The sequence below is a fragment of the Mailhella massiliensis genome (assembly GCF_900155525.1).
Lineage (GTDB): Bacteria > Desulfobacterota > Desulfovibrionia > Desulfovibrionales > Desulfovibrionaceae > Mailhella > Mailhella massiliensis.
In genome coordinates, this window is the sequence record NZ_LT706951.1 from 111348 (window position 1) to 226229 (window position 114882).

The 114882-nt window shown below is 57.3% G+C and carries 96 protein-coding genes, 1 tRNA gene, 2 pseudogenes and 1 riboswitch (2 of these 100 running past the window's edge); of the genes and pseudogenes, 66 read left to right on the forward strand and 33 right to left on the reverse strand.

Translation table 11 applies throughout. The features are described 5' to 3' along the window. Together CZ345_RS17565 and nrdD are read left to right on the forward strand one after the other, a co-directional pair. A protein-coding gene (locus CZ345_RS17565) for a thrombospondin type-1 domain-containing protein (protein WP_077072275.1) crosses the window boundary here: on the forward strand, nt 1-982 show its 3' portion. 539 nt of this gene lie to the left of the window's left edge; 982 of the gene's 1521 nt are visible here — the last part of the coding sequence; its start codon lies off the left edge, out of view; its stop codon occupies nt 980-982. 35 nt (nt 983-1017) lie between these two features. Next, nucleotides 1018-1179: an anaerobic ribonucleoside-triphosphate reductase gene (gene nrdD / locus CZ345_RS05965; protein ID WP_077072276.1), complete on the forward strand. Its 162-nt coding sequence runs from the start codon at nt 1018-1020 to the stop codon at nt 1177-1179. A gap of 1418 nt (nt 1180-2597) precedes the next feature. Here the strand turns inward: nrdD and CZ345_RS05975 are convergent. After that, nucleotides 2598-3245, reverse strand: a complete 648-nt coding sequence (locus CZ345_RS05975) for a VTT domain-containing protein (RefSeq protein WP_077072278.1) — start codon at nt 3243-3245, stop codon at nt 2598-2600. A gap of 91 nt (nt 3246-3336) precedes the next feature. Further along, nucleotides 3337-3723: a hypothetical protein gene (locus tag CZ345_RS05980; RefSeq protein WP_077072279.1), complete on the reverse strand. Its 387-nt coding sequence runs from the start codon at nt 3721-3723 to the stop codon at nt 3337-3339. Between the two features lie 143 nt (nt 3724-3866). On the opposite strand from CZ345_RS05980, the gene CZ345_RS16545 reads away from it, so the two are divergent. The 3 genes from CZ345_RS16545 to CZ345_RS05990 are packed head-to-tail and all read left to right on the forward strand — an operon-like array spanning nt 3867 to nt 4803. Continuing rightward, on the forward strand, nt 3867-4115 hold the full coding sequence (locus CZ345_RS16545) for a hypothetical protein (RefSeq protein ID WP_144277262.1): 249 nt from the start codon (nt 3867-3869) through the stop codon (nt 4113-4115). Between the two features lie 32 nt (nt 4116-4147). Continuing rightward, nucleotides 4148-4591, forward strand: coding sequence for a phage regulatory CII family protein (locus CZ345_RS05985; protein ID WP_077072280.1), 444 nt, complete (start codon nt 4148-4150; stop codon nt 4589-4591). Between the two features lie 14 nt (nt 4592-4605). Next, nucleotides 4606-4803 (forward strand): hypothetical protein, encoded by a 198-nt coding sequence (locus CZ345_RS05990; RefSeq protein WP_077072281.1) that lies wholly within the window; start codon nt 4606-4608, stop codon nt 4801-4803. Here the strand turns inward: CZ345_RS05990 and CZ345_RS16550 are convergent. The 9 genes from CZ345_RS16550 to CZ345_RS06035 form a co-directional block, all read right to left on the reverse strand. Next, nucleotides 4800-5021 (reverse strand): hypothetical protein, encoded by a 222-nt coding sequence (locus CZ345_RS16550; RefSeq protein WP_077072282.1) that lies wholly within the window; start codon nt 5019-5021, stop codon nt 4800-4802. The two genes, CZ345_RS05990 and CZ345_RS16550, sit on opposite strands and share 4 nt — an antisense overlap. A gap of 519 nt (nt 5022-5540) precedes the next feature. Further along, nucleotides 5541-5702 (reverse strand): hypothetical protein, encoded by a 162-nt coding sequence (locus CZ345_RS16865; protein ID WP_154674803.1) that lies wholly within the window; start codon nt 5700-5702, stop codon nt 5541-5543. A gap of 107 nt (nt 5703-5809) precedes the next feature. Continuing rightward, complete coding sequence (locus CZ345_RS06005; RefSeq protein ID WP_162274942.1) at nt 5810-6922, reverse strand: tyrosine-type recombinase/integrase; 1113 nt, start codon at nt 6920-6922, stop codon at nt 5810-5812. A gap of 197 nt (nt 6923-7119) precedes the next feature. Next, nucleotides 7120-8223, reverse strand: a complete 1104-nt coding sequence (gene ychF, locus CZ345_RS06010) for a redox-regulated ATPase YchF (protein WP_077072284.1) — start codon at nt 8221-8223, stop codon at nt 7120-7122. A 30-nt stretch (nt 8224-8253) separates the two neighbouring features. Further along, entirely contained in the window at nt 8254-8976 is a 723-nt protein-coding gene (locus CZ345_RS06015; protein WP_077072285.1) for a ubiquinone/menaquinone biosynthesis methyltransferase, read from the reverse strand. Continuing rightward, nucleotides 8973-9152, reverse strand: coding sequence for a hypothetical protein (locus CZ345_RS06020; RefSeq protein WP_077072286.1), 180 nt, complete (start codon nt 9150-9152; stop codon nt 8973-8975). The genes CZ345_RS06015 and CZ345_RS06020 overlap by 4 nt, the downstream gene beginning before the upstream one ends. Before the next feature lie 143 nt (nt 9153-9295). Beyond that, nucleotides 9296-11956 carry a penicillin-binding protein 1A gene (locus CZ345_RS06025; RefSeq protein WP_239446626.1) on the reverse strand — a complete coding sequence of 887 codons (2661 nt, stop codon included), beginning with the start codon at nt 11954-11956 and terminating at the stop codon, nt 9296-9298. Between the two features lie 60 nt (nt 11957-12016). Next, nucleotides 12017-13450 (reverse strand): Asp-tRNA(Asn)/Glu-tRNA(Gln) amidotransferase subunit GatB, encoded by a 1434-nt coding sequence (gatB, locus tag CZ345_RS06030; RefSeq protein WP_077072287.1) that lies wholly within the window; start codon nt 13448-13450, stop codon nt 12017-12019. A gap of 172 nt (nt 13451-13622) precedes the next feature. Then, a complete protein-coding gene (locus CZ345_RS06035; RefSeq protein WP_077072288.1) occupies nt 13623-14498 on the reverse strand; it encodes an NAD(+)/NADH kinase in 876 nt (291 codons plus the stop codon). Here CZ345_RS06035 and CZ345_RS17040 point away from each other — a divergent pair. The 5 genes from CZ345_RS17040 to CZ345_RS06065 all read left to right on the forward strand — a co-directional run bounded on the left by CZ345_RS17040 (nt 14488) and on the right by CZ345_RS06065 (nt 19484). Further along, the gene (locus CZ345_RS17040; RefSeq protein ID WP_077072289.1) at nt 14488-14913 is read left to right on the forward strand and encodes a hypothetical protein; all 426 of its coding nucleotides are present in this window, start codon (nt 14488-14490) and stop codon (nt 14911-14913) included. The genes CZ345_RS06035 and CZ345_RS17040 overlap by 11 nt on opposite strands. Next, a complete protein-coding gene (locus tag CZ345_RS06045; protein ID WP_077072290.1) occupies nt 14910-15524 on the forward strand; it encodes a D-sedoheptulose-7-phosphate isomerase in 615 nt (204 codons plus the stop codon). Before CZ345_RS17040 ends, CZ345_RS06045 begins: the two co-directional genes overlap by 4 nt. A 4-nt stretch (nt 15525-15528) precedes the next feature. Continuing rightward, nucleotides 15529-15768, forward strand: coding sequence for an FmdB family zinc ribbon protein (locus tag CZ345_RS06050; protein WP_077072291.1), 240 nt, complete (start codon nt 15529-15531; stop codon nt 15766-15768). Nucleotides 15769-16093: 325 nt separating this feature from the next. Further along, nucleotides 16094-17032 (forward strand): hydroxymethylbilane synthase, encoded by a 939-nt coding sequence (gene hemC / locus CZ345_RS06060; RefSeq protein ID WP_077072293.1) that lies wholly within the window; start codon nt 16094-16096, stop codon nt 17030-17032. 1 nt (nt 17033) lies between these two features. Next, the gene (locus tag CZ345_RS06065; RefSeq protein WP_077072294.1) at nt 17034-19484 is read left to right on the forward strand and encodes a Lon protease family protein; all 2451 of its coding nucleotides are present in this window, start codon (nt 17034-17036) and stop codon (nt 19482-19484) included. A 76-nt stretch (nt 19485-19560) separates the two neighbouring features. Here CZ345_RS06065 and CZ345_RS06070 read toward each other — a convergent pair whose 3' ends face one another. Both CZ345_RS06070 and CZ345_RS06075 read right to left on the reverse strand, forming a co-directional pair. After that, nucleotides 19561-20775, reverse strand: a complete 1215-nt coding sequence (locus tag CZ345_RS06070; RefSeq protein WP_239446627.1) for an MFS transporter — start codon at nt 20773-20775, stop codon at nt 19561-19563. A gap of 120 nt (nt 20776-20895) precedes the next feature. Then, entirely contained in the window at nt 20896-21681 is a 786-nt protein-coding gene (locus tag CZ345_RS06075) for an AsmA family protein (protein ID WP_144277264.1), read from the reverse strand. Nucleotides 21682-22015: 334 nt separating this feature from the next. Here CZ345_RS06075 and CZ345_RS06080 point away from each other — a divergent pair, with 334 nt between their 5' ends. Beyond that, complete coding sequence (locus CZ345_RS06080) at nt 22016-22948, forward strand: DNA-methyltransferase (RefSeq protein WP_077072296.1); 933 nt, start codon at nt 22016-22018, stop codon at nt 22946-22948. A gap of 63 nt (nt 22949-23011) precedes the next feature. Here CZ345_RS06080 and CZ345_RS06085 read toward each other — a convergent pair whose 3' ends face one another. Beyond that, the gene (locus tag CZ345_RS06085) at nt 23012-23515 is read right to left on the reverse strand and encodes an AEC family transporter (RefSeq protein ID WP_077072297.1); all 504 of its coding nucleotides are present in this window, start codon (nt 23513-23515) and stop codon (nt 23012-23014) included. 78 nt (nt 23516-23593) lie between these two features. Here CZ345_RS06085 and CZ345_RS16190 point away from each other — a divergent pair. After that, nucleotides 23594-24348, forward strand: a protein-coding gene (locus CZ345_RS16190) for an IS5 family transposase (RefSeq protein WP_239446597.1) whose coding sequence is annotated in 2 segments (ribosomal slippage) — nt 23594-23927 and nt 23927-24348 — 756 coding nt in all. Because the reading frame shifts where the segments join, the coding sequence is not laid out codon by codon here. Here the strand turns inward: CZ345_RS16190 and CZ345_RS06100 are convergent. Next, nucleotides 24332-24787, reverse strand: coding sequence for an AEC family transporter (locus CZ345_RS06100; RefSeq protein WP_077072298.1), 456 nt, complete (start codon nt 24785-24787; stop codon nt 24332-24334). The genes CZ345_RS16190 and CZ345_RS06100 overlap by 17 nt on opposite strands. Before the next feature lie 205 nt (nt 24788-24992). Here CZ345_RS06100 and CZ345_RS06105 point away from each other — a divergent pair, with 205 nt between their 5' ends. The 6 genes from CZ345_RS06105 to CZ345_RS06130 all read left to right on the forward strand — a co-directional run bounded on the left by CZ345_RS06105 (nt 24993) and on the right by CZ345_RS06130 (nt 30935). Further along, nucleotides 24993-25940: a LysR substrate-binding domain-containing protein gene (locus tag CZ345_RS06105; protein ID WP_077072299.1), complete on the forward strand. Its 948-nt coding sequence runs from the start codon at nt 24993-24995 to the stop codon at nt 25938-25940. Between the two features lie 103 nt (nt 25941-26043). After that, complete coding sequence (locus tag CZ345_RS06110; RefSeq protein ID WP_077072300.1) at nt 26044-27318, forward strand: adenylosuccinate synthase; 1275 nt, start codon at nt 26044-26046, stop codon at nt 27316-27318. A gap of 1 nt (nt 27319) precedes the next feature. Beyond that, nucleotides 27320-28258, forward strand: coding sequence for a hypothetical protein (locus CZ345_RS06115; RefSeq protein ID WP_077072301.1), 939 nt, complete (start codon nt 27320-27322; stop codon nt 28256-28258). A gap of 54 nt (nt 28259-28312) precedes the next feature. After that, nucleotides 28313-28888 (forward strand): nucleotide exchange factor GrpE, encoded by a 576-nt coding sequence (gene grpE, locus CZ345_RS06120; RefSeq protein WP_077072302.1) that lies wholly within the window; start codon nt 28313-28315, stop codon nt 28886-28888. A 184-nt stretch (nt 28889-29072) separates the two neighbouring features. After that, on the forward strand, nt 29073-29693 hold the full coding sequence (locus CZ345_RS06125; protein WP_077072303.1) for a flavodoxin family protein: 621 nt from the start codon (nt 29073-29075) through the stop codon (nt 29691-29693). Nucleotides 29694-30050: 357 nt separating this feature from the next. After that, entirely contained in the window at nt 30051-30935 is an 885-nt protein-coding gene (locus CZ345_RS06130) for a DMT family transporter (RefSeq protein ID WP_077072983.1), read from the forward strand. Nucleotides 30936-31028: 93 nt separating this feature from the next. On the opposite strand, the gene CZ345_RS06135 is transcribed toward CZ345_RS06130, so the two are convergent. After that, nucleotides 31029-31790 carry a class I SAM-dependent methyltransferase gene (locus tag CZ345_RS06135; protein ID WP_077072304.1) on the reverse strand — a complete coding sequence of 254 codons (762 nt, stop codon included), beginning with the start codon at nt 31788-31790 and terminating at the stop codon, nt 31029-31031. 123 nt (nt 31791-31913) lie between these two features. Beyond that, nucleotides 31914-33146: a GTP cyclohydrolase II gene (gene ribA / locus CZ345_RS06140; protein WP_077072305.1), complete on the reverse strand. Its 1233-nt coding sequence runs from the start codon at nt 33144-33146 to the stop codon at nt 31914-31916. A 76-nt stretch (nt 33147-33222) separates the two neighbouring features. Then, nucleotides 33223-33363: riboswitch (FMN riboswitch) on the reverse strand. Between the two features lie 446 nt (nt 33364-33809). On the opposite strand from ribA, the gene CZ345_RS06150 reads away from it, so the two are divergent. Beyond that, the gene (locus tag CZ345_RS06150) at nt 33810-34106 is read left to right on the forward strand and encodes a hypothetical protein (RefSeq protein ID WP_077072307.1); all 297 of its coding nucleotides are present in this window, start codon (nt 33810-33812) and stop codon (nt 34104-34106) included. Between the two features lie 210 nt (nt 34107-34316). Here CZ345_RS06150 and CZ345_RS06155 read toward each other — a convergent pair whose 3' ends face one another. Then, nucleotides 34317-35345 carry a GNAT family N-acetyltransferase gene (locus CZ345_RS06155; protein ID WP_077072308.1) on the reverse strand — a complete coding sequence of 343 codons (1029 nt, stop codon included), beginning with the start codon at nt 35343-35345 and terminating at the stop codon, nt 34317-34319. 670 nt (nt 35346-36015) lie between these two features. On the opposite strand from CZ345_RS06155, the gene CZ345_RS06160 reads away from it, so the two are divergent. The 18 genes and pseudogenes from CZ345_RS06160 to CZ345_RS06230 all read left to right on the forward strand — a co-directional run bounded on the left by CZ345_RS06160 (nt 36016) and on the right by CZ345_RS06230 (nt 59925). Further along, nucleotides 36016-42531: a VCBS domain-containing protein gene (locus CZ345_RS06160; protein ID WP_077072309.1), complete on the forward strand. Its 6516-nt coding sequence runs from the start codon at nt 36016-36018 to the stop codon at nt 42529-42531. Between the two features lie 356 nt (nt 42532-42887). Further along, nucleotides 42888-44255 carry a TolC family outer membrane protein gene (locus tag CZ345_RS06165; protein WP_077072310.1) on the forward strand — a complete coding sequence of 456 codons (1368 nt, stop codon included), beginning with the start codon at nt 42888-42890 and terminating at the stop codon, nt 44253-44255. Between the two features lie 424 nt (nt 44256-44679). After that, nucleotides 44680-45084 (forward strand): annotated as a pseudogene (locus tag CZ345_RS17695) (hypothetical protein); the annotation flags it as partial. A gap of 48 nt (nt 45085-45132) precedes the next feature. Further along, nucleotides 45133-45777, forward strand: coding sequence for a glycosyltransferase family protein (locus tag CZ345_RS17385; protein WP_239446629.1), 645 nt, complete (start codon nt 45133-45135; stop codon nt 45775-45777). A 376-nt stretch (nt 45778-46153) separates the two neighbouring features. Beyond that, nucleotides 46154-47341 (forward strand): tyrosine-type recombinase/integrase, encoded by a 1188-nt coding sequence (locus tag CZ345_RS06175; RefSeq protein ID WP_083717178.1) that lies wholly within the window; start codon nt 46154-46156, stop codon nt 47339-47341. Between the two features lie 123 nt (nt 47342-47464). Beyond that, complete coding sequence (locus CZ345_RS06180; protein WP_077072313.1) at nt 47465-47743, forward strand: type II toxin-antitoxin system RelE/ParE family toxin; 279 nt, start codon at nt 47465-47467, stop codon at nt 47741-47743. A gap of 11 nt (nt 47744-47754) precedes the next feature. Continuing rightward, nucleotides 47755-48054, forward strand: coding sequence for a HigA family addiction module antitoxin (locus tag CZ345_RS06185; RefSeq protein WP_077072984.1), 300 nt, complete (start codon nt 47755-47757; stop codon nt 48052-48054). A gap of 105 nt (nt 48055-48159) precedes the next feature. After that, complete coding sequence (locus tag CZ345_RS06190; RefSeq protein ID WP_144277266.1) at nt 48160-48768, forward strand: hypothetical protein; 609 nt, start codon at nt 48160-48162, stop codon at nt 48766-48768. Nucleotides 48769-48863: 95 nt separating this feature from the next. Beyond that, nucleotides 48864-49064: a helix-turn-helix transcriptional regulator gene (locus CZ345_RS06195; protein ID WP_077072315.1), complete on the forward strand. Its 201-nt coding sequence runs from the start codon at nt 48864-48866 to the stop codon at nt 49062-49064. A 438-nt stretch (nt 49065-49502) separates the two neighbouring features. Further along, entirely contained in the window at nt 49503-49802 is a 300-nt protein-coding gene (locus CZ345_RS16555; protein ID WP_144277267.1) for a hypothetical protein, read from the forward strand. After that, nucleotides 49795-49962, forward strand: a complete 168-nt coding sequence (locus tag CZ345_RS16870) for a hypothetical protein (RefSeq protein WP_154674804.1) — start codon at nt 49795-49797, stop codon at nt 49960-49962. Before CZ345_RS16555 ends, CZ345_RS16870 begins: the two co-directional genes overlap by 8 nt. Further along, nucleotides 49962-52313 (forward strand): DUF3987 domain-containing protein, encoded by a 2352-nt coding sequence (locus CZ345_RS06200; RefSeq protein ID WP_077072316.1) that lies wholly within the window; start codon nt 49962-49964, stop codon nt 52311-52313. Before CZ345_RS16870 ends, CZ345_RS06200 begins: the two co-directional genes overlap by 1 nt. 306 nt (nt 52314-52619) lie before the next feature. Beyond that, nucleotides 52620-52853, forward strand: a complete 234-nt coding sequence (locus CZ345_RS06205) for a hypothetical protein (RefSeq protein WP_077072317.1) — start codon at nt 52620-52622, stop codon at nt 52851-52853. A gap of 166 nt (nt 52854-53019) precedes the next feature. Beyond that, nucleotides 53020-53475, forward strand: coding sequence for a hypothetical protein (locus CZ345_RS06210; RefSeq protein ID WP_144277268.1), 456 nt, complete (start codon nt 53020-53022; stop codon nt 53473-53475). Then, nucleotides 53465-53680, forward strand: coding sequence for a hypothetical protein (locus CZ345_RS06215; RefSeq protein WP_077072319.1), 216 nt, complete (start codon nt 53465-53467; stop codon nt 53678-53680). The genes CZ345_RS06210 and CZ345_RS06215 overlap by 11 nt, the downstream gene beginning before the upstream one ends. Before the next feature lie 203 nt (nt 53681-53883). Then, nucleotides 53884-54864, forward strand: coding sequence for a hypothetical protein (locus CZ345_RS06220; RefSeq protein ID WP_077072320.1), 981 nt, complete (start codon nt 53884-53886; stop codon nt 54862-54864). 79 nt (nt 54865-54943) lie between these two features. Next, on the forward strand, nt 54944-56527 hold the full coding sequence (locus CZ345_RS06225) for a hypothetical protein (RefSeq protein WP_144277269.1): 1584 nt from the start codon (nt 54944-54946) through the stop codon (nt 56525-56527). Then, nucleotides 56527-59925, forward strand: coding sequence for a hypothetical protein (locus tag CZ345_RS06230; protein ID WP_077072322.1), 3399 nt, complete (start codon nt 56527-56529; stop codon nt 59923-59925). Before CZ345_RS06225 ends, CZ345_RS06230 begins: the two co-directional genes overlap by 1 nt. An 836-nt stretch (nt 59926-60761) precedes the next feature. Here the strand turns inward: CZ345_RS06230 and CZ345_RS06240 are convergent. The 5 genes from CZ345_RS06240 to CZ345_RS06265 form a co-directional block, all read right to left on the reverse strand. Further along, nucleotides 60762-60838, reverse strand: a tRNA-Arg gene (locus CZ345_RS06240). A gap of 373 nt (nt 60839-61211) precedes the next feature. Then, nucleotides 61212-61571: a YgiW/YdeI family stress tolerance OB fold protein gene (locus tag CZ345_RS06245; protein ID WP_077072324.1), complete on the reverse strand. Its 360-nt coding sequence runs from the start codon at nt 61569-61571 to the stop codon at nt 61212-61214. 518 nt (nt 61572-62089) lie between these two features. Continuing rightward, nucleotides 62090-62458 carry a VOC family protein gene (locus CZ345_RS06255; RefSeq protein WP_077072326.1) on the reverse strand — a complete coding sequence of 123 codons (369 nt, stop codon included), beginning with the start codon at nt 62456-62458 and terminating at the stop codon, nt 62090-62092. Nucleotides 62459-62656: 198 nt separating this feature from the next. Then, nucleotides 62657-64000 (reverse strand): homoserine dehydrogenase, encoded by a 1344-nt coding sequence (locus tag CZ345_RS06260; RefSeq protein WP_077072327.1) that lies wholly within the window; start codon nt 63998-64000, stop codon nt 62657-62659. 118 nt (nt 64001-64118) lie between these two features. Next, a complete protein-coding gene (locus CZ345_RS06265) occupies nt 64119-65294 on the reverse strand; it encodes an aminotransferase class I/II-fold pyridoxal phosphate-dependent enzyme (RefSeq protein ID WP_077072328.1) in 1176 nt (391 codons plus the stop codon). A 316-nt stretch (nt 65295-65610) separates the two neighbouring features. Here CZ345_RS06265 and recD2 point away from each other — a divergent pair, with 316 nt between their 5' ends. From recD2 to recJ, 6 genes are all read left to right on the forward strand, one after another. Then, nucleotides 65611-67866 carry an SF1B family DNA helicase RecD2 gene (recD2, locus tag CZ345_RS06270; RefSeq protein ID WP_077072329.1) on the forward strand — a complete coding sequence of 752 codons (2256 nt, stop codon included), beginning with the start codon at nt 65611-65613 and terminating at the stop codon, nt 67864-67866. Between the two features lie 2 nt (nt 67867-67868). Beyond that, nucleotides 67869-69260: a C40 family peptidase gene (locus CZ345_RS06275; RefSeq protein ID WP_162274944.1), complete on the forward strand. Its 1392-nt coding sequence runs from the start codon at nt 67869-67871 to the stop codon at nt 69258-69260. 12 nt (nt 69261-69272) lie between these two features. Beyond that, nucleotides 69273-70604 carry a MiaB/RimO family radical SAM methylthiotransferase gene (locus tag CZ345_RS06280; protein WP_144277270.1) on the forward strand — a complete coding sequence of 444 codons (1332 nt, stop codon included), beginning with the start codon at nt 69273-69275 and terminating at the stop codon, nt 70602-70604. A gap of 10 nt (nt 70605-70614) precedes the next feature. Continuing rightward, nucleotides 70615-71493, forward strand: coding sequence for a YicC/YloC family endoribonuclease (locus tag CZ345_RS06285; protein WP_077072331.1), 879 nt, complete (start codon nt 70615-70617; stop codon nt 71491-71493). Nucleotides 71494-71657: 164 nt separating this feature from the next. Beyond that, on the forward strand, nt 71658-72278 hold the full coding sequence (gene gmk / locus CZ345_RS06290; protein WP_077072332.1) for a guanylate kinase: 621 nt from the start codon (nt 71658-71660) through the stop codon (nt 72276-72278). 210 nt (nt 72279-72488) lie between these two features. Further along, nucleotides 72489-74210 (forward strand): single-stranded-DNA-specific exonuclease RecJ, encoded by a 1722-nt coding sequence (gene recJ, locus CZ345_RS06295; protein WP_077072333.1) that lies wholly within the window; start codon nt 72489-72491, stop codon nt 74208-74210. A 478-nt stretch (nt 74211-74688) separates the two neighbouring features. On the opposite strand, the gene greA is transcribed toward recJ, so the two are convergent. Next, complete coding sequence (gene greA / locus CZ345_RS06300) at nt 74689-75168, reverse strand: transcription elongation factor GreA (protein ID WP_077072334.1); 480 nt, start codon at nt 75166-75168, stop codon at nt 74689-74691. A 401-nt stretch (nt 75169-75569) separates the two neighbouring features. On the opposite strand from greA, the gene ettA reads away from it, so the two are divergent. The 16 genes and pseudogenes from ettA to msrA all read left to right on the forward strand — a co-directional run bounded on the left by ettA (nt 75570) and on the right by msrA (nt 96965). Next, nucleotides 75570-77255 (forward strand): energy-dependent translational throttle protein EttA, encoded by a 1686-nt coding sequence (ettA, locus tag CZ345_RS06305; protein WP_077072335.1) that lies wholly within the window; start codon nt 75570-75572, stop codon nt 77253-77255. Between the two features lie 667 nt (nt 77256-77922). Next, entirely contained in the window at nt 77923-78759 is an 837-nt protein-coding gene (locus CZ345_RS06310; protein WP_077072336.1) for a tyrosine-type recombinase/integrase, read from the forward strand. After that, nucleotides 78756-79145 (forward strand): DVU3141 family protein, encoded by a 390-nt coding sequence (locus tag CZ345_RS06315; RefSeq protein ID WP_077072337.1) that lies wholly within the window; start codon nt 78756-78758, stop codon nt 79143-79145. Before CZ345_RS06310 ends, CZ345_RS06315 begins: the two co-directional genes overlap by 4 nt. Before the next feature lie 3 nt (nt 79146-79148). Beyond that, entirely contained in the window at nt 79149-79916 is a 768-nt protein-coding gene (locus CZ345_RS06320; protein ID WP_077072338.1) for an ABC transporter permease, read from the forward strand. Next, the gene (locus CZ345_RS06325) at nt 79913-80578 is read left to right on the forward strand and encodes an ABC transporter ATP-binding protein (RefSeq protein WP_077072339.1); all 666 of its coding nucleotides are present in this window, start codon (nt 79913-79915) and stop codon (nt 80576-80578) included. Before CZ345_RS06320 ends, CZ345_RS06325 begins: the two co-directional genes overlap by 4 nt. Before the next feature lie 481 nt (nt 80579-81059). Then, nucleotides 81060-82160, forward strand: a complete 1101-nt coding sequence (locus CZ345_RS06330; RefSeq protein ID WP_239446631.1) for a KpsE/RkpR family capsule polysaccharide export protein — start codon at nt 81060-81062, stop codon at nt 82158-82160. A 1-nt stretch (nt 82161) separates the two neighbouring features. Next, nucleotides 82162-83964 carry a polysaccharide biosynthesis/export family protein gene (locus tag CZ345_RS06335; RefSeq protein WP_077072340.1) on the forward strand — a complete coding sequence of 601 codons (1803 nt, stop codon included), beginning with the start codon at nt 82162-82164 and terminating at the stop codon, nt 83962-83964. Between the two features lie 2 nt (nt 83965-83966). After that, on the forward strand, nt 83967-84899 hold the full coding sequence (locus CZ345_RS06340) for a glycosyltransferase family 2 protein (RefSeq protein ID WP_077072341.1): 933 nt from the start codon (nt 83967-83969) through the stop codon (nt 84897-84899). Between the two features lie 6 nt (nt 84900-84905). After that, nucleotides 84906-87059, forward strand: coding sequence for a glycosyltransferase family 2 protein (locus CZ345_RS06345; protein WP_144277272.1), 2154 nt, complete (start codon nt 84906-84908; stop codon nt 87057-87059). A gap of 47 nt (nt 87060-87106) precedes the next feature. Then, nucleotides 87107-89842 carry a polysaccharide pyruvyl transferase family protein gene (locus CZ345_RS06350; protein ID WP_077072342.1) on the forward strand — a complete coding sequence of 912 codons (2736 nt, stop codon included), beginning with the start codon at nt 87107-87109 and terminating at the stop codon, nt 89840-89842. Nucleotides 89843-89859: 17 nt separating this feature from the next. Beyond that, complete coding sequence (locus tag CZ345_RS06355; RefSeq protein WP_077072343.1) at nt 89860-90606, forward strand: glycosyltransferase; 747 nt, start codon at nt 89860-89862, stop codon at nt 90604-90606. Between the two features lie 457 nt (nt 90607-91063). Then, the gene (gene glf / locus CZ345_RS06360) at nt 91064-92194 is read left to right on the forward strand and encodes a UDP-galactopyranose mutase (RefSeq protein ID WP_077072344.1); all 1131 of its coding nucleotides are present in this window, start codon (nt 91064-91066) and stop codon (nt 92192-92194) included. Between the two features lie 380 nt (nt 92195-92574). Next, the gene (gene galE, locus CZ345_RS06365) at nt 92575-93591 is read left to right on the forward strand and encodes a UDP-glucose 4-epimerase GalE (RefSeq protein ID WP_077072345.1); all 1017 of its coding nucleotides are present in this window, start codon (nt 92575-92577) and stop codon (nt 93589-93591) included. A 291-nt stretch (nt 93592-93882) separates the two neighbouring features. Then, nucleotides 93883-94266: pseudogene (locus CZ345_RS06370) on the forward strand (Fur family transcriptional regulator); the annotation flags it as partial. A 468-nt stretch (nt 94267-94734) separates the two neighbouring features. Then, on the forward strand, nt 94735-95835 hold the full coding sequence (locus CZ345_RS06380) for a cytochrome c biogenesis protein/redoxin (RefSeq protein WP_077072348.1): 1101 nt from the start codon (nt 94735-94737) through the stop codon (nt 95833-95835). Beyond that, on the forward strand, nt 95832-96965 hold the full coding sequence (gene msrA / locus CZ345_RS06385; protein ID WP_077072349.1) for a peptide-methionine (S)-S-oxide reductase MsrA: 1134 nt from the start codon (nt 95832-95834) through the stop codon (nt 96963-96965). Before CZ345_RS06380 ends, msrA begins: the two co-directional genes overlap by 4 nt. Nucleotides 96966-97469: 504 nt before the next feature. Here msrA and CZ345_RS06390 read toward each other — a convergent pair. The 4 genes from CZ345_RS06390 to CZ345_RS06405 all read right to left on the reverse strand — a co-directional run bounded on the left by CZ345_RS06390 (nt 97470) and on the right by CZ345_RS06405 (nt 100388). Further along, on the reverse strand, nt 97470-98681 hold the full coding sequence (locus CZ345_RS06390; protein ID WP_077072350.1) for a metallophosphoesterase: 1212 nt from the start codon (nt 98679-98681) through the stop codon (nt 97470-97472). Between the two features lie 103 nt (nt 98682-98784). Then, nucleotides 98785-99207, reverse strand: coding sequence for a hypothetical protein (locus tag CZ345_RS06395; protein WP_077072351.1), 423 nt, complete (start codon nt 99205-99207; stop codon nt 98785-98787). A gap of 14 nt (nt 99208-99221) precedes the next feature. After that, entirely contained in the window at nt 99222-99743 is a 522-nt protein-coding gene (locus CZ345_RS06400) for an NUDIX domain-containing protein (protein ID WP_077072352.1), read from the reverse strand. A gap of 18 nt (nt 99744-99761) precedes the next feature. Beyond that, a complete protein-coding gene (locus tag CZ345_RS06405) occupies nt 99762-100388 on the reverse strand; it encodes an L-threonylcarbamoyladenylate synthase (RefSeq protein ID WP_239446633.1) in 627 nt (208 codons plus the stop codon). Nucleotides 100389-100425: 37 nt separating this feature from the next. On the opposite strand from CZ345_RS06405, the gene CZ345_RS06410 reads away from it, so the two are divergent. Further along, nucleotides 100426-100902: a 23S rRNA (pseudouridine(1915)-N(3))-methyltransferase RlmH gene (locus CZ345_RS06410; RefSeq protein ID WP_077072353.1), complete on the forward strand. Its 477-nt coding sequence runs from the start codon at nt 100426-100428 to the stop codon at nt 100900-100902. 303 nt (nt 100903-101205) lie between these two features. On the opposite strand, the gene CZ345_RS06420 is transcribed toward CZ345_RS06410, so the two are convergent. From CZ345_RS06420 to purM, 5 genes are all read right to left on the reverse strand, one after another. Beyond that, nucleotides 101206-101835, reverse strand: coding sequence for a chloramphenicol acetyltransferase (locus tag CZ345_RS06420; RefSeq protein ID WP_077072355.1), 630 nt, complete (start codon nt 101833-101835; stop codon nt 101206-101208). 227 nt (nt 101836-102062) lie between these two features. Next, nucleotides 102063-103670, reverse strand: coding sequence for a DNA repair protein RecN (locus CZ345_RS06425; protein ID WP_077072356.1), 1608 nt, complete (start codon nt 103668-103670; stop codon nt 102063-102065). A 599-nt stretch (nt 103671-104269) separates the two neighbouring features. Then, entirely contained in the window at nt 104270-106411 is a 2142-nt protein-coding gene (locus CZ345_RS17605) for a pyridoxal phosphate-dependent aminotransferase (protein WP_083717188.1), read from the reverse strand. Next, nucleotides 106408-106860 carry a 2-thiouracil desulfurase family protein gene (locus CZ345_RS06440; RefSeq protein ID WP_420538680.1) on the reverse strand — a complete coding sequence of 151 codons (453 nt, stop codon included), beginning with the start codon at nt 106858-106860 and terminating at the stop codon, nt 106408-106410. The genes CZ345_RS17605 and CZ345_RS06440 overlap by 4 nt, the downstream gene beginning before the upstream one ends. Continuing rightward, nucleotides 106853-107905 carry a phosphoribosylformylglycinamidine cyclo-ligase gene (gene purM / locus CZ345_RS06445; protein WP_077072357.1) on the reverse strand — a complete coding sequence of 351 codons (1053 nt, stop codon included), beginning with the start codon at nt 107903-107905 and terminating at the stop codon, nt 106853-106855. Before purM ends, CZ345_RS06440 begins: the two co-directional genes overlap by 8 nt. 375 nt (nt 107906-108280) lie before the next feature. Between purM and CZ345_RS16560 the strand changes: the two genes are divergently transcribed. From CZ345_RS16560 to CZ345_RS06475, 6 genes are all read left to right on the forward strand, one after another. Beyond that, a complete protein-coding gene (locus CZ345_RS16560; protein WP_077072358.1) occupies nt 108281-109327 on the forward strand; it encodes a Smr/MutS family protein in 1047 nt (348 codons plus the stop codon). A gap of 382 nt (nt 109328-109709) precedes the next feature. After that, nucleotides 109710-110693, forward strand: coding sequence for a class II fructose-bisphosphatase (gene glpX / locus CZ345_RS06455; protein WP_077072359.1), 984 nt, complete (start codon nt 109710-109712; stop codon nt 110691-110693). 167 nt (nt 110694-110860) lie between these two features. Next, a complete protein-coding gene (locus CZ345_RS06460; protein WP_077072360.1) occupies nt 110861-111820 on the forward strand; it encodes an ACP S-malonyltransferase in 960 nt (319 codons plus the stop codon). 2 nt (nt 111821-111822) lie between these two features. Further along, entirely contained in the window at nt 111823-113490 is a 1668-nt protein-coding gene (argS, locus tag CZ345_RS06465; protein ID WP_077072361.1) for an arginine--tRNA ligase, read from the forward strand. Nucleotides 113491-113492: 2 nt separating this feature from the next. Beyond that, nucleotides 113493-114293: an SPOR domain-containing protein gene (locus tag CZ345_RS06470; RefSeq protein WP_077072362.1), complete on the forward strand. Its 801-nt coding sequence runs from the start codon at nt 113493-113495 to the stop codon at nt 114291-114293. Between the two features lie 143 nt (nt 114294-114436). Beyond that, a protein-coding gene (locus tag CZ345_RS06475; protein WP_077072363.1) for a YceD family protein crosses the window boundary here: on the forward strand, nt 114437-114882 show its 5' portion. It continues 112 nt past the right edge of the window; the window shows 446 of its 558 coding nt (coding positions 1-446); the start codon lies at nt 114437-114439; its stop codon lies off the right edge, out of view.

Below are 114882 nucleotides of genomic sequence, written 5' to 3' on the forward strand. Positions count from 1 at the left end.
AACGGTATCGCTTTCCATAGGCAGCCCCGGCGCAGCCAATGGCGGTAACGGCGGCACAACCACCATAGGGGGCAGCGTGTCCGCCTCCGCAGCCGGAGGCCTCGGCGGAAGTGCGGGCGGCGCAGGCTCAGGTTCTGGAGAGAGCAGTTTCGGCGGATCGGGCGGCAGCGGCGGCGGGGGTTCCGTAAACGGCGGAACCGGAGGCGGAGGCCAGGCCCACCAGAGCAGCGTAAATGTGGACTATTCTTCCGGCGGCGCAGGGGGTGGCGGTGGCCAGGGCGGCCGTTTCTTCCGGCGGCGCAGGGGGTGGCGGTGGCCAGGGCGGCCGTTGGGGTGGGCCCGGCGGCAACGGCGGCGGTGCGGGCAATACCATTCCTTCCGTGGGCTCCGGGGGGAACGGCACCGCCGGTTCTTCCGGCATGGTGCGGGTGGAGTATGTGGGGTAACGCCCCGCAGGGACATGTGGGCGAAAAATCTTAAGAAGGATCTTTTCATGCAGAGAATCCAATCTGTAGGAACGGTCGATGCTCTGCCGGAACCGGAATTTTCAGGCAGGCCCGGTTACTTTTTCGGCGGCGACCCGACAACCGGCAAGCAGGCAACCGTGGTTACCGCGGACTGGCTCAATATGGTTCAGGAAGAACTGCTTGCCGTAGTCACGGGGGCAGGCCTGGAACCGGATGCCCTTACGCAGGATCAGGTACTCCAGGCCATACGCGCCCTTGTGGTTTCCGGCGCGGCAACAGTCATGAAAGGGGCTACGGAGTCGGCAAAGGGCGCTTCCGGCCTTGTGCCGGAACCTCCGGCGGGAAGCGTACGCAAGCCCCTGGGCGGCGGAGGGACGTTTCTTGATGTTGCGGATATCGACATCACCGGGAAAGCGGACAATGCAGAAAAATGGAGCGGTGCGGAAAAAAGAGTATCCGCCGCTTCGCCTTCCGGCGGAAATGACGGCGATGTATGGTTTCAGTATCTTGCCTAGGCATTGCCTGCCGTACCTTTCCCGGAGGTGAAGTCATGGAAAAGACCGTAGGGCAGGGCGTCCGCTTCGAGCGCATCCGCCGGATCACCGGCTACCTCGTGGGCGGGCTGGACCGCTTCAACGACGCGAAAAGGGCGGAAGAGAAGGACCGTGTGAAGCACATGAATATGGAGCCGTGGAAACATCGTGTGGCTTGACGAAATCAGGAAAAATGCTCATTAAGAAGGGGAGGAAAGTGCTGGTAACACCTTCCTCCCCAGAAATGGGCCAGCTTCCGCATTTAGTAGTTCTAAACGCTTTTTGCCAGCCCCCGGAAGTAGCAGCTTCCGAGGGCTAACTCGTTAAAGGTCTATTCGACGGATAACGATTGCCGCAATGACCGCTGCCAGAATCTGGACAAGCAGGTCAATGAGAAGCTGCTCCATTTGAGCCTTCACCTCCTTTGCGGAAGCAGGCCCACGTCGGCACCATACGGAAGCGCCTGAGAAAAAGCAAGGCCCGACTTATGCCGGACCTTTTTGGTAAGTGTGGCGTCGAAGAAGGCAAGCTCAGCTTGACGAAACGGGAGAAAGTGCGCATTAAGAAGGGGCAGGGAGTGCGAATCCCTGCCCCATGGGCCAGTCCCGCCGATTCGGTTTAGTGAATCATTGTTTCCGGCCTCTGAAGGAAGTGTCAGTTCCTTCAGAGGCCAAAGTTATTTAAGAAGCTGGGAAAGTACCCAGCCGCCGATAACCGTAGCCAAAGCGCCGGAAATGACTTCCAGCAGGAACTGACGCATGGGCGTATCCTCCTTTGCGGGAGGCTGGCCCACGTCGGCACCATACGAAAGTGAAGTGTAAAAAGCAAGGACGGCATGCCGCTTGACGAAACGGGAGAAAGTGCGCATTAAGAAGGGGAGGAAAGTGCTCCAACACTTTCCTCCCCGGAGTGGGACACACCTCCGAGTTACTCAGCTTCGCTGGGAAGCTCAAACGTATGCCCCGACAGAAGGTGCGAACTTCTGCCGGGGCGAACCTTTTTAATCAAACCAACGCTTGATCAAATCGGCCAGCAGGCGGCCAACCACGGTGACCACGACTGCCCGGAGCAGTTGCACCATAGGCACCACCTCCTTCTCTGCCGCCACCGGATAACTCCGGCCGTACAGGTGCACGAAGGCGTGCCCACGTCGGCACCATACGAAAGTGAAGTGTAAAAAGCAAGGACGGCATGCCGCTTGACGAAACGGGAGAAAGTGCGCATTAAGAAGGGGAGGAAAGCGCGTCAACACCTTCCTCCCCAGTGATGGGCCAGCTTCCGCGTTTAGTGGGTACTAAACACATTTGCCAGCCCCCGGAAGTAGCAGCTTCCGGGGGCCAACTCGTTAAAGGTCTATTCGACGGATAACAAGGGCCGCGATGACCGCCGCCAGAATCTGGACAAGCAGGTCAATGAGAAGCTGCTCCATTTGAGCCTTCGCCTCCTTTGCGGAAGCAGGCCCATGCCCGGCACCATACGAAAGCACCTCATAAAAAGCAAGGCCCGGTTTATGCCGGGCCTTTTGCAGTTTTTAAAGTGAGAATTTCTCTTGTTTTTCGTACAAGAATCATTCTGACCAATTTTCCCAGACGGGAGACTATCCTTTTTTTTTCAATATTGAACGAATAAAGCCGAATACCACGGGAGAAATGGAAATAATAATTATACTATAAATAACGATACTGAAATTTTCTTGCACTATCGGAATATTCCCAAGGAAAAATCCCATAAAAACAAGGCCTGTTACCCACGCTGTAGCGCCAATAATGTTAAAGAAAAAAAATTGAGCAGGATTCATTAAGGCTATTCCTGCAACAAAAGGAGCAAAGGTGCGTATAACAGGAATAAACCTTGCAAGAATGATAGCTTTTCCTCCATGACGCTCATAAAATAGATGAGCTTTAATAAGATGCTTTTTATTGAGAAACCTTGTTTCTTTTTTGAAAATAGCAGGACCTGCATGACGTCCTATTTCATAATTTACGGCATCTCCAATGACTGCTGCACATAAAAGAACTGCTATACATAGAAAAACATTAATAAAGCCTGCTCCCGCAACGGTGCCGACCGCAAAGAGGAGAGAATCTCCCGGAAGAAATGGAGTAATTACCAGGCCTGTTTCACAGAAAACGATAATAAAAAGTATAACCAATAACCAATATCCATATGATTCAACAAGTGAAAAGAGATATGTATCTATATGTATGGCAAAAGAAAAAAAGCTTTCTATAATTGAAAGAATCATACAAGACTCCATTATGTGCCGACGGCTCATGCGCAGTCCGGCCCGTCGTCCTCTGGGGAAGGGGACTCCCACAACCGGAATCCGTGTCTTTTCAGACGCTGTTCTTCTTGGATTTCCCGGCAGAGTCTTCTGTGCTGTCTCCCAGAAGGAGCTTGGCCGTGAGGGTTCGGTTCAAGCGGCGCTCTTCATCCAGCTCGGAGCGCAGACGCTCGATTTCCGACCTCAAGAATTTTATTTCTTCTGGGGTAATTCGTTCGGGACTAATGTCTCCCTCTTCCACACCAAAAAAAAGAAAATTCTTGGGTACATCGGGCCAAAGTTCGGAGATGCGCCAGAGAAGTGAAGCTAGTTTCCCTTGGTGTTCAAAACTGAAGTAGCGATTGAAAGTTGGTTGAGCGATGCCGAGAGCTTGGGCCAATTCTTTACGGCTACTTTTTTTCTTTTGAAGAACAAGGTCAACACGTTCAAATAATTCCATAAAATAAAACCTTGCCGTAAAAATTCAAAAATGAATTGACTTAATATTCATTTTTGAATACAAGCGTAATAGCCAAGTGAAACAAGAAAGACAAACAACAAAGCAAAATTTTTAACTATAGGAAAAGCAAGCAGAGGTCAAAGATGGAACGCTATGACCTGCTCAGAGAGTGGATGAACGACAATTCTGTCACATTGGCGTGGGCAGGAAAAAAAATGGGGATGACAGGGCAAGGTGTTGGGCGTCTTCTGCGTGCAGCGCGGATACCGGTAAAGCGACACGAGGCGCTGGTCTTACTCGGATTCCCCATTGAACTGCTGCCAAGAGCTGAAAACTATGTCCGGAAGGCCATTGTTCCCGTTTGGGAACAGGATAGCAAGGCGACGGCCTGAATCACACGCAAAACAGGAAACGGGATTCAACTATGGAAAGTCTCACAAGAATATGCCACGCCGCCGTGAAGTGCGCGCCCTCCGGCCTGTCAGCCGAGGATGTGGCCGATGTGCTGGGCGTGAACTACAAAACCATGATGGCCGAGCTGTCCGGGTCGGAACGGCACAAGTTTGGTCTGGACCTTCTTGTCCCGCTGGTTCAGGCCACGGGCAGCGACGCGCCTTTGAAGGCCATAGGCCGCGCCTGCGGATGCGTATTCATCCGCCTGCCGGAAGTCGGGAAGGTGGAGCAGCCCATGCTGGACAGTATGGCCGCGTCTGTTCGGGAATTCGGGGATCTTCTGGCCGCTCTCGGCGACGCCCTGCGGGACGGTGTGATCTCCCGCGTGGAGGCGGACAGGATAACGAAGGAAGGCCATGAGGCGCTGGAAGCGGTGATGAAGGTCATCTCTCTGGCCGGAAAGGAAGCCGAATAAAAAAGGAGGCTGTTATGAATTGGCAGGATAATTATGATACAGAAGAAAAAAAACAAAAACTTTGCGTTGAAACGACAATAGGAAAAGAACTGGTAGATATTGTGACCATACTTCAGAGTTTGGGAGCGGAAAAAAATGTAATCATAGCCGCAGTTCTTGGTAGGTCTGGTATTTGTTCTTCTGCGTGGCCGCAAAGAGAAGTTCAGCACTAAAAAGAGCGCTTCCACTCCGAGAGGGTTTCAGGGGAATCAATGGTGTCCATATCGTCCCAGTCTGGATGCCCCGTGGTGTGAGTAAAAACATCTCCAGCGGCCAGCTCCGGCGTTTGATATATTCCCATTACATCTTCTGCGATAACAAGTTGCCATCCTCCAAGAGGCGATGGAGAAATCTCAATGACTCCTACAGGTGAAAAAAAGAGATACTTCATTTTTCTCATTCATAGCTATGTAGGTTAAAAGAAATGTTAACGAAACAAGTAACCTTAAAGAGTTTGACACGTCAAGAGTGTCTATTGATTTGGCTATATAGAAAGAAGTTAACAGCGGCGGAGATTGCGCGAGTTTGTGGGGTGACGAGGAAAAGTGCCAGGTTATGGTTACGGGCGGAACATTTGCCGTCCTATCGTATCAAGCAGCTTCTTGAAATGGGAATTCCCATTGAGCTGTTACCGAAGCCGTTAGATATGAGAGCTGGCCAAACAAATAAGAATTTTCAAGAGTCAGAATAAAAAAAGCGGCCCGCAGGGGAGGGGAAGTTCCCGGCGGGCCAGAACGCAAACATACCATAGGAGTGCGTATGAAAAAAGACGTACAGCGGAAGACTGTGCCCGTCAATCTTTTTTCCTTCCGTTTTCGCGGACGGGAAGAGTTGCGGGACTATCTGGATGGACTGCACCGCCTGTGCAAGGGTGGAAGAATTGTTGATATCCCCGTCCACGGATGGGTGGTCAAAGGGGGATGCGCATGAGCCAGGAAATGATCCAGAGACAGGCGCTGGTGCAGTTGATGGAGTCCATATCCGTCGCGGTGACGAGAACTGCGCGGATGGAGTTTTTGAGTATGAAGCAGTTGCTGACCTCTTCGGAGGTGGAAGAACTGTATGGTATCAATGCCCGGACCTTGGCCTTCAAGCGGAGCCGAGGGGGAGGTCCGGACTACATTCAGGAGGACGAGCACGGTACAGTTTTTTACAGGCATTCCGACATCGAGGCATATATCAATCGGAATCGCCGTCGGGGCTCTTGAAGTGTGTAGCCAGAAGGGCAACGGCAGCTTGCCGGCTGTCCGGGCACAGGTGAGCGTAGCGCTGGGTCATGGTAATGGAAGCATGCCCCATCAGCTGAGAGATCACCAGTAGAGGAACCCCGTCAATGGCAAGCCAGCTGGCAAAAGTGTGGCGCAGCGTGTGGAAAACGACACGCTGCGCCCTGGGCGTTTCGGGAGTATTGAGGCCGAGCTTGAACGTGAGCTCATTGAAAACATTGTGAGTAACACAGGCATGACCGTTTACCTTTCCAGGAAAAATATGATCGGTGGGGAGTTTCCCTTTGATGAGCCGTGCCATGATATCTACGGCCGGAGACGACAGGTGAAGCATACGGCGTCCAGTTTTTCCGTTCACTTCCGCAACGCCAGCCGTGAGGTCTATGCAGGACACGGTGAGACTGAGAATCTCCCCCAGACGTCCCCCAGTGTAGAGGCTGAGGGCTGCAATATCATGCCAGACAGGGGATCGTTTCGCCAAAGCATCCAAAAGCATACGGGCCTCTGCATGCGTAAGGTACCGGGTACGCTGATTGTCCACTTTAGGCGGGGTAACGTCTTTTACAGGATTTTTACATTTACCCAGTCCTGCTTTTTCTGTCTGGGTGTAGAGGGAGCTTAATACATGAAGCATGTGCTTGACACTAGCCGGCGCCATCCCACTGGCCAGCCGAGCATTTTTCAAACGGGTGACCATTGCCGGAGTCACGTCGTCCATGAACATGTGGCCGAACTCCGGAAGGATATGCTTCTGCATATAACTGATTGTGGCTTTGGAGTTCCTGAGGGTCAGGAGATGATGCGTCTTGTAGTATTCCCAGGCATCAGATATGCGCGGCACCTGCGTGGGCAGGCCGCGGCGTTTTGCCAGCGCCTCGTTTCGCATCTGATAGGCAGCCTGTGCGGTCATGCCTTCGCTGCGCCAGCCGCATTTTGTCCACACTCTCTTGCCGTCAATTTTGAGGCAGTAGTAAAAGACGACGTCCGGCTTGCCGTTGTAGCGGCGTTCGGTGCTTTCTCTCGTGTACACTCCTGTGAACCTGGTGCGGCTGGTTTTCATGCTCATGGCAGACTCCTGCGGGGAACCTGTGGAGTAATCAGAGAGGGAGGAAGATATCTCCCCTGGCATCTCCCCAATTATGAAAATATCTCCCCTCAGGCAGCCCGAGAGGAGATATTTGGATATAGCAGGTTGCAAGAGGTGCTGCAAGCTTTGTCAATATTTTTCGCTAATTACACACAGCTCAAAACAGATTCTATCAGCTACACGTTGAACAGGAAGTTCATCATGTCGCCGTCCTTGACCACATAGTCCTTGCCTTCCACGCGCAGTACGCCTGCGGCGCGGCAGGCGGCTTCGGACTTGTGCTTCATGTAGTCTTCGTAGCTGATGACTTCGGCGCGGATGAAACCTTTTTCAAAGTCGGTATGGATGACGCCCGCCGCCTGAGGCGCCTTCCAGCCCTGCTTGAAGGTCCAGGCGCGTACTTCCTTGGGACCGGCGGTAAGGAAGCTGGCAAGGCCGAGGGTGTGGTAGCCCATGCGGATGATGTTTTCAAGTCCGCTTTCCGTAATGCCGTAGGATTCCAGCATTTCCGCCTGCTCCGCTTCGGAGAGGCCCTGAAGTTCCTCTTCCAGACGGGCGCAGATTTTCACCATGGCGCAGCCGCGGCCTTCCGCAAGAGCGCGCAGGGCCTTCACATGGGCGTTGTCTTCTTCAAGACCGGCCTCGTCCACGTTGGCGCAGTAAATGAATTTCTTGGCGGTGAGCAGGGAAAGCTCGCGCCATACCTGATGGAAGGGCTCGTTGAGTTCGGGCACCTCGAAGGCGGAAGCGGGCCTGCCTTCGCCAAGGTGCGCCACCAGGGCTTCCAGCACGGGCTGAGCCTTCTGCATTTCCTTGTCGAACTTGGACTTCTTCTTCAGCGTGTCGAGGCGTTTTTCCGCGCTTTCGAGGTCGGCGAGCAGAAGTTCCGTTTCAATGGTTTCCACGTCGCGCAGGGGATCGACGCTGCCGTCCACATGGGCGATGTTCTCGTCATCGAAGCAGCGCACCACTTCCACGATGGCGGCGCATTCACGGATGTTGGCAAGAAACTGGTTGCCCAGCCCCTCGCCCTTGCTCGCGCCTCTGACAAGGCCTGCGATATCCACGAAATCCACGGTGGCGTAAATGGTCTTGGCGGGCTTCACAAGCTCGGTGAGCGCGTCCACACGCTTGTCGGGCACGGCCACGGTGGCCTTGTTCGGTTCGATGGTGCAGAAGGGATAGTTTGCGGCTTCGGCGTTCTGCGCCTTGGTGAGCGCGTTGAACAGAGTGGATTTGCCCACGTTGGGCAGACCGACGATTCCTAGACTCAGTGCCATGATGATACTCCGAAAGAAACGGGACGTGCCTCAGCCGCGCACGGCGATGTGAAGGTTGGCCACGCCCAGCGTGAAGGGGATGTGCTGAACAAAGGCGAAGCCCGCCTCGCACAGTTCATTGCTGAAATCGTCGGGCTTCGGAAAATTTTCTATGGTTTCGGCAAAATAATCGTAGGCCGAGGTGGAATGGCTCACCAGCCCGGCAAGCTTGGGCATGATGCGGCGCAGATACCAGTGGTAGAAGCTGCCGAACAGCGGGGTGGACACGGGCGCGAATTCCAGAATGCAGGCGCGGCCTCCCGGGACGAGCAGGCGGTGCATTTCGCGCAGGGCGTCCATGCGCGGGCGCACGTTGCGTATGCCGAAGGCTATGGTCACGGCGTCGGCGCAGCCGTCGGGAAGAGGCATGTTGCGGGCGTCGGCCACCATGGTGGTCACGCGGGAGCGTTCGTTTGCGCGCATCTTGCGTTCCTCGCCGTAACGGAGCATGGGCTCGCAGATATCCGTGGCGTACACCCTGAGCGAAGGATAGCGCCGCACCAGCGCGAGCGTGACGTCGAGCGTGCCCGCCGCCATGTCGATGACCGTGTTAGTGGGGCCGGGCACCACGGAACGCACGAGATTGTGCCGCCACCAGCAGTCGAGAAAAAGGCTGAATACCCGGTTCTGCAGGTCGTACCACGGGGTCATGCGCCCGAACATTTCGGATACGTTGCGGGTATGTTCGTCGCCGGGCCTGGGGGTGTCGCTCATGCCGCGTCTCCTTCGCCTTCCAGCTTTTCCCGGCCCTTGAGGGCCGTTTCCATGACCACCCTGTAGATGGTGGGGAAAATCTCTTCGAAATTGCTGGGAGAAAGGCGCTGCGATTCAATGAACTTCACCGCGATTTCCTTGCTCACCTGCATGATTTCACGTTCCAGTTTTTCCATATATCCGCTCCTTGCGCCGGGGCGCAGGCTGAATGCGAAAAAACCCGCCTGTGGGGAATGGCCCCGGCCACCGCGGCTGGGAACCGGGCGGGTCAAAAAGACGGGAAGGGGAACCCCCCAGCCTTTTTATGTTGATGTTTCTGCTACTCGAACAGCCCCTTGAGCAGGTCTTCGCCCTGCTGCGCCTGCTCGGCGGCTTCCTGTGCCGCTTCGGGATCGATGTCTCCGTCGAGGGCGTCCATGCCGTAGCCGGTGCCGGGTTCCGTACCTTCGATGAAGGGCATGGTCATGCCGCCTGCGTCGGCGAACACGATGCCTTCGGGCTTCGGGAAGTCGTCCGGCGGATAGGCCTTGAGCGCTTCTTTGGCATAGTAAAGGTAGGCGGGCAGAGCCGCGCCTGAGCCGGTTTCGCCGCGGCCCATGGGCTGGAGCTGGTCGTAGCCTATATAGGTGGCGGTGACGAGATAGGGCGTCACGCCGATGAACCAGGCGTCGTTTTCATCGTTGGTGGTGCCCGTTTTGCCGCCCAGGGGGCGGCCCAGCACCTTGGCCTTGCCGCCGGTACCGAAGTTCACCACGCCCTTGAGCAGGCTGGCCATGACATAGGCGTTCTGCGGGGTGATGGCCTGCACCGATTCCGGCTGACTTTCATAAATGGTGTTGCCCCACGGGCCTTGTATGCTGGTGATGAACCGGGGCGAGCAGACCTTGCCCTCGTTGGCGAAGGCGGTGTAGGCCTGCGCCAGGTTGAGCGGGGAAACCGCCACCGCGCCCAGGCTGATGGCCAGCGTGGCCGGAAATTCCGACGCGAGGCGCAGGGCCTTGGCGCGGGCGATGACGTGTTCCACCCCCATCTGCTGGGCCACGCGGACCGTGCAGAGGTTGCGCGAGCGGGCCAGCGCACGGTAGAGGGGCATGGGGCCGTCGAACTTGCCGTCGTCGTTTCTGGGCCGCCAGGCCTTCTTCGTCCACTTGTCGATAATGATGATGGGAGCGTCGAGCAGCATGGAGGCGGGCGTGAAGCCGTTGTCCAGCGCTGCGGAATAGACGATGGGCTTGAACGAGGAGCCGGGCTGACGCTGCGCCTGCGTGGCGCGGTTGAACTGGGAACCGGAGCTGCCGAAGGAGTAGCCGCCCACCATGGCCACCACGTCGCCGTTCTGCGGTTCTATGGAAACCATGGCTCCCTGCACGTCGGGATACTGCTGGAGGCGCAGGGCGATGACGGGCTCATGGGCGCGGATGACGGTATCCTGCACGCCTTCCGGCGCTTCCACCACGTTTTTGCCGCTGCTCTTTTTCTGCGTCTTTTTGGCGGGAGCCGCCTTGTCGCGGGAAACCCATATCACGTCGCCGGTCTTGAGCACCTTCGTGGCGTCGCGCACGACCACCGCAGTGACGGACCCCGCCACGCGCTTGTTGGGCTTGCGCGCCCAGTTCATGGTGCGCACGCTCACATGGCCGCGCTGACTTTCGGAAAGCATGACGTCCGCGCCGTTTTTGTCCACCGACGTCACCAGCGCGAGAGCCCAGCCGTCATTGTCGAGATCGGAAAGCTGGAAGTCCTTCTTCTTGAGAAATTCCTTGTATTCCGAAGGCTCCAGATGCTTGACCGGGCCGAGCCAGCCGTGACGCTTGGCGGCGTCCTCCAGCCCGTGGCGCAGGCCTTCGTTGGCGGCGTGCTGCTGCACCGGGTCCATGGCCGTATGCACGGTAAGGCCGAGCTCATACACCGCGTCTTCGCCGTAGAGGCCGAAGTCGTAACCGTTCTTTTTGCAGTTTTCTTCGGAGAACATGTCCACCAGAAGGCGGCGCACTTCTTCCAGATACCAGCCGCCGTCGGGGTTGGAGGAAGGCATGGCCCTGTATTCCAGCTTCTGGTTGATGGCCTGATCATATTCCGCGTCGTTGATCCAGCCGAGGTCGCGCAGACGGCGAAGCACATGGTGCTGACGCGTTTCCGCGGCCTTGGGGTTGCGGTAGGGATTGTAGGCCGAGGGCGACTGGCCGAGTCCCGCGATGAGGGCGGCTTCGGCAATGGTGAGATCTTTCGCGTTCTTGGCAAAGTAGACGCGGGCGGCCGCCTCCACGCCGTAGGCGTTGTTGCCGAGGAAGATCTGGTTGATGTAGAGGTTGAGGATGTCGTCCTTGCTGAGCTGCTTTTCCAGCCTGTAGGCGAGGATGGCTTCCTTGAGCTTGCGCTCGTAGCTCTTTTCCGGGGTGAGCATGAGGCGCTTGACCACCTGCTGCGTGATGGTGCTGCCGCCCTGCCGGGTGCCGCCGTGCTGGAAGTTGGCTATGGCCGCGCGGATGATGGCCTTGATGTCCACGCCGGGATGATTGTAGAACTGGTCGTCCTCCACGGCGAGAAAGGCCTGGGGCACGAACTTGGGGAGCTGGTCCAGCGTGACGAGGAAACGCCGTTCCCTGTAGAACTGTCCGATGAGGCTGCCGTCGCGCGCAAGCACGGTGGTGACGAGCGGGGGACGGTAGTCGGCTATCTTGCTGAAGCTCGGCAGATCGTCGGCCACCCACTGATAGAGCATGTAGCCGCCGCCCGCCGCGCAGAGCCCGCCGAGCAGGATGAGTACGCCGAAGAAGTAGAGGATGGTGCCCAGGCAGCCGCGTCTGTGCTTAGGCGACCTGCGTTTTTTTCCGGGCCCGTCCAGAGAGAGGAGTTCATCCTCTCCGTTCGCGTGCGCATCGCCTCTTTTGTTCTTTCCTACCTGATCGGCAGGGCCGAGTTCGAGCAGGTCGTCATCGTCGTTCCAGTCTTTATTGCTCATGGCAGTGAGGGGGGCCATGCCCCGGGGTGTCGTTGTTGAAAAAACGGGGCGCGGAAGGGGCCGCGCTCCGAGAACGTACTATGCGCCGAGTTCGCGGGCCAGGGCTTCGTTGACCAGGGCGGGGTTGGCCTTGCCGCGCATTTCGCGCATGACCTGCCCCACGAAGAAGCTGATGAGCTTGGTCTTGCCGCCCCTGTAGGCTTCCACTTCCGCGGGATTGGCGGCAAGCACCTTCCGCACGGCCTCGTCGATGGCGCCGGTATCGGAAACCTGGGTAAGGCCGCGTTCCTTCACGAGTTTTGCGGGCATGGTTTCGCCCTTCATGAGCTCGGGGAAGATGTCGGCCGCAATTTTGGCGGAGATGGTGCCGTTGCCGATGAGCGTGACGAGTTCGGCCACTGCCTCGGCGGAGATTCTGACATTCGCGCTGTCTATGCCGCTCTGGTTGATTTCGCGCATCATCATGCCGAGCATGATGTTGGCCACCTTCTTGGGCTGACCGCAGAGCGTGGCCGCCTTTTCAAACAGGGCTGCGAGGTGCGGATCGGCGCAGAGCTGTTCCGCATCCTGCTCGGGGAGCTGGAAGTCGCCCATGTATCGGGCCATGCGCGCTTCCGGCAGTTCCGGCTGCGTGGCGGCCCAGGAGGCGAGTTCCTCGTCGGTGATGACCACGGCCAGAAGGTCCGGGTCGGGAAAGTAGCGGTAGTCCTGCGCGTCTTCCTTGCTGCGCATGGGCGCGGTGATGTTGCGGTTGGCGTCGTAGAGGCGGGTTTCCTGCACCACTTCCTCGCCGTCGTCGAGCACGTCGGACTGCCGGGCGATTTCAAATTCAATGGCGCGCTGTACGTTGCGGAAGGAGTTGAGGTTCTTGAGCTCCGTGCGCGTACCGAGCTTCGTTTCGCCTTTGGGGCGGATGGACACGTTGGCGTCGCAGCGGAAGCAGCCTTCCTCCATGTTGCCGTTGCTGATGCCGAGGCTCACCACCATGGCGTGCAGCTTCTTGAGATAGGCCACGGCCTCTTCCGCGCTGCGCAGATCGGGCTCGCTCACGATTTCGATGAGAGGCGTGCCCGCGCGGTTCAGGTCCACATAGCTCACGTTTTCGCCCTGCGGGTGTATGTTCTTGCCCGCGTCGTCCTCCATGTGGATGCGCGTGATGCCGATGCGGCGCTTCTGCCCGTTGACCGTGATGTCGAGCCAGCCGTGTTCGCAGAGCGGAAGCTCGAACTGCGAGATCTGGTAGTCCTTGGGCATGTCGGGGTAGAAGTAGTTCTTGCGGGCGAAACGCGAGCGCTGGTTGATGGTCGCGTGTATGGCAAGAGCCATGCGCGAGGCGTATTCCACGGCCTTGCGGTTCAGCACGGGCAGAACGCCGGGCATACCGGAGCACACTTCGCAGACGTTGGTGTTGGGCTCGTCGCCGAAGGAGTTGGGGCAGGAACAGAAAAGCTTGCTGGCAGTGGCCAGATGCACATGCACTTCCAGCCCTATGACAGCTTCATATGCGGACATGGGTACTCCCTTGATGAATAGCGGGTAAAAAAGTGCCTCCCGCAGGAGGAATCTGTACTCTTATCATGAAAAGAAACGGGGCTCAAGCGCGACGGAGCAGGGCGCGCCCGACGTACCGGGTTTTTCCGATGCCGCGGAAAGGGGGAACGCCGTGGGGTGCGACAGGGAGAAATCAGTTCTTTTCCCTTCTGCCCGGGCCGGAAGTGACGATGCCCCGGTCGATGAGGCGGCGCAGGTACCAGTTCGTGTCGCTCACCAGCATGTGCAGCTGACCGGGCACCCCCCGGATTTCCAGAACATCGCCGAATTCCAGCGGCAGGTTTTCCTGCCCGTCCACGGAGAGCAGCACCTGATCGCCCTGGCGGCAGGCCTCGACATGGATGCGTGAAGCGGCGGGCAGGGCCAGCGGGGGAAATCCCCCGGCGAAGGGGCAGATGGGGGTGACGAGCTGCGCGTTCATGGAAGGCATGGTGAGCGGCCCTCCTGCGGAAGCCGTATATGCCGTGGACCCCAGAGGCGTGGAAACGATGATGCCGTCGCAGCGCAGGGTGCTGAAGAGCACGCCGTCGATATGGAGACTCAGGGAGACCGCGCGGGCCACCACGCCGTGGGCGGTGACCACGTCGTTGATGGCCACGCCTTCGTTGCGGGGGACAAGCGTATCGCCGCAGCGGCGGAGTACGCGCCAGCGCAGGGTGAGATGCTTTTCCAGCTCCCACCGGCCCTGGAGCATGGCGGAAAGGGGTTCGGCCCAGTCTTCGGCCGGAAGCCCGGCCAGAAAGCCTACGCGCCCGAAATTCATGCCTGCGATGGGCGTGCGTATTCCCGCCAGGCGACGCGCCACGCCCACCATGGTGCCGTCGCCGCCGAGTACGAGCACCGCGTCGCTTGCGGCGGCCTGTGCGCGCATGGTGATGGCGTCGGCCCCTGCGGGGAGAAGCACGCCGTCCACATGGCGTTCGCGCAGCCAGGGAAGAAGGGCGCGGCCGGTTTCTTCCGGCTGGGGATGGTCCTTATGGAGTATGAGAAGGCGGGAAATGGGCTGCATGGAAATCCTTCGTGCCCCGGGGGCGGCGGAATCCCTCTTCCCGGCGGTCTGCGGCGTGCCGCGGGAAAAAGAAGGGAACATGGAAGTCTTGTACGCCAAAGCACAGGGCCGCGCAATGGAAAAAGTCGTCCCGAAGCCTCCGTCGAAAGACGGGGACCTTGCCGGAACCGGAGAGGGCGCGGCGGCTTTCGGCATGTTGAGAAGACTCATGAAACTGTCCGGTATTCTTGCGGCATGGAAGAAAAAACGCCTTCGCCCCTTGCCGAAGGCTCAAGGCGGGTTATCTTCCGTAAGGGAGCCGTACCCCTCCGCCCCGCGCCGGTGTCCCGCCATTGTCAGGCCGGAAGCTTTGGAGTATGGTTCTTTGTTTGAAACATTGCGGCAACGCCGCACAGGAAACGATGGAGCACTATGAAAACAGCTCTTGACATGATCCGCGAGCACGCGGAAGAAGGCGCGAGGCTGCGTTGCGAATTTCTTGGTGCGTGCGCGCCCGTTCTTGACGATGCGGCCCGCCGCATGGCCCGGAGCCTTGCGGACGGCGGCAAGATCCTCGTCTGCGGCAACGGCGGCAGCGCGGCCGATGCCCAGCATATGACCGGGGAGCTTCTCGGGCGTTTCCTCATGGAGAGGCCTTCCCTCCCCGCCGTGGCGCTGAACGTGGATACCTCCACCCTCACCGCCGTGGGCAACGACTACGGGTATGACGAGGTGTTCGCCCGGCAGGTGAGGGGGCTCGGCCGTCCGGGCGACGTGCTGGTGGCCTTTTCCACCTCGGGCGGCAGCCCCAACGTCATCAGGGCCATCGAAGCCGCCCGTGAAAAGGGCATGACCGTGGTGGGGCTTACCGGCAAGGGGGGCGGCCGCATGGCAGCCATGTGCGACTGTCTTCTGAACGTGCCCCACAATCATACCCCTCTGATACAGGAAATGCACGAAGCCTGTATGCACCTTTTGTGCCAGCTTATCGACCACTATCTTTTCGAGAATGCCCAGGCCCTCAGAGAGGGCCCGAAAGGAGCCTGATACCATGCCTATTTATGAATACCGCTGCAAGTCCTGCAACCATACGTTCGAGGACCTTGTGTTCGGTGATGAAACGCCCGTCTGCCCCAAGTGCCGTTCCACGGAGACGGAGAAGATGATTTCCCGCTGCAGCTGCCGTCTGGGCGGCGGCGCGCCCGATTCCTTCGATCTGCCTTCCGCGCCTTCCACCGGCGGAGGCTGCGCAGGCTGCTCCGGCGGCAACTGCGCCAGCTGCGGACACTGATACCGTTTCGGACCTGCCGGGGAAAGGAGGTGTTCGGCACGCCTTCTTTCCCCGCGCCGCGTTTTGCGCTGTCTGCGTTTTTCGGTTCCGGCCCCGGGAGATGCCGGCGGAATCCCCGGCACTCTTTTTGCGCAGAACCGGAAACGGCAATTTTGAAACGCACGAACCTTGTTATCTCGCCGCGCGTATGCAGGATTGCGGCGCAGCGCCTCCTTGCCGCTCCGAATGATGCGGCTGCGATGCGCATCCGCCCGGCCTCCCCGCCCGGGCGTCATGAAAGGCCCCTGCGCCGTGTGCTTTTTCTGAAGGAACATCTGGAGAATCTATGAAAAAAGTGATCATCGCCACGCGCGGCAGCAAGCTTGCCCTGTGGCAGGCGGAACATGTCAGAGAGCGCCTTGAGGCGCGCCATGCCGGGCTTGAGGTCGAGCTGCTCGTGCTCAAGACGAAGGGCGACATCATCCTCGACGTGCCGCTGGCGAAGGTGGGGGGAAAGGGGCTTTTCGTCAAGGAAATCGAAGACGCGCTGCTTACCGGTGCGGCGGATATCGCCGTGCACAGCATGAAGGACGTGCCCATGGTTCTGCCCGAAGGGCTGATTCTGGGAGCCGTGCCGGAGAGAGAGGTCTGCAACGATCTTTTCCTTTCCGAACGTCATGCCTCCCTTGCAGACCTGCCTTCCGGCGCGGTGCTGGGCACAAGTTCTCTCCGCAGGCAGGCGCAGGTGCTGGCCATGCGGCCCGACCTCAAGGTTGCCATGCTGCGCGGCAACGTGGAAACCCGCCTGCGCAAGATGAAGGAAGGGCAGTACGACGCCATCATTCTCGCCCGTGCCGGGGTGAAGCGCCTCGGCCTCGGCGCCACGTTCCAGCAGGATCTTACGCCGCCGGACTTTCTGCCCGCCGTGGGACAGGGGGCGCTGGGGGTGGAAATGCGTGAGGACCGGAAGGACCTCAGGGAGCTTCTCGCCTTCATGGAAGATGAGCCCACCCGTCTGTGCGTCATGGCGGAGCGTTCCTTCCTGCGTCGTCTGGACGGGGGCTGTCAGGTGCCCATCGCCGCCCATGCCGTGCTGGAGGGCGGGGAACTTTCTCTTCAGGCGCTGGTTGCCGGCACCGACGGCAAGACGGTGATCCGCGGAAGCCTCCGCGCTGCGGCTTCTCACGAAGAAGCCGAACGCATGGGGGTGGCGCTGGCCGAGGATCTGCTTTCCCGCGGGGCGGACCGCATCCTTGCCGAACTTTACGACGGACAAGAGGGTTGATATGAGTCCCGCCCTCAAAATCGTTGCATCTCTTCCGGCCGACAGGCTGCATCCCCGCTGGCCCGTGGACCGCATCCCCTGGGAGGACAGCCGGGCCATTCCGCGGGGCGGCCGTCGCCGTCCGGCCCAGCCCAGGGCGCTGGCAGCGCTGGAACTTGCCGTACATATCCGCAATTCCGGGTACAACGTGTATCTTGCCGGTTCCCCCGATCTGGGGCGCACCTATATGCTGTGTGATTTTCTGGAGCCTCTGGCCCGCAAGGAACCTACGCCGCCGGACATCATTTACGTCAATAACTTCAAGGATGAGGACAGGCCTGTTCTCATTCAGCTCCCGGCGGGGCAGGGGATGCAGCTCAAAAATTCCCTGGCGGACGCCCTGCGCCAGATGCGCGAGGAGCTGCCTGCCCGCCTGGATTCCGACGGTTTTCTGCGTAAGCGCCGTGCGGGGCGCGATCAGTTCCGTGAGGAACGCGCCGCCGTGGTGAAGGAGCTGGAGCGCATGGCCGCGGAAAAGGGATTTGCTCTGGATGCCGAGGAGCAGGGAGCGCTTTCCCTTTTTCCCATGCAGGACGGCAAACGCCTGAGCGATGAGGAAGTGGCGCTTCTTGCCGCCCCGGAGCGGCAGGAGTTCAAGCGCCGCGCCGATCAGCTTCTGCAGCGCATGGCTCCCTTCGTTCGCCGCATGGGCGAGCTGGAAAAGAGTTTCCAGAAAAAGGAGCGCGAGCTTGAGCGCGAGGCGGCCGAGTACCTGTTCAACCGGCTGGTGGCGCCCGTGGCGGAAAAGGCCTGCCGCGTTTCCGGCTGTGAGGAGAAGACCGACGCCCTGCGTACCTTTTTCGACGATCTGCGCGCGGATGTTCTGGAGCATCTGGAGTTCTTCCTTCCGCGGGAAACGCCTTCCGTTCCCCACGGCGAGAGCGCTTCCGCCCCGCAGGAACCCGATCTCTACCGCTACGGTGTGAACGTGGTGGTGGATAACGGCGACATGCAGGGCGCGCCCGTGGTGGTGGAAGATCACCCCACCTACGGCAACCTGCTCGGCTGTGTGGAAAGGGAATCGGAAATGGGCGCTCTGGTCACGGATTTTACGCTCATCAAGGCCGGTTCCCTGCACAGGGCCAACGGCGGTTACCTGGTGCTGCACATCAACGATCTTCTGGCCAACGGCCCCGCGTGGGAAGGGCTCATGCGTGCGCTCCGTTCCGGTGTGGCCCGCATTGAGGACCCGGACTTCAACGACACCTCCCGCGTGAAGGGCATAGAACCCGATCCCATGCCCCTGAATCTGAAGGTGGTTCTCGTGGGTGAGGACGAACTGTACGAGATCATTCTGGAACGCGACGAGCGTTTCGCCAAGCAGTTCAAGATCAAGGCGCAGATGACCTCGGAAACGGAACGCACGGCTCCTGCGGTGCGCACATGGCTCTGCCAGCTTGCCCGCATTATGGACGAGGCCGACCTTCTTCCCTTCGACCGGGAAAGTCTGGCCGGGCTGGTGGATCACGGTTCCGAGCTGTGCGAAGATCACCGCAAGCTTTCGCTGCGTTTCCCGCTCATGCGCGAGACGCTCATCGAGGCTTCCGCCATGGCAGCCATGGCGGGCAAGACCATGGTGGACAGAGCCAGCCTCGACGCGGCGCTGAAGGCACGGCGCAACCGTGCCGACCTTGTGGAAGAACTGTTTATGGAGGAGTACGACCGCGACGTGATCAAGCTGCGCACCTCCGGTGCGGAAGTGGGCCGCGTGAACGGCCTTGCCGTGACCACCAGCGGCGATTACGAGTTCGGTCTGCCGCATCAGATTTCCTGCACCGTGGGTGTGGGGCACGGCGGCATCATCGACCTCGAGCGCGAGGCGGAACTCGGCGGCCCCATCCATACCAAGGCCATGATGATTCTGAAAAGCTATCTGGCCTCGCAGTTCGCGCACAACAAGCCCCTGGTTCTTTCCGGGAGCCTCTGCTTCGAGCAGAGCTACAACGGCATTGAGGGCGATTCCGCCTCCGGTGCGGAGCTTGCGGCGCTGCTTTCCGCCATTTCGGAAGTGCCGCTGCGCCTTTCCCTCGCCTTTACCGGAGCGGTGAGCCAGTCCGGTCAGATCATGGCCGTGGGCGGCGTGACGCGCAAGATAGAGGGCTTTTTCGAGCTGTGTTCCCGCAGGGGGCTTACCGGAGAACAGGGCGTGATTCTGCCCAAGGACAATGTGGAACACCTCATGCTGGATGACAGGGTCGTTCAGGCGGTGCGCGAGGGCAGGTTCTCCATCTATCCCGTGACGCATATCGGGGAAGCCATGGAGCTGCTTACCGGTATGCCCGTGGGACGCCGCCGCAAGGACGGCTCCTTCCCCGCAGGAACGCTTTTTCATAAGGTGGATGAGCGCCTCAGTGAACTGGGGTGGCTTGCCGAACACAGTTTCAAGACAAGAAGGCGCAGGGGCCGGGCATAAAGCTCCTTTTGCCGTATGAAAAAACGTCCGCCCCGGACCGGAGCGGACGTTTTTTCATGCTCTGTGCCGAACTCGTTCAGCAGGCGGCATCCTGCGGTTTTTTCAGCAGACAGGCGCATACGGCCCCGATGAGGGCGAGGGGCGTGAGCAGGTGCATGGCCGGGGCAAGGCCGCCCCAGGAGTCCGCCGCCCAGCCGAGCACGGGAGCGAACATGCCCCCCACGCTCACGGCTACGCCCAGCGTGATGCCCGAAGCAAAGCCCATGTTGCGGGCAAGGTAGCGCTGTCCCAGCACGACCTGGGAGCTGAAGGGGGCGAACAGCCCCACGGCAAGCGGCGCAAGCAGCGCGCCCGCAAGCCAGGGATTGCCGATGAAGGGAAAGACGGCGAGCAGCGGCAGGGTAAGAAGGGAGGCCCAGCGTATGACGCGCCTGAAGCCCCAGCGGTCGGCGGCCGCACCGCCGGAAAGGTTGCTGATCACACCGAAGACGGAAAAAAGAATGAGCATGAGGTTGCCGATGAATGCGCTCTGGTGGAATACCCCCTGCCAGTAGAGGGGCAGGTAGGTGGTAAAGGCCACGGTGAGGCCCGTGCGGGTGAGCAGGCAGCCGGAAAGTATGCCGAAGGCATGCCAGTCGTTGACGGCAGGGGTGCTGCTTTTTTCGGAAGCGGGGCCGGCTGCCGCCATGTCCCAGGAGCGGAGGTTCCAGAAGAGCAGCGCCGCCATCAGGGCGCCGAGAAGGAAGAATGCCGCGGTACCGTGCAGGCCGAAACCGCTGATCATGCCCGGCAGACCGCCCACCGCCAGAATGACGATGACCGGCCCCATGATCATGCCGCCGTTGCCGCCCACGGCAAAGATGCTGAGCCCCACGCCCTTATGGGCGCCGGAAACGATGTTGGCGTAGCGTGCGGCCTCGGGGTGAAACATGGCCGCGCCTATGCCGCCGAGCACAAGAAAGCCGAACATGGCGTACAGGCTGGAAAGATAGCCCAGGGCGCCGATGCCGGTACCGGCCAGCAGGATTCCCAGCGGGATGAACCATCCCCGGGCCATCTTGTCGGCCAGAAGGCCGAGTCCTGGCTGCACCAGAGAGGCCACCACGGAATAGGCGAAGGCGAGGAAACCGCAGGTCTGATAGTCGAAGCCGTGCGCCGCCGCAAGGAAGGGCAGCAGAGGGGCCAGCGCGTGGGAGTTGAGGTCGCAGGAAAGATGGCCCAGAGAAAGCAGGATGATTTTTCTGTAATTCATGGCAATGGGAGAAAGGCGTTTTTTGTTTTTGTCCGGCATCTGCAGGAAAGGCAGGGGACATGGTATGCCATAGCGCAGCCCCCCGCAAGGGCCGGAGCCCCCCTCCGGGAAACGGCGGGGACAAGGAAAAAGGCCGCCCGGAGCAGGCGGCCTTTCCGGCTACTTTTTAAAGAGGTTCAGGCCTTCCTTCAAAAGTGTCTTTGCCTTTTCCTCCGTCGTTCTGCCCTGACGGAGCAGCGCATCCTTCGCTTCCCTGAGCTGCTTCTCCCTGAACGATACGGTGGCGGATTCCAGCGCGGTCTTCATTTCTCTGAGAACGATCACGACGCCCTGGGCGAGGGTGACGCCCGAGCCTTCGCGGCCTATGCCGGTAAGGCGGATTTCCGGCAGAGGTACGGAAACGGAAAGTTTCAGGGCGGGAATAAGAAGCGTGGCCTTGGCCTCGCGTATGATGAGCTCGTCGATGATCACCTTTTTCCTGAGCTTTTTCTGCGCGTCGGCGGAAGGTTCGGCCTGCGCAGCCTCACCGGAACCGGCCTTCTTCTTTTCGGCCACGTTCCGTACATGCTTCAGAATGGTTTCGATGTTGCTGGTATCTTCGGCAAGCTCATAAAGCACGTCCGGCCTGATGATTTCGATTTTCGGAATGACGACGGTGTCCTCCAGCACGGAGGAAGGCACGAGTTCCAGGCCGAGGGAACCCACGCTCAGGGCCGGAGTGTCGGTGAATCCCTTCGGATTGCCCACGATGAAGCCGGTGAAGACTCCCGTGCCGGAGAAGAGGGAAACGTCGGCTTTTTCGAGGCGCACGGCCGTGCCCGTCAGTTCCGGGCCGACGGAGTTCACTTCCCTGACGATGAGGGAGTTGAGGGAAAGGAGAAGGGCGGCCGCGGAACCTGCGAGCAGCACCACAAGAACAGCCGGAATGACGAACCATTTTTTCATGGAAGCCTCCATGAGCTGAGAAACAGGGGGAACATGCACATCCTGTCTGCAGGATATCGGAAAAAGAAGGGGAAATCCAGAATGGGAATCTTCTCTTCTCGTGATAATGGCGCAGAAAGTCAGGAAAACGGCCTGCCGTGAACAGGTTTGTTCAGGGATATTTTCGGGCCGCGCCGCACGTCGGGGCGCGGAAGACGTGCGCGGGGGAGCAGGGGAAAGGAGCATCCAGTCCGGCGGGGGGGGAGAGCTCTTCCCCGGCCGGAAGCCTTGCCATGGCATGAGGAAACGATTAATGTTCTCTGCGTCCGTGCCGAAGGCACGGGAAAGGAGCCTCATGCCCAGAATCGCCGTATTTCACGCCGACAACCTCGCCGTGCTGAAAGCGTTGCCCGATGCCTGCATCGATCTCATCTATATCGATCCTCCCTTCAATACCGGCAAGGCGCAGCGGCGCACGCAGATAGTCACCATCCGTGATGACAACGGCGACAGGGTGGGCTTCAAGGGGCAGCTTTACCGTACCGTGAAGGGGGAAACCCGCGGTTACGACGACAGGTTCGACGATTTTCTCGGTTTTCTTTTTCCCCGTATGCAGGAGGCCTACCGCATTCTCCGCCCGGAAGGCTCGCTGTTCTTTCATCTCGACTACAGGGAAATTCATTACTGCAAGGTCATGCTTGACGGAATCTTCGGCCGGGCCTCCTTCATCAATGAGATCATCTGGGCGTACGATTACGGCGCCCGTTCGAAAAAGCGCTGGTCCGCCAAGCACGACAACATACTCTGGTATGCGAAGAACCCGGAGTCCTTCACCTTCAATTTCGACGCCATGGACCGCATCCCCTACATGGCTCCCGGGCTGGTGGGGCCGAGCAAGGCGGCTCGCGGCAAAACTCCCACCGATGTGTGGTGGCATACCATAGTCAGCCCCAACGGCAGGGAAAAAACGGGCTATGCCACGCAGAAGCCCCGCGCCATCATCGACCGCATCGTCAAGGTGCATTCCCGCCCCGGGGACATTCTGTGCGATTTCTTCGCCGGAAGCGGAACTCTGGGCGAGTCGGCATTTCAGCTCGGGCGCAACGCTCTTCTGGTGGACAGCAACCTCGAGGCCATACATGTCATGAAACGGCGCTTTGCCGGGCTGGATGTGGAGTGGCGCAGGGGCGCGGCCCGCGCCGGCGCTTCGCTATCCTCTCTGAAAAAGGAGGCGGAGAAGGCTTCCGCCGGAGTTCTTCCTGCCGGCGAGGGCGATGCGGCACGGTAGTTTTTCCGCAACATGCCGTGTTTTTTCCGGGCAAGGGAATGTCCGCCCGAGACGGCGGAAATGCTATTGCAGAAACATGGCCAGCAGGAGCAGCAGCGGCAGGGAAAGAAGCGTGCTGGAAATCACCGCAAAGGAAGCGTCGTTCTCCGCCACCTTGTAGGAATCGCTCATGGCGTAGGCCAGGGTTCCCGTGGGCATGGCGGAAAGCAGCACGCCTATGGAACGCCAGGGTTCCTCCACTCCCAGGGCGGTCATGGCCGCCAGAGCTATGACGGGCTGGATCAGCAGCTTGCCGGAAAAGAGTATGGCCTGCCTGCCGCGGTGAAAGGTTTCGCCGTCGTGATGGCGGAGCCTTGCACTGATGACGATGCCCAGAGAAACCAGAGCGCAGGGCATGACCGATGCGCCCAGAGCGCGGCAGGCCGATTCCAGCACCGCGGGTACGGCCGTCCCCGTGAGGTAGAACAGCGCTCCGCCTGCGCTTGCAAGGACCACGGGATTGGTGATGAGCGCGACGGCCACGGTACGCACGGGATGACGCCCGCGCGCCCCGCTGCTGACGAGCATGAACAGCGTGACCAGGCTCAGGACTCATTACTTGCCAAAAGGATAAGAAGTTCTTATTGTCGGCATAGGGAGGATGCCATGAAGGAACTTTTTTATCTTTCTCATGAACAGATTGCTCGTATCAAACGCTACTTTCCACGTTCCCATGGCATTCCGAGAGTCGATGACAGACGTGTCATCAGCGGCATTATCTATGTCATCAAGCACGGCCTGCAATGGAAAGATGCTCCGCGCGAGTATGGACCATACAAAACTCTCTACAATCGTTTTATCCGCTGGAGCCGATTGGGTGTCTTTAACAGGATTTTTGCGGAGCTTGTTGAGCAAAACGGCTCCACAACACGCTTGATGATTGATGCCACACATCTCAAGGCACACAGGACAGCAGCAAGTTTGCTGAAAAAAGGGGCCTTTCCCGATGTATCGGACGCACAAAAGGCGGCCTGAATTCAAAACTCCACGCTGTCTGCAATGCCTTCGGTCAACCGTTGGCCTTCCATCTGTCCGGCGGTCAGGTGAGCGATTACAAAGGCGCTGCTGTCCTGCTTGATACTCTGCCGCAGGCCGGGGAGCTTCTGGCGGATAGAGGCTATGATGCCGACTGGTTTCGTCATGCCTTGTCCCGTAAAGGAATCACGCCGTGCATTCCTGGCAGACACAGCCGAAAAACTCCGGTGGTCTATGACAAGGAGGTTTATAAGCAGCGGCACAAGATAGAAATCATGTTTGGCCGACTCAAGGATTGGCGCAGAATAGCCATGCGTTATGACCGTTGTGCACACACGTTCTTTTCGGCCATTTGTCTCGCTGCCATTGTCATCTTTTATATTTAATGAGTCCTGAACCCAGAACCATGGGGATTTCCAGAATGTTCGTGAGCGTGCTCGCGAGTACGGCGGAAGGATTTCCGGGGTAGAGCGCCATAAGCACGGGCAGGCCCACGAGCACCACGTTGGGAAAGCTCGCCAGCATTGACAGCATCACGTCCTCTTTATAGCTTCCCTGCGGATGCAGGCGGCGGAAGGCCGGAATAAGCAGCCCGAAGGTAAGAAAAAGGCTCAGGCTGAAGGCGGCAAGAAAGCTGCCGTGATGCAGATCCTCAGCCCTGCACTGTGCGATGGAAAGAAAGATGAGGGAAGGCAGGGCCAGGTTGACGAGAAACTGGTTGAGCGTGGTCTGTCCGAAAGGGGGCACGAGCTGGAACCGTTCCGCCAGCATACCGAGAAAAAGCAGTATGAAAACGGGCGAGAGCAGAACAAAGATATTCCACATGGAAGAAGTCTCCGGGCGCGCCGGGCCGCGCCGTGTTGTCGAGTTTTCGTTTCCCGTCGGGACGGGAAGCGGGAACAATGTCTGAGGTTCCCCGGGATGCGGGATGACGCATGTTCCGGCCATGTTCCGGGGAGAAAAGGAACATTGCGCCGGAAAAGGCTTCGGCGCAAACGAGAATACCTGCAGGTCGGGATAAGTTTTTCTTATGTTGGAAATGCCGCCGCTGAATGCCCTTGCCGCCTTTGAGGCTGCGGCGAGACTGGGCAGCTTTACCCGTGCGGGGGAAGAACTCTGCGTGACGCAGGCCGCCGTGAGTCAGCACATACGCCGCCTCGAGGAATACCTCGGCGCACCGCTCTTCATCCGCCATGCCCCGGGCATACGGCTCACGCCTGACGGGGAACGCTACTACCGCACGGTATCCGGCGCACTGGAAGCGCTGCGACGGGAAAGCGCGCGCATACGGCGCGGTTCGGGCCCGCTTTCCGTGGTGGCCGAGGCAAGCTTCGCCAACCGCTGGCTGGCCCCCCGGCTGAGCCGTTTCTGTGAGCGTTTTTCCGACATTGATCTGCGCATAGCGCCGCATCCCTCTCTGCCGGAACTCGGGCCGGAGGCGGATATCGTTATCCGGCGGGACATGCCCGCTTCCCCCGGTCTGTATCGCCTGCCGCTTCCCCCGGAGAGGCTTTTTCCCGTATGCGCCCCAGGCTATGCAAAACAGAGGGGGGAAGCATGGAAGAAGGACAGGCTCCTTCGTTCTCCGGAAGGGGGCGAGGAGGACTGGAATGCATGGTTCTCCGCCCTCGGCGAGCGGCCCGCCCTCAGTTTCGGCCCCATGTTTCAGTTTGCCTACATGGCGCTTGCAGCCGCTTCCGAAGGCCGGGGCGCGGCGCTGGGAACGTCTCTTCTCGTGGCGGAAGATCTGCGTGCCGGGCGGCTTGTGACTCTGGGAGGAGCCTTTGTTGAAGTGGCGCGGCGCTATGTTGCGGCCTGCCCCGTGGAGGCCTGCCGTTCGTCCCGCGTGAAGGCGTTTTTTCAGTGGATGCGGGAAGAGCTGGAAAAGGACAGGGCGGAATTTCCCGGAGTGTTCCCCCCGGAGGAGCTTCTCTCCGACGGACGGGGCGGCCTTTCGGGGGGCGGCATTACTTGTTGACGCGGCAGGCAAAGGGTTTTATAAAAATGGCTTTGGCGCGTTTTCAGAAGGGCCGGACAGGCCTTCCTTTTATTTTCCAAGGTGCGTCCGAAAGGAGAAATATATGTCGAACATGACTATCGTTGGTGCGCAGTGGGGCGACGAGGGCAAGGGCAAGATCGTCGATCTGCTCACTTCCGAAGCGGATATGGTGGTCCGTTTCCAGGGCGGCAATAATGCCGGGCATACGGTCATTGTCGATGGCAAGAAGTATGTCCTGCACGTTGTCCCCTCGGGCATTCTTCACCCCGGGAAGATGTGCATCATCGGCAACGGCGTCGTGCTCGACCCGGAAAACTTCCTTGAAGAAATAGACGCTCTTCAGAGCCTCGGGCTGGACGTGAGCCCCGAAAGACTGAAGATCAGCTACAAGACGCACCTCATCATGCCCTATCACCGCATCATCGACGGCGCGCGTGAAGGCGCTTCCAAGAACAAGATCGGCACCACCGGCCGCGGCATCGGTCCCTGCTATGAGGACAAGAAGGCCCGCGTGGGCGTGCGCGCCGGCGATCTGACCGATCCTGAAGCGCTGAAGGACAGAATAGCCCGTGCTCTGGAAGAGAAGAACGTGCTCTTCACCCAGCTTTACGGCCTGCCTGCGCTGGACCCCGAAACGGTGTTCAACGATCTCATGGCCATTGCGCCCCGCATCGTGCCTTATCTGGCCGATGTTTCCAGCCTCATCATGGAGGCGCAGGAAGCGGATCAGAACATCATGTTTGAAGGCGCTCAGGGCGTGATGCTCGATATCGACCACGGCACCTATCCCTTTGTGACCTCTTCCAACGTGGTGTGCGACAACGCTTCCATCGGTTCCGGCGTGAATGCCGGCATCATCGACCAGCGCATCGCCATTGTGAAGGCCTACACCACGCGCGTGGGTTCCGGTCCCTTCCCCACGGAACTTTTTGACGACACGGGCGAATTTCTGCGCCGTCAGGGCGGCGAATACGGCGCCACCACGGGCAGACCGCGCCGCTGCGGCTGGCTCGACCTTGTCGTGCTGCGTGAAATGATCCGCCTCTGCGCTCCCACCACCATGGCGCTGACCAAGGTGGACGTGCTGAGCGGCCTGAAGGAAATCAGGCTCTGCGTGGCCTATGAATACGAGGGCAAGGTGGTGAAGTATCCGCCCCAGACGCCCCGCGGTCTGGAACAGTCCAAGCCTGTGTTCGAAGTGCTTCCCGGCTGGGAGGAGGATCTTTCCGGCTGCGAAGGATGGGACGATCTGCCCAGAAACTGCCGCCGCTACATCGAGCGTGTGGAAGAGCTGCTGGGTGTGAAGGCCGGCTTCATTTCCGTCGGCCCCGACAGGAAACAGACGTTCCGGCGCTGATATGGCGGCGGGAAAGAGTGTGAAAAAGGCGGGCGCGGCCCGTTCTGCGGCCGAGGTGGAACTGCCCGGTCTGGATGAAGCCCGCGCCGCCTTGTCTCCTGCGCTTTCCAGAGATCTTGAGCGGCCGCGTTCCCTGCTTTACGCCATGCAGGAGCGGCCGCCTCAGCTTCTGCATCTGGAAGGGGGGGATGTTTCTTCCCGCGTGGCGCTTGCGCTGTGGTGGGCCGCGCTGCTCAACTGCGAAGGCGACGAACGCCCCTGTCTGGAGTGCCCGTCGTGTCTGCGCATGGGCGCGCGTATGCACCCGGATCTTTTTCTGCTCGACGGGCGTCTTTCCTCCATAAAAATAGATGAAGTACGCGCTCTCAGGCCCATACTGGGGGAACATCCCCGTTTCGGCCGCCGCCGCGTGGTCGTTCTGGCCGAGGCTCAGGCGCTGGGTATCGAGGCCGCCAATTCTCTTCTGAAGGTACTGGAAGATCCCTGTCCCGATACCTGCTTCGTGTTTACCGCGCCGCAGCGGGAAAGGCTTCTGCCGACGCTGGTTTCCCGTGGCTGGGTGATTACGCTCCCATGGCCGCAGCCCGGAGGGCCTCTGCCCGAGGAGCTGCGCCTCTGGGATCAGGCTCTGGCGCGTTTTGCCGTGGAGGGGCGGGGCTGGTTCGATCTTGCGCAGCTTCGCAACGGACTGGATGCGGCAAAGGCGCAGCAGGTGGTGCTGGTGGGCAGAAAGGCCCTTGCCGACCGCCTTGCCGGGCGTGAAGGCGGCGCGCTTTCTTCGGTGTTCCGGCCCCTGCCCGAGGCCTGGCTGCTTGAGCTCGACGAGCTTTTTTCCGAAAGCGAGGATGCGCTTCAGGCGCAGGTCAACCCGCTGCTGGCGCTGGACGACATGGCCTGCGGCGTGCACGGCATCGTGCGGCGCGCTTCCCGGAAATCTTGACAGGACGGCTCTTCGTTCCTACTTTTCGCTTACCATTATGGAGGTCATTCATTCATGAGTCAGGAATTTGAACATAAGGAATCCATGAACGAGGAAGCGGAACTCGAAGCCCGGGAAGATGTTCGGGAAGAGGAAGCTCCCGCCGGAGAAAAGACGGAAGAGGAGCAGCTGGAAGAATGCCGCGCGAAGCTCTGCGCCGCCTGCAATGTGGCGGCGGAGGCCAATGCCGTCAAGCTCCGGGCCCTGGCTGAAATGGACAATTTCAAAAAGCGGCTTCAGCGTGAAAAGGAGGAGCAGGCCCGCTATGCTGCGGAAAAGGTGCTTGCCGATCTTCTGCCCACGCTGGACAATCTCGACCTCGCGCTCCAGTACGGCGGCCAGTCGGAAGAGAGCCGCAACATGATGGTAGGTGTGGAAATGACCCGCACCATGCTGCTCGACGTGCTGAAGAAGCACGGCCTCGTGCCCGTAGGTCAGGTGGGGCAGGCCTTTGACCCCAACGACCATGAAGCCGTGGGCCAGGAAGAGGCCGAAGGCATGGAACCGGGGCTCATCGTGCGCATCATGCAGAAGGGCTACAGGCTCAACGAACATCTTCTGCGCCCCGCGCGCGTCATTGTTTCCCGCTAGCGGTATTCCCGGCGTATTTTCTCATTCCCGCTTCGGCGGGGAGGCCCGCCTTCCGGGAAGATGCCGTGAAATGCATGGAACGGAGCACGTCTTCGGGCGTCGTCTCCGTTCTTTGCGTCATGGGCGGGAGAATACGGCGCGGAGTATGCCGTTTTTGACGTAATTTTTTTCAAGGAGTCGGAACATGCAGGTTCTTCTCGTCAATTCCAGCCCTCATGCCCGGGGCTGCACCTGGACGGCCCTTTCCGAAGTGGCCGCGGAACTGGAAAGGCAGGGCATAGGTTCTCATATCTTTCAGCTGGGCACGCAGCCTGTGGCGGGATGCCTCGGCTGCGGAGCGTGCCGCAAAACCGGCCGCTGCTTCCGTGACGACAAGGTGAACGAGGCCCTCGCCCTGGTGCCCGAGTTCGACGCCTTCGTGTTCGGCACGCCCGTGTACTACGCTTCCGCCTCCGGGCAGTTGGAAAGCTTTATGGACAGGCTTTTCTTCTGCGGTTCCCGCCTGTTCGCCAACAAGCCCGGCGCGGCCGTGGTGAGCTGCCGCAGGGGCGGAGCCTCCGCCGCCTTCGAGCAGGTGAACAAGTATTTCGGCATGAACAACATGCCCGTGGTTACTTCCACCTACTGGAACCAGGTGCACGGCAACACGCCTGAAGAAGTGCTGCAGGATGCGGAAGGCCTTCAGACCATGAGACATCTGGCCCGGAACATGGCATGGATGCTCCGCTGCATCGAGGCGGGGCGTGCGGCAGGCGTGCCTCTGCCGGAAATGGAACCCATCGTCAGGACGAACTTCATCCGCTAAGCCCGGTTCCGGCGCATGGCTTCCCGGCGTGAAGGGAAGCTTCCGGCTTTTTCCCGAAGAAGCGGCCGGGGCTTTCCCTTCCCCGGTTTTTTGTTTAAAAGGCCGTGTGCCTTTTTCTCCGCAACGGAGTCGCCGCCGTTTTTCTGCCGTTATGTCCCCTGTACCGTACCGGAGGCAGAATCCGCATCCCCGGCATACGGCGGAAGGCTCAGGTGACTCTTGTGCTGTTGCCCCCGGCCTCCGCCGTCTCAGGGGAAGAGCCGTTTTGTTTTTCCGGCATAGTGCCGACAGGCTGGTTCCGTCATGCCTGCCGTGCGTGCCGGGACTTTTTTCTCACAGAACCGGACGAGCTTTGCCATGAATGTTTCGCGTGCGTTTTCCGGCCATGCTCTGGCCTTTTTCACCGTCTTCGTCTGGGGCGTCACCTTTGTGAGCACCAAGGTGCTGCTTGCGGACTTTCAGCCGGTGGAAATCCTTTTCCTTCGTTTTGCCATGGCCTTCTGTGCGCTGTATGCGGCCTGTCCCGGTCCCCTGCCGGGCATGACGATGCGCCGCCGTCTCGTTACGGCTGCCGCGGGGCTTACCGGCATATGTCTTTATTATCTTCTGGAGAATATCGCCCTTGCCCACACCATGGCTTCCAACGTGGCCGTCATACTCACGGCCACGCCGCTGTTCACCGCGCTGGTGGCCCGTTTCGTGCTTCGCGGGGAGGAACGGCTCGGACTGAGCTTTTATCTCGGTTTTCTTGTGGCCATGACGGGTATCTGCCTCATATCCTTCAACGGGGCACGGCTTTCTCTGAATCCGCTGGGCGATGTCCTCGCCGTAAGCGCGGCCTTTGTCTGGGCGTTTTATGCCTGCCTGACGCGCATCATGGGCATGTGGGGCTGCAACCCCATACAGATCACCCGTGTCACCTTCGGCTGGGGCATACTGTTCATGCTGCCGTTCATGGGATTTTTCGGATTCTCCTGGGAGATGGACCGCCTGTTTCAGCCTGTGAATTTCGCCAACCTGCTTTTTCTCGGTCTGGTGGCCTCGGCCATGTGCTTCACCACCTGGAATATGGCCGTGCGTTCTCTGGGAACGGTGCGCGCAAGTTTGTACATTTATCTTGTGCCGGTCATCACCGTGGCAGTTTCCGTCGTTGTTCTGGACGAAAGGCTCACCCTGCTTTCCGCTTCGGGTACGGTACTGACGCTGGCGGGACTTTTCCTCTCTCAGTCGGGCAGGCGCTGACGCGCGTCCGTGCAGGGCACGGCTCCGCCGGAAGGCATGTTGAAAGAAAAAGCCGCCTTCGAAGCGTCCGAAAGCGGCTTTTCTGTTATCTGACTACGGCTTGACGGCCCGTGTGGCGATGAAGGAGGGGAAGAACCTGTCCGCCAGACGTTCTCCGCCGAAGGTATCCTCATAGAGGCCGGTGAGCACGAAGCCTGCCGCCATCTGTCCCTGAAGCTGTTCTTCCAGCGTGTGGCCGAATTCCGCCGCTTCATTGTTCTGCGCCAGCTCTTCCGTGCTCCGGTAATCGAGGTCGGAATAGGGCAGGGGATATTTTGCCTGGAGGATACCCTTGTCCTGGAGTTCCCAGTCGAACAGGTAGAACGTCGGATTCATGAATCCGCTCATGAGCACGCCGCCCTTTTTCAGCACGCGGAAGGCTTCGTTCCATACGGGCTGAATATGGGGAACATACACGTTCGATACGGGATGTATGATGATATCGAAGCTTTCGGCGCCGAACATGCCAAGGTCCGTCATGGAAGAGCGCACGGTGCGTATGTTCAGGCCTTCACGCCGGGCCACGGCCCTGTCCTGTTCCAGCTGCTTTTCGGAAAGGTCGAGCACCGTCACGTCGGCTCCGGCTGCCGCCAGCACGGGTCCCTGCTGTCCTCCGCCGGAAGCGAGGCACAGAATGCTTTTTCCCTTTATCGGGGGAAACCACGCAGCGGGCGCCGGGCGCGATGCGGTGAGCACGATGCTCCAGTCGCCCCGCCGGGCGCGGGCAATGGTTTCACTGTCTACAGGTACTGTCCAAGGGTTCTTTTGCCGTACCTTCTCTTCCCAGGCGTTGTCGTTGAGGGCCAGAATGTCCATAGGTTTTCCGAGAAAGGTTGCATGTTAAAGACGGACCGCATTCTCCCCGCGAGGAGAGAATGCGGCGTCTGCCGGAGAGAGGCGGGACGTGCCGCCTTCCCCGGAATACATCGCTGCGCACGGTTATTTTTTCTTGCTGAAATGGAGGATATGCCCCATTTTTTCCTGCTTGGTGCGCATGTAGTGTTCATTGGTGGCGCACAGGCCTATTTCCAGAGGCACGCGTTCCGCAATTTCCAGCCCGTAGCCTTCCAGTCCCACGATTTTGCGGGGATTGTTGGTCATGAGGCGCAGGCGGCTTATACCGAGATCGCGCAGTATCTGCGCGCCCGCCCCATAGTCGCGCAGATCGGGAGCAAAGCCGAGCTTGATGTTGGCCTCCACCGTGTCGTACCCCTGTTCCTGCAGGGCGTAGGCGCGTATTTTGTTGGCAAGGCCTATGCCGCGCCCTTCCTGCCGCATGTAGAGCAGCGCGCCGCGGCCTTCCTTTTCAATCTGCATGAGGGCGGCCGCAAGCTGATTGCCGCAGTCGCAGCGCAGGGAACCGAAGGCGTCGCCGGTGAGGCATTCGCTGTGCACGCGCACCAGCACGGGAGAAGGATCGTTCTTTTCGTCCACGTCACCCTTCACCAGTGCGATATGCGTGTCGGAAGAAGCGTCGCTTTCATAGGCAATGATGCGGAAGGTGCCGTACTTGGTGGGCATCCTGGCTTCCGATACGCGGCGCACGGCAAGCTTGCCGTAGCGTATATGGTAGCGGATGATATCGCTTATGGCAGCAATATGCAGGTTGTGGGCCGCAGCGAAGGCCTCAAGGTCGTCCATGCGGGCCACGGAGCCGTCTTCCTTCAGAATTTCGCAAACGGCTGCGGCGCCCTTCATCCCGGCAAACAGGGCAAGATCCACGCTGCCCTCGGCAATGCCCACGCGGGTGAGCACGCCGCCCTTTCTTGCACGCAGGGGGAAGACGTGTCCGGGGGTGACGATGTCTTCCGGTCCGGCTCCGTCGGCTACGGCGGTCTGTATGGTCACGGCGCGGTCGGCGGCGGAAATGCCGGTGGTCACGCCTTCGCGCGCCTCAATGGATACGGTGAAGGCGCAACCGTGCCCGGGAGTGCTTGCGGGCATGAGGGGAAGTTCCAGCTTGTCGGCCAGCTCCGGCGAAAGCGTCAGGCAGACCAGCCCGCAGGCATGGCGCGCCATGAAGTTCACGGCCTCGGCGCTCACGCGCTCGGCCGCCATGACCAGATGACCGCTGCATTCGCGGTCGTCATCATCCACAAGAACGATCATCCTGCCGTTTTTGATGTCGTCGATGGCCTGTTCGATGGAGCAAAGAGAAGATGACTGACGCATGACAAACTCCCTGGAGATGTCTACATCAGGGCCGCAAGAGGCGCTAGGAGAGAGGAGAGTGCTTCAGAATACTGAGATCCATGCTCTTTCTTCCGGACTGTTACCGTCGGCCCCGGATTTTCACCGGATCTGCGCCTTTTCCCTTGAAAACGCGCCCGCGGGCTGCCCTGTCGGGTTCACCGCCGGTGGGGACTTGCACCCCGCCCTGAGATTTTCTGTAGTTTTAATGCCGCGGCGTTTTCTGTCAAGGGGCGGGCATCGTACCTGCCGGCTTCCTGCATGGGGTCCGCCCTGCAGATTCCGCTTTTCGCTGCCTCTGCCGGGAAAGATATTTTTGCGTGAAGTCGTGGGCGTGCAGGTGTCTAAAAAACTGCTTGCCTGTGAAAAAAAAAGAGAGTATAAAAAATATCCAAATTTGAATCTGCCGCCGGTGGATCCCCATAACGGTACGGTAAATCTCTCCTTACGGGGAGTTTAGATAAAGGGCAGTCGAGCTGCCTCTTCTAAAAGAAGCCCGGAAGCTAGCGCCGGGCTTCTTCCTTAACCATTCCTATTCTTCCAGGGATTTCCGTCATCGGTCTTCCGGGCCGCGCCGGTGTGTCGCAAAAGCGGCGCATGAATCATACGCCGTGGTCGATGTTCATATCTGTCAGGAGGCTTGCCATGGTTCCCGTTCTTTCCGCCTCTCCGTTCGAGCTGGGCGAAGTTTCCGTGCTTGCCGAACTGGAGTTTCTTCCCGATCAGGAGCTGATGAGCCTCTGGGAACAGACGCAGCTTGCCATGGCTTCCATCGAGGGGCACGGAGGCAGCGCGAAAATGGCCCGCGCCTATGAATATGCCGTTCTCATGGAAATGCAGAGAAGGCTGGCTGGTCGTTCCGCGCACGAACTTTTCGGTTCGGACGATATCCGCATGGAATACGACGGGGCGCGTCTGCGCCCTGTCGAGGCCAAGAACTGATTTTCCTGCTTCCGAAGCCGCGCCCCGTTCCCGTAAGGTGTCTTTCCGGCGGAATATTCTAAAAAAGGCACAACATCTTTTCCAACGTGTATTTTTCTGCAGAAAAGCGTTCTGCGGCACAGCTGCGCCCCGGAAGTGCAGCACGGCATGCCCTGTTCACCGTCCTCTGGGGTGAGCAGGGCATGTCCGTATGTTTGCGGGGGCTCTGCGTCATACTCTTCCGGGAATCAGAAGGAAAGCCTGCAGCGTCTGTTCCTGCTCCGCCCAGTGGCGCTTGTAGGCCATGGAAGGGTGATCGCTCATGCCCATGTCGTATCGCAGCACGCCTTCCTCGCAAAGCCAGAGAATCTGTTCCCGCTGAAGCAGGTCGCCTATGGAAAAGGCCTTCCAGTCCGCCGCATAGCTGAACTGCTGACCGCGGTAGCATGTTCCGGCCAGACCTCCGAAAATAAAGCCTATGTCTCTGCCTTCATAGGTGGCGAACATGACGCGCGCACCGCCGTACAGAGAGAGGCGGCGTATCATGGCGTGATAGAATTCCCGGGAGGGGGATTCCGCCATGCCGCAATGTTCCAGCCCCTTCCAGCTCTGTTCCTCCACAGCCAGCATACGAAGGTAGAGCTTGTCGGCTTCCTCCGGTGCGGCGGGGATATGGCGTTCAAACGCAATCCCCTGTGCAAGGGCCTTCTTATGCGCCTTTTTCAGCTTGGCACGGAAGTTTGCCGAACGCCGGGAAAGGTAGCCGTCCATTCCTCCTGCCAGTGAGGCGCTCCGCTGCAGGGAACAGGGCTGTTCAAGAAAGCGGCAGTATCGGCCTGTTTTCCGGTAAAGCCCCGGGAGAAGAGCGTTGCCTGTTTCCAGGCCGCTTATGAGAAATGCGGGCGGAAGAGAACCCGGACTGCGGAGAAAAAGATTCATGGCGCGGATAAGCAGTTCTTCCGCATCCGGGCCGAGAAGCGGGCAGCCGGAAATCCAGTGCGCTTCCAGCGGTACGAAGATGGGCCTTGCGTCGGCCAGAGTCATTTCCGCAAAAGCCATGATGTTTTCCTCTTCTTCCTGAATCAGCAGGCGGCGCGAAGGATAGAAGGCATCGTGAAAGGCAAGCTGCCAGGCAGGCGTACAGCTGAAAGGGTCGGGTCTTCCCGAACGGCCGGCCGCTTCCGTCCAGCGGGCAACAAGCTCCGGGTTCCAGTACAGAGAACCGTGGGGCAGAGTGAGAAAATCAAGAGTGGAAGGCATTGTTTTTACCGGAAACAGAGCGTGGATCTGCCGCAATACGGGCGGGGAGCCGGAAAAGATGCGTGTCGTGCCTGCGGCAAAGGGCGATGACGCCCTGCGTACTATATCCGGTGGAAAACATGCGGGCAAGGGGGCTTTTTGCCCTTTCTGCCCGGTCTTTCTCCCGGCGGGGTGCCCCGCAAGGGCAAAGGAAAACATGGGAAAGACAATGCCTGCATACCCGGCGTCCTTCGAAGAAGACGATACGGAAAACATCACAAGAGCGGCATACCGGAGGGCGCGGCCGCGCCCGAAAGGGACGTCTGCCGTGACCTCTCCATGCCTTTGAATGTATGGGAGAGTAGGGCGGAACAGTTTTTTCTTGACTTAGCAGGAAAATTTCCTATTATCAAACCCATGGCCATACTGGTATTTGGCCGAGATGTTCCTGCTGGTATTGGAACTTGCCTGTCGTAAGGCGGCATGCCGCCTTTCATGTGTAAGCAACCATTTGATTAAGCAGGATTTTTTTATGTTCTCTTCCGTTTGCTTCTTCGCGCAAGCCTTTTTCCTTTCTTCCGCCTGAGTAAGCCCTGCATCGGCCGTATGCCGATGTAGGGCTTTTGCGCGTTGATTATGTTTTCTTTTCATCTCCTTTTTTCACTTTTCCCGTTTTTTTCAGGAGATCATCATGGCCGACATACGCCTTGCCAAGCCTGCCGCCGGAACTTCCCAGAATATCGTCTGTGATCCGGATGCCCGCTTCATCTTCGATTTTTCCACCGGTGATGCCACGCTGTCCCGTTCCGGCGATCACCTTGTCTTCACCTTTGAAGACGGCAGTACTCTTCAGCTCGAGAATTTCTATACCGCCTATTCCAAGGAAAACATGCCCTCCTTTGAGGTGGACGGCGCAGAGATCGCGGGTGAGGATTTCTTCATGGCCATGAACGAGCCCGACCTCATGCCTGCCGCCGGTCCCGCCAGAGCGGACGGGCAGGGGAACGGCAACCGTTTTCATGACTATGTGAACGCCGACCTGCTGGACGGGCTGGATCGCCTGGGCGGGCTGGATATCGGCTGGCCCGGCGGTGACGTGAATCCCGATACGGACGGTGCGGCGGGCACGGGCGATATCAACTATCCGGTGTTCGTCACTCCCGGCGATCCTCAGGGCGGCGGAACCGGCGCCGTTGCCGATCGCGACATTCTTTCGGTGCAGGAAGCCGGTCTGCGCGGAGAACAGGGGGCTTCTGCTTCCGCCTCCGGCTATATGAGCATCAATGCTCCCGATGGTGTTGCTTCCATCGTCATCGACGGCGTCGTGGTGTTCAACGGTGCTCTTACCGGCGCAGTCGTTCCTACGGATGAAGGCTATCTGGAAGTGACGGGGTTCGATGCCTCCACCGGACGGCTGGACTATACCTATCATCTCACTCAGTCCACGCAGGAACACAGCAGCGAGGGCAACGATCAGATATCTCATGACCTTGTGGTCACGGTAACGGATACCGACGGTTCCACGGGTTCCGGCGTGGTGAGCGTGGTGATTACCGACGACGTTCCTTCCATCGAAAGCTTCTCGCATGAAGTGACGGAAGGGGAGGCCGGCGTTGCGGGCGACGCGCTTGAAGGCGCCGTGGCCGGTGCGGACGGCGCCGATTTTGCGTGGGATGCGAACCAGTCCGGCCGGTACGGCGAAATCACTCTGAATGCCGACGGTACCTACAGCTACAGACTCGACAACGACAATACGGTGGTGAAGGAACTGACGGACGGCGAAACGCTGACGGAAGAGTTCACCTACACCTATACGGACGCGGACGGCGATATTGCCACGGGTTCCGTAACCATCACCATCAACGGTGTGGACAACGGCATCGTCATCGAACCTACAAATCCTTCTGCGGGTTCGGATGAAGTGACGGTGTACGAATCCGGTCTTGCGGACGGTTCTCAGGCCGGTCAGCCCGAAGCGCCTACCTCTGCCTCCGGTTCGCTGACCATCAGCGCGCCTGACGGCGTGGTCTCCATCGTCATCGGCGGCGTGACCGTGTATGAAGACGGCGCGCTCACGGGCAGCACGGTTTCCACGGATGAAGGCGTTCTGAAGGTGACGGGCTTCGACACTGTCACGGGCGAGCTGAAGTTCAAGTATGAGCTTACGGGCAGCACCACGGAACACGGTGCTTCCGGCAAGGACGACATCTCCCACGACCTTACCGTGACGGTAACGGATATGGACGGGACTGAGGTCGACAGCACCATCACCGTGAAGGTTGTGGACGACGTGCCGACGGCCAGCGCAGACAATATTTCTTTTACGGAGTTCGTGGCACAGTCTGGAACAGCGGGCGGCAACGTACTGGACAACGATAAATTCGGTGCGGACGGCGCCGCCGAACAGGCGGTAACCTCCGTCAAGCACGGCAATACGGAAGGTACGGTCGGCAGCGCGCTGGAAGGTGCTTACGGCAAGCTGACGTTGAATGCGGACGGCAGCTACACCTATCAGCTGAATCCCGGTATGAACGTGCCGAAGGATACGACCTGGACGGAAGAGTTTACCTATACCATTACGGATGCGGACGGCGATACGTCGGAAACGACGCTGACCATCAATATTACGGGCGATGCAAACGTGCCTGTGGTGACGGTGAAGGACCCTGCCGCCGGTGAAGCCAACATCATGGTGGACGAAGGCTCGCTTACCGGCGGTTCTGGTCAGCATACGGAACACGGCGTTTCCGGCAGCGGATCGTTTACGGTGCAGCTGAACGGCGAAGACGGTGTGATTACCGTGGGCGGTGAAAGCGGCTGGAAGGTGACCGTTACCGGCGACAGCGCCGATGTGAGGGGCAGCGTGGTGACGGTGAACGGCGTTGCCGTGACGGTGACCGGAGCGACGTTGGGTATGGACGGCAAGTGGACGGTGAGCTATAACTACGCGTTCAGTGACGACCAGCAGCATACAACTCCCAGCACCGGTGACTACCATACGGACGAGCTGACGGGCGAGATTGCCATCAGCGTGACGGACGCCACGGGCGATAAAGCAAGTGGTACGCTCACGGTGGAAGTGCATGACGATGGTCCTGTGGCTAAGGCCGACAACGTCACGCTTACGGAAGTGCAGGCGCAGGCGGGCGGCAGCGGTGAAAACGTGCTCATGAACGACGTGTTCGGCGCGGACGCCCCCGCGGACAAGACGGTGACGTCCATCGAAGGCGGTACGCTGGGTCAGCCTGTGAAGGGCCAGCATGGCGAGCTGACGCTGAACGCGGACGGCACTTATACCTATAAGCTGGACTCCGGCGTGGACGTGCCGAAGGGCTCGACCGTTACGGAAACCTTTACCTATACCATCACGGATACGGACGGTGATACGTCGGAAGCGACGCTGACGATCACGATTTCTGGCGATACTCGTACGCCCGAGGTGACGGTGGCTACTCCTGAACCGGGTGAAGCCAACATCATGGTGGACGAAGGGGCGCTTGAGAGCGGTTCCGGCCAGCATACGGACCACGGCACTTTCGGCAGCGGATCGTTCACGGTGAATCTGAACGGTGAAGACGGCACGATTACGCTTGGGTATGAAGGTCAGAGCATCGTCCTGTCGGTCGAGGAAGGCAAGCCCTTCACTGCGACAGAACTGTCGACGATTACGGTGAACGGCGTCGAAGTGAAGGTGACCGGAGCGACGCAGACTGAGCCCGGAGGCAGCTGGACGGTGAACTACAGTTACGCCCTCCAGGGAAATCAGCCGCACGAGGATGCCGACAGCAGCAATTATTATGAGGACGCACTGCAGGGTACGATCACGGTGGACGTTGAGGACGCCACGGGCGACAGAGCCGTTCAGGGTACGATCACCGTGGAAGTGCACGACGACGGTCCTGTCATCACCGCAACAAATCCCGAGCCCACCCATGCGGCGGATACTGCGACCGGTGCTGTTTCCGGCGAGTTCACCGTCAACTATGGTGCGGACGGCAGCGAGAGTACGACATTCAGCTATACGGATGGACATGGAAACTCGTATACCTTGAGTCTGAAAAACACGATAATTACTTCTGGTGAAGGTTTGCCGGAGGATGTTTCTGTTGACGGGGTGACGCCGACGGAGGAGCGCGGAAAGCCGCAGACAACGGAGGGAAACGAGTACGATGGTGGCTTCCTTATGGTCTGCCGTGATGTTACAACAACGACGGAAGTGACCAGGACTTATATCACTGACGATGGATATGTCATCACGGAAACGTATGTCGAGACGATTGTCCAGCAACAGGAACGGTTTGTGTGGGATGTCTCTTGGAGTGCAAGTGGAGAGCCTCAGGTCTCCGAGTCCGAGCCAGTCTACACTTGGACTCATACAGAGACGCTGACCGAGCCCACCTACGTTTATCAGGGAGACGGTTACACGGTAACGGTCGTACAGGGAGAGACGGACACTTCCGGCAACACTCAGTATGAATACAAGGTGGAATATGACTCCACCACGGTGGGCGAGGGCTTTACAGGCACGCTGAACGTATCTGTCTCGGACGGCGATTTGGATACGGCGGTGGAGAATATCATCATTGAGGTGACGAACGACGCCCCCGATGCTGCGGATGATACATATACCATCTATAAGGAAGTGGAAGGCTCCAGCACGGTTTCTGCTTCTGCCAGTGCTATGCTTCCCGGCAGTATGATTACTGTGGGCGGTGAGTCCGATCTTACGGATGAAGATGTTCACTGGAAAGATGGCGTGCCAGAAGAAGGGATTGCCACGATTACTGATGGAAAAGGTAAAGATATTTTTGGTGAAGTCTTCATTGACCTTGGCGGCAATAATCTGACTATAGATCAGCTTGCTGATGCCTCGCATATCTACGTGTTCGATGGCAACGGAGATTTGGATGCGGCTGCGAAGTACGCTGCTGACAACAACTTGTTGCTTTACATCAAGGGAGATCTCGATACCTCAAAACTGGATGGACCGCTTAATTGTGTAACCATCGTGACCGGCAATCTGATTGCATCCAGCGACACTACTATTAACAGCTTCCTTTATGTACATGGGGATGCCATAGTTGGTAGCAGTGCGGATGGGATTGATTTGATAGTTAATGGTGGGCTGGCCATTGAAGGCGATCTGGAGAAAATCGGCAATAACGATATTACCGTTGAGGTAGATCATACGGCGGACATCTTTACGCCGGACAATGTCATCATTTCTGAAAAACTGGAATCTACGGAAAACCCCGAGGCCAGTCTGACTATCACCTTTGACCAGTTGTTGGAAAACGACAAAGATGATGACAGTGCATCCTTGCACGAAGATGGATTGGAGATTACTTCCATCACAATTGGAGATAAAACCTACACTGCGGGAGACGACTGCTCAGGTATAGATTATTCCGGTACAACGAAAATCTCCATCGACTGGGAAACGGGAACCATTAAAATAACCAATTCCGGCAGTAACAGCGAATCCATCAGATTCAACTATACTATTGAGGATTATCATGGTGCTGAGAATACGGCTTCGGTAACGGTCAATGTTTCGGCCAGTACTAGTGCCGGGTCAGAAGGGGACGATCTGATTCAGGGATCGACTTCTACAATGACTGAAGGTTATGTTAATAATATTGTTCTTGCGCTTGATACATCGGGAAGTATGTCTTCAAGTGACATAAGAAATGCAAAAGAGGCTCTTTGCGGTTTTTTGGAAAGCCTTCTCGAACAATCGCAAAAGACAAATTCTACGGTTAATATTTTATTTATTGACTTTGATAGTCAAGCTCGTGCAAAAAAGCCAATGGAATTAACAGAAGAAAATATCGCTGTCTTGAAAAGTCAGATTAATGATAACCGGGTACGAAGTGGAGGAAGTACAAACTATACGGATACATTTAATGAGGCATATACATGGCTTTCACAGCAAGGAAGCGGAAATTCTATCAAAAATCAGGTGTATTTTATTACGGATGGAGAGCCTAACGTATCTACAGGAAGGGAGCAAACAGATGCTTTTAATCGACTTGACGGTATTTCCGATATTCATGCCGTAGGTATCGGATCCGACTCAAATTTGGAACAGACTTTGAAAACGTATGATTCCGACAAGCAACCCATTATGGTGGATGATGCTTCAGATTTGTATCAGGCCCTGGAAAGTATTACCTCCAATGAGCCCGCTGCTGATAATATTTTCGCTAATGCGGGAAATGATGTGTTGTTTGGTGATGCGGCCATGATGCAGTTGGATGGGAAAGAAGTGTCACTTGCTGCCTATGTGAGTGCTAAGCTTGGCTTTACTCCCAGCACTGCCGATGTGATGGAATATGTGCAAGAGCATGCCCGGGAGATTCAGGCTCAGCTTGTTGTGAACAGGGATATGGAAGCTCCCGATCAGCCCGACGCTTTGCTCGGCGGTACGGGAAATGATGTTCTGTTCGGACAGGGCGGCGATGACCTGCTCATAGGTGACGGCTCCAACAGCAGAAGCGACTCTGATACAGTTGATATTCTTTCCGATATGTTGGGTATTCAATCTGTCGAGACACAAGATATTGTGGATGCCTTTGCGGCGCAAGTGAATGCCGGAAATCTGCAAGAATGGAGTAGCCGCCTGGAGTCACTGGAAAATGCTAATCTTACCGAATCGGATCAGTCCGGTGTGGACGGGAATGATATGCTTTTCGGTGGAGGTGGCGATGATGTGCTGCTTGGTCTTGATGGTGACGACTATTTTGATGGAGGTGAAGGTCGAGATATAGTCTTTGCGGGCTCCGGCAACGACATCATCGTGTACGATAAGAACGACTACCTGGTGGATGGTGGTTCCGGCATAGACATCATGGTGCATGACGGTGATCTGACTATGGATTCCCTCCTCAGCGGCAAAGGTACGGCGGAGACCGGCCCCATTGTCCATGGTGTGGAAGTGCTCATCACCGGAAAGGATGCGCTCAGTCTGACCAGCATGGATCAGCTGGCCCGGGATTACGGCGTCACGATCAATGCTGCGGACAACACGCTGACTCTGGATCCGACCAAGTGGAAGCAGAACAGCGAAACCGGAACCTTCGACTATATCGGCCAGAACGATGTCGATCTTACACTGGAAACGAATCTTCCGTCCGCTACTTCTACGACGGCGGATGCCGATGCACAGACGCAGGTCTTCATTCTCAACAACTCCAACGGTGGCTAACCGGTAGCAGCGGGGGCCGGCAACGTACTTTGCGGGGCCGGTCCCCCTCCTTGTCTTTATATATCAAAGGGAGTATGTTCTTTTATCATGTTGAAGTTTATCATTATGGCCTATGGGAACATTTTGCCGTAGAACTCTGTTTCAGAGAGGTGGGAGGGTAATATAATATATTGATATAGCTTGCTTTTGAATTTATTGTTTTCAATAAGGTGTTGCAAGGGGCGGCTCGATTCCGGCTGCTGCCTGCAGAAATTGTGTAAAAACATGATGAAAATTACCGGTCGGGAAGTCCGAATTTTCCCGGATGGTCAGGGTTCATTTTTTCTTTTACGCAACATGAAACATCGGGTTATTATATGAAAAGTCTTCCTTCTCTGTTTGTTATGGGCTGCCTCGGAGCGCTGCTTTGTGCTTCGCCGGTATATGCTGCGGACAGCGACGCTATTCCCCTGAAGGAATCCATCGAGTCCATGCTGAGAACCAACAACTCCCTCAAGGCCATTCAGGAAAACCGCAGTGCCGCCGGCCATGAGGTGGATCGCGCCAGGGCCGGATACGGACCGAGGGTGGATCTTACCGCCCGCGGCGGCTTCGGCAAGCTCAGCGACAGCACGACCCGGTCCTACGGGTATAACGATGTTGCCCCGTATTCTTCCGCTTCGCTGCTGGTTACTCAGCCTTTGTGGGACGGCTGGCTTACCAGGGGCCGCGTACGCGAGGCTGAGGCCACCTACCGTTCTCTCGATCACCGCGTGCTGGATAACGCCAATTCTCTTGCGCTCGATGCCATCATTGCTCATGTGGATGTGCTGCGGCGTCAGCAGATTTACAAGCTTGCCCAGGAAAATGTGGCGAGCCATGAGGATATTCTTGCCAAGGCCCGGGAACGTGAGGCTCAGGGGGTGGATACCATGGCCGACGTTTCGCAGGCGCAGAGCCGTCTTTCCCGCGCACGCTCCACGCTTACCGAGGCGCAGGCTTCCCTGCGCATAGGCGAAGACACCTATACCCGCCTTACCGGGCACTCCGCCATGAACCTCGGCCCCGTGAACATGCCCGGCAAGATGTTCAAGGATGCGGAGGAAGTGCTCAAGGCCGCCCGCAAGGGCAATCCCAAGGTTGCCGCGTATCTGGAAGACGTGAAGGCCGCAACGGCCGTTCGGGAACAGGTGCGTTCCGCCTACAGCCCTACGCTCAGCCTTGAGGCCGGGCCTTCGTATTCCGACCGCGACGGCAAGAGCGAACTGTGGACCGCGGAAGTGGGCGTGGCCGCCGTGGTACGCTGGAACCTGTTCAACAGCGGCGCGGACGTGGCGGAAAGCAAGGCCGCCGCGGCCCGTATCCGCCAGAGCCGTCAGGTGCTTTATGATTACATGGACGATCTCAAGCTCAACGTGGAGGAAAGCTGGACGCAGTTCCTTTCCGCGCAGAAGCAGCTTGAGCATTACCGCGAAGCCATAGAATACAACAAGACTACGCGCAGCGCCTACGAAGAGCAGTTCGTGCTCGGTCAGCGCAGTCTGCTCGACGTGCTGGACGCGGAAAACGAACTGTTCAACTCTTCCACGGAAGCGGCTACGGCGCTCGGCAACACTCTCATTGCAGCCTACCGCATGAAGGCCCTTGCGGGAGACCTTCTGCCCGACCTTGGAGTCAATACCGACATGCTTAAGGTGACGCCTCACGACAGCGAGCCGCTCGACAGCATTACCATGCCGGAATAAGGCATGGGCAGGGTCGGGAGAATGTTCTTCCGGCCCTTTTTTAATTTTTCGGTTAAACAAACCGACTCCGGTAGGAAACGTCGTTTTAGCTTCCGCGAAAGAGTGTTGTTCTGCCAGAGTTGAAGGAAAGCCGGATGGCCTTGCCAGGATTCCGGCAGGCGATTTGTGTGTCAGGCATGGCTTATTTTATGTGGAACTTTCCGCTCCATAACGCCGGCGGTGTACGCCACAACAGAGAATACTTCTCGTAACCATTTGTTTAACATATATATTTTCGCAAGTCATATCTGCAAAAACTGCGGATTGACAATGCATGTAAATATGCTGCGAGGTGTTGATGCGCTTTCTGTTCTGCAATGATAATTATCCGGGAAGATTCGGCAGCATGCCTTCACGCCTGGCCTCCGATCCTGCAAACAAGGTCATGTTTCTTTCCTTTCGTCCACGACAGGGAGAAACTTCGAAAGGGGTTATTCATGCCCGGCTGAATCTCAACCGGGATCGCGGGCGTATGGTTCAGAGCAGGGATGTCTTTCTTGCCGAATGGGAAAAGATGTTTCATCTGGGCAAGCAGGCCTTGCAGACCTTTATTCATATACGAGATTCCGGCTTCATTCCCGATGTCATACTGGTTTCGTTTTTTGATGGCCCGGCCCTTTTTCTCCGTCATGCTTTTCCTGATGCCTTTATCGTTTCCTATTTCAATGGATTCCGGGGAAAAAAGGACAGTCCCGAGGATATCCTGAAATTTCAGGCCGTGATGGATCTGCAGCGTTCTCTGGCGGCTCAGAGCGATCTTTATTTCGTGCGTTCGGAAGCGCAGAAAAGCTGTTTTCCCAGCCTGCTTCAGCCCATCATTCATGTCTGGCCCGTTTATGTGGATACGGAGTTTTTTTCTCCCCGCCCGCGCGAGCTGTCGTATTTTTTTCCTTCTCTTCACTTTGAGGGAGAAAAAGAACTCGTTACCATACACATGAAAGGGGGGGGCGGCAGCTCCAGACAGGTGACGCAGGTAATTCTGGGCCTGCTGATTCATCGTCCTGGCTGTCTGGTGGCGCTTACCTTTGGTAAAGGGGCGGCAAAAACTCAATGGGAGGGAATATGCTCCGCGCTTCCGGCGGAACTGAGGGAGCGGCTTTTCCTGGCGGAAGGGCTTGATAGTATTGCCTATCACAAGCTCCTGTGTTCTACGACCATCCATATGTTTCCAGAGCCTATCCATCCCCCCTTGCAGGAAATGCTGGAATCCATGAGCTGCGAAACCCTGCTTATGATGCCCCTGGAGGCAAAAGAGAGCGGGTTGCTCAGAGATGGAGAAAATATGATTTCCATGCCCGAAGGCGATGGAGAAGCACAGCTGAAAAAAATCTGCCATGTGCTCGATCATGCAAAGGATTTTGAGATCGTGAGAAGAAACGCCCGCCGAACGATAGAGAAAAATCATTCCGAATCCGTCGTTTTTGACAGGCATATCGATATTCTCATGAATGCCTATGCCGCCCATCATGAAGAACATGATTGAAAGGGAAAGACGCTTCTTCGGCCGCTCCATACGGGGCGGCTTTTTTATATGCATTGGTGGAAGAATGCTCCGGCAGCATGTGTGCCTGCATGCCACCGGGATACAAAATGCTCGAGCTGAAAAAAAGACTGCCGCAAACGCGGCAGCCTCTGAAATTTATGGTGTCCCCGGCGTGAGTCGAACACGCGGCCTACTGCTTAGGAGGCCCAAGATTGCCTTTTCTACCGAGTTCTATATACTACCTATAAGTTTCTAATAACACGAAAAAATCAATATTTTCAACCTATAGCAATTTCTTCCGTTTTCTACCGTTTTTTGCCTACCCTGTGATACATGGTGTGATACGCGTGTGATACGGTTCAGGGGTGAAATTTCCATGAGCAACGAAAAGGAGTCTGGTAAGGGCAGAGTTTATATGCCGACGAAGTATCCCGGCGTCATCTTCCGAACCGTTCAAGGAAGAGCAGGGGGGAAAAGCCAGGATTCGATATTTTATATCAAGTACAGGACGCCGGACAGAAAGCAACACTTTGAGCCTGTAGGACGTTCCAGTGAGGGGATGACCGCGGCCAAGGCCAACATGATACGGGCAGCACGAATGGAAGGCCGGGAGCTGGGAAATATTGCTGCACGAGAGAAAGTTAAGAGAGACAAACGCCTCGGTGTGGAACGGCTTACTTTCCGAGGGCTATGGAACATTTATGATTCCGAAAATGAGCGGCGTACGCGCAAAAATGATATAAGCCTTCTCCGATATCTGGATTCTATTCTGGACAAGAACCCGGCCGAGCTTACCTCGCGAACCATGACGAGGTTGAAGCTGGAACTTTTGGCGCGTAAACGTGAACGGCCCAGAGCTGGGGCGGCCGAAACGCTGAGTCCTCAAACTGTGGCCCATGCTTTGGGACTTGTTCGCCGTGTTCTGTACTACGCCAAGAGACAGGGCCTTTATCGATGGCCGGAAGCTCTCTCTTTTGAGATGCCGGAGTTCGATAACACCGTAACGGAACACATGGAAGCCGCTCAGCTTGCGGCCTATTGGCACGCTTTGGATGCAGACCCGGACAGGGTGGGCGTTGCCTATTTGAAAATCATCCTTCTCACGGGAATCAGAAAGAGCGCTGCGCTGGCCCTACGCTGGGACGATATAGACCTTGAACATGGGGTGATGCTGCTCCGGGCGGAAACAGCGAAGAAAGAACGTGTGAGCCGTGTTCCGCTTAATTCTCAGGTAGTGGAAGTGATAAGGAGCCTGCCCAGAGGAGATAGCGAATATCTTTTTCCCGGAGAGAACGGCGGGCATAGGGAATCATTCAGGCATACGGCGGAGAGGGTAAAGAAGGCCGCCGGGCTTCCTGTGGACTTCCGCCCCATACATGGGTTGAGGCATGAGTTTGCCACGCGCATAGCTTCAACGGGCAAGGTGGACGCGCTCAGGCTCCAAAGTTTGCTTACCCATGAATCACCGGCCATGACTCAGCGATATGTGGCCTACTTTGATGAAGCTCTCAGGGAGACTGCTGAGCTGGGTACGGTGGACGTGCCCTATAGAAAAAGCGATTAAGCAGGCTGCGACAATCGCGACAAGTGCGACATTTCAGCAATGCCACTTACTCCTAAATTACCTGCAATCCCTGAAATGAATAAACGTATTGACTAGTGTAACCTTATCGGTTACATTTGAGACATGATAAAAACATTCGCTCATAAAGGCTTGGAACTCTTTTTCCGGACAGGGAACACAAAGGGGATTCAGGCCAAACACGCCCGTCGGCTGGGGATGATTCTCGATATGCTCGACAGTGCGGCGGAAGCTCAGGATATGAACTTTCCCGGTTCTCGCCTGCACATGCTGAAAGGGAATCTTGCGGGGTTGTGGTCGGTGACGGTGTCCGGGAACTGGCGCATAACCTACCGCTTTGAAAACGGCGATGCCTATATCGTGGACTACCAGGACTATCACTGATGGAGAAATATATGGAACGTACAAGAAAGCCGTCCATGCCGGGCGAAGTGCTGAAGGAAATGTATCTGGAACCGCTGGACGTGACGATTACCGACTTTGCCGAACGCATAGGGGTATCCCGCAAGACGGTGTCCGCCCTTGTCAACGGGCGCGCTCCAGTCACGGTGGACATGGCGCTGCGTCTGTCCATGGCCCTGAACACCACGCCGGATTTGTGGCTGAACCTTCAGCGGGCCGTGGACCTCTGGAACGCACGGCAGGAGAAGGGAAGCTGGATGCAGATTCAGCCGCTTGTCGTGCAGCCTGCGTAATATCTTTCCCCGGCTAGGTGTGGACTAGCTACCCACGCTGAAAAGCGGAACCCTTACCGCCTGCCGGGGATACATAAGGGAAATGCCTGAAAAGGGAGGGCAAATATGGCTGTAAGAATATATCAGGGGTCAGATGGAAATTTTTATGTTGATAGACCTCCTCAAATTCTTGGAAGGCCAAAGAATTCTTTTTATACTGGCGAAGAAGTAATGGATTTTTTTCAAATCGGACCAAGAATATTTAGTGAATATTTAAATAAATATAATGATATTATAATGCCTGTGTTTACGGAAGGTAATAATATTGTTACTGCAAAGTATGATTGGATCGAAGTGAGAGATCTTGATTTAAAAATAAGAGAAGAGAAAGAAAGGAATAAAACCGAACAGATTGATTTAGATGTGAAAACTTTACTTTCGCGTATCTCTGACCTAGAGGCTGAAAACGCCAAACTTAGGGCCGAGATGGAGGAATTGAAAAAAACTACCCAGTCGGATGGAGTGGTAGAAAAGAGTTTAGGCTCAAGAGAGCGTAAGACTCTTTTAAAAATAATGCGAGCCTGCCTTGATGAGCGCAAACAGCCTATAGAGCGTGGGCTTGCAGGAAAACTTGCGAGAAGAATAGAAGACCTTTATGGCGATGAAGGCCCGAATGAAGATACTATAAAAATAAAGCTCAATGAAATGGAAAACATACCGATATATAAATCCTAATTAGGATTTCATTTTTCCTAATCAGGGCCTCAGATTAGAAAACAAGCTAGCCTCCGTAGCAATTGATAGAAAATCAAACTACGGAGGCTTATTGCATGGAACGTCTTCTCACCGAAGCTGAAGCTGGGAAGATTCTCGGCTGGTCCACCGCTACCTTGCAAAATCGCCGCTGGAAAAGGCAGCCGCCGCGTTTCATCAGAATAGGCAGGAGCATTCGTTATCGGTCGGAAGACCTGCAGGCATTCCTTGCCGACCACGTCGTCGAGCCCAGGGCTTGCGCGGAGGCGTCCAGATGAGGATTTCGCCGCTTTTCGGAAAGCTGAAGCCTGTTTGTGAGCAATGTCAGTGGTTCAGGGCCGTCCTGTTGGAGTCCGGCCGCACGCGTCGATTCTGCGAGCTCAAGGGGGAGAAACTGCGCCCCTATAGCGAGGTCTGCGCCTCGTTCGAGGAGGCCGTGGATGAGTAATTCCTTGACTTCGGACCGCGCGTGGGGCACAGTGAAGACCCCAAACTTCGTGAGGCGTCACAAGCGCCTTTCCTGTCTCCCGAGGACGGGAAAAAGTCTTGTCGTATATTCTGCCTATCATGCCGCCGGTGTATCCATCGGCAGGCTTGCACATGTTGGCGAGAAACTACGTCCGGGATTCCGCGAGGGCCCGGCGGCTTCACGAAGGCCGGGGAGCGTAGTTTCTCGCCTCTTTTTGTTTAAACTCCCAAACTTCGTGAGGTCCATCATGTCTGATTCTTCTGTGAATCGCCGAGTTTCTCCCCGTTCTCTCCCCTCCAGTCTTACCCATTTCAGCCGCTCGGATGCCTTGGAAAGTGCTCGTTCGTTGGCGCGGTTCCTGCAAGATGCAACCGAAGCAATGGCGCTCTCGGATGCGCTGAACAAGCGGACCGCGTACGGACTGTTTCAGTGCTTCGAACTTCTGAATGACAAGTTAGACATTGCGTCCGGAGCGTACCAATTCCCCCTCGCTGGCAAGTTTGATGACCCGGAGCTGTGTCATAGCGCGGAGGAAGACAATGTTTAACGCTTTCCGTTTTTCCGAGGACAAACTGCTCAGGCTGGGGACGTGCCTTGTGGGGCTGACGGTTCTTTTCACCGTGGCCGTACTGGCTTTCTGCAACGGGCAAGATGAAGAGCTTGCCGCCCACGGCGTGAACCTCCAGCAGATGGTGGAGGTGCGCTGATGACGGATAACAAACTTCTGACTCAGGCTCTGGATTATATCATGCGCGGCTGGCACGTTTTTCCATGCCGAGAACAAACGGTTCTTGATGAAGATGGCCAGGAACGTTTCAAGGCGAAGGCTCCTTATATCGGTTCCGGCTTCAAGGAAGCCACGACAGGTGAGGCTGCTGTCCGCGAGTGGTGGAGACGCTGGCCCAATGCGCTTATAGGCGTATCGACTGGCCCCAGTGGATTGCTGGTGATCGATTTGGATAGCAAGAATGGCGTGGACGGCACGGCCAGTTTCGCGGAAGTGTGCGCCGCCCATGGCGGCATTCCCAAGACGTTTACGGTGAGGACGCAGTCCGGCGGGCTTCACTACTATTTCAAGCGTCCTGCGGGCGTATCCGTGCCGAGCAAGAACGGCTGGCTTCCCGGCGTCGATGTGCGGGCAGATACAGGCTACATTATCGCGCCGCCTTCTAAAATTGTGGGCGGCGGTACTTACGCTGTGGAAGAACTGCGAGCGGTGGAAGACGCGCCTCAGTGGCTTGTGGAGGCTCTGAACACCTCGGATTGGACGGACAGACCAAGAGGCGAAAAACGTTCTTTCTGTGGAGTGTCCACGCCTTATGCTCTGGCCGCGTTCCAGCGTGAACTGGCCGCCGTTGAAACGGCCCCGGAGGGGGAGAGAAACGCAACTCTGAACGTTTGCGCTCTGCGTCTTTGGGAGTTTGTAGCCGGTGGTGAGCTTCGGGAGGATGACGTACAGGCCGGGCTTGAACGAGCTGCCGAGAAGTGCGGACTCTCCCAGAGTGAGACACTCAAAACCATCGCCAGCGCAAAACGCAAGGGCATGGAACATCCTCGAAACACGCCGAACAAAAACGCGGCTTCTGTTGTGAGCGAAGACGAGCCGCCCCTGCCGTTGCGTCGTCCGCCGAAGGAACAGGCGCCATATCCTACGGAGTGTTTCCTCGATTTCGAGCAGGCCCTTGTGGACGTGTCCAGCGGGTTGAACGTGCCTGTCTCCATGGCTGGAAATTCCATGCTGGGGGTTCTCGACCTGCTCACTCAGCCCATTGCCAATGTGCGGACGAGGCGTTTTTCAGCCACGCCGTTGTCGCTCTATCTGATGAGCGTCGCCGAGAGCGGGGATGGTAAGAGTGAAACTGAAAACGTATTCATGAAGCCCATTGAACGCCATGAAAGGGAACAAAAAGAGGCGTACGACAGGGCGTACAAGGACTATCTTGCCGAGCGCGCCGCCTATGAACGGGAACTCGACCGACTGAAAAGAAAGAAGCAGTCCCGTGAAGTCTATCGGGAAGAGCTTAAAGAGCTCATGAAAGAGGAGCCGAAGGCCCCGCTTGCTCCCATTTTTACCATAGGGGACACGAATATCGAAGGGCTTTACCGATTCCTTGCCGAGGGCAAGCCGCACGTCGGACTGTTTACGGACGAAGGTGCAAGGCTTTTTGGCGGCACGGCGTTTTCTCAGGACAACGCGCAAAAGACCGTAGGCGCGCTGACCGCCGTATGGTCCGGTAAGGCGTTGGACAAGATGCGCTATGGCGACGGAACAACAAAGCTCTTTGACAGGCGGGTTTGCTCTAACATAATGATGCAGCCAATTATTGCGGAAAAGCTGTTTTCCGATTCGCTGTTGTCCGGGCAGGGATATTTGTGCCGTCAACTCATTACCTGGCCGGCGCCGATGATGAAAAGCTCTTCGCAGGTGAGCGTGGAAAACCTGCAATCTCTGAAAGTCTATTATGATGCCTGCGAGCGTCTGCTTGCCGTTCCTCTGAAACGGGATTCGGAGACCGGGGGCATTATTTTTGATGAGCTCATCTTATCCGATGAAGCCCACGCGGAATACGACCGCTTCTTCGACCACATCGAGGCGGCAAGGCAGCCGGAAGGCGAGTATGCGCCGGTGAACGGATACGCCAAGAGAGCCGCCGAACAGGCTCTGCGAATAGCTGGCGTTCTGACGCTGGCCCACGCCCCTGCCTGTCGCGTGGTTGACCTGGAACATATGGTTGCCGGCATCAATCTGGCGGATTGGTATCTCGACGAGATTTTGAGGATTACGTTGGACGATATGGCCAGTCCGGAGATTTTGCGAGCGGAGAAGCTGCTCCAGTGGTATGTGACACGCGGTATCAAAACAACCTCTCTTCGCCAGGTGCTGCGTTATGGTCCAAGCTCCCTGCGAGAGAAGAAGGAAGTGGAAGCCGCTATCAGTACGCTTCTTGACCATGGCTGGCTTGTCGTTATCCCCGGTGGCGCTGAGGTCTGGGAGGGCGCCGATAGTCCCCGCAAGGTGCGCAAGGCATGGAGAGTTCGGATAGAGTATGCCATTTAAGCCTAGTGTGAATTTGCGTGATTTACGCGCTAAGAGGGCTGCGACAACAGCGACAAGTGCGACAAAAACTCCCGCAGACGTTTCCCCGGAAGTGTTTGCGGGAGGGCCGCCCATGCTCGCACCGGACGTTCCGGACTGGGAGAGGTTCTGCGGACACTATCCGCATTGCGATGAGGTGAACTGCCCTCATTATGAACCGGAGAAGGATTGCTGGTGTTGGCTTTGGGAAGCCTGCTACCCCGGCGAGGTGCGGTGGTATTCTTGGGATGAAGCCATGCAACATGTACAGAACTTAGAGGAGAAGTTATGCTTGAAAAGTTAGAAGTTACGTTTGGGGAATATGAAGAGACGCGCTTGGTAAACGGTAAGGAATTACAAGTTGCCTATATGGACGAATTTCAGGTCATGGATGCGTTGTTGCTGTCTGCCGACAAAATTCTGAAAGAAGGATGGGATAGTGGGGCGGTTGAGCTGCTTCTGAACGCACGGGAATGTATCAAGTCGTTAAGGAATCTTATTATATTGAGGCTTGACGAGTGAAGGCCATACAGGAGGCCGCAGGAGACCATATAACGACATAACTTTTATTTTTCACAGTTTGCAAAGGGGCTGTTCCGTAAAATCGGAGCGGCTCCTTTTTTATTTTATGCCGCAGGTTTTTACCATGGTACCAAATAACTAAAGAAGAAATGGTGGAGAAATGGAGATGACTACCAGTAAGAGTTCGCCGGATATGGCGAAGAGAGACAGCCGGGGGCGTTTTGTAAAGGGCAGTATCGGCAACCCGAAGGGGCGGCCCGTCGGTGCAACGTGTCGGGCGCTCAGAATTGCGCGTGATGCTGCGGAAAAGGTGGCTCTGCCCATGCTGATACAGGCGGCGGAAGTGGGCGACCTGGAAGCCTGCAAGACGCTGATTGCCTATGGACTGCCGCGGCAGAAGCCGGTCGAGGTGCCGGAGCCTGTCAATATTCCTGACGGGAGCGCCGGGGAACAGGCCCGCGCCGTACTCGGCGAAGTGGCGGAGGGGCGTTTGTCCATTGAGGCAGGGGCAAGGCTTCTGGACGCCCTGAAGGCCAGAACGCAAATCGAGATGACGACGGACTTTGAAAACAGACTTGCCGCTCTGGAAGCGGCGTATGGAGGAAAAACGAATGGCCGGTGACATGGAAAAACGGCTTGCCCGACTGGAGCGTGAGAAACGCGGATTGCAGGGGTTCACCTGCTGTTGGAAGCCGGATGCAACGGTGCAGGGGGCCCGCCTCGGGGAAGAAGTCATGGAACGACTTTCCGGTGAGACGGCAGAGGATTTTGTGAAAAGAGTGTTCGATACCTGGGACTCCGCCGGTGGTTTCATCGAGTGGATATAGGAGAATGAAGATTATGAAGGGACGTTGGGAAAAGTCTTGCTATGCCTGCTGTCGCATGGCGGCTCGTATGGCGGCAGGGAAAAACATGACACGGGAACAGTTCGAGCAGGGCGTTGCCGCATTTATGCCTGTGGGTTGGATGTGTGAGCCGCGACTTGTTGAAAGCGCATGGCGTGCGGTGCAGGAAGAAAAGGAGGCCAGGCATGGCTAGAGTGTATAACGAATTTGCTCCGGCGGCTGATGTTGCCATGGCGAATAGTGAGGCCGTGGAAAGAAGGATTGCAGAGACCGCGGAGCCTGCCGTTCCTGCGAGGCCGAAGACGGAGCTTGAAAAGAGCCAGGACGCCTATCGGATACAGATTGCGGAAGTCCGTTGCGGGGAGGAATCGCGCTGTCTGGCGGCGTATGAGAGGCTTTCCGCATTGTCGCGTGACCTCATGCTTGCCGAGGCGGAAGAGGCCGTCAAGGTCGCTGAGCAGATAGGAGGACAGCCGGAAACGATTCCCCACCTGCCGGAGTTTGTGGCCGAGTGCGGATACTTGGACGTTGCGGAGATACGCAAGGTGGATGTTCGCAAGGCGGCCGCTGCTCTGGAACGAGTGCTTGCCGTGGAGACAAGGCTTTCCGAACTCATGGAGGCATTGCACAAGCGCAGGGCAGAAGCCGAGGCACAGACGGTCGAGAATACCGGAATCAAAGAGCAGATTGCGGAACTGGAACGGCGCAGGCTGGACGCTGCGCTCCATGGCCTTGAGCACGTGGAACTTGATGCACAGATTCTCGCCCTTTACCAGCAGGAGGACGGAAACAAACGCCTGGGGCGTTTTGCTGCCGGTGAACTGGCCGCCATTGAAGAAAAGACGCAGACCATAAGTTCCGCCTTGGAAGCTGTGACCAGTCTGAAAACCAAAGTCAGGCAAGTCAAGATTGTTTTCGACGCCTGTGTCGCCGCCGTGTCTTTCAATACGGCTGCCGAAGCGCTGGCCCATGCTGCGCGCGAATTTGAGGCGGTGAAGGCCGAAGCTGAAAAGCTGCGGGGAGTTGTCCGTCTGCCGGAAACTACGCTGAAGAAATACAAGCTGATGATTCCCGTATTGCGGTATCGCTGGTCTGTCTCTGACGGTAACGGCGGTCTCCAGCGCGTGAGCGTACGGGACGGGCTTCTTTTCTGTGACTGGATGTAAGGCGTTCTGATTTCCTCCATATGGGGAGGCCCGGATTCTTGCTCCCTGCCGGGCTTCCCCACAACGTTACGAGACGAATATGATACGAGTTCGTACCTACGATACACAACCCAAAGAGATAAAGGTTCCCGGTGTTCAACCGGGCAGCGCCTTCCCTGTGGTGCGTGACGTTTCCAATACCGAAGGTCGGAAAACGTTAGAGGTGATGCTGGATGCCGGAACGAAACTGACCGGCATTGCCGCCAAGGAATACGTCAAAGATGAGACGGCCCGCGTGTCGTCTGCGCTCTTGGACTTTCAGGGGCAGCTTGCCGCCGAGAAGGCCCGGTATATGCAGAAGAACAAGGGGAAGGATGCTCTCAATGCCGGGGAAGACTTCGGCGGTTTTGCCCGCGAGACCATGAGCCGCGTCAAGGCCGAACACGGTTTTTCCGGGCGCTTTGACGAGATGTTTACGGAACAGGCTGCCGGCACTGCACTCAACTTCACCGAGCAGGGCATGAGCTATGCCCGGCAGCAGAGAGACGCGTTCAATCAGTCCGTCCGGGAAAGCGAAATATCGGCCTACATGAACGATGTGGCGGAAAACTACAACAATCCCGATTGGCTTCAATATAATTCCGCTTTGTTCGACAAGCGGATGGAAGACCTGAACCCCGGCATGGATAACCGGGCGCTGTTGGGGGAAGTCCATCAGAAGGCCGCGGTGAGCATCGTGAACACCTATCTCGGCAAAGGTGACCTTGCCGGGGCGAGACAGGCGGCAGAGCAGTACGGCGACTATCTGGGGGCGCAGAAGAACGCCATGCTGGGCAAGATACGCGACGAGTCCATATCGCAGATGCGCCTTGCCATGAGCATGGACGAGTACAATCACCGCATTGCCGAACGCAACCGGAAAGCGCAGGCCGATGAGGCCGAGAAGAGTCTTACCGACCTCTATATGAGCGGCGGCCTTTCCGTTTCCGATGTGAGGAACGCGCGTTCCGTACTTTCGCCGGACGATTATCGGGCATGGACGGAGCGTGCGGTCAGGGGCTGGGAACCGGCATCGAGAGATGAGCCTTCCGTGTTCGTCAGCCTGACGGACAAGGCGCTCCGCGGGGAAGATGTGACGCAGGAGGCGAAACAGGCATATCTCGACGGAAAAATAACTCAATCCACATTTATCAACCTGACCACGAGAGAGCGGGACGCCGAGACGGACGAGCTTTCCGCCTACATTTCCAACGCCCTGAAGCCGTCTCCGTTGAATCCGGAAACGGGCCGAGCCGAGAGCTACGCGAACGCCATGGATGAATGGAATCAATGGCTGAGGCGTCACAAGGACGCAGGGTATCAGGAGAAGCGCGACATGGCGCAGTCCATTGCCCGCCGGTACAGCTTTATGGACAGGGGCAGTATGAGCCTGACCATGCCCATGCCACGTTTCTTTGAAGGCGCGCGTGGGGACATGAACATGACCACGCTCAAAGAGGCGGCCGTGAGGACGGAAGCGGCCTATGCCGCCGGGCGTCTGTCCGAGGAAGAATATGACGAGCAGTGCCAGATTATAGAGAACCTTCGGCAGACGCTTGCCCGGCTGGGGCAGAATGGAACGGAGAAGACAGAGCGGGACAGGCCGGGACAGGCACGGAAGTCTTTTAATTACGGGGTGGAATAATGAGTCAGATTGCCATGAACAGTGATGACCTGGGTTCCGATATTGTGCTGGGGAACAAAGAGCTTGCCCGGCAGCAGGCAAGAGCGAACATGCAGGCATGGCTAGCCCGGGAACAGGCCCCGGAGCAGTCCGTTACCGCAGATAATGCGGAAGGAGGGGCGCCCACGCCCGCAGAGAAAGAGGGCTGGACGTGGGGAGACGTTGCCAAAGATGCAGGGCTCGGTCTGGTGGAAGCTCCCAACGCGATTATTGCGGGCGGCATTGATGCGGTCAACGAGGCCATGAAGGCACTTGCGCAGGGCGGCAACTGGCTTCGGGAACACGGCATAGGGCCGGACGGCTATCTGGAGTTCTTCGGACCGGACGGCATTGTGTCGTGGAAGGAAGGGAAACTTCCCGAAGACAAGAACGAGCTTCCCAACATGGAACGCCCGGACACGGTGACAGGCGGAGCCATACGGGACATTTCCCGCTGGATGACGGACTTTGCCCTTGCCGGAAAGCTGAAGCCCTTGCAGGCGCTGGGAGAGGCTGGAAAGGCCGGTCGTGCTGCGGCAGCCATGACGCGCGGAGCCATTGCCGACTTTCTGGGAGACGATGCGGCGGGGAATCTGTCTGCGCTGGTGGAACAGTATCCGGACTTGCAGAACCCGGTCACGGAGTTTCTGGCGGCAAGGCCGGGAGATACCGGTCTCGACACGCGTATGAAGAACGCCCTTGAAGGCGTGGGCCTCGGTGCGGCTGCCGATATGCTGATGCACGGAATGAAGGCGCTTCGCGGGCTGAGCAATGCACGCAGGTCCGGCATGAGTGAAACGTCCATTCAGCAGGCGGCCAGACAGTACAGGGAGCAGGCGCGGGCAGCTGAAGAGCAGTATCGAACCTACACAAAGACCATGGGCGGAAATCCGGACGGGCCTCTGTTCTCCGGTGAGGCCGACAAGATGAAGGCGGCGGAAGCTGAGGTTGACGCGGCACTGCATCCCACCACGCCGGGAATCGCAAGCGAAGAGGCCGGGGACCAGACCTATATCAACTGGGCGCGTATCAACACGCCGGATGACGTGAAGGCCGTCATGCAGGGCATGGCCGACAAGTTCAAGGGCAGTATCGACGATGCCCGCCGCGGCGTGATGACGTTCAGGGAAATAGGCGATGCCGCGCAGGCGGAAGACGCGTGGAGCCTGCTCATGGAGCGCAGGAAGGGCGAACCTCTGAACGCCGAGCAGAGCCTTGCCGCGCGCAACCTGTGGACGGCGAGCACGGAAAAGATGGTGGAACTTGCGCGGGCGGTGCAGGCCGACCCTTCGGAAGTCAATATGTTTGCCCTGCGCAGGCAGATGACCATTCAGGCCGCCATTCAGAAAGAAGTCATTGCCGCCAGAACGGAGACAGCCCGCGCCCTTGCCTCATGGCGCATACTCTCTCAGGGGGGAGTTATGGACCCCCGAGCACTGTCTCAGCTCCTTGTTACCGAAGGCGGCGGTGATGCCGTGACAAAGAAGATGGCCGAGAGAATCACGGAGCTGGCTGCCGCCGGAGACCTTCAGGGACTGACGAAGTTTGCGGAAAAAGGCATGACGGCCCGCACGCTGGACGCGGTGCAGGAGGCATGGATAAACGGCCTTCTGTCCAATCCCATCACGCACATGGCCAACACGGTTTCCAACTTCCTCACGTTGGGGCAACAGGTGGTGGAGCGCCGGGCCGCGGAAAGCATGGGCGGCGAAGTGGCGGCAGGAGAAGCCCTTGCCATGCTGCACGGTATCACCGCCGGATGGAGGGACGCCTTCCGGTACGCGTGGAAGACGGCGAAGACGGGAGAGTCCGGTTTCGGTATCGGCAAAATAGAGATACCCAGACAGCGCGCCATTTCTTCGGAGAACTTTCAGCTTTCGCAGAATACGCTTCTCGGTCGTGCCGGAGGTGCTTTGCTCAACATGACCGGCAGCATCGTCAATTCTCCGGGCCGCGCTCTTGAGACAGCCGACGAGTTTTTCAAAACGCTTGGCTACCGCATGGAGCTTCACGCGCTGGCCCACCGGCAGGCGCTGGACGAGCTGGCAAGCGGCCGCATAAGCGGCGAGCAGGTCAAGGTCCGCTATGCCGAGATACTGGAGAATCCTCCGGCGGACTTTCAGCTTTCCTCCCGGCAGTTCGCGGAAATGGCCACTTTCACCAACGACCCCGGCAAGTTTGCCAGGTATCTGAGTTCCGGAGCAGGGCAGTTCCGTCTCATGCGCTTCATCACGCCCTTTATCCGTACGCCCGCCAACATTATGACGTACAGCTTTGAAAGGACGCCTCTTGCGCCTCTGGTGGGGCGCTGGCGTGCCGATATCGCCGCAGGGGGAGCAAGGCGTGAACAGGCGCTGGCCCGCATGGCCGTGGGCACCTTTACCCTGTTGTCCATGACCGACCTTGCCATGTCCGGGCTGATTACCGGGGCAGGGCCGTCCGACAGAGGACAGCTTGCCACGCTCCGGCGCATGGGCTGGCAGCCGTACAGCGTGAAGGTGGGGGACAAGTGGTACTCCTACCGGAGAACTGACCCGGCCGGCGCGCTCATGGGCTACGCCGCCGACCTCGGAGAATACCTTGCCAATGTGGGAGACGATACGGAAGACGGCAGCCTTGAAAAACTGATTGCCGTGGGCTGCGCGTCCTTTGCTTCCACCATGCTGTCCAAGACGTACATGCAGGGACCGTCTGACCTTTTTGAAGTGATGTCCGACCCGAAGCGGTACGCACCGCAGTGGTTCCGCAGGCAGGCCGCAAGCGTAGTGCCTGCCGGTGTGGCCAATGCGGCACGGGCGGTTGACCCCGTTCAACGCGAGGCGCAGGGTATGCTCGATGCCATGCGGGCACGAGTTCCCGCCCTGTCCAAAGACCTGCCGCCGGTGCGCGACCTCTGGGGCCGTCCTGTTTCTTATCGGTCCCCGGAAGGGTGGGCTTATGATGCTCTTTCTCCGGTGGCCGTGAGCCAGTACAACCCGGAACCCATCGATAAGGAAATCATGCGTCTCGGCGTCAACGTGAACAAACCGTCCAGAAACGTGACGTTCAACACGGTGAGCATAGACCTTTCCCGGTATCCGGGCGCGTATTCCCGCTATGTGGAACTGGCCGGCAACGGAGCCGTGGACGCGGCCTATGGGCTTGGAGCCATGGATTTTCTGAACAAAGTGGTCTCCGGCGAGCATCCCATGAGTCAGATTTACCGACTGTACGGCGACGGGGAGGACGGCGGCAAGGCCGACTTCATCAAAGACACACTGAGAAGGTACCGGGAACTTGCCAAACAGCAGCTTCTCCGGGAGTTCCCTCAGATAGCTGTTGACGTGGACGAGAAACGCCGGTCTGCCAGGAACAACAAGTTTATCGGGATCAATCAGTAACGCACGGCCCCGGCCTTCCATGGCTGGGGCTTTTGAGGTGTCCGTGCTCCATGTCAAAACTTGCCGGTACTGTGGCCGAACCTTTGAAACGCGGCAGCCTGTGCGTCTGTACTGCTCCACGCCTTGCCGACGGAAGTATCAGGACAGAAGGCGGCGGGAGGAGCGGGCTGAGGCGGCTGAACTTCGGCAGGTGGAAACAAAGCCGATGATGGACCCATGGGCGCGGTGCGACCTCGACGACTGGACGGCAGAAGAAATCTACGGAAACGCCTTGCTCGACCCCATGCCGGCAGGATGGGAAGAGGAGCTTTTCAGGGATTGTAGGAATATCAGGGATAATGTTTCTGCGTTGAAAAAGGCTGATAACGAGGGGCTCAGCAAGAGGCGACAGAGGAGAGAAAGCCGAAGAGCTCGGCGGCGGAGACTTCGGGCGAAGAAGTGAGGTACAGCAGGGTAACAGCAAGGTGGGAAGCTGAACCGGCTGAAAGTAGCAGGGCTGGTAGCAGGTAGCACCATCAAAAAAGGGCTGAAAGTTAACCCTGGACTTAACACTGTTAACCCCCAAAAAAAGGGTGGAACGTCAACGGCAAGTCAACGGTGTTGACCACAAAAAAGACTCAAAACTGGGACGATGAAAAGTCGCAAAGTCGCGATTGTCGCAAGGGGGCCGATGCATATTTATAGGGACGCCGGGTAATGGACCGGGCGTCCTTTTTTCGTTTTCTGCCCACAAAGAGAGCGGCCTTTTTCTACGTTTTTTTATCTTCCTTGTGATACATAGTGTGATACACGAAAAAAGCACCTATGAAGATATCTCCATAAGTGCTTGAAATATATGGTGTCCCCGGCGTGAGTCGAACACGCGGCCTACTGCTTAGGAGGCAGTCGCTCTATCCATCTGAGCTACGAGGACACGAGAAGAGAGATTAGCCTCAGGCGCTTTACCTGTCAAGGAAAGAAACCTTTCCGGGGGGATGAGTTTTTGTCCGCATGTCGGCAGCGCTTTGCTGAAGGCGGGCTGCGCTATTTTTTTGAGCGGCAGGGAAAGGGACAACGGGGACTGCCGGAAGAAACATTCATCTATCCGACAACAGAAAAGCGGAAGGGAACAATGTCCAGGAAGGAAAGGCCTTTCCCGAGCAGAAGGGAAGGTGTTTTCTGAAAACAGGGGGCGAAGGCAACATGGCGGACAGGCGTCATTGAGACGGAGCTGTCTTTTTTTTGAGGGGGACTCCGGGACGCGGAAGGCCGTGACGCTACCGGCGCCGCAGCCTTCCGATATCGGTTCAGGACAGTTTTTCAATATAGCGCACGCGCAGGTGGGTATCCTGCTTGTCGGGGTGTTTTTTCCCGCTCATTTCTCCTGTGAGTCGTACGGTATCCTGCGGCGTGACGTCGACCTGTCCGAAAACATGGGGCGGAATATCTATGATCATGGAACCGCTTTTGTCCTGGAAAAGATATCTGTTGCGTTCCGTATGCTTGACGATGTTTCCCACCAGCACGCAGGTGGTCATTTCATCGGCCTGAACGGCTTCCTGCACGTTTGTGGTTACTGCGCGAGCATCGCTCGGGCCGTTGAAACCGGCATGGGCTGTAGAGGTCAGCAGCAGAGCCACGGACAGGGCCGGAAGGAAAGATTTCATGGTTTCCTCCAGAACGGCAATGAAGATTCCTAAGAAAAAGACGAACTGAAATTATCCTGTTCCGTGCAGGTTGGCAACAGTATCCGGTATGTTTTGTGTCGGTAGTTACGGGAAACAGATGTTGAAAAATAAAGTATGCTTATGGACGAAAAAAAGAGTATGAAAAATACATGACGTTGCTGAAAAGTATATGTGATGTTGTCATTGTTATATATTAAAATATGATATGAACAATATTTTTTCTTATTCTGGAAGAAGGAAAAGGAAAAATGCAGCGACAGAGGAGCGTGCTTTCCCGTGAAAACACGAACGCCACGGGAGTATGGCAGGAGCATGAGCCATCACTGCCGGTGAGGCAGGGCTCAGGGCGGGAAGGCGGGAGCCTCGGCCAAGAGCAAGAAAAGGGGAAAGGAGAAAAGCTCGCACGGTTCTTCGCGGGGAACCGGGCATAAAAGACGCCCGCTCTTCAACTTTTTCAGTTTCTGAACGGGCGCAGGCAACACGGTGTTGGGAGATGCTCAGATATCGGCACCCGTGCGCATGAGTTCGAAGGTAAGACCGCCGGGCACGGAAACAAAGGAGCAGTCGTCGCTGGCTTTGTTGATCAGACGGCCGCCGAACTTGTCCACAAGGGTTTCCGCCATGGCGTTGGGATCGTCCACACGCACGCCCAGGTGATTGACACCGCAGGCGGAAGCATCGGGCAGGGGGGCCCCCTCGGGTATTTCCTTCAGGAAAATCTGGGTACCTGCGAGGGTGAGAACGGCGCCGTCGGCCGTGCCGAATTTACGCAGGCGCACAAATTCCGCGCCGAAGGCGTTCTTCCAGAACTCAATCATGGCGTTCAGGTCGGTGCAGCAGATGTGGACATGGTCGAACGTGGTCATGGTGCTTCCTCTCTGATGGGGCAGGTTGCGGTTGAATATCCGGCATACGGAACATGAGGGATGAAACTACACGGTATTCCCAGACCGTTTTAAGATGTTCCTGTCCGGTTTTCAGTGTGGAAAAAGCGTTTCACAGACGGATTCCGGCCTTTTGACAGGCTCTCTGCAGCGTAAAAAGGGGCTGCAGAGAGCGTTTTTTTATGCGCCTTCCGCTTCGTTGCCGCTGGAGGCAAGAATACGGAAGCAGGTGGCGGGAATAAGCAGGGTGCCGTTTTCATGCAGCCGGCTTGCGGCCGCCTTGATGGCGTTTCCGGTGGTTTCGTGCGTCATGAGCACAAGAGAAACGCAATCCTCGCCGGTAAGGGATACACAGTCGTCGTGAGTGGCGGCCTTCTGAATGATCTGGGCGAAGCTGACCCCCTCTTCGGCAAACACGGTGGCGATATCGCGCAGCACGCCGTAGGTATCGCGTACCGTGGCGCGAACATACCAGCGGCTTATGGCTTCGTCGGAAGGGAGGATTTCCGCATCGGGCAGTTCATGCATGAAACCGGTGTTGGCTTCTGCACTGTTGACGTCTTCCCTCCGGGCAAGGGCGAGCAGATCGCCGAGAACGGCGCTGGCCGTGGGGCGGCTGCCTGCGCCGAGGCCGTGCAGGAACAGGGAGCCTACGGCGTTGCCTTCGATGCGCACGGCGTTGTAGGCGCCGTTCACTCGGGCCAGCAGCATGGAATGATGCACCAGAGCGGGGAAGACGCCTGCTTCTATTTTGCCGTTTTCATCGCGTGCCTGGCCGATGAGCTTGATGCGGTAGCCGAATTCGCGGGCAAACTGTATATCCAGCGGGTTGAGCCCACGAATGCCTGCGATGGCGAGCTTGGAAAAGTCGTAATGCACGCCCCAGGCGAGACGGATGAGCAGTACGAGCTTGTGCGCCGCGTCCTGCCCGTCGATATCCAGCGAGGGATCGGCTTCGGCAAGGCCCAGATTCTGCGCTTCCTTGAGCGCGGTGGGGAAGTCGAAACCGTGGTTGTTCATTTCGGAAAGAATGTAGTTGGACGTGCCGTTGAGTATGCCCATGACGGAGGTGATGTGATTGCCCGCCAGGCTGTCGCGCAGCGTCTGTATGACGGGAATGGCCCCTGCGGAACTCGCCTCATAGCCCAGGGCCACATTCTTTTCAGCCGCCAGAGCGAAGATTTCGCGCCCGTATTCCGCAAGCAGCGCCTTGTTGGCGGTAACCACGGATTTGCCGTTTTCCATGGAGCGTATGATCAGTTCCCTGGCCACGGTAGTGCCGCCCATGAGCTCCACCACGATCTGGATATCGGGATCGTCGGCAAGAGACAGGGCGTTGTCGGTAAGGCCGATGCCCTCGGGCAGGTCGCGTTTTTTGGCGAGATTATGCACGGCCACGGTCTTGATGGTAATTTCGCGGCCGGTTCTGCGCAGAATTTCGTCGTGATTCTTTTGCAGCATTTCCACAAGACCGCTGCCCACCGTGCCGAGACCGGCTATGCCGATACAGAGATTCTGAGACATGAAAGCTCCGAAGGAGAGGAAAGAGGTTTTCAGGCCGCGCCTTGCGCGTCTGCAATGCGCAGCCCTCGTTGGGAGGCGGGCCCTGCGTGAGCAGGGGGCCGCCTCCGGGGAAAGGAAATCAGCCTTCCTGCAGGACCTTCTTTATGCCCTGCAGGGCCTGACGGGTACGCTTCTGATTTTCGATAAGAGCAAAGCGGACGTATTCGTCGCCCATCTGCCCGAAGCCTATACCGGGCTGCACGGCCACATGGCCCTTCTGCAGCAGCAGCTTGGAAAATTCCATGGAACCCATGGCACGGAACGGTTCGGGAATGCGCCCCCAGGCGAACATGGTGGCCTTGGGCGGCACGATGGGCCAGCCTATGCGGTTGAGCCCGGAACAGAGCACGTCGCGGCGCTTGCGGTATTCGTCGCAGATTTTTTCCACAGCCTCGCGCGGGGCGTTGAGGCCCACGGTGGCTGCAATCTGTATGGGCTGGAAGATGCCGTAGTCGAGGTAGCTCTTCAGACGGGTGAGAATATGCACGAGATCGCGGTTGCCGAGGCAGAAGCCCATGCGCCAGCCGGCCATGGAATAGCCCTTGGTCATGGAATAGAATTCCACGCCCACGTCTTCGGCTCCCCTGGCCTGGAGAAAGCTCGGTGCCTGATAGCCGTCGAAGCACAGGTCCGCATAGGCCATGTCGTGGATGACCCACATCTTATGTTCCTTGGCGAACTCCACGATGCGCTCGAAGAAGGCAAGGTCCACCACCTGCGTGGTGGGATTCTGCGGGTAGCTTATGATGAGGAGTTTCGGCTTGGGCCAGGTCTGCCTGGTGGCGGTGAGCAGATCTTCGAAGAAGTCGCGGTCTTCCGCCACGGGGATACGGCGCACGTCTGCCCCGCAGATGACGGGGGCGTACACATGAATGGGATAGGTGGGGTCGGGTGCGAACACCACATCGCCGGGGTTCAGCATGGCAAGGCACAGATGTGCCAGGCCTTCCTTGGAGCCGATGGTGGCGATGGCCTGCGTTTCGGGGTCGAGGTGTACGTTGAAGCGGCGTGCGTAAAGGTCGCAGATGGCCTTTCGCAGGTTCGGAATGCCGCGCGATACGGAATAGCGGTGATTCACCGGTTTGCGCGCGGCCTCGCACAGCTTGTCCACGATGAATTTCGGCGTGGGCAGGTCGGGGTTGCCCATGGACAGGTCGACGATGTCGACATTCTGCTGGCGGAGCTGCTTCTTGATGTCGCCCACTACGGCGAAGGCGTAGGGGGGCAGGCGGTCTATCCTCGAAAATTCGGGCATACTGTCCTCACGATACGAAGACCAGACTGGGCCGCTCATCTCCTTTCCGCGCTGGCATGACGCTTCCGGGCCGCCTCGGCGCAGCTGGACTGCTGAGGATTACGGGTATGCCGGGCCCTGGGCGCGGCATACGGGGAGGGCGGGTCTTGGACGATGTCTTTCCGTGCTGGCATGACGCGGGAAGACGGGCCCGCCTTGATGATATTTCCCGTTTATAGTAGGACTGCAAGGGAGTTGTAAAGAGGTCGGGAAGAGGGCTGTCCGGCTTTTCCTTTATTTATTGCAAACGCGGCCCGCGGCTGAAACGATGGAACAGATGGATATGCTGGCCCAGGAGGGGCCCGACAGGCCGGAGGAGTTTTCCGGTACGCTGGAGCGCGTGGTTTTCCGCAATGAGGAAAACGGCTGGACGGTGTTCCGGTTGCGCGTGGAAGGCAGGGAAGACCCCGTGGCCGTGGTGGGCAGCATGTCTTCCGCCCAGCCCGGCGTGCGGTTGCGCGTCAGGGGCAGGTGGATAAGCCACCCCAGGTTCGGCCGCCAGATTCAGATGGAATCCTGCGAGGAGGAACTCCCCGCCACGGAGGAAGGCATACGGCTTTTCCTCGCCTCCGGCTGCATCAAGGGCATAGGGCCCAAATGGGCGGACCGCATCGTGGCTCACTTCGGCGCAAGTACGCTGGATGTGATGGACAACGATCCCGACCGCATGCTGGAACTGCCCCGTTTCGGCAAGAAGCGCCTTGCGGCCATGAAGGAATCCTGGGCCGAACATCAGGGCATACGCGAACTCATGATTTTTCTTCAGCCCCACGGCGTGACCGCCGGGCTTTCGGTGCGCATTTACCGCCAGTACGGCGCGCAGGCCCTTGCCGTGGTGCGCGAGAATCCCTACCGCCTCGCCATGGACATTCACGGCATAGGCTTCACCACGGCGGACGCGCTTGCCCGCAAGCTGGGGTTTGACGAATCAAGTCCGCTGCGAGCCGAGGCCGGGGTGCTTTACACGCTCATGCATCTCACCGAAGACGGCCATATCTATTACCCGCGCAATCTTCTGGTGGAAGAGGCTTCCGGCAAGCTTTCCATTTCTCCCGAGCTTGCCGAGGGTGCGGTGGACGATCTGGAGCGGGAGGAACGCGTGGTCATCGAGGATCTCGGCGACCACGAGGGAGTGTATCTTTCCCGCAACCACATGTACGAATCCAAGATAGCCTTCTACATGCAGAGGCTTCTGCATTCTCCCAAGTCGGTACGCTTTCAGGAGCCGAAAAAGCTTGTGCGGCGTATTCTCGACTCCATGCCCATGCAGCTTGCCGAGGAACAGAAGAAGGCCGTGTACACGGCGGCCTCTTCCAAGGTCATGGTGCTCACGGGCGGGCCGGGCACGGGCAAGACCACCATCCTGAACGCCATCATCAGGGTGTTTCAGGAGGCGAGGGCGCGCATTCTGCTGGCGGCGCCCACGGGGCGCGCGGCCAAGCGCATGTCGGAAGCGAGCGGCATGGAGGCAAAGACCATACACCGCCTTCTGGAATACAGTCCTGCGGAAGACGGCTTCAACCGCAACGAGAACAATCCTCTGGCATGCGGGCTTCTGGTGGTGGATGAGGCCTCCATGATGGACACCATGCTCATGTACCACCTGGTGAAGGCCGCGCCCGTGGGGGCAACATTCATTCTGGTGGGCGACGTGAACCAGCTTCCCTCCGTGGGGCCGGGCAATGTTCTGCGCGACGTCATCGCTTCGGGCGTGGTTCCGGTGGTGGAACTTCTGGAAGTGTTCCGTCAGGCCGCAGAGAGCGACATCATCTGCAACGCCCACCTCATCAATAAGGGCAACATGCCCGAACTGCATCAAAGCGGCGGCCGGAAGACGGATTTTTATTTTTTCAAGCAGGATGACCCCGAGGCTGCGGCCGACCTTATCGTGGATCTGGTGCGCGACCGCATTCCCCGCAAGTTCGGTTTCCGTTCCGAAGACATACAGGTGCTTTCCCCCATGCTGCGCGGAGGCGTGGGCGTGAACAGCCTGAACCGCCGCCTTCAGAATGCCGTGAACCCGCAGCCGACGTCGCTCGTACGCGGGGAGAGACAGTTCCGGCTGAACGACCGGGTGATGCAGGTGCGCAACAATTACGACAAGGATGTCTTCAACGGCGATACGGGCACCATCATTTATCTGGACGCCGAAGAGCGGGAAGTGACCGTGCGGTTCGACGACCGCAACGTGAACTATCTGTGGGAAGAGATGGACGAGCTTGTTCCCGCCTATGCCATTTCCATTCACAAGTCGCAGGGCGGCGAATATCCCGTAGTGGTCATACCGCTCATGATGCAGCATTATATGCTGCTTCAGCGCAACCTCGTGTACACGGCGGTGACGCGCGGCAGAAAGATGGTGGTACTGGTGGGCGAATGGCGTGCCCTGGCCACGGCGGTGAGGAACAATCACATCCGCAAACGTTATACCTGGCTGGCGCACAGGCTGGCCGGAAGCGAAGGCGCGGTACATGCCGAGATGCTGCCCGAAGTGGGAGTTTCCGGCCGCCGTGCGGAGAGAAACGGGGAATGAAGATGACGGAATTTGCCCGCTCTGGGAGCAGGGGAGAATATGCGGCGCGTTTTTGTGCGCGCGGGGCCGTGCTGGGCCTGGCTCTGGCCGGAGTCGTGTTCGCTTCCGGCTGTGCACGGCAGCCCGACGTTCCCCGGCCGCAGAATGCCGCAGGAGAGGTGGCCGACCTTGTCGTGATACCGCAGAACCTTGCCGTTTTCGCCCGTGATGCGGGCGGAAGCGCTCTTCTGCGTTCCGCGAAGGCTGCCGAACAGGATATGCAGGAATTTCGCAGGCATTTCTTTGCCCCATGGAAGGCGGAAAAACTGCCCCGCAATGCGCTCCGTGAGTTTGAGGCCGTGCTGAACTGGTCTTCCGGCAAGCGCGGCTATGCGGAGAATATGCGCCCCTGGAGCGATGCCGCCTGGGAGGAAATGCGGCGTAATGTCGCTCTCGACACGGTTTCCGGCCGGGGGCGTGCGGCCATTGTGACGCGTGCGGCCGATCTTCGTCTTGCGCCCACCGTCAGGCCCCGTTTTGCCCGTATCGAAGGGGCAGGGCAGGGCTGGCCCTTCGACGATTTTCAGCAGAGTTCGCTGCATGTGGGTATGCCGCTCATGGTGTACCACACAAGCATTGACGGAGCATGGCTTCTTGTACGCAGCCCCATGGCCTGGGGCTGGGTGGATGCTTCAAGCGTGGCTTTTGTGGACGAATCCTTCCGGCAGGCATGGCAGCAGGCCCCGCTGGGCGCCGTAGTGAAGGAAGGCGTTTCGCTGAAAAACGGCGGAGCCTTTCTTGCTCTTGTCAACACGGGCGCGGTGCTGCCCATGGATGGCGCAGGCACGGTGCTCGCGCCCGTACGCAATGTTTCCGCCATGGCCGAAACGGTGCGCGTTTTTGTGGCGGCCGGCGATATGCTTGCCATGCCGCAGCCTCTTACCGCGCAGGCCGTGGCCGCCGTAGGTGACCGTATGCTGGGGAGAAATTACGGCTGGGGCGGCATGTACGGCAACAGGGACTGTTCGGCCATGATGCGCGACCTTTTTGCCGCTTTCGGCATCTGGCTTCCCCGCAATTCCGCAGCGCAGGCAAAGGCCGGTTCGTTCCACAGCCTGGAAGGCATGACCGCGCAGGAGAAGGAAAAGGCCATTCTCCGCGGGGGCGAGCCTTTCCGCACGCTTTTGTGGCTTCCCGGGCACATAGGGTTGTATGTGGGCGAATTCCGGGGAGAGCCCGTGTTCTTTCATGACGTATGGGGGGTGCGGAGCAGGCTGAAAGACGGCCGCGAGGGCCGCATCATTCTCGGCCGCGCGGTGATTACCGGTGTGAAGCCCGGTGCGGAGCGTTCCGACATTGCCCCTGAAGGGCTGCTTATCGAAAGAATGCGCGGCTATACCGTGATCGGCGGGTGAGGCATGGAAGAAATGTTTCGATTTTATGCCGTGACGTACGGCTGCCGGGTGAACCAGTATGAAACGCAGGCCATACGCGAATGGTGGCAGAGCCTGGGCGGCGTGGAAACCGACGAGCCCGCCGAGGCCGACGTCATACTCATCGACTCCTGCGCGGTGACGGCCGAAGCCGTGAGCGATGCGCGGCAGATGACGCGCAAGCTCGGCCGGGTGAATCCCCGTGCCCGCATATTTGCCGCAGGCTGCGCGGCTTCTTCCAACCCTTCGGATTTCGTTCTGCCGGGAGTGGCGGCGGTGATTCCGCAGCGGGAAAAATATGTGCTGCTTTCCGGCCACCCCATGACGATGACGGATTTTTCCGTACCGGAAGAGGGACGTCCCCGTTTTGCGCCGTTTTCCATTCGTTCCTTCCGCAGGGCGCGGCCCGTGGTCAAGGTGCAGGACGGCTGTTCCCAGGGCTGTGCCTACTGCATCATACCGCTTACCCGCGGCCCGGCGCGGAGCCGTGCCGTGGAGGATATTCTTGCGGAAACGCAGCGCCTGCTGGAGGCGGGATACCGGGAAATCATGATTTCCGGTGTGAATCTGCGCCAGTTCCATGCCGACGGAGGCGATGGCAGGAATTTCTGGTCGCTTCTGCGTCGCATGGACGCCGAATTTTCTCCCGAATGGCAGGGGAGGGCACGTTTTCGCCTGAGCTCTCTGGAACCTGCGCAGGTAACGGGAAGCGAGTGCCTGGAAACACTGGAAGGCTGCCGTATGCTCTGCCCGCATCTGCATCTTTCGCTTCAGAGCGGCAGCATGGCCGTGCTCGGGCGCATGGGCCGTTCTCCTTATTCTCCGGAAGAGATAGTGGAGGCCGTGGACAGGATGCGTCGTTTCTGGCCCGTCATGGGACTGGGGGCCGATATCCTCATGGGTTTTCCCGGAGAAAGCGAGGAGGAAACGGAGGAAACGCTGACGATGCTCCGCACGCTGCCCATGACGTATGCCCATGTTTTCCCCTATTCCGTGCGGCCGGGCACCCGGGCCGCGACTCTGCCGGGGCACCTGCCCAAAAAGGTGCGGCAGCAACATGCGGCCAGAGTGCGTGAGCTCATGGCGGAAAAGCACGCGGCCTTTCTGCACGGGCAGCTTTCCATGCCTTCCATGAAGGTGGCCTTCGACAATACCGACGCGCGCCACGGCAACAATGAGTGGTATGCCGACTGCCGCATGGAGGAGGGCGGAGGCTCTTTCTGCGGGCGCGGGCATGAGCTTGTGGAGGCAAGGCCCCTGCGGGTGGAAGGAAATATGCTTATAGTTCGCCCCCTGGGGGAAGAAGACACATCACAACATCCATGAGGAGAATGATATGCCGCTTCGCAGCATGACGGGCTTCGGACGTTTCCAGCAGGACGACGGCGCCGTGGTTCAGACCTGGGAGATACGCAGCGTCAACAGCCGTTTTCTCGACCTGAAGTGGAAACTGCCCCCGCAGGCCCGCAACATGGAGGCCCGCTTCGAGAAAATCGTGCGTCGTTTCGCTTCGCGCGGAAGGGTGGAGATTTCGCTCAACCTTCAGTTCACGGCGGAAACAGGCGTGGCCTTCGACGCCGCCCACGCTTCGGCCATGCTGGACGCGGTGAAGGCGTTCGCCTCCTCAAGGGGCGACATCTTTGAAGTGGATTACATGGCGCTTCTGCACCTTTCTCCGCTCTGGACATCTTCCGGGGAAAGCGATGACGAGGAGCTTTTCGCGCCGCTTGCCGCCGGGCTGGAAGCAGCGCTGGCGGACTGGAATGAGTCGCGTGAAACCGAGGCCGGAGCCCTCGCCCGCGACCTGGAATGCCGTTTCGGCCGTATGGCGGAGTGGGTGGCGGCCATCGAGGAACGCGCCCCGGCCATCAAGAGCGCCCGTTTCGAGCAGGTGCGCGAACGGCTTACCGACATGCTGAACAACCTCGGCGGGGAGCTGGATGAAGGCCGTTTTCTGCAGGAGATGGTCATCATGGCGGACAAGCTGGATGTGACGGAAGAACTTACCCGACTGCATTCCCATCTTCTGCGCCTGGCCTCGCTCATGGAAAGCGGTGAGGATGCGGGCCGCAAGCTCGACTTTACGCTTCAGGAAAGTTTCCGCGAAATCAATACCTGCGGCAACAAGATTCAGGATGCGCAGGTTTCCCGTATTGTGGTGGACTGCAAGAACGAACTGGAAAAATGCCGCGAGCAGGTGCAGAATCTGGAGTAGCGGACTGCCCGCGCAGGCTGGGGCGCGCCTTTTTCCGAAGGCGGTTGCCGCAGGCGTGGCGTGGATGAAATTTTCCCCGCACCGTGTTTCCTGCGCGACGGATGTGTTTCAGCCGTGCACGCCGGGGGCGGTGCGGACAGAGATGATAAAGACAAGGATGATATATGAAGACTGATTTCGGCCCGCGTCGCGGCCTGCCTTTCGTTATCTGCGCTCCTTCCGGGGCGGGCAAGACCACGCTGGTGAGCCGCCTTACGGCGGAGTTTCCTCTCGAATTTTCCATTTCCTGCACCACGCGTGCGCCGCGCGGCACGGAGAAGGACGGCGTGGACTATATTTTCCTTGATCGGGAGACCTTTGTGGAACGCCGGGCGCAGGGCTACTTTGCCGAATGGGCCGAGGTGCACGGCAATTTTTACGGTACGCCGCTGCAGCCCGTGCGCGACCGCCTGGCCCTCGGCAAGGACATGCTGTTTGATATCGACGTACAGGGCGCGGCGCAGCTTTCCCTTTCCCTGCCGGAAGCGCGCTTCGTGTTCATCCTGCCGCCTTCCATGGAGGAACTGGAACGCCGTCTGCGCGGTCGCGGTACGGACAGCGAGGAGGCCATCAGAATACGCCTTGCCAATGCGAGGACGGAGATCATGAGCAGCCACTGGTTCGACGCCGTCATCGTCAACGACGATCTCGACATGGCCTACGATCAGCTTCGTTCCTTCTATCTGGCATCCACGCTTCAGCCTTCCCTCAAGCCCCAGCTGGCGCGGAGCATCTGCGGAGCGTAAGGCGGCGCCGGGCCCTGCAGAGACGCTTCGCCGGAGATTTCCGGCGGAAAGCGCCGGATCGTCTTTCCCGTATATGGGACAGCGGACGTATGCCGCCTGCCTTGTCCCGGAAGGGGAATATTCTTTTTCGTACGGTTATTACCTCGTTCTGCCTTCACACGGGAGGCGACAACATCAGCTTCGGGCGCGTGGCGCTACGGATCGGAAATTATGAATAAGGACTGGATATTCCGCACACGCAAAGACGGCGCTCCCATGCCCGCATCCTTCCAGACTCTGGCCGAACGCTGCGGTATTTCGCCGCGCCTTGCCCGTCTTCTCTGGATACGCGGGCTGGACAGGCCGGAAGCCGTGGCGGAATATCTCAGCCCCGGACTGCGCTATCTGGCGAAACCCTCTCTGTGGCCCGGCATGGCGGAAGCGGCGGATGTCCTTGCGCGGGGACTGCGTGCGGGGCGGAAAATGGCCATCTGGGGGGACTACGATGCCGACGGCGTGACCAGCACGGCGCTGGCGCTTCAGGTGCTGCATCATCACGGATTTGATGCGCTCAGGCATCTCCCCGACCGCCGCAGCGAAGGCTACGGCATGAACGTGGGCGGTGTGGAAGAACTGGCCCGGCAGGGCGTTTCCCTGCTGCTTACCGTGGACTGCGGCATTTCCGACGTGTCGGCCATACGGCGCGCCCGGGAACTCGGCATGGATGTCGTGGTTACGGATCATCACCTGCCGCCGGAAGAGCTGCCTCCCGCTACGGTGCTGTGCAATCCGAAACTGGCGGACTGTCCCTGTGCGACTCTGGCCGGGGTGGGGGTGACCTTCTTCCTCATGGCGGAGCTGAACGCCCGCCTTGCCGAAGGCGGTACGCCGCGCATGGATATGCGCCGTACCCTCGACCTGGTGGCCCTGGGGACGCTGGCCGACCTGGTGGAGCTTGAAGGGCAGAACCGCATTCTCGTCAAGAACGGTCTTCTGGTGCTGGCCGAAGCGAAACGGCCCGGCATTGCGGAACTCAAGGCCGTGAGCGGCTTTGCTCCGCTGGCCTCTCTCGGAGCGGGGCAGGTCGTTTTCAGTCTTGCGCCCCGCATCAATGCCGCGGGCCGTGTGGCTTCGGCGGAAATGGCGTTGTCGCTGCTCTGCGCGGAAGAGAACGACGGAGCGGCGGGGTACGCCCGTACTCTGGATGCCTATAACACCCAGCGTCGGCAGGAAGAGGAGCGTATTACCGAGCAGGCCATGGTACAGGCCGAAAGCGCGCTGAACGATCCGGCCCTGGTCATTGCAGGAAGAGACTGGAATCAGGGCGTCATCGGCATTGTGGCTTCGCGTCTGGTGGAGAAATACCACAAACCCACGCTGGTGCTCTGTGCCGACGGCGATACTTTGAAAGGTTCGGGCCGTTCCATAAGCGGGTTCAACCTGCATGACGGCCTCATGCGCTGCAGCGAGGAACTTCTGGCGTGCGGCGGGCATCGCATGGCAGCCGGGCTTCGCCTGAAGCCGGAGAAGCTGGAATCCTTCCGCAGCCGTTTCCTCGAAGTGGTGCGCGCCGAACTGGGCCCTGACCCCGTACCCGCCGTGCAGATGATTGACGATGAGCTTTCCTTCAAGGAAGCGGCGGATTTCGTGTTTCTCAAGGAACTGGAAATGATGCAGCCCTTCGGTGTGGGCAACCCGGAACCGGTGTTTCAGTCTCCGCCGCTGCTGGTGAAGAGGCGCAGGCTTTTCGGCCAGCAGAAGAATCATGTGCTTCTTGAGCTGACGGACGAAAGCTGCAAGATCACCCTTCAGGCCAAGGCATGGCGTCAGGCGGGGGAATTCCCTTCCGATCTGGAAGGCCGGCACGTACGCCTTGCCTACAGCCCTGCCATAGACATGTACAACGGCGCGGCCAGCGTGGACGTGCGCATCAAAGACTGGAAAATGGTCTGAGTCTTTTCCGGTTTTCCCGACAGAAACGTCCGAATTTCATGCGCGGATAGCGTGCTTCGCTGCGCATGATGCGGCGGGCGGGGAAACGGAGACTGCCTTTTCTGTGTAATTGTAGAAAACGACATTCTTTTTCATTTTATTCGTCCAATCCCCGGCCTGCCGAAGAAGGGAACTTCGCGTTTCCGCAGAACAGGAAAGGCAAGGTGGTTCCGTTTCTGAGGGGGACGCGAGCGGAACCTGCCGTGAACGCAGAGGCGGAAGAGGCCTGGGCTCCGCTTCGCGCACAGGAAAAAGCGTCGTCGGGCACAACAGGAGAGACAGCCCGCGCAGAAAGCCGGCTCCGACCTTCTCAAAGAGGGGAGAGCCGTATCCTGCGCGGCATGTTCTGCATGTTTGCCGGTACGCGTAGGGCTTTTTGCCCGAAAGAAAAGAGCCCCCGACGAGGCGAGGGCTCCTGATGCATACCGGAAAGGGCTTATCAGTCGCGAACGCCGTGGAACTCGATTTCCGTGATTTCGTAGGTGACACGACCACGGGGAATGTCGATGGTGACTTCATCCCCCACTTCATGCCCGAGCAGGGCGCGGCCCACGGGGGAGTTGATGGAAATGGAACCCTTGGCGAAGTCGGCTTCGTCGGGGCCGAGCAGGGTGAACTGGCGTTCCGCGTCGGTGTCCACATCGACCACATGCACGGTGGCGCCGAAGATGACCTTGTCGCTGTGGAGCGTGTCGAGATCGATGACCGTGTACTGGGGAAGCTGGGATTCAATGTAATTGATGCGCGCTTCAAGAAAACCCTGGCGTTCACGCGCGGCGTCGTAACCGGCGTTTTCCTTCAGGTCGCCCTCTTCACGGGCTTCCTTGATGGCCTGAATGACGGCAGGGCGCTCTTTTTTGAGCGCTTCGAGTTCTTTTTCCAGCTTTTTGTAGCCCTGTACGGAAATAGGCGTGCTCATGGCAGATACCTTCAAACAGAAATGATGCAAAAAAAGAGGCCCAACTTCTCGAAAGAGTAACTTCACTTCCAGAGAAGCGGGGCATCAGGAAATGCTTTCTCTGCAATATAGGCCTGCTTAAGAATGAAGTCAACCCCACCTCGGTTTTCCGCCTTCTTCAACGCGCTTCATACGCGGGTCGGAGCCGTTTTTTCTTTCCCTACGGGGTTGTTTCGAGGCGGGCCTGTTTTGGGCTGGACAAGCCGCCGTCCTTTTGCCACAATCAAAATTTCAGAGCCTTCGAGGGGAATCGCGTGCCTCGCAAGGAGGCATGAGTCTTCCGTGGTCCGGGTTTTCCGAAAAAGTTCTGTTGTTCCGCTGCCGGGCTCCTTCCCGGCGGTGAAAACCTTTATGGAAATGGTATGGCAAACGACAATCAGCCGGATAAAGTCATCTATTCAATGAGCCGCGTGACCAAGCGCCATGGTCAGCGGGAGGTGCTCAAGGATATTTCCCTGGGCTATTTTTACGGCGCAAAAATAGGCGTGCTCGGCCTGAACGGCGCGGGCAAGTCTTCCCTGCTCAAGATCATGGCAGGGGTGGACAAGGCCTTCGACGGCGACATCGTGGTGGCGCCCGGGTACACCATCGGTTACCTCGAACAGGAACCGCTGGTGGATGAAACGCGCACCGTGCGCGAAGTGGTGGAAGAAGGCGTGCAGGAAGTCGTGGATCTGGTGAAGGAATTCAACGAGATCAACGAAAAGTTCGCCGATCCCGACGCCGATATGGACGCGCTCATCGAGCGTCAGGCCAAGGTGCAGGAAAAAATGGACGCCATGAACGCCTGGGATCTGGATTCCAGGCTGGAAATGGCCATGGATGCCCTGCGCTGCCCGCCCGGCGATACGCCCGTTTCCGTGGTGTCCGGCGGTGAACGCCGCCGTGTGGCCCTGTGCCGCCTGCTGCTCCAGAATCCCGACATTCTTCTGCTCGACGAACCCACCAACCATCTGGATGCGGAATCCGTGGCGTGGCTGGAACGCTATCTGCAGAATTTTCCGGGCACGGTCATTGCCGTGACCCACGACCGCTATTTCCTCGATCATGTGGCGGGCTGGATTCTGGAACTGGACAGAGGGCGCGGCATTCCGTGGAAGGGGAACTATTCCTCCTGGCTGGAACAGAAGGAAAAGCGCCTGGCCCTTGAGGAAAAGGCCGACAACGAACGCCGCAAGACTCTGGCAAGGGAACTTGAGTGGATCCACATGTCCCCCAAGGGCCGTCATGCCAAGGGCAAGGCGCGCATCAACGCCTATGAGGCCATGCTGAGTCATGAGAGCGAGCGCCTCGCGCCTGATCTGGAAATCTACATTCCGCCGGGACCGCGTCTCGGCAAGTCCGTCATCGAAGCCCGCGACCTCTGCAAGAGCATGGGCGACAAGGTGCTGGTGGAAAAGGCGAATTTCCTTGTACAGCCGGGCGCCATCGTGGGCATCATCGGTCCCAACGGCGCGGGTAAGACCACGCTGTTCAAGATGCTGGTGGGAGAGGAAAAGCCCGATTCCGGTACGCTGAATATCGGTGAAACCGTGAAGTTCGGCTATGTGGATCAGAAGCGCGCCTCCCTCGAACCGGGCAAGACCGTGTATGAGATCATCAGCGGCGGCAACGATTTCATCCGCCTCGGCGGAAGGGAAGTGAACGCCCGCGCCTACTGTTCCCGCTTCAACTTCCAGGGCGGCGATCAGCAGAAGAAGGTGGACGTGCTTTCCGGCGGTGAGCGCAACCGTGTGCATCTCGCCTGTATGCTCAAGTCCGGAGCCAACGTGCTGCTGCTTGACGAACCCACCAACGATATCGACGTGAATACCATGCGCGCCCTGGAAGACGCGCTGGAGAACTTCGCCGGGTGCGTGCTCGTCATCAGCCACGACCGCTGGTTCCTCGACCGTATCGCCACCCATATCCTCGCGTTCGAGGATGAAGGTCAGGTAACTTTCTTTGAAGGCAACTTCTCCGAATATGAGGAAGACCGCCGCAAACGCCTGGGCAAGGAAGCCGATACTCCTCATCGCATGAAGTACCGCAGACTTACCCGTCAGTAATCTTGTCCCGAAATCTGCGGCATTTCCGCCGCAGAGATATGTTGAGGCGCATCACCGTGAACCAGATGTTCCGGTGGTGCGTCTTTGCCGTTTAAAAGCACCGCCGTCTTTTTTCATACCATGAAGGGGAGGGTATCCCCCTGCATTCGGGAATCTGTTCGGGAACAGCCGGTCGGTTGATATCCATTCCGGGAGGAGACGGCGGCCTGCCGGTGCGGAAGCCGTTTTTTTCGGCAGACAGGAAGCGTTTTTTTGCCTGCGCAGACAGCGCTACAGCCGCAGGTTCTTCCTCGTGGTTTCTTCATTTTTTCGAATAAAAAGGCCGCGTTCATTGCCCTGAACGCGGCCTTTTCTGCATCCTTTTGTTTTCACAACAGAAGATATGACAGCAGGAAGTGTTTTCTTTATATATTTTAGCATGTTACATTGAACAATCTTCCTGTTCTTCCGGTATAAACTGACAACACCACTACAAACATGCGTGAGGGGTCGAACAGTATTATTTTTTTTGCTATAAAATATAATATGTTAGTAGAGTCTCCTTCTTTTTCACCCTTGTCAGAATTCCGATATTTGCTATCGTGCGTTCATATCTTCTGTTACTAGGGGGAAAGCCAGGCTTTTCTCCTTGAAGAATTTTCAATTCTTGCACGAAACAGCGGGGCGTATGGTGCTGAGCGAATTCATTCATACCAGGTATGTTCCCTACATCAGGGAACACAAGCGCAGCTGGCAGACGGATGTGAGGTATGTGCACCGGCATATTCTGCCCTATCTGGGGGACTGCCGGCTTGAGGATATTGATGAGGAGAAGCTCTGCCGGTGGAAGGAAGAGCTCCTTGCCTCCGGGCTGTCGCACAATACCTGCTACCGGCTGTTCTGGCTGGTGAAGTATATTCTGAACTGCGCGGTACGTTGGCATGTGCTGGCAAGCGACGAAGCCTTCCGCCATGCCGTGTGCCGCCGCAGCGCTCCGCGCTGCCCGGAGGTGCTTTCCGCTTCGGAAAAGCAGCGCCTCATCGCTCTTCTCACTCAGTACCGGAACAATATCGCGGCGCGGGCCATTCATCTTCTGCTTCTGACCGGAGCTTCCAAGTCGGAAATTCTCTATGCCCGCCGGGAAGATGTGGACCTTCCCGGGCGCAGCCTTGCCGTACGCCGGGGCTCCGAAATTGTGCGCCGTCTGCCGCTCAGCGAGGCGGCGGTGAGGCTTATTGCCGAGCTGCCCGTGCGTGCCGATGTGCCGTGGCTGTTCTTCCGCCCCGCCACGGGGGAGAGGGTGGTCACGGTGTTCGCCTTCTGGGACAAGCTTCGCCGCGAGCTGGGGCGTCCCACCCTGCGCCTGAACGACCTTCGTCATATCTTCGTGCATTCGCTGCTTCAGAACGGGGCAACGTACAAGGATGTACGCAACCGCCTGGGGCACTATTCCTCCGAGGCGTTTCTTCTTCAGTCGCAGATGCAGGGCGGTCAGGCCGATCCTTCGCAGGGGGCCTTCCAATGATTGTTCGCCTTGTTCCGGGCAGCCTCCGCGCAGGCGGCAGGGCCTTTGCGTGCCTTGCGGCGTCGTTTCTTGTCTGTGTCCTTGCTTCGGGCTGCGTGCAGAAGCAGCCTTCCGTGCCTTCTGCGCCCGCGGAAGCGGCGGTGCCTTCCGGGGATGCCTTTGCGCTGGCGCTTTCCCGCATGCAGGTGGGGGAAGAGGCGCTCATGCCCACGCCTTTCGGTATGGACAGCCTGGTAATGCTGGAATCTTCCTACACGTCCGGCCTCGGGCAGACGTGCAGAAGGGCGGCGGTTCGCGCCGGGGGCATCACCCACCGCATTGCCGCATGCAGAGATGCGTCGGGCTGGACGACGGCCGAGCCGATTTTTGAAAACGTGCAGAGATAAGCCATGGACAGCGCGCTTACCGTGCAGGGTCGCGTCATCTATGCCCTGATGATGCGCGAGGTGCATACCATCTACGGTACATCCCGCCTGGGCTATCTGTGGGCGCTTATCCAGACCATGTGGAATATTTTTGTGTTCTGGGGGCTCAGGTATGCCCTTGGCGCTGCCGATCCGCACGGTATGTCCATACTGATTTTTCTGCTGATGGGCTTCGGTATTTATCACATGTTCAGCGGCACCATCAATAAATGCATGAGCGCCGTGAGCGGAAACAAAGCGCTGCTGACGTTTCCGCAGGTTACGCCGCTGGATATCATGATCGCCAGAATGTTGATTGTATGGGCAACGGAAATCGTTTCCGGTATCATTATTATTTTTCTTTCAGAGTTTTTTGAAAGGGAAGTATATATTAACGATTTCGGCGGTATTGTCGTTATACTTATAATAACGCCGCTGCTCGGTCTCGGAGCAGGAATGATATGTTCCTCTCTTTCCGTACTTTTTCCTACAGTGGAAAAAATCGTTCCCATGATTTTACGGATACTGCTTTTTGCATCGGCAGTATTTTATTCCGCAACGGTAATACCTTCCTATATTATGAAGTATCTTTGGTATAATCCATTGATACAGCTTATAGAATGGGGAAGATTCTGCCTGTCCAAAGGATACCCTGCTGTATCCTACAGTATATTGTACATCGGTATTATTACCATGGCATGCCTTTGCCTCGGCCTGCTTTTTGAGCGTTATGTGCGGAGGAAGATAGCATGATAGAACTGTGCCATGTAAGCAAATATTATTCCTTATCTCACGGAGTAAGGAAAATAGTGCTGGACGATGTTTCCCATACCTTTCACGAAGGGGTGAACATGGGGATTCTCGGCCTGAACGGGGCGGGAAAGTCCACAATGATGAAGATTATTTCCGGCGGCATTGTGCCCGATGAAGGGTATGTGAGGCGTACCAGCCGTGTTTCCTGGCCCATAGGTTTTACGGGCGGTTTCCACGGCAGCCTCACCGGGCGGGAGAATTTGCGTTTCACCTGCCGTATTTACGGGGCGGATATCAAACAGGTGACCGATTTCGTGGAGGATTTTTCCGAACTCGGGCCCTACATGGACATGCCCATCCGCACCTATTCCTCGGGTATGCGTTCCAAACTGGCCTTCGGCCTGAGCATGGCCATAGGCTTTGATTTCTATCTCATTGATGAGGCCTACGCCGTGGGCGACGCCTCCTTCCGCGCCAAGAGCGAACGGCTTTTTCAGCAGCGAAAGGCCAACTCCACGCTCATTGTGGTGGCGCACAGCACCTCGGTCATACGGAAGAACTGCGACAACGCGGCCATTTTGAAGGATGGCCGCCTGCACTTCTTCGATACGCTGAACGACGCTCTTGCCTGTTATGAGGAACTTTGCCGTGCCAGAACATAACGAAGAACAACATGTTTCCGCAGCCGTACAGGCCCCGGCTTCTCCCAAGGCGGCCGTAAAGCCTGCTGAGGAACAAAAGCCTGTAAAGGCGGCCGCCGGTAAGGCGGAGTCTCCTGCAGCCGCTCCTGCTTCCGGGCAGGCTTCTGCCCCAGCTGCCAAAAAAGCAGCTCCGGCCGGGGAGCCTGTGCCTCCTGCACAGCCCAAAAACCAAACGGCGGCTTCTTCCGTTGCCGCAACTCCCAAGGCCGCGGCAACTGCCCGTGCGGGGGCTGCGGCTAAACCCGCGCCTGCGGCTCCCGCTTCCCGGAGTGATGCCGTAAAAACACCGGATCCTCAGAAAGCGGCAGCTCCCGCCCCGGCGGCGAAAGCTGCTCCCCAGGTTGCGGCCAAAGGAACGGTTGCGCCTTCCACGGTGGAAAAGGAAAGCGTGATTCTTGTTTCTTTGCCCGGAGGTTCGGGGGAGAAGCGCCGGAAAGGGCGCATGCTTCGCCGTATTCTTAAAAGCCCGTGGCTTTTTTTGCTGATTCTGCCTACCTTGCTGGCCTTTTTCTATTTTTCCGTACTGGCCTCGCCCATGTACGTATCGAGCGCGAGCTTTGCCATACGCAGTTCCGATACGTCGGCTTCGGGGGGCACGGATTTTGCCTCCATGTTTTTAAAAACTTCCGGCTCCACGGGGAACGATTCGTATATTCTCAACGATTATATTCAGAGCCTTGATCTTGCTCAGGATATCGACCGGGAACTGGGGCTGGTAAAACACTACAGCAGCCGGGACCACGATATCATTTCCCGTCTGTGGCAGCACCCCACGCAGGACGAACTGATCCGCTACTGGCGCTGGGCGGTACTGCCGCAGCTCAATGTGGATACGGGCATCATTTCTCTGGAAGTGAAGGCCTACACGCCGGAAATGGCGCAGAAGCTCACGCAGGCCATTTTAAAGCGGAGCGAGGCGCTGGTGAACGCCATGAACGAGCGGGCACGCCACGATGCGGTGGAACTTGCGCGCGAGGAAGTGAGCCGTGCGGAAGAGCGTGTGCGCCATGCCCAGAGCGCCATGCGGGAATTCCGCGACACCCACAATCTCATCGACCCCAAGAGCACGGCTGCCGGTCTTCAGGAACTGGTGACGCGGCTGGAAGCCGAAGCCACGACGCTCCGCACCCAGATATCGGAAGCAAAATCGTACATGAACGCGGAAGCTCCGCTTCTGAAGTCGCTGAACCGGCGCCTTGCGGCGGTGGAAAAGCAGCTCGGGGAAGAAAAGCTGCGCGTGGCCGGGCAGAGCACCGTGCAGGGCAACCTGAACTCCCTTGTGGCCGAGTACGAAGACCTGACCATAGAGGCGGAGTTTGCCCAGAAGCAGCTTGTTTCGGCCATGACCTCCCTGGAGCAGGCGCGCATCCAGCAGATGGCGCAGTCGCGCTATGTGGTGGCGTATCAGCAGCCTACGCTGCCGGACGAATCTCTGTACCCCCGGCCCTTCCTTTTCACGCTCTATGTGTTTGCGGCGCTGCTGCTCCTTCTGGGCATCGTGTCGCTGGTATGGGCGTCCATCCGAGAACATGCGGGATTTTAATATGAAAGCGATATACCACGCCGGCATACTATTTTCGCTCTGCACGCTCTGTGCTCAGCCTGTTTTTGCAGCGGAGAATCCGCTTCAGAACTACAGCGGGGCGGCGCAGTACGGCGGCTCTTCCATGTCATCGGGTACGCCCATGCAGGGCGGGCTGCCTGCCTCGGCCAGAAACGGCATGAACGTGGTTTCCCAGTCCACGCCCGGGGGCTATCCGGTGTTCGACGCTTCGGCGCCGTACCGGGAAAAGCAGTCCACCCCCACGGTGATGGACGCGCCGCCCGCCTGGGCGCAGGGAGGGCTTGCGCCTTCGGCTTCCGCACTGCTTGCTCCCTTCGGGGCCAATCTGTTCCGGGGAAATTTTGCGGGAACCTACAGCGACGGCATGAACGGCGACTACGTCATTCTGCCCGGCGACCGCATCATGGTGCGCGTATGGGGCGCGAAAACCTATGACGACGTGCTGCCCGTGGACCAGCAGGGCAATATTTTTCTGCCGGAAGTGGGGCCTGTGCGAGTGGCAGGGCTCAAGCAGTCCGCGCTTCAGGGCGCGGTGCGCTCGCGCCTTGCCTCGGTATTCACCGACAACGTGAACATCTACGTCAACCTCCAGAGTTCCCAGCCCGTGGCCGTGTATGTGACGGGCTTTGTGAACCAGCCGGGCCGTTATGCGGGCAGCCCCGTGGATTCCGTGATGTCGTACCTCGACAGGGCGGGGGGCATTACGCCGAACCGGGGCACCTTCCGCAACGTGAAGGTAAAGCGAGGCAACAAGGTGGTGGCGAGCCTTGATCTTTATGATTTCGCCCTCAACGGCAACATGCCCGACATCCGGTTGAAGGAAGGCGACGTCATCCTTGTGGGAGAACGCGGGGTGAGTGTGGCGGCCTGCGGCATGTTGCGTCAGGAGGCCCGGTATGAGTTCAAGGGGCAGGCCACGGGCTCGCAGCTCATCGCCTACGGCAGCCCCCTTGCCGGTGCCACGCATGTGAGCGTTACGGGCATCCGGGGCGGCAGGCCCTTCAATGAATACATGACCATGCAGGAATTTTCCTCCATGCGTCTTGCCGACGGGGACAGCGTGGAATTCGTGGCCGATACGCGGGGCCGCACCATCATGGCCTCGGTGAGCGGCGCCATACGCGGAGCATCGCGTTTCCCGGTAAAGAACAGCACCACGCTGCGGGCCCTGCTTGCCTATGTGGAGGTGGACCCGGCCCTTGCCGACGTTTCCGCCGTGTATGTGCGCCGCCAGAGCGTGGCGCGCCAGCAGAAGACCATACTGGAAGATTCGCTGCACCGCCTGGAGCGTTCCGCGCTCACGGCCACGTCCGCCACGGCGGAGGAGGCCGAGATCCGCGTGCGCGAGGCGGAACTGGTGCAGGACTTCATCCATCGTGCGGCAAGCCTCACGCCCGACGGCGTGGTGGTGGTGAGCCGGGGCGGGCAGGTGCGCGACCTGTTGCTGGAAGACGGCGACGAAGTGGTCATTCCGCAGAAGAGCGACGTGGTGCAGGTGTCCGGCGAGGTGCTTCTGCCCAAGGCCGTGACCTTCGATGCCGCCATGAAGGCGGAAGACTATGTGAAGAGCGCGGGCGGCCTTACCGACCGTGCGGATGAGGACAACATCCTTGTTGCGCGCATGAACGGGGAGGTCGGCCCCATTGCGGAACTGGGGGTTCATGCCGGGGACCGCATTCTGGTCATGCCCCGCGTGGATACCAAGAATCTGGAACTGGCCAAGGGCATCACGCAGATACTCTACCAGATTGCCGTGGCCACCAAGGTGGCTGTGGGGCTGTAGCCATGGACGTGAAGATTTCTGTCGTCGTTCCCATCTATAATATGGAGAAGTTCATCCTCCATGCCGTAACCTGTTTGAAAGAACAGGATATGGAGGATGTTGAATTTCTCCTTATCAATGATGGTTCTACAGACAGAACAATGGAAATACTTACGGAACTTGTGGAAGGCGACTCGAGATTCCGCATTCTCTCCATAGAAAACCACGGCTATGGTTATGCCTGCAACTACGGCATGAAGCATGCACGCGGTGTTTACACTGCCATTTATGAACCTGATGATTCCATAGATAGCGATTTTTATTCCACATTATATGAATATGCTGAACGCTATCCCCACGCCGATGTTATCCGGTACAACGGATTTTATAAAAATATAAACGGCGTAAAAAGCAGATTATATATGTGGGAAGAAAAATATACGGATCAGATACTGGATAAGTATCAGATGAAGCGCTTCTGGCGTTCTCACCCATCCGTATATAACGGCATGTATCGCACGGAATTTCTCAGAACAAAGAATGTTGTTTTTTGTGAAAGCCCCGGGGCATCCTTTCAGGATGTCACGTTCATGATTTCTCTTTTTTATAGCAATCCTTCAATTTATATCATCAATAAGTTGAAGTATTACTATACAATTCATGATAAACAATCTATAAATAATATTTATTCAAAAATAGATAATATTATTATGAATTGGAACAGCGAATATAATTGGATAAAAGAAAAAGGTATAAATGATAAATCGTTTTTTACATATAAAATTTGTATGCAAGCATATAGTATTTTAAAAAAAATAAAAGATAGAAATATAAAAAATAAAATATATAAAGCGGTCAATATTTTTTTTTGTGATGGCTTGGTGGACTGCGGCGTGGCGACATTGAAGCAGAAATGTATTTGTCGTTTGTTATTTATAAAAACATTTATCAGGTAGGGATGGATGATGGAACTTTTTAAAGATGTAAATGTTGGCGTTGATAACCCATGTCTCACAGAGGACGCGCTGTTTTTTTTCAAAGGTATGCAGCTTGATACCCGGTCCATAATGCCGACACTTGATGTCAGCAGACTTGCTGAGGAAGGAGGGCAGGTTTCCAGAAATATTTCGTTTGTTGGTGAAATCGTTGTCAGAATGGGAATCTGGAGGGATTTCTATTCCTATACTTGGATTTTCGAAAAGACCTTGAAGAGTGACACGATTACTACGGAATCTCTGAGTATTGACCTTCATGGGCTGACGTCGGGTAGTCTTGAAATTAAAATTTATGCCAGAGAAGACAGTGCAGTATTTTTTGCTGAAAATAAAGCTGAACGTATAGATAACGTACAAAATGAGCATGTGCTGTACAGATTTATTTTCCCCTCGTTGGAGTATTGTTCTGAAGAAGAAATATACTGCAAGCACTCTGGAAAGGGTATTTATTACTCCTTTGAAGATAAGTATGTGCATTTCGACGAAAAAGGAACGCTGGACCTCTTGACCTATTTTAATGCATTTAGTGCATGTAAATGGTCGAAGTATACCAATATTGAACATCTTTCTCTGTTTTTTGACTTTCAGGGCAAGGCGTTGGTGTCTCTTGTCCAGCAGACGGAACAGGGACAAGTTGTACTGGATAAGTTCGTCCTTTCTTCGGAAGAGCGTGCCAGTTTCCTGTATCCTCTGGCGATGCTTCCCAAGGAGGGCATTCTCGGTTGCCGCATAGAAGCGGAAGAGGGTAGTGCCCTTTTCGGAGGCGGTTATCTTTCGGAAGATGTACCTGTGCAGGAAGTGAAGCTGGGTATCGGTATTACTTCTTTCCGGCGTGAACAAGCCGTGACCAGTGCGGTATCCCGTTTAACTAGAGCTATTGCAGCGCATCCCGTCTATCATGATAAAATTGCCGTGACTGTCGTTGACAACGGACAGACGCTCAGTGCCGAACAACTGCCGGGAGCTACTCTTATTCCCAACAGAAACCTTGGGGGGACGGGCGGCTTCATGCGGAACCTACTCCATTATAAGGATGAGGGAAGTTTCACTCACTGCCTGTTTATGGACGATGACGCCAGCTGTGAGGCCGAGTCCATTTTTCGCAGTATGCGCTTCATGGAGCATGCCAAAGATGCATCCATGGCCATAAGCGGAGCCATGCTTTCGGAGAACGTGAAGTTCATGCAGTGGGAAAATGGTGCGTGGTTTGACAAGTGCTGCCATCCGCTGCATTGCAATTACGATTTGCGCAAGCCGGAAGTGCTGCTTGACAATGAAAAAGAAGATGCTCCAGAGCCTACCTACGGAGCCTGGTGGTTCTTTATGTTCCCTATTAGGAAAGTTTCCATGTACTCCTTCCCTTTCTTTGTGCGTGGGGATGATATTGAATTTTCTTATACCAACAAGTTTCAGATTGCCCGCATGAATGGCATCGCTACATGGCAGGAAGATTTCAAAATCAAGGAATCTCCCATGACATTGTATCTTGATGTCCGTTCTCATGTGCTTCATCATCTTGTTCTGGAACATATTGACCACGGTCCTGCCCAGATACTGAAAATGGTGTGGGCCTTTTTCCATCGTTTTAACTGGGCGTATCAGTATGATACGGCCAATGCCATTGCCATGTCGTTTTCCGATATGCTGGAAGGTCCGAAATATTGGCTGGACAATATGGATACTGGAAAAATCAGGGCGAAAATCAAGGAAAAGTACACTATGGAGGCCTCACGGCCCCTGCGTAAAAATTACCTGGACGTGCCGGAAGCCGTGGAAAATGTGCGCCTTCCGTTCTGCACCAAATTCATCCGCCGAGTGTCGTTGAACGGACATTTGTTGCCCGGTTGCATGGTACGCAAAGGAATCAGTCGCCTGAACAAATATCAGGTTCCGTTCATAGATCGTGTCTTTTTGCGTGATGAAGTTCTTGTATGCAATGAAATCAGCAAGATGGAAATAGTACTGAAGCGCAACCCCAGATACTTTATTAGAAATATTTTTTGGATGATTAAAAATTCCATAATTTTTTTGAATAATTATAGTAAATTAAAGACTGAATATAGAAAATTTTTAATTTCATTGAAGGAAGATAGATTTTGGAGAAATACATTCAGTATATGATATTATATATAAAATAGTAAAAGTAAACTTCAATAATGGAGAATGTTATGTTCAATAATTCCATAGTTACGGTTGCATCTTCTCTTTGTACAGGATGCTCTGCATGCTATAACGTGTGTCCAAAGAATGCTATTCGAATGGACTATGATGATGAGGGATTCTGGCATCCTGTTATACAGGAATCTCTTTGTGTAAATTGTGGCCTTTGTAAAAAGGTATGTCCTGCCGATGATGTGTTAAAGATGCATAAAGACAGGCCAGACTGCTTTGCTGTAATGGCTGCAGATGAGGTACTTAGAAAAAAAAGCTCTTCTGGAGGGATGTTCGGCTTGCTTGCTGACTTTGTGCGTCAGCAGGGAGGTTACGTCTGTGGTGCGGCCTTTTCCAGCGAGCTGACTCTGCAACATGTTGTAGTATCAGCTCAAGAGAGCCTTGAACCATTGCTGGGCAGTAAATATGTACAAAGCTATGTAGGAAGAATTTTCAGGGAAGTAAAGGAACTTCTTGAGAAAAATCAGTGGGTTCTTTTTTGCGGAACTCCCTGTCAGGTCGCCGGTCTTAATAAGTTTTTGAATAAGGAATATGATAAGCTGATAACGGCCGACTTGATGTGTCATGGAGGGCCTTCTCCCAAAGCTTTTAAAAAGTATGTAGCAGAGGCATTTCCTCATGAAACAGTCGTTGATTACCGTTTTCGTGAAAAGACTCTTCATGGTTGGGGACATTCAGAAACTGTATATTTAAAAAATAAAAAAGAAATTCGCAGGATAAAGGGACCTAGTTCTTTTTTCAGAATTTTTCGTTCTTGCATTTCCGTGAGAGAAAGCTGCGGTACATGTAAGGCTGCTAGCCTTCCACGTCAGGGAGATTTTACCCTTGCTGACGCATGGCTGATTAGACAGATTTCTTCATCCTTCGATGATGGACACGGCACTTCTATCGTGAGTGTCAACAGTGCCAAGGCTGAAAAACTTTTTGATGTCCTGAAAGGTAGGATGAAACTTTGTGAGCCTATTCCTCTGGACTGGGTACTGACTCATGGTCAGCCGATGAATCGTCCGTTTAAAGCGACACCATTTCATCATAAGAGGTTTTTTGAGCTTCTGCGCTCCAATACTTTTGAAAGAGCAGCATCTTATACGTTGCAGGGAAAGTTTGATGTCGCTGTAGTTGGTGTCTGGTATGGATGTAACTACGGTAGTCTCCTTACATATTACTCTTTATACAGCTATTTAAAATCATTGGGACTTCTTGTGTTGATGGTGGATAAATCGCCAATTGCCAAAGGAGACCCGGAGCTGAATCCCAAGTTCCACTCTCGCAAGTTCTGTATTCGTCATTATGGAGACAGGATGAGCCATCCTCGTCTCCCTGAAAAAATGTTTGAACTCAATAAATTTGCCGATACCTTTATTCTCGGATCTGACCAGGTATTACATAAAAATTGTCTAGAATTTACAAAAAATTCTTTTCTGCTGAATTTTGTTGATGATACAAAAAAGAAAATAGCTTTTTCTTCTTCTTTTGGTCATGAGACTGATTCCAATCCGCCGGAAAAGCGTGCTGAAATCGGTCATCTGTTGCGACGGTTTGACCATATAGGCTTGCGGGAAGAAACGGGCGTTCAGATTCTTAGGGATAATTATGGCGTTAATGATGCGACAACCGTTGTTGATGCTATTTTTCTTAATGATGCTGCATTTTATAAAAAATTATCAGAAGAATCTTTACTTACTGAAAAAGAACCTTTCATTGTTACATATATTCTTGACCCTAACCCTGAAATCAAAAAAGCCTTGCTTCATATTTCCAGTCAGCTGAAGTGTAAGCTCATTAATTTGCTGGATGGTGCTACGTTCAGATTTGCAAAGAATGCGGAAGCTCTTGGATTGGACGCAGTGGAAAATCTGGAAGTACAGGACTGGTTATATTATTTCTGTAATGCCAGATTTGTTGTTACCGATTCGTATCACGGGACTTGCTTCTCTGTACTTTTAAATAAGGATTTCATTACGTTTGCCAATCCAAAAAGAGGGCTTGCCCGATTTAAAACTATTCTGACAATGACTGGTTTGGAAAGCAGAATTGTTTTTGACCCTAAAGATGTATTACATAATAAAAAGCTGTTTGAGTCTATTGATTATACACCTGTTAATAGTGTAATGGCGAACCAAATCGACAGGACAAAGTCTTGGCTGCAGAATGCACTCTTTTCTCCAAAGAGAATTGTCAATGATGCCAAGTGGAGTCTTGAAGTGGTAAATACTATAGAAAATACAAATAATGAATATGAGCATTATTTGACCTTGACTTCTGGTGAAGATGCTCTTGTGCGACATACAGAGCTTTCTGATTATTTAGACAGATTGAGGAGCGATATATCTAGGTATCTTATTTTGATATCGGTCAAGGATACTCCCGGTCTCGCTTTAAATAAGAGAATTGCTGTAAAGCTTAATGACATAGGGGTGGTCAACGATCTTGTAAATAAACATTGGCATGGATTTATTTCTGTTATTAATGGTGGAAAGAATATATTTGAATCGCTTGCTGATAATAAAGTGGTTCATTATTCTGGATATATAGAAGGAAACTATATTGATATTGACAGTAAACCATTTAAACAAGGAAATGTTTCAAGAATACTTATTAATGGAAAAAATTTCTCATTGAATAGGAGAGGATTAAACTTTGTTATTTTTGATATTGCAAAAAATAAAGTAGTGGATATAGTTAATTTTGATACTCATATGAATGAATGTTATTGCACTAGAGTTGAATAGATATAATAGGAGATAAAATGAGTACAGCTGTTATTTTTTCCTGTGATAATAATTATAGTGTTGGTGTTTATATTAATATTATTGCAATCGAAAAGAATAATCATGTATTAATAGATAAATATATAGTGTATGCAGATTCGTGGGATGAGGAAAATATTGCTAAAATAAAATCAATTTCTAATAAAGTTGAAATAATTTCATTTGATAAAAATAGTTTTTTAATGGAGAATGAAAAATTTAATAATCATGCCATTTCTTCTTTTATAGATAAATGGGGACATTTTAAATTAGGATTTTCAATTTATTTATTACAACTTAATAATTTTGATCGTATTATATTTCTTGATGCAGATGTTTTAGTTCTTTCCGATATCTCTTATTTGAATACTATTGAATCCATAGGATGGAGATCTGGTATTTTAACGTATGATTATAATAAAGAAAAGTTGCAAAGACCTAATGCTGGTGTATTAGTTTTTCATAAGTCAATTCCTTATGAGCTTATGGCTCAAAAGTATTGTGAATATGTTTTAAAATTTAAATCTGATGAGTTAGCATTACTTATACTTGCATATGATTTAAATATTAATGTTATAAATTTAAATTTTGAATATAATTATGTTTATATAGCAAGAAATTTATTAAATACTAAAGAAGATATAAAAATATATCATTGTGTAGGAGATAAAAAAATATGGAATAGTGCTTTTTTAAGAATGCTTTTTCCTGAATTTAATCATGATTTAAAAACTTTGGAAGAATAGAATGTCAAAAAGATGAAATTTTTAGTACAAGAGCTGATTTTATTAAACATATGCATGAATTTAATTTATATAAAAAAATTATTTCATCAATAGATATATATAATAAAAATATTTGCTTTGATTTTAAATTAATATCAGAAAATATATATGTATGGTATTATAAGGATTATAAGTCTTTAAGATTTAGAATAAGAAATACAAAATTTTATAGTTTTAGATGTTATTTTGACATTACAAATAAAAATAATAATTTTATAGAATATATAAAAATTAAATGTAATTTATTATATTTGAATAAATATACATATCATAAATATAATAATGAAAAAAGTACATTATATATAGATTGTGAATATAAAAATATAAATAAAATATTTAATGATATGATAGCAGATTTTACTTCTATTATAGAAGAATATAATAAAGAATGTGTTTATAATTTGGTTAGGAGTTCACTATGCAATACCTTATCGTAGGTTCCGGTTTCTGGGGGGCTACCATTGCCGAGCGCATTGCTACGGTGATGAAAGAGCCTGTGACGGTCATCGACAAGCGCGGCCATATCGGCGGCAACTGCCATTCCTCGCTGGATGAGGAAACGGGCATTGAATGCCACCGCTACGGTTCGCACATCTTCCACACCTCGCTTCCCGAGGTATGGGAATACATCAACAAGTTCGGAGAATTCACCAGCTATCAGCACAAGGTGTTCATTACCTACAAGGGCAGGGTGTACACCATGCCCATCAACCTGAGCACCATCAATGCCTTTTACGACAAAAACTTCCGCCCTGCGGAGGCAGCGGCGTTTCTGGAAGCGGAAATTGCGCGCGACTTCATTGCGGAGCCGAAGAATCTTGAGGAAAAGGCCATATCCCTTATCGGACGCCCTTTGTATGAGGCGTTCATCAAGGGCTATACGCACAAGCAGTGGGAACACGACCCGCGCGAACTGCCCGCGTCCATCATCAGCCGCCTGCCGTTCCGCACCACCTACAATGCCAACTACTTCAACGATACCTGGCAGGGGGTGCCGAAGGACGGCTACTTCAGCATCTTCAAGCGCATGCTGGAAAACCCGCTCATCACGCTGAAGCTGAACTGCGATTACGAGAGGATCAAGGCGCAGATTCCTTCCGACTGCACGGTCATTTACACCGGTATGCCGGACCAGCTTTTCCAGTACAGGTACGGGGAACTGGAATGGCGTTCCCTGCGCTTTGAATGGGAAACGCTGCCGGTGCAGGATTACCAGGGCACCACGGTGATGAACTATGCGGATGTGGAAGTGCCCTTCACGCGGCTGCATGAATTCAAGCACTATCACCCGGAACGCAAAGAACCCTTTGCGTTGAACAAAACGGTGATCTGCCGGGAATACTCCAAAACCTACAAGAAGGGCGACGAAGCCTACTATCCCGTAAACAACGCGCGCAACAACGAAATGTACGCGAAGTATGCGGAAGAAGCGGCGAAGGTGCCGAATCTCATCCTCGGCGGACGCCTCGGCGCGTACCGCTACTGGGATATGGACAAGGCCATTGCCGATGCTTTGAAGGTGTTTGAAACCCGCATTCTGAAGAAGTAATGCCCAGCCCCGCTTCCGGCTTTCCGGGAGCGGGGCTCTTGAGATGGGTATGCCCGTTTGACGGGCACGGGTGGTTCGCAATCCTTTTCCCTTCGTCTTTTTATATATTGTGGCCGGTATTCTGCGCAGCTTTTCCTCACTTCCCTGTGACGGAAGGCTGCCCGGCGGAGTTTTTAAAGCCGTATGCATACCTATGCTGTAACGCTGCCGGCCACAGTCAAAGAGGCGGGCTTTCTTTGCGCTGCGAGTCTTTCGGCAGAAGTCTGCCGCGCAGGGGCTGGAGGCAGGTTGAGGAAGGATGCCATGTCTGCCGTCCATGCAGGCTCGGGCAGGGAATTGCGAATGCCGGGAAAATTTTCGTATCCTTATAAGGAGACCTCATGAACATCTTGCTGGCCGGCGGGGCCGGATACATAGGTTCGCACACGGCGGTGAGTCTGCTGGAAGCAGGTCACGGCGTGGTGATAGCGGACAACTACCGCAACAGCAGCCCGGAAGTGGTGAAGCGGGTGGAAAAGCTCACGGGCAGGAGCGTGCCCGCGTACAACGTGGACGTGCGCGACGGCGCAGCCCTTCTTGCCGTGATGGAAAAGCATCCTGTGGACTGCGTGATCCATTTTGCGGGCCTGAAGGCCGTGGGCGAATCGGTAAAAAAGCCCGTGGAATATTACCGCAACAACATCGACACCACGCTGACGCTGCTGGAATGCATGAAGAAGACCGGGGTGCGGAACTTCGTGTTTTCCTCTTCCGCCACGGTGTACGGTGAGGAAAACCCCGTTCCCTATGTGGAGACCATGAAGAAAGGTTCCTGTTCCAACCCTTACGGGTGGACCAAGTCCATGATGGAGCAGATTCTTGAAGATGCGGCCGTGGCGGACGGGGAGCTTTCCGTAGTGCTGCTGCGCTACTTCAACCCCATAGGGGCGCACGCTTCGGGCGAAATAGGGGAAGACCCGCAGGGTATTCCGAACAATCTCATGCCCTACATCGCGCAGGTGGCCGTGGGCAGGCGCGATCATCTGACCATATTCGGCAACGACTATCCCACGCCGGACGGAACCTGCCGCCGCGACTACATTCATGTGGCGGATCTTGCGGAAGGCCATGTGAAGGCGGTGGAGTTCGCCGCGGCGCACAAGGGGCTGGAAGTGTTCAACCTCGGCACGGGAACTCCGTACAGCGTGCTGGAAATAGTGAAGGCCTTTGAACGCAACAGCCATGTTGCGGTGAAGTACGAGTTCGGCCCCCGCCGTGCGGGCGATCTGCCCGAGTTCTGGGCCGATGCCGGGAAGGCGCGGACCATGCTGGGCTGGCAGGCAAGGCGCAGCCTTGACGACATGTGCCGCGATACCTGGAACTGGCAGAAAAAGAATCCCCAGGGCTACCGCGCGTAACGTGCTGTGGAAAGCAGAAAAGAAGCCGGAATCTCACGCAGGTTCCGGCTTCTTTTTTAATCTTCCATGTGCAGGAAGCGGGAGAAAGGCTGCAGGAACTTTGGCGGAACAAGGGCGCAGCCCTTGAGGGAAGGGGGAAGTGCAGGCTTTGCCGGGAACATGCGGCGCTTTTGCGGCGAGCCGGAAAAAGAGCGTGTTGCCGACCTCCCGCACACGGAAGAAAAATGCTTGACAGAGGGAGAGGGATTTTTCTATTTTTAAAAATAGAATAATTCTAATTTTCAGGTAACAAATATGCGCTATGAAAAAAGTATTCTGGACATGGTTCATACGGCCAACACGCATATGACGGCGGAGCAGGTATTTCTTGCCTTGAAGCAGCGCTTCCCCTCCGTAGTGCTGGCCACGGTTTATAATAATCTGAACAGTCTCCTTCAGCAGGGAAAGATTCGTAAAATCAGTGTGGAGGGCGGGGCGGACCGATATGACGGCAATACGCGGCACGATCATCTGGTCTGCCTGCGCTGCGGGGAACTTCAGGATATTTCTCTTGCCGACATCACGGCGGAGCTTGAGCGGCAGACGGGCTTTCCCATTGAAGGGTACGATCTCAAAGTCCGCTATCTCTGCCCCCGGTGCCGGAAGGAGCAGGGCGGAACCTCCGGCGCGGACTGACCGGGGCGCAGGAGAGAGGAAAGCCTGCATGGTAAGGAAACGGCCGGAATTTCCGCATGATTCCCGAATGATGCCTGCCGAAAGGGGCTGCCGCAACCAGTTCCCCTTCCTTCGCCTGATCCGGGAGGGCAAGAAAGCACGCCCGGCCGCCTGCCGCAAGGAAAACGCCCGCTCCTGCGAAAGGGGGAGGAAAACAGAGGAGAGGATATTTCTGAAAGCCGGGCCTTCTCGCCGCACCATGCGGTAAAGGCGGGCAGACAGAGGGGGACATTTTTTCGGCGGGCATATCCGCCTTCTGAAGTTGCCGGGCAGAACTACGGCGTCGTCATGTTTTCTGCCGGATGCCCGGAACGGAGAAAGAGGCGCATATTCCGCCCGGCAAAGTGCTGTACGGCAGGTCTGCAACCTGCCGCTTCGGGTAAAACATTCAGCGCCTGCATGTCAGGCTTTCCTCCGGGAGGTGATTCTTTGGATCTTCATTTCGGACTCTGCGCGGCGGTATTTTCCGCAGGAATATTTTCTTTCTTTTCGCCATGCATCCTGCCGCTTCTGCCGCTGTATTTCGGCTATTTTTCTTCCGACGGGCAGGCCCTTTCTCCCTTTGCCGACAGAATGAAGAAAACATTCGCCTTTGTGGCGGGCGTTTCCACGGTATTTTTTCTCATGGGGCTTGGGGCCGGTTTTGCCGGGGCCCTTTTTCAGAACAAAATGTTCCTGGTGTTCTGCGGCGCGCTCATTGTCCTTATGGGCATACATCAGACAGGGCTGCTGGAAATTCCCCTGCTGAACCGCACGCGGGCCTTTTCTTCTCCCGTGGCTCCCGGAAAGGGACTGCTCGGCGCGTTTGCACTCGGCTTTTTCTTTTCCTTCGGGTGGACGCCGTGCGTGGGGCCTGCGCTGGCCATGGTGCTCGGGATTTCCCTTCAGCAGGGCGATGCGCTGACGGGCGGCATTCTGCTCCTCTTCTATGTGGCGGGATTCACCCTGCCGTTTCTGCTGCTGGCGGCGGGTTCCCGGGTGCTTTTAACCAGAATCCGCGGTCTGTACCCGTATCTCGACAAGATCAAGGTTGCGGGCGGCCTGCTGGTGATGACCATGGGCATATGGATGATTGCCGCCCAGCTCATCACGCCCCCGCAGCAGATGGAAGGCAATACGCTCAGCGGAGCCACAGTTTCCCGGGAGGACTGGGCGGGCAAACCCGTCTATCTGAAGTTCTGGGCCACCTGGTGCCCGGCCTGTCTTGCAGGCCTTGGGGAATTTCAGGAACTTGCGGAGGAATACGCCGGTCGTGACGATGTAGTCATTTATTCCGTAATAGCGCCCGGCATTCATAACGAAATGGACCGGAAAACCTTTTCCGACTGGGCAAACGGCCAGAAGTTCACGTTTCCCGTTCTTTTCGATGAAGGCGGAAGCATGGGGATGCAATACGGCATAAGGGCCTATCCCACCTCGGTATTTCTGGACGGAAAAGGCAATGTGGCCTTTGTCCGCATCGGGCACATGGGAAATGAGGAAATCCGCAACCGCCTTGCAGAACTGGCAAAGAAGGAGGCACAGGAATGAAACGCGCGTTGTTGATGCTGGCTGCGGCCGGCTGCCTGCTGTGTTCCTTTGCCGGTGGGGCCGTTGCCGTTACGAAGGAGGCTCCCATCATGAAAAACGACATACATGCGGCTGCAACGATTGAGGATCAGAACTGGAGAACGTGGAACGATGCGCCGCGCCTGAGGGAAATTTTCTATGCGGGCGGCTGCTTCTGGGGCGTGGAAGCCTATTTTTCCCAGATTCCCGGAGTGCGGGACGTGACGGTGGGCTATGCCAACGGCACGACGGAGCGCCCCTCCTACGAGCAGGTATGCAGCGGCCGGACGGGCCATGCGGAAACCGTTCATGTGATTTATGACCCGGAAGTGATCGGCCTGAAAAAGCTGACCGAACACTTTTTCAAAATCATCAACCCGCTTTCGTCGAACCGGCAGGGAAACGATGTGGGCAGTCAGTACCGGAGCGGCATCTACTATACCGATGAGGCGGATCGTCAACTTCTGCGCGCCGTACTGGATGCAGAGCAGAAAAAGTATGCTTCTCCCATTGTGACGGAGCTGCTCCCCCTGAAGAATTATTACCTGGCGGAAGACTATCATCAGGACTATCTGGTCAAGAATCCGGGAGGCTACTGCCATATCGACTTTTCCGGTCTGTCCGAGTTCGGCCGGATGGTCGATCCTGCCGACTACGCAAAACCTTCGGATGAGGTCCTCCGGGCCAGACTTACCGGGGAACAGTACATGGTCACGCAGAAGGGGCATACCGAACATGCGTATTCGGGCGAGTACGATCATCTCTTTGAGCCCGGCATCTATGTGGATATCGTGACGGGGGAACCGCTGTTCCTTTCTTCCGACAAGTTCGATTCCGGCTGCGGGTGGCCCAGCTTTTCCCGCCCCATTGAACCGGAAGTGATTGTGGAATACCCCGACAACAGCTACGGCCTGAGGCGTACGGAGGTACGCAGCCGCGTGGGCGACAGCCATCTTGGTCATGTCTTCAACGACGGTCCGGCCAGACTGGGCGGTCTGCGTTACTGCATCAACAGCGCTTCTCTGCGCTTCATTCCCTATGAGGATATGGAAAAAGAAGGGTACGGGAAGTTCAAAAGTCTGGTGACGGACGCGGCTGTCCGGGAGAAGTAGCTCCGGAACAGCCTCGGCATTTCGAGTTCATCCCTGCAGGCCGCGGAGATTGTTCCCGCGGCCTTTTCTTATCTGATGCTTTGCCGAAGGGATGTGCTGCCTTACCGCAGGTTACTTTCCCTGGAAAAATCGCGGTGTTTTTCTGGAAGGCGTGGGGAATCCGCTTCCTGCAAGCCAGAGAGGCCGGGCGCATGCAGCCGTATTCCGTGCCGAAAAGAGATACTCCGTGCAGGAAGCGCTGGTGATCGAGGCTGAGGGGACGGGCTGAAACTGCCATGCGGACGGATTGTCTTCCCGGCCGGGGAGACTCGCCTGTAAAGAACTGCGTGGTGACCGTTTTGTTCCGAAGGGGCGGGTGTGCCTCGCGGGAAGCGCGTTTGTCAGCGGACACCCGGCCGGGGGCAGGAGCTTGCGGCAATACGGTATGAAGCCTCCGTTGCTCTGTTTGAAAGGAACGAGGCGGTCCGCCCCGCCATCTTTGGGGGAAGCGGCGGTTTGGCGTTTTCAGCTTTGGGAAGAGGCGGGGGCGTGCCTGAGCGTAAGAAGGGTTATTTCCGCCGCCACGCCGAGGCGCATGGGCACATAGCCCCACATGCCCGTGCCGGGGCTGACGTAAAGCGGCATGGAACCCGCCCGGTAAAGGCCGGAGCGGAATCCCCTGTTCATACGGGAAACAAGGGGAAAGAGGAAAAAGAACTGCCCTCCGTGCGTATGGCCGGAAAGCTGAAGGTGGCAGCCCAGTGCGGCGTTCTGTTCCGCGTTGCCCGGCCGGTGGGCCATGAGTATGCGCAGGCCTTCCCCTGCGCCCTGAAGCGCCTTTTGTGTATCGGGCGCGCCGAGGGAGGGATCTAGGCTGCGGAAAAGCACGGCGCACGGATCGGTTACCCCGGCGATGACGACGTTTCTCCCATGAACCTGATATTCCCGGTGTTCATTGACGAGTACGGTGAGTCCCCATGCGCGCCAGGTGTCCACCCAGTCGCGCAGGCCGGAATAATAGTCGTGGTTGCCGACGCTTACGGCAACGCCGAAGCGGGCGCGGAGCTTGGTAACGGGGTGGAGGAAGCGGCCGATGCGTTCGGGGGTGCCGTCCGCAAGGTCGCCGGTGATGAGCGTGAAATCCGGCTCCAGCGCATTGGTTCTGCGTACCACTTCCTCAAGCCATTCTCCGGTGAAGGTGGAACCTATGTGCAGGTCGCTCAGGTGTGCGATGGTAAGTCCTTCAAGCTCTTTCGGAAGGCCGCGTATGGTTACGTCCACCCTGTGCACGGAGGGGACGGCCAGCGCCCTTGTCATGCCGAAGGCCGCAGCCGCAAAGCTGAACAGCGCCATGCCGAGTTCCATGGGAACGGACAGGAGCGACGAAAAAAGCGCCTCCACGGCAGGGACGGGGCCGGGAAGAAACAGCGAGAGGGCAAAGGCAAGGGCAAGAAAAAGGTCGCGTACAAGTACGAGCCAGGAAAGTACCATGAACGCGGAGGAAATAAAGCCGCCCGCACGCATCAGGCGCAGGGGCAGGTTCGGCCGGAACGTAACGAGCAGGCGCATGCCCGTGATGGTCTGGGAAACAAGCAGCAGAAGAGCGGTGAGCGCCATTCTCCAGACCATGGGAACCGGTTCGTGCCACAGCAGGCTGAACGACATGTAGCCGGCCACGGCCAGCATGAAGGTGGTGCTTGATGCAAAGAACATGCGGTTGCGCGTGTAGTCGGCCATGGTATGTCCTGCACGGCGCGCGGCGCGAGAATCCGCGTGGATGATGTTGGGCAAAGGCATGGCCCCTGCGGCGGCCCGTGAAGAGCGGCCGCAGGGGGAAGACTTATTTGACGGCGATGTATTTTTCCATGGCCTGCGCGGAGCAGGTCTGCCCCCGCCAGAAGGCCGATGCCCAGAGTATGAGCACGGAGGCCTGCGCGTCGTCGAGCTGGCGGAACTTGGTTTCCAAGCTGCGGGGGCTGCAGCCGTATTTCTTGTACAGTTCCTTTCTGTCGCACTGCTCCATCACATGCAGCAGAAGGTGGGTGAGGCGCAGGTGAGAGGTGTCGATGACGAGGTTCTTGTGCGCTTCAATAATGGTTTTCAGTTCTGCGGGAGTGAACAGCGATTTCAGCGCGGTGACGGTGCCGAACCAGAGATCTATGGTCCAGGGAAGCATGAATTCCGCGCCTGCCGTGCGGCTGCGGAAATGTTCCCTGAGCCAGACATCCTGTTCTTCGGCTGAGTTGCGGCCGTAGTGGAACATGGCGACTCCGAATGCTAGAAGGGGCGGGTATAGGCAATGTCGCCGTAGGCGAGGGAAGGATCTTCCGCACAGGGCAGAAGCGGGCGGCGTCCTTCCAGCCAGTCGCGGAAATGCCCGATGATGCGGCTGTGATCGAAGCAGAGCGGACCGGGCAGCGCATCCAGCGGATAGAATGCGGCGTCTGCCGCGTCGTCTCCGGCCTGCAGCAGCTCGGGCTGCGCGGCGCGGCCCACGAACACCGTGGTGAGGGTATGGCAGCGCATGTCGCGCAGCGGCCAGGAATAAACGCCGAGAAGACCGATGAGCTCCACATCGAGCCCGGTTTCTTCCTTCATTTCGCGTACGGCGGCGTGTTCCGCGCTTTCGCCTTCTTCAATGAAACCTCCGGGCAGGGCCATGCCGAGAGGGGGCGTTCCGCGCCTGACCAGCACGATGCCGCGCGTTTCATCGTAAATGATGACGTCGGCCGTAGGCAGGGGATTGCTGTATTTGACGACGAGCGTGCCGCAGGAAGGGCAGTAACGGGGATGATTCATGCGTGATCCTTGAAGGTGTCAGAAGGTAAAGCCTGCGTCCTCCAGAGAGGAGGCGGGAAGCGCGCCCTGCCTGAGCAGGCGCAGACGGCGGTGCCCCAGCGGTTCCACAATGGTGCTGGCCTCGCCCCCGCCGGGAGCGGGGAGAGCGTCGAATACGCCGTCGGTTTCCGGGTTCAGGGAGGCGACAAGCTCCGCGTCGAGGGCGTCTGCGGAGGTCACGGCCGGTCTGCCGCTGATGTTGGCGCTTGTGGATACGATGGGAAAACCGCAGGCAAGCGCCAGTTCCCGGGCGGCGGGGTGCGAGCTTACGCGGGCGGCGATACGGCCGCTGCCGCCGGTAAGCGCTTCGGGCAGGCCGGAAACGACCGGCAGCAGCAGGGTGAGGGGGCCGGGCCAGAAGCGGCTGAGGATATCAAGATCTCCGGCAAGCTCGGGGCCGGGGCAGGCCACAAGGCCGAGCTGTTCCGCACTGCCGAGAATGACGGGCAGAGGCATGGACAGGGAACGGCGCTTGCACCGGAACACGCGCACGACGGCCGCTTCGTCGTCGGCACGGCAGCCTATGCCGAAAAAGGTTTCCGTGGGATAAATGAGCAGGCCGCCCATGTGTATGCGGCGGAATGCTTCCTGCCTGGTAAGAGTCACGCTTGCCTCCGTGGAAAGCTGGGCCTATAGTGAACAAATGAGTTTGAAACCTTTGCGAATCATGACGGTCGGCAGGCCGCACGCAACTTTCTGGAAGGATGCTGCGGCCCATTACATGGAACGGCTTTCCCGCTGGAGGCGGATGACGGAAACCATCATCCGCGATTCCGATCCCGCCCTGCCGGTGGCCCGGCGCGTGGAGGAAGAGGGCAAGCGCATCCTTGCGGCGCTTACGCCACAGGATATCGTGGTCTGCCTCGACGAGAAGGGGCGCTCCATGACGTCCAGAGAATTTTCACGCTTTTTGGACGGAATGTCTACCGATGCGACGCGGCGTCCGTGCTTTATCGTGGGCGGCCCCTTCGGTCTGCACGACAGCGTGAGGGAAAAGGCGCGTCACCTCATCGCCTTCGGCCCGCAGACGCTTCCCCACGAACTGGCCCGCGTGGTTCTGCTGGAACAGCTTTACCGGGCGGAAACGCTGCTGCGGAACATGCCGTATCATCATGACTGACCCTTGCGGGGATGTTTTCCGGCTCCCGGCGAAAAAGTCGGCGTGGCTGCGGAACATGCCTGCCTTCAGGCGCTTTTTGTGGAAAAGCCCCCTTGCCCTCTCCGGGTCCGGGCTTTTCAGGCCGTATGCTTCCCCTCGGTGTGTCTTTTCACGGTATTGAGCCTGATTCCCCGTTTCTCACGGCGGGGAGCCTCTTCCCGGTTCACGGGCCATATCCAGGAAGCGCTCCTGTCGCAGGGCTTTTTCCGGGAACGGGAAGAAGGCCGCGGCGGGCCGCGTTTTCCGCCGTGCGAAAAAAGACCGCTACTGCGGCGCGTCAAGAAAACGTTGCAGGTCGTCGGCCAGTTTTCCGAGATGGATGCCGTCCACAAAGGAATGATGCACCTGCACGGAGAAGGGCAGAAGCGTCCTTCCCTCTCTCACATGGTATTTTCCCCAGTCGAACAACGGATTCGCGCAGTCTTTCCTGCCGGAAATGGTGTGGGAAATGTGGGCGTAGGAGATCCACGGCATGGGGGAGAAGAGGAAGACGTCGTCATCGGGCGGGCCGGTGAAGTATTCCTTCTGCGCCCGCGCCTTTTCTCCGGCATCCTGCACATATTCCGCCATGTCGTCTTTCATGTCGGCCCGGACGAACTTGAAAAGTTCCGTTTCCCTGTCCAGCCAGGTGAAGGACGTATGAATCTGATCGAAGAGGACGACCTCTCCGTTCACAAAACGGTAGCGGAATTCCTCCACGAGGTTGGCGCATCGCGTCACGGCGTAGATGAGGGCAAGGGTGAAGGAATAGCCCCGGCCGCGGACAAAGGGCAGAAAATGCGAGATGTCCAGTTCAAAGCTGATGCAGTACTGCGGTTCCAGCGCGTGGCGGAAGAGCCGGCAATGCCCGGCACGCTTCCATGTCGCCATGTTCATGATGTGATAACCGGCCATGGTATGCCTCCCTGTTCGGGCATGAATCGTCGGTCAGGACGGAATATGTATACGAAAAGGCGGCATATTCCGTCAAATCCGGCTGCCTTTCCGGGAAAGTGGCCCCCGGTCCTCCGGCGGGAGCCGGCGCTTCGGGGAGGCGGGGCGCAAAATGGCGGCGCGTGCGGAACACAGCTTGGGAATGCCCGGAAGGGCGGAAGAGCAGAGAATTTTTGCACCGGCAGGCTTCAGTTTTCCTTTCCGGCCATCCTTTTCAACTCTTCGGCGCGGGCGCGTTCGTCCAGCGGGCGGCAGAGGGTGAAGGTTTCGTTGCCGCGTTCTTCCTTGCATACATGGAAATGCTGGGCTGCGCGGGCGGCAAGCTGCGGCCAGTGGGTGATGATGAGAAGCTGACGGCGGGAGGCGAGTTCGTTCAGGCGGTCGGACACGCGGTTCAGCGTCATACCGCCCACGCCTGCGTCGACTTCATCGAAAATGAGCGTGGCGTCTTCGCCGGTGGCCTGCACCCCCACCACGGCCAGCAGAAAGCGGGAAAGTTCGCCGCCCGAGGCGATCTTGTCCAGCGGCTGCGGATGCTGCCCCGGGTTGGGCGCCCAGAGCAGGCGGTAGCGGTCTTCCACACAGGCGGGACAGATGACCTTTACCTTGTCTTCCACCTGCGGCCATACCTCGTGGGGCGTGGCTTCCGGTTCCACATGAACACGCTCGGAAAAGCCGAGACCGGACAATTCCTTTTCCAGCGCGAGGCAGAAGCGGGTGGCGGCGTCTTTGCGGAGCGCGTTGCATTCTTCAAGTATCGCATGAAGTTTTTTGGAAAGTTCGCGTTCCTGCTTTTCCAGACGGTGCAGGTCCAGACCGCAGGCATCGAGAAAGGAAAGGTTTTCCGTGATTTCATCGCGCAGGCGCAGAATTTCCGGGATGCTCCGGCGCATACGGCGCTTGAGCTGGGAAAGCTCGTACAGGCGTTCTTCCAGCTCGTTGGCGTCGTACTCGCAGTCGGAAGAAGGGGTGGTGCGGAAACGGCGCGTCAGTTCCCGGGCTTCTTCCTCAAAGTTGAGCAGCGCTTCCAGCGAGGGGGAAAAGCTTTCATCGTCCTGGGAAAGGGCGTGCAGCAGGCGTTCCAGCTCACCGAGCTGCGCGGCAAGGCCTGCGCCTTCTCCGCCCAGCATGAGTTCCAGCCCCTGTTCGTACCGGCTGCGCAGATGTTCCACATTCTTCAGCTCCGCCCGGGCCTGTTCCAGGCGTTCTTCCTCTCCCTCTTCAGGGGCGACCTTTTCAATCTCCTTCTGCTGCATTTCCAGAAGTTCCCTCTTCTCGCTCAGCATGTCCATGCGGGCAAGAAGCGCACGCCGCTGTTCCGCCACGTTTCTGAGTTCCCGGATAAGGGCGTCCTTGCGGGCGATGATGCCGGGATCGGGCAGAAAGGAATCAATGAGCGAAGCCTGATACGAGGGCTGAAGCAGGCGCTGCTGTCCGTGTTGACTGACGTGAAAGAGCAGCCCCGGGCGCAGCGCGCGCACCGTATCCTGCGAGGTGAGGGAACCGTTGAGAAAGAAGTGACTTCTGCCGGAAGCGGCGGAAAGTTCGCGGCGGAGCACCACTTCCTCTTCTCCTTCCGGTCCCTTGCGGGTGAACAGAGCCTCTACCTGTGCCTTGTCGCGGCCGGGGCGCACCATGTCGGTGGCGAGCTTGTCCCCGAGAACGAAGTTGATGGCCTTGAGAATGAAGCTTTTCCCTGCGCCGGTTTCGCCCGTAAGAGCGTTCATCCCTTCGCCGAATTCCAGCTCCATGTCGTCTATCAGGGCAAGGCCGCGTATGCGCAGGTATTCCAGCATGATATCACCAGTAAAGAAAAGGTTGGGGCAGAAGCCCGATAGCACATCTTTCGTTGAAAAGTATTAAAAAGTCAAGAATAAATTTATTTTGTAAATAAATTGAAAATTGAATTTTGTTGCCGAAGAAGAAGGTGACGGGGAGAAGAAACCGGCTGCGGGACGCCGGGAAACACCTCCCCCGTGGAGAAGGCGGAAAGATGTACCGGCGCCGTCATCTCAGGTGTCGGGGCTGAACAGGCGGGAAAGCCTTGCCAATGTTCTTTTCTTCTGTGTGTCGCGGAGCTGCGGGCTTGGAGGTTCGGACAGGTGTTTTCTGCGCGGAAGGACCGCCGGTATCCTATGGCCCGAAGCATGAAAACGGATGGGAAAAGACGGGAGAGAAGAAGAGGCGGCGCGGCGGGCGGATCATGCCGGGAACGGGGAATTCCCGGTCATGGACGGCGGAAGAAGAAACGGGGCGAAGGGCGCGCTCTGCTCCAAGAGGGGGGCTTCCGGGCGGCGTCCATATGAGAAAGGGGGAGATGAAGAGCAGGTCGGAAAACGCAAAAACGCGCCGGAGCGTTTGCCCCGGCGCGTTTTTATCGGCAGGTTGCGGAAGGTCAGCCTTTCAGCGCCTTGCGGAAGCCTTCGGCCGAACGCTCGATGACGGCGTCTTCCACGGCAAACGAGAGGCGGAAATAGCCGGGATAGCCGAAGCCGGAACTCGGCACGGCAAGAACGAGGTTCTGCGTAAGGCGTTCCACAATGGCCTTGTCGTCGCCGCCCGGGGCCTTGGGGAAGAAGTAGAAGGTGCCCTTCGGCAGCGTGAATTCGTAGCCTGCGTCGGACAGAATGGCGGCAAGGCGGTTGCGGCGGCGGGTATAGACGGCGAGAGCCTCTTCGGTGGAGGTGCCGAGGCATTCCGCCATGAGGTACTGGCCCACCACGGGCGGGTTGACGAAGCCGAGCACGCGGTTGGAGAAGATAAGGCCGTCCATGAGCTTGTCCGCATCGTCCATGGCGGGATTTATGGCGATGTAGCCCACTCTTTCCCCGGCCATGCCGTAATTCTTGGCAAAGGAGCTGATGACCACGGCGTGCTTGTAGAGCGGAAGCGCGGCGGGAACTTCCAGGCCGTCGTAGGCAAGGAAGCGGTAGGGTTCGTCGGCAATGAGGTAGATGACGCGCCCGATGCGCTTCGAGGCTTCCTCAAGCATGGCGGCGAGGGCGGCAATGTCTTCCTTCGTGTACACCGCGCCGGAAGGGTTGTTGGGCGAGTTGATGATGACGGCCCGGGTGCGCGGCGTGACGGCGGCGGCAAGGGCCTCCACGTCGGGGCCGAAGTCTTCCGCCCGGCAGGGCACGGGCCGCAGCGTTCCGCCGTGATTGCTCACATAGAAGCGGTATTCGCCGAAGAAGGGCGCGACGGTGAGCACCTCGTCGCCGGGTTCCAGCACGGTATGGAAAAAGGCGTTCATCACGCCTGCCGCGCCGCAGCCGAGCATGACGTGCCTTGCCTCAAGGGCGGTCTGCTGCTGGAGACTCAGCCATGCGGCCAGCTTTTCCCGCGCCCAGGCGAAGCCGCCGTTGGGCATGTAGCCGAGAATGCCCGGCTCGGAAAGGCGGGCGGCAAGGGCGCTCATGGCGCGCCTGGCTTCCGCAGGCGGGGCGAGATCGGGATTGCCGAGGCTGAAGTCGCACACGGCGTCGGCCCCGTATTTTTTGCGAAGTTCGATGCCGGCCTCGAACATGCGCCGGATCATGGAACCCTGGGAAAGGTTTTGCTCCATGGCGGAGCTGATAACGGAAGCGGACATGGCAGACTCCTTGAAGGTTGGGAGGGAAACGGAGAGCGTGGGGGCGATTCCGGCCTCCGGGGCGTCGGAATCGTTGCTCTGCGGAAAAAGAGGCGGACAGGGGAGGGGCAGGGCCGGATCGTCCAGCGCGGCAAGGGCTTCATCGAGCCTGTCCAGCCAGAGGTCGATGAAGGCCGGATCGTCGGCAAGACCGCGCAGTTCCGCCTGGCAGCGGTATCCGGCGGCTTCAATGCGGCTTTTCCAGGAACCGGGAGCCGTGCCCGCCATATCTTCCAGCGTATGACGCCCCACAAGGGAAAGCAGGGGCATGAGCCACACGCGGCGGGAGGGAGGCGCTTCCTGCGCCAGGGCGGGCAGAAGAATGTCGAGCCCGTCGGAGGGGAGGGCATTTTCTTCCGCGCGGCGCAGGCCCCGGCCCACCATGCAGGCGATATGGATATGAGCGTCCAGTTCCCGCACGGCGTCCGCCAGGCGTCGGTAAAGGATGTCGCACTCGTGACGGCTGCCGTGAGCCATGTATATCACGGGCTCGTCGGGGGCGCGGAGCGGGGAAAGATGGCGGATGAGCGTGTGCGCGGCACAGGCGATGGCATGATCGCCTGGCCCGGAAAGCAGGGGCATACCGAGACTGACGGCAAGCCCGTCATCCTCCATGCCCGCGCGGCACTCGGCGGCCACGGCTCCGTATTCCATGCCGGGAATAAGGTGCAGGGGCTGCACGGCCACATGGGTGTAGCGTTCAAAACGCATACGCTTCAGCGCCTTGATGACGGAATCGGATTTGGTGCGGGAGCTGGCAAGGCGCATCCGCATGGTTTCCGACGTGAAGGCCCAGCGCACGGGCAGGGAGAAACGTGCCTCCGCAGCAGCCTGCACGGCGCGCAGGGCGCTCGCCCCGCGTATGTTGCCGAAACCGTAGGCCGCGAGGAGAATACCGCGTTTCATGCCTGTTCCGAGGAAAAGGTTTCTTCGGTAAAGAGCTGGAAGCCCTTTTTACGCAGAAGTTCGGCGAAGAGGCCGTCGCCGTCGATAAGGGTATGGGTGAAGGTGCCGTCGTAAATGCGCCCGCACCCGCAGGAAGGGGACCGCGCCTTGAGTATGGCGGCCGAACAGCCGCATTCTTCCGCAATGTAGAGCGCGGCTTCCGCTCCGGCGGCAAAGGCTTCCGTCACGTCCTCCCCGGTGGCGAAGCAGACCCGTCCGCCCTTGCGTTCGCTGGGCGTACGCGGCGTGGGCAGGCCCCCCAGCACTTCGGGGCATACGGGTACGGCCTCTCCCGCTTCCACAAGCGCGGCCACTTCCGCCCTCAGGTTGGAGCGGCCGTCGTAACGGCAGCACTGGCCCGCAAGGCAGGCGCTCACCACATAGCGGCAGGGCTTTTTCAGCTCAGTCAAAGGAAATCTCCACCTGTTCCTGATGTTCCTTGCGGCGGACTATGGTGCCTATCTCCCAGGCTTCCGTGTGCATGGACTTGAAGCGGGGGAGCATGTCGTCGGCCGTGGCCCTGTCGGTGATCATGATGTAGCCTATGCCGCAGTTGAAGATCTGGAGCATTTCCGGCCAGGTGAGATTCCCCTGTTCCCTGATCCAGTCGAAAATGGCGGGGTGTTCCCAGCTGTTGAAGCGGATGTTCGCACATACGGAAGGCGAAAGCACGCGGGGAATGTTGTCGTAGAAGCCGCCGCCCGTGATGTGGACCATGCCCTTGATGGGCAGATCGCGCATGATGGATTTGACCTGATCGGCATAGATGACCGTGGGCGTGAGCAGCACGTCGGCAAAGGTGCGGTCCGTTCCGGGAACGATGTCGTCGCCCTTGACGCCGCTTTCCTCATAGATTCTGCGTACCAGCGAATAGCCGTTGGAATGAAGCCCGGAGGAGGCGAGACCGATGATCACGTCGCCTACGCTGATGGTGGAGCCGTCCACTATCCTGGGGCCGTCCACGATGCCTACGCAGAAGCCTGCGAGATCGTAGTCGCCCCTGGCGTACATGCCGGGCATTTCCGCCGTTTCTCCGCCGAGAAGCGTGCAGCCGCTCTGGCGGCAGCCTTCCACGATGCCGCCCACCACCGTGGCGGCAAGGTCGACGTCAAGCTCGCCGCAGGAAAAGTAGTCGAGGAAAAAGAGAGGCTTGGCTCCGAGCACCAGGCAGTCGTTCACGCTCATGGCCACAAGGTCTATGCCTACGGTGTCGTGCCGGTTGAAAAGAGAGGCCATTTTGAGCTTCGTGCCGACGCCATCGGTACCGGACACGAGAACCGGCGACTGCATACCCGTGATGTCGGGACGGAACAGGCCGCCGAAGCCGCCTATGTCCGAAAGGACGCCATGGGTCTGCGTGCTGGCCACCATGTCTTTAATGCGGGCGACCAGTTCGTTGCCCGCGTTGATGTTCACACCCGCTGAGGTGTATGCGTCGGACCGGGAAACACTCATCTTCTTATCTCCTCAATGAAAGCGGGCGTACCCGCCGGGCGAAAGCCCCTTTGATTGCGCCCCCTGCGCGCCCCGGAAAAGGGAAATCCCCCGCTTCCGGGCATGTTCCGCCCCAGGGGCGCAAACAGGTGCCCCATATTAATAGTCACTTCCTCCGCGTTTGCCAAGTTTTTTTAGCGGAGGCGTCTTCGGAAAGAGAGGTCGACATCATCTTCGTTTTTCTGTCCGGCAGAGAAGGCGAGGGCACGACCCGGAGGGGTATTTTTTCCCGCACGGTGAGCGGAGGAGCTTTTTCATGCCCTTGCTTTTCCCCGCGGAAGCCTTAGAACATGGCAGGTAACGCAGCATCAGCACGCAAACATTGAGGCGGTTGTCATGAGCAAAGATCCTTCCAATCCGTTTTCCATGCTTAATGCGCGGGATTTTCCCTCCCGCAACAACAGAGAAAATACCCGGAAATCGCGCCAGCCCAAGACGGTGGTGAAGAACAGGGATGCCGAAGCGGCCGCACAGGATGCCGATGAGGCGCTTTTCCTGCAGGCCATGGGCGGCAACGTGCGGGCGCTCGAGCCTGCGGGTGGCCCGCATTCCGGCAGACAGAAGGCGAAGGGCGCGGGCGAAGCGGAAAGCGACAACGACATGTTCGCCCGAGAGCTGGAGAAGAAGGGCGTGAAGCGTATGCTCAGAAAAAGCTCCGCACCGGAAGAGTCCGCGCCGCAGAAGAAGGAAAAGGAAGAATCCGCACCCGCCACGCTTACGGCCATGGCGCTTGCCGGCGCCCGCATAGGCGGAAGCGACGACGCCTCGCTGCTGAACGAGGCCGCGGGGCAGGCGGATGAAAAGGACGACAGCCGGGATTTCTTTTCCGCCATCAAGGGAACCGTTCCTTTGAACGGCAGGGGCCGCGACGTGCCCGTGGAACCCGAAGCCCCCGTTGTTCCCGTGACGGACCCGAGGCACCCTCTGCAGGACTTCATGGAGGGCAAGGTGGAATTTTCCGTGGCCAGCACCGACGAGTATGCGGAAGGCCATGTGGTGGGGCTCGACCTCATGATCGTGTCTCAGCTGCAGTCCCGCCAGTTCAGCCCGGAGGCGCACATCGACCTTCACGGCCTGAACTGCGAGCAGGCGTTTCAGAATCTGGTGGGCTTTTTCCGCAGTTCCTACTACAAGGGCGTGCGTACGGCTCTGGTGGTGACGGGGCGCGGGCTCAATTCCTTCAACGGCGTGCCGGTGCTGCGCTTCCGCGTGCAGCAGTGGTTCACGCAGGATCCCTTCAAGCGCGTGGTGCTCGCCTTCTGCACGGCGAAACAGGAGGACGGCGGAGCCGGGGCCTTTTATGTGCTCCTGCGCAAGTACAAGAAAAGTTCCGGGAAAATCCGCTGGGACGTCATGCCCTCCGATCCTGATCTGTATCTCTGATCCGAAAGGACGCTTTTTTCGCACCGGGAAAAGGGCGGCGTATCTTTTCGACACGGATTCTCATGCCCCGTTGACGCGTTCCGCGCCGGCGGGGCTTTTTTCCTGCATGATTTTTCCGGGAGAAAGCGGAATTTCGGTAAAAAGTCATGCCGGAATCAGGCAGGACTGCACGCCCCGCACGGTACGAGTTCTTTCGGCGGCGGAAAAGAACGGGATATACGGGGAATATTGCAAAATCTTGCAGCCTTTTTTCAAGCAGGGCTTTAACTTTACACGGCGACCTTTTACTCTTGATGAAAAATCCGTGCTCGGCTATAGTTGCTTGACTGCGGCCTGTATTTGGGCCTTCATGCAAACAACCCCCTTTCCGAGGAAGGACGATATGCAAGCTCCTGAAAAAAATCTGGCATTTGATCTGCTCCGTGTAACGGAATCCGCGGCTCTTTCGGCGGCGCGCTGGCTGGGAAAGGGCGCCAAGGAGGACGGCGACGGAGCGGCCGTGGACGCCATGCGTCTTTCCTTTGATTCCCTCTCCATCCGCGGGCGCGTCGTCATCGGCGAAGGCGCCAAGGATGAGGCTCCCATGCTGTACAACGGCGAGGAGGTGGGGGACGGAACCGGGCCTGAGATCGACATCGCCGTCGATCCCGTGGAAGGCACCAACCTGCTGGCGCTGGGCCGTCCCAACGCCATAGCGGTGATAGGCGCCTGCAAATCGGGCTACATGTACAACCCCGGTTCCAGCTATTACATGAAGAAGCTCGTGGTGGGCCGCGAAGCCCGCGACGTGGTGGATATCGACGCCCCCGTGGCCGACAACCTGCACGCCGTGGCCCGCGCCGTGGGCAAGGACATCAACGATCTTGTGGTCTTCGTGCTCGACAAGCCCCGTCACAAGGGCCTCATTGAGGAAATCCGCAAAACGGGCGCGCGCATCACGCTGCATACCGACGGCGACGTCGCCGGTTCGCTCATGGTGGCCGACCCCAGCGTGGACGTGGATGTCATGATGGGAACCGGCGGTACGCCGGAAGGCGTGATTTCCGCCTGCGCCATCAAGGGCGTGGGCGGGCAGATGTTCGGCCGCTTCGATCCGCAGTCCGAGGCCGAACGTCAGGCCATGATCGCGGAAGGCACGCGGCTCGATGAAATCCTTACCGTGGATTCCATCATCCGTGCCGACGACGCCTTCTTTGCCGCCACCGGTATTTCCGGCGGAACCTTCCTCGGCGGAGTGAGCTACTCCGGGCGGGGTGCGGTGACCCATTCTCTGGTCATCCGCGCCAAGACCGGCACCTTCCGCTACATCGAGTCGCATCATAACTGGGAGAGACTGATGAAGTTCAGCTCCGTCCGTTACGACTAGACGTTTCCCGGAAAGAACCGGCAATCGCGCCGTCCGACGTTTTGTGGCGGGCGGCGCAAACCATGGGGAGCGTATGCCGTCTCCCCCGAAAGGTTGAGAATGAAGGGCCCCGCCCCAAGGGCGGCGGCCCGTGTGTTATGACCCATAATCCATTCAAGGAGTATGGAATGAGCAGTGTTCAGACTGCCATCCTGTTCCCCGGTCAGGGGGCGCAGGCATCCGGCATGGGGCGGCGTCTTGCCGAGGCGTCCGCCGATATCATGGATCTCTGGAAGAAGGCGGAAAGCATCAGCGGCCTGCCTCTGCGTGAAATATACTGGGAAAGCGAAGACGCCACTCTCATGGCCGAAACCCGCAATCTTCAGCCCGCCATCACGGTGGTGAACCTCGCTCTGTGGATGAGCGTGGCCGATCGCCTTTCTCCCGCCTGCGCGGCGGGGCACAGCCTCGGTGAATTCAGCGCTCTGGCCGCTGCCCGCGTGCTCGACATGGACAAGGTGCTGGAACTTGTTTCCCTGCGCGGCCGCCTCATGGCCGACGTGGATCCGGAACACATAGGCACCATGTGCGCCATGATCCGCCTTTCCCAGGAGCAGGTGGAAACCGTGGCCAGGGAAGTTTCCGAAAGCACCGGCAAGCTCGTGCGCGTGGCCAATAAGAACACGCCCCTGCAGTTCGTGCTGAGCGGTCACCGCGAGGCCGTGGAAGCCGCCGCCGAACGCCTGAAGGCGGAAAACCCGCGCGCCAAGGGCTTCCCCCTGGCCGTGAGCGGCGCGTTCCATACCCCGATGATGGCCGAAGCTTCCGCCGAATTCTCCAAGCTGCTGGACAAGCAGGACTGGCACGACGCCGCCTTCCCCATCTATTTCAACATCAACGGCGAACCTCTGAGCGATGCGGAATCCATCCACAGCGCCATGCGCCGTCAGATGACCTCTTCCGTATGCTGGGTGGACACCATCGCCCATCAGTGGCGCGACGGTGTGCGCCGCTGGGTGGAATTCGGCCCTCAGGGCGTGCTCACCCGCATGGTCCGGCCCATTCTCGTGGCCGCCGATGTTGCCGACGGCAGCTACACCACTGTTCACATCCCCAACAAAGACGCCGTGGATGCGTTTGAAGGATAACGATGCGCGACATACTTCTCATTGAAAAGGCCCTGCGGGACATTGTGGCCGGTCAGGGCTGGGAATGGCCGGAAAAGGCCGTTCTGGAAATCCCCAGGGATGAAAAGCACGGGGATCTGGCCACCAACCTGGCCATGGTTCTCGCCAAACAGGCCAAGTCCGCTCCCCGCGCCGTGGCCGAAAAGCTTGTGGCTGCACTGTGCGAAAAGTTCCCCGGTCTCGTGACGGCCGAAATCGCCGGTCCGGGATTCATCAACATCACCTTCGCCCCGTCGTTCTGGCAGGGAGTGGTGCTTGACGTGGAAGAGCAGGGCAGGGCCTTCGGTTCCTCGAAGAACGGCGGCGGTCGCCGCATCGTGGTGGAGTATGTTTCCGCCAACCCCACCGGTCCGCTGCACATCGGCCACGGGCGCGGCGCCGCCGTGGGCGATTCCCTCACCCGCCTGCTCCGTTTTGCCGGGTATGATGTTTCCACGGAATACTATATCAACGATGCGGGCAGGCAGATGCGCCTGCTCGGTGATTCCGTGTACCTTCGTATGCGCGAGCTGCTCAACCTGCCCGTGGTCTATCCCGAAGATCCCAAGGGCTGGTATCACGGCGACTACATCCGCGACATCGCCCGGGAGATGCTGGAAAAGGATCCCGAGCTGCCGAACCGTCCCGAGGCCGAGGCCAAGGACCTCTGCTATGAATATGCCTGCGCCACCATTCTGGCCGGCATTAAGGAAGACCTCAGGGAATTCCGCGTGGAGCATCAGGTCTGGTTTTCGGAAAAGAGCCTTGTGGACGCCGGCAAGGTGGAGGAAGCCTTCGACAAGCTGCGCGGCATGGGCCTTGTGTACGACAAGGACAACGCCGTCTGGCTGGCCACGGAGCAGTTCGGCGACGACAAGGACCGCGTGCTTCGCAAGAGCGACGGCTATCTGACCTACTTCGCCTCCGATATCGCCTATCATGCCAACAAGTTCGAACGCGGCTTCGATGAATGCATCGACGTGTGGGGCGCGGATCATCACGGCTATGTGCCCCGTATGAAGGCCGCCATCACCTGTATGCAGCACGACCCGGAAAACGACTTCCATGTGGTGCTCATCCAGATGGTGAACCTCATGCGCGGCGGGGAACCCGTGGCCATGTCCACGCGTTCCGGTGAATTCGTGACGCTGCGCGAGGTGCTCGACGACGTGGGCACGGATGCCGCCCGCTACATGTTCCTGTCCCGCAAGAGCGACAGCCCCCTGGACTTCGATCTTGACCTCGTGAAGCAGCGCAACATGGAAAACCCGGTGTACTATGTGCAGTACGCCCATGCCCGTGTGGCCGCGCTTCTGCGCCGTGCCGCCGACAGGGGCGTGACGGTTCCCGAGAAGAGCACGGCCGACATGCTGACTCCGCTTACCTCTGCGGACGATCTGGCGCTTCTGCGCGAAGTGGAACGCTTCCGCAACGTGGTGGAGGACGCCGCCCGTGCCCGTGCCGCCCATCCCGTGAGCTTCTATCTTATGGATCTTGCCGGCAGACTGCACAGCTACTATGCCAACAATCCTGTCCTGAGCGGCGACGATGAAGCCGTGATGAAGGCCCGTCTGGTGCTTCTGCGTGCCGTGAGCGTGGTCATCGCCAACGGTCTTGATCTGCTCGGCGTGAGCGCGCCGGAATCCATGTAGTCATGGCGAACGCGTTTTATCGCAATTCCTCTTCCAGCGCGAAGAAAAACAGCGACCGGGAACGCCGCCAGCCGGTGTTCTCGGCCTCTGAGGAAAGTTCTGAAGCCGCGGCCGGAGAGGCCGCGGCCGAGAACGAATCCTCCCCGCGCAGAAGCTCGGCCCCCCGTGCGGAAGGCCGCGGCGTGCTCATCTGGAAGGCGAATATCACGCCTTCCGCTCTGGTGACCATAAGCGTGCTCGCCCTGGTGCTTCTGGGGTTCAGCTTCCTTTCCGGCGTCATTGTGGGGCGCAGCAGTATGCCGCTGCCTCAGGCTCTGGAACTGGAAAGGCTTCTTGCGGACGAGACCCCGGCGGGCGAAGGGGAGGCTGAGGAGAAGGAGAAGATTCTTCCCAAGGAAGAGCTGCGCTTCATGACCAGTCTGAAGAGCGATCCTTCGGGCGGCGTGCTTTCCGATGCACAGCCGCAGGCCGCGTCCGCCGCTCCGGCGGTGACGCAGGAGAAGCCGAAAGAGGAAAAGCCGAAGCAGGAAGTGCAGAAGCCGAAGGAACCGCAGTTCGACTATGTGCTCCGTGTGGCGGCGTTCAAGGAGCAGGCGCAGGCGAAGGCTCTGGCCGAGAGGCTGACGAAGGACGGCCTGAAGACGCGCCGCACCCAGACCAAGACCAAGCGCGGCACCTGGTACTATGTGCAGGTGCTCTTCCGGGGAAGCAAGGCCGATCTTCAGATGATGCGCCGCACGCTCGACAAATACGGTCTGCACGACGCCATGCTCGTGAGTGAAAAGGCCGTGAAGGGCAGATAGCGGCCGCCTGTTCCGATGGAGAGTCCCGTTTTCTTTTCGGAGGAAGGGGGCGGACGGAGCCGAAATTCCCTGCGGAAGCCGGGGACAGAGGCTTGACAAAGATGGCTGCCGTCGGTATTTTGTCATGTTTCCAGAGGTAAGGCATGGATTTAAGACACATCGCACTGAATGAGATAGAGCCGCAGGGACGCTCCATAACCGTTTCCGACAGGGACGTGTGGGAGAACCCGGCGAAGGAATATCATCTTTCCTGTCGCATGGTTGAGCCTGTGGTCGCGGAAGTGTTCGTGCTTCCGCAGCAGGACGGCTGCTTCATCCGGGGTACGATCAGGGGTGTGGTGGCCATGCCGTGCAACCGCTGCATGGAAGAAACTCTTGTGGTGCTGAACCAGAGCTTCGACGAGTTCGAGGAGTATCCCTCGACTGCCGAAACCGAACCGGAAGAGAATGATCCCGCCGGACTTCTGGATGAATGTGTCGTGACCATGGAAGGCGGAGCGCCTTTCCTTGATCTGGCATCGCTTTTGTGGGAGGAGTTTTCGCTGGCCCTGCCGGTGAAGCCCCTCTGCCGGCCGGACTGCCGGGGTCT

Excerpts from the sequence above, each read along its gene's own strand:
- nrdD (WP_077072276.1), top strand. The coding sequence starts at position 1,018 with ATGGAAAAGACCGTAGGGCAGGGCGTCCGCTTCGAGCGCATCCGCCGG.
- CZ345_RS05975 (WP_077072278.1), bottom strand. The coding sequence starts at position 3,245 with ATGATTCTTTCAATTATAGAAAGCTTTTTTTCTTTTGCCATACATATA.
- CZ345_RS05980 (WP_077072279.1), bottom strand. The coding sequence starts at position 3,723 with ATGGAATTATTTGAACGTGTTGACCTTGTTCTTCAAAAGAAAAAAAGT.
- CZ345_RS16545 (WP_144277262.1), top strand. The coding sequence starts at position 3,867 with ATGGAACGCTATGACCTGCTCAGAGAGTGGATGAACGACAATTCTGTC.
- CZ345_RS05985 (WP_077072280.1), top strand. The coding sequence starts at position 4,148 with ATGGAAAGTCTCACAAGAATATGCCACGCCGCCGTGAAGTGCGCGCCC.
- CZ345_RS05990 (WP_077072281.1), top strand. The coding sequence starts at position 4,606 with ATGAATTGGCAGGATAATTATGATACAGAAGAAAAAAAACAAAAACTT.
- CZ345_RS16550 (WP_077072282.1), bottom strand. The coding sequence starts at position 5,021 with ATGAAGTATCTCTTTTTTTCACCTGTAGGAGTCATTGAGATTTCTCCA.
- CZ345_RS06005 (WP_162274942.1), bottom strand. The coding sequence starts at position 6,922 with ATGAGCATGAAAACCAGCCGCACCAGGTTCACAGGAGTGTACACGAGA.
- ychF (WP_077072284.1), bottom strand. The coding sequence starts at position 8,223 with ATGGCACTGAGTCTAGGAATCGTCGGTCTGCCCAACGTGGGCAAATCC.
- CZ345_RS06015 (WP_077072285.1), bottom strand. The coding sequence starts at position 8,976 with ATGAGCGACACCCCCAGGCCCGGCGACGAACATACCCGCAACGTATCC.
- CZ345_RS06020 (WP_077072286.1), bottom strand. The coding sequence starts at position 9,152 with ATGGAAAAACTGGAACGTGAAATCATGCAGGTGAGCAAGGAAATCGCG.
- CZ345_RS06025 (WP_239446626.1), bottom strand. The coding sequence starts at position 11,956 with ATGGCCCCCCTCACTGCCATGAGCAATAAAGACTGGAACGACGATGAC.
- gatB (WP_077072287.1), bottom strand. The coding sequence starts at position 13,450 with ATGTCCGCATATGAAGCTGTCATAGGGCTGGAAGTGCATGTGCATCTG.
- CZ345_RS17040 (WP_077072289.1), top strand. The coding sequence starts at position 14,488 with ATGGGCTGCATGGAAATCCTTCGTGCCCCGGGGGCGGCGGAATCCCTC.
- CZ345_RS06035 (WP_077072288.1), bottom strand. The coding sequence starts at position 14,498 with ATGCAGCCCATTTCCCGCCTTCTCATACTCCATAAGGACCATCCCCAG.
- CZ345_RS06045 (WP_077072290.1), top strand. The coding sequence starts at position 14,910 with ATGAAAACAGCTCTTGACATGATCCGCGAGCACGCGGAAGAAGGCGCG.
- CZ345_RS06050 (WP_077072291.1), top strand. The coding sequence starts at position 15,529 with ATGCCTATTTATGAATACCGCTGCAAGTCCTGCAACCATACGTTCGAG.
- hemC (WP_077072293.1), top strand. The coding sequence starts at position 16,094 with ATGAAAAAAGTGATCATCGCCACGCGCGGCAGCAAGCTTGCCCTGTGG.
- CZ345_RS06065 (WP_077072294.1), top strand. The coding sequence starts at position 17,034 with ATGAGTCCCGCCCTCAAAATCGTTGCATCTCTTCCGGCCGACAGGCTG.
- CZ345_RS06070 (WP_239446627.1), bottom strand. The coding sequence starts at position 20,775 with ATGCCGGACAAAAACAAAAAACGCCTTTCTCCCATTGCCATGAATTAC.
- CZ345_RS06075 (WP_144277264.1), bottom strand. The coding sequence starts at position 21,681 with ATGAAAAAATGGTTCGTCATTCCGGCTGTTCTTGTGGTGCTGCTCGCA.
- CZ345_RS06080 (WP_077072296.1), top strand. The coding sequence starts at position 22,016 with ATGCCCAGAATCGCCGTATTTCACGCCGACAACCTCGCCGTGCTGAAA.
- CZ345_RS06085 (WP_077072297.1), bottom strand. The coding sequence starts at position 23,515 with ATGCTCGTCAGCAGCGGGGCGCGCGGGCGTCATCCCGTGCGTACCGTG.
- CZ345_RS06100 (WP_077072298.1), bottom strand. The coding sequence starts at position 24,787 with ATGTGGAATATCTTTGTTCTGCTCTCGCCCGTTTTCATACTGCTTTTT.
- CZ345_RS06105 (WP_077072299.1), top strand. The coding sequence starts at position 24,993 with ATGTTGGAAATGCCGCCGCTGAATGCCCTTGCCGCCTTTGAGGCTGCG.
- CZ345_RS06110 (WP_077072300.1), top strand. The coding sequence starts at position 26,044 with ATGTCGAACATGACTATCGTTGGTGCGCAGTGGGGCGACGAGGGCAAG.
- CZ345_RS06115 (WP_077072301.1), top strand. The coding sequence starts at position 27,320 with ATGGCGGCGGGAAAGAGTGTGAAAAAGGCGGGCGCGGCCCGTTCTGCG.
- grpE (WP_077072302.1), top strand. The coding sequence starts at position 28,313 with ATGAGTCAGGAATTTGAACATAAGGAATCCATGAACGAGGAAGCGGAA.
- CZ345_RS06125 (WP_077072303.1), top strand. The coding sequence starts at position 29,073 with ATGCAGGTTCTTCTCGTCAATTCCAGCCCTCATGCCCGGGGCTGCACC.
- CZ345_RS06130 (WP_077072983.1), top strand. The coding sequence starts at position 30,051 with ATGAATGTTTCGCGTGCGTTTTCCGGCCATGCTCTGGCCTTTTTCACC.
- CZ345_RS06135 (WP_077072304.1), bottom strand. The coding sequence starts at position 31,790 with ATGGACATTCTGGCCCTCAACGACAACGCCTGGGAAGAGAAGGTACGG.
- ribA (WP_077072305.1), bottom strand. The coding sequence starts at position 33,146 with ATGCGTCAGTCATCTTCTCTTTGCTCCATCGAACAGGCCATCGACGAC.
- CZ345_RS06150 (WP_077072307.1), top strand. The coding sequence starts at position 33,810 with ATGGTTCCCGTTCTTTCCGCCTCTCCGTTCGAGCTGGGCGAAGTTTCC.
- CZ345_RS06155 (WP_077072308.1), bottom strand. The coding sequence starts at position 35,345 with ATGCCTTCCACTCTTGATTTTCTCACTCTGCCCCACGGTTCTCTGTAC.
- CZ345_RS06160 (WP_077072309.1), top strand. The coding sequence starts at position 36,016 with ATGGCCGACATACGCCTTGCCAAGCCTGCCGCCGGAACTTCCCAGAAT.
- CZ345_RS06165 (WP_077072310.1), top strand. The coding sequence starts at position 42,888 with ATGAAAAGTCTTCCTTCTCTGTTTGTTATGGGCTGCCTCGGAGCGCTG.
- CZ345_RS06175 (WP_083717178.1), top strand. The coding sequence starts at position 46,154 with ATGAGCAACGAAAAGGAGTCTGGTAAGGGCAGAGTTTATATGCCGACG.
- CZ345_RS06180 (WP_077072313.1), top strand. The coding sequence starts at position 47,465 with ATGATAAAAACATTCGCTCATAAAGGCTTGGAACTCTTTTTCCGGACA.
- CZ345_RS06185 (WP_077072984.1), top strand. The coding sequence starts at position 47,755 with ATGGAACGTACAAGAAAGCCGTCCATGCCGGGCGAAGTGCTGAAGGAA.
- CZ345_RS06190 (WP_144277266.1), top strand. The coding sequence starts at position 48,160 with ATGGCTGTAAGAATATATCAGGGGTCAGATGGAAATTTTTATGTTGAT.
- CZ345_RS06195 (WP_077072315.1), top strand. The coding sequence starts at position 48,864 with ATGGAACGTCTTCTCACCGAAGCTGAAGCTGGGAAGATTCTCGGCTGG.
- CZ345_RS16555 (WP_144277267.1), top strand. The coding sequence starts at position 49,503 with ATGTCTGATTCTTCTGTGAATCGCCGAGTTTCTCCCCGTTCTCTCCCC.
- CZ345_RS16870 (WP_154674804.1), top strand. The coding sequence starts at position 49,795 with ATGTTTAACGCTTTCCGTTTTTCCGAGGACAAACTGCTCAGGCTGGGG.
- CZ345_RS06200 (WP_077072316.1), top strand. The coding sequence starts at position 49,962 with ATGACGGATAACAAACTTCTGACTCAGGCTCTGGATTATATCATGCGC.
- CZ345_RS06205 (WP_077072317.1), top strand. The coding sequence starts at position 52,620 with ATGCTTGAAAAGTTAGAAGTTACGTTTGGGGAATATGAAGAGACGCGC.
- CZ345_RS06210 (WP_144277268.1), top strand. The coding sequence starts at position 53,020 with ATGACTACCAGTAAGAGTTCGCCGGATATGGCGAAGAGAGACAGCCGG.
- CZ345_RS06215 (WP_077072319.1), top strand. The coding sequence starts at position 53,465 with ATGGCCGGTGACATGGAAAAACGGCTTGCCCGACTGGAGCGTGAGAAA.
- CZ345_RS06220 (WP_077072320.1), top strand. The coding sequence starts at position 53,884 with ATGGCTAGAGTGTATAACGAATTTGCTCCGGCGGCTGATGTTGCCATG.
- CZ345_RS06225 (WP_144277269.1), top strand. The coding sequence starts at position 54,944 with ATGATACGAGTTCGTACCTACGATACACAACCCAAAGAGATAAAGGTT.
- CZ345_RS06230 (WP_077072322.1), top strand. The coding sequence starts at position 56,527 with ATGAGTCAGATTGCCATGAACAGTGATGACCTGGGTTCCGATATTGTG.
- CZ345_RS06245 (WP_077072324.1), bottom strand. The coding sequence starts at position 61,571 with ATGAAATCTTTCCTTCCGGCCCTGTCCGTGGCTCTGCTGCTGACCTCT.
- CZ345_RS06255 (WP_077072326.1), bottom strand. The coding sequence starts at position 62,458 with ATGACCACGTTCGACCATGTCCACATCTGCTGCACCGACCTGAACGCC.
- CZ345_RS06260 (WP_077072327.1), bottom strand. The coding sequence starts at position 64,000 with ATGTCTCAGAATCTCTGTATCGGCATAGCCGGTCTCGGCACGGTGGGC.
- CZ345_RS06265 (WP_077072328.1), bottom strand. The coding sequence starts at position 65,294 with ATGCCCGAATTTTCGAGGATAGACCGCCTGCCCCCCTACGCCTTCGCC.
- recD2 (WP_077072329.1), top strand. The coding sequence starts at position 65,611 with ATGGATATGCTGGCCCAGGAGGGGCCCGACAGGCCGGAGGAGTTTTCC.
- CZ345_RS06275 (WP_162274944.1), top strand. The coding sequence starts at position 67,869 with ATGACGGAATTTGCCCGCTCTGGGAGCAGGGGAGAATATGCGGCGCGT.
- CZ345_RS06280 (WP_144277270.1), top strand. The coding sequence starts at position 69,273 with ATGTTTCGATTTTATGCCGTGACGTACGGCTGCCGGGTGAACCAGTAT.
- CZ345_RS06285 (WP_077072331.1), top strand. The coding sequence starts at position 70,615 with ATGCCGCTTCGCAGCATGACGGGCTTCGGACGTTTCCAGCAGGACGAC.
- gmk (WP_077072332.1), top strand. The coding sequence starts at position 71,658 with ATGAAGACTGATTTCGGCCCGCGTCGCGGCCTGCCTTTCGTTATCTGC.
- recJ (WP_077072333.1), top strand. The coding sequence starts at position 72,489 with ATGAATAAGGACTGGATATTCCGCACACGCAAAGACGGCGCTCCCATG.
- greA (WP_077072334.1), bottom strand. The coding sequence starts at position 75,168 with ATGAGCACGCCTATTTCCGTACAGGGCTACAAAAAGCTGGAAAAAGAA.
- ettA (WP_077072335.1), top strand. The coding sequence starts at position 75,570 with ATGGCAAACGACAATCAGCCGGATAAAGTCATCTATTCAATGAGCCGC.
- CZ345_RS06310 (WP_077072336.1), top strand. The coding sequence starts at position 77,923 with ATGGTGCTGAGCGAATTCATTCATACCAGGTATGTTCCCTACATCAGG.
- CZ345_RS06315 (WP_077072337.1), top strand. The coding sequence starts at position 78,756 with ATGATTGTTCGCCTTGTTCCGGGCAGCCTCCGCGCAGGCGGCAGGGCC.
- CZ345_RS06320 (WP_077072338.1), top strand. The coding sequence starts at position 79,149 with ATGGACAGCGCGCTTACCGTGCAGGGTCGCGTCATCTATGCCCTGATG.
- CZ345_RS06325 (WP_077072339.1), top strand. The coding sequence starts at position 79,913 with ATGATAGAACTGTGCCATGTAAGCAAATATTATTCCTTATCTCACGGA.
- CZ345_RS06330 (WP_239446631.1), top strand. The coding sequence starts at position 81,060 with ATGCTTCGCCGTATTCTTAAAAGCCCGTGGCTTTTTTTGCTGATTCTG.
- CZ345_RS06335 (WP_077072340.1), top strand. The coding sequence starts at position 82,162 with ATGAAAGCGATATACCACGCCGGCATACTATTTTCGCTCTGCACGCTC.
- CZ345_RS06340 (WP_077072341.1), top strand. The coding sequence starts at position 83,967 with ATGGACGTGAAGATTTCTGTCGTCGTTCCCATCTATAATATGGAGAAG.
- CZ345_RS06345 (WP_144277272.1), top strand. The coding sequence starts at position 84,906 with ATGATGGAACTTTTTAAAGATGTAAATGTTGGCGTTGATAACCCATGT.
- CZ345_RS06350 (WP_077072342.1), top strand. The coding sequence starts at position 87,107 with ATGTTCAATAATTCCATAGTTACGGTTGCATCTTCTCTTTGTACAGGA.
- CZ345_RS06355 (WP_077072343.1), top strand. The coding sequence starts at position 89,860 with ATGAGTACAGCTGTTATTTTTTCCTGTGATAATAATTATAGTGTTGGT.
- glf (WP_077072344.1), top strand. The coding sequence starts at position 91,064 with ATGCAATACCTTATCGTAGGTTCCGGTTTCTGGGGGGCTACCATTGCC.
- galE (WP_077072345.1), top strand. The coding sequence starts at position 92,575 with ATGAACATCTTGCTGGCCGGCGGGGCCGGATACATAGGTTCGCACACG.
- msrA (WP_077072349.1), top strand. The coding sequence starts at position 95,832 with ATGAAACGCGCGTTGTTGATGCTGGCTGCGGCCGGCTGCCTGCTGTGT.
- CZ345_RS06390 (WP_077072350.1), bottom strand. The coding sequence starts at position 98,681 with ATGGCCGACTACACGCGCAACCGCATGTTCTTTGCATCAAGCACCACC.
- CZ345_RS06395 (WP_077072351.1), bottom strand. The coding sequence starts at position 99,207 with ATGTTCCACTACGGCCGCAACTCAGCCGAAGAACAGGATGTCTGGCTC.
- CZ345_RS06400 (WP_077072352.1), bottom strand. The coding sequence starts at position 99,743 with ATGAATCATCCCCGTTACTGCCCTTCCTGCGGCACGCTCGTCGTCAAA.
- CZ345_RS06410 (WP_077072353.1), top strand. The coding sequence starts at position 100,426 with ATGAGTTTGAAACCTTTGCGAATCATGACGGTCGGCAGGCCGCACGCA.
- CZ345_RS06420 (WP_077072355.1), bottom strand. The coding sequence starts at position 101,835 with ATGGCCGGTTATCACATCATGAACATGGCGACATGGAAGCGTGCCGGG.
- CZ345_RS06425 (WP_077072356.1), bottom strand. The coding sequence starts at position 103,670 with ATGCTGGAATACCTGCGCATACGCGGCCTTGCCCTGATAGACGACATG.
- CZ345_RS17605 (WP_083717188.1), bottom strand. The coding sequence starts at position 106,411 with ATGAAACGCGGTATTCTCCTCGCGGCCTACGGTTTCGGCAACATACGC.
- purM (WP_077072357.1), bottom strand. The coding sequence starts at position 107,905 with ATGAGTGTTTCCCGGTCCGACGCATACACCTCAGCGGGTGTGAACATC.
- CZ345_RS16560 (WP_077072358.1), top strand. The coding sequence starts at position 108,281 with ATGAGCAAAGATCCTTCCAATCCGTTTTCCATGCTTAATGCGCGGGAT.
- glpX (WP_077072359.1), top strand. The coding sequence starts at position 109,710 with ATGCAAGCTCCTGAAAAAAATCTGGCATTTGATCTGCTCCGTGTAACG.
- CZ345_RS06460 (WP_077072360.1), top strand. The coding sequence starts at position 110,861 with ATGAGCAGTGTTCAGACTGCCATCCTGTTCCCCGGTCAGGGGGCGCAG.
- argS (WP_077072361.1), top strand. The coding sequence starts at position 111,823 with ATGCGCGACATACTTCTCATTGAAAAGGCCCTGCGGGACATTGTGGCC.
- CZ345_RS06470 (WP_077072362.1), top strand. The coding sequence starts at position 113,493 with ATGGCGAACGCGTTTTATCGCAATTCCTCTTCCAGCGCGAAGAAAAAC.